General features: G+C 38.6%; 75 protein-coding genes (2 of these 75 cut by a window edge). 39 read left to right on the top strand and 36 right to left on the bottom strand.

Translation table 11 applies throughout. The features are described from left to right. Window positions 1-142, bottom strand: the start of a protein-coding gene (locus Q4597_RS11585) for an FUSC family membrane protein (protein ID WP_303406341.1). 2063 nt of this gene lie to the left of the window's left edge; the window shows 142 of its 2205 coding nt (coding positions 1-142); its start codon is at window positions 140-142; its stop codon lies beyond the left edge, outside the window. A gap of 199 nt (window positions 143-341) precedes the next feature. On the opposite strand from Q4597_RS11585, the gene Q4597_RS11580 reads away from it, so the two are divergent. Both Q4597_RS11580 and Q4597_RS11575 read left to right on the top strand, forming a co-directional pair. After that, a complete protein-coding gene (locus tag Q4597_RS11580) occupies window positions 342-2267 on the top strand; it encodes a DUF294 nucleotidyltransferase-like domain-containing protein (protein WP_303406340.1) in 1926 nt (641 codons plus the stop codon). Continuing rightward, window positions 2267-2923: a PolC-type DNA polymerase III gene (locus tag Q4597_RS11575; RefSeq protein ID WP_303406339.1), complete on the top strand. Its 657-nt coding sequence runs from the start codon at window positions 2267-2269 to the stop codon at window positions 2921-2923. Before Q4597_RS11580 ends, Q4597_RS11575 begins: the two co-directional genes overlap by 1 nt. Window positions 2924-2928: 5 nt before the next feature. Here Q4597_RS11575 and Q4597_RS11570 read toward each other — a convergent pair whose 3' ends face one another. Together Q4597_RS11570 and Q4597_RS11565 are read right to left on the bottom strand one after the other, a co-directional pair. After that, on the bottom strand, window positions 2929-3879 hold the full coding sequence (locus Q4597_RS11570) for a phosphoribosylaminoimidazolesuccinocarboxamide synthase (RefSeq protein WP_303406338.1): 951 nt from the start codon (window positions 3877-3879) through the stop codon (window positions 2929-2931). Between the two features lie 37 nt (window positions 3880-3916). Continuing rightward, window positions 3917-4870, bottom strand: a complete 954-nt coding sequence (locus Q4597_RS11565; protein WP_215440104.1) for a PhoH family protein — start codon at window positions 4868-4870, stop codon at window positions 3917-3919. A 290-nt stretch (window positions 4871-5160) separates the two neighbouring features. On the opposite strand from Q4597_RS11565, the gene Q4597_RS11560 reads away from it, so the two are divergent. From Q4597_RS11560 to dnaN, 4 genes are all read left to right on the top strand, one after another. After that, window positions 5161-5994 (top strand): S-adenosyl-l-methionine hydroxide adenosyltransferase family protein, encoded by an 834-nt coding sequence (locus tag Q4597_RS11560; RefSeq protein ID WP_215440102.1) that lies wholly within the window; start codon window positions 5161-5163, stop codon window positions 5992-5994. Between the two features lie 161 nt (window positions 5995-6155). After that, a complete protein-coding gene (gldF, locus tag Q4597_RS11555; RefSeq protein ID WP_303406337.1) occupies window positions 6156-6887 on the top strand; it encodes a gliding motility-associated ABC transporter permease subunit GldF in 732 nt (243 codons plus the stop codon). Then, window positions 6887-8551 (top strand): gliding motility-associated ABC transporter substrate-binding protein GldG, encoded by a 1665-nt coding sequence (gldG, locus tag Q4597_RS11550; RefSeq protein ID WP_303406336.1) that lies wholly within the window; start codon window positions 6887-6889, stop codon window positions 8549-8551. The genes gldF and gldG overlap by 1 nt, the downstream gene beginning before the upstream one ends. Window positions 8552-8681: 130 nt before the next feature. Further along, window positions 8682-9800: a DNA polymerase III subunit beta gene (dnaN, locus tag Q4597_RS11545; RefSeq protein ID WP_215440097.1), complete on the top strand. Its 1119-nt coding sequence runs from the start codon at window positions 8682-8684 to the stop codon at window positions 9798-9800. Window positions 9801-9872: 72 nt separating this feature from the next. On the opposite strand, the gene Q4597_RS11540 is transcribed toward dnaN, so the two are convergent. Both Q4597_RS11540 and Q4597_RS11535 read right to left on the bottom strand, forming a co-directional pair. Then, the gene (locus Q4597_RS11540; protein WP_215440095.1) at window positions 9873-10238 is read right to left on the bottom strand and encodes a DUF4870 domain-containing protein; all 366 of its coding nucleotides are present in this window, start codon (window positions 10236-10238) and stop codon (window positions 9873-9875) included. Window positions 10239-10372: 134 nt separating this feature from the next. Beyond that, the gene (locus tag Q4597_RS11535) at window positions 10373-10825 is read right to left on the bottom strand and encodes a hypothetical protein (protein WP_303406335.1); all 453 of its coding nucleotides are present in this window, start codon (window positions 10823-10825) and stop codon (window positions 10373-10375) included. 139 nt (window positions 10826-10964) lie between these two features. On the opposite strand from Q4597_RS11535, the gene mnmE reads away from it, so the two are divergent. Further along, complete coding sequence (mnmE, locus tag Q4597_RS11530; RefSeq protein WP_303406334.1) at window positions 10965-12362, top strand: tRNA uridine-5-carboxymethylaminomethyl(34) synthesis GTPase MnmE; 1398 nt, start codon at window positions 10965-10967, stop codon at window positions 12360-12362. Between the two features lie 105 nt (window positions 12363-12467). Here the strand turns inward: mnmE and Q4597_RS11525 are convergent, their stop codons facing one another. The 3 genes from Q4597_RS11525 to Q4597_RS11515 all read right to left on the bottom strand — a co-directional run bounded on the left by Q4597_RS11525 (window position 12468) and on the right by Q4597_RS11515 (window position 18081). Then, window positions 12468-14789: a hypothetical protein gene (locus tag Q4597_RS11525; RefSeq protein ID WP_303406333.1), complete on the bottom strand. Its 2322-nt coding sequence runs from the start codon at window positions 14787-14789 to the stop codon at window positions 12468-12470. Between the two features lie 343 nt (window positions 14790-15132). After that, complete coding sequence (locus tag Q4597_RS11520) at window positions 15133-16659, bottom strand: sulfatase (protein WP_408065836.1); 1527 nt, start codon at window positions 16657-16659, stop codon at window positions 15133-15135. Window positions 16660-16959: 300 nt separating this feature from the next. After that, window positions 16960-18081 carry a BspA family leucine-rich repeat surface protein gene (locus tag Q4597_RS11515; RefSeq protein ID WP_303406332.1) on the bottom strand — a complete coding sequence of 374 codons (1122 nt, stop codon included), beginning with the start codon at window positions 18079-18081 and terminating at the stop codon, window positions 16960-16962. Window positions 18082-18367: 286 nt separating this feature from the next. On the opposite strand from Q4597_RS11515, the gene Q4597_RS11510 reads away from it, so the two are divergent. Next, window positions 18368-20182: a hypothetical protein gene (locus Q4597_RS11510; protein ID WP_303406331.1), complete on the top strand. Its 1815-nt coding sequence runs from the start codon at window positions 18368-18370 to the stop codon at window positions 20180-20182. Between the two features lie 258 nt (window positions 20183-20440). Here the strand turns inward: Q4597_RS11510 and Q4597_RS11505 are convergent, their stop codons facing one another. After that, window positions 20441-20923, bottom strand: coding sequence for a hypothetical protein (locus Q4597_RS11505; protein WP_303406330.1), 483 nt, complete (start codon window positions 20921-20923; stop codon window positions 20441-20443). Between the two features lie 279 nt (window positions 20924-21202). Next, complete coding sequence (locus Q4597_RS11500; protein ID WP_303406329.1) at window positions 21203-21577, bottom strand: hypothetical protein; 375 nt, start codon at window positions 21575-21577, stop codon at window positions 21203-21205. 481 nt (window positions 21578-22058) lie between these two features. On the opposite strand from Q4597_RS11500, the gene Q4597_RS11495 reads away from it, so the two are divergent. The 3 genes from Q4597_RS11495 (at window position 22059) to Q4597_RS11485 (ending at window position 26106) form a co-directional block, all read left to right on the top strand. Further along, on the top strand, window positions 22059-23408 hold the full coding sequence (locus Q4597_RS11495) for a hypothetical protein (RefSeq protein ID WP_303406328.1): 1350 nt from the start codon (window positions 22059-22061) through the stop codon (window positions 23406-23408). A 285-nt stretch (window positions 23409-23693) separates the two neighbouring features. Next, a complete protein-coding gene (locus tag Q4597_RS11490; RefSeq protein WP_303406327.1) occupies window positions 23694-25424 on the top strand; it encodes a M48 family metallopeptidase in 1731 nt (576 codons plus the stop codon). Between the two features lie 13 nt (window positions 25425-25437). Continuing rightward, a complete protein-coding gene (locus Q4597_RS11485) occupies window positions 25438-26106 on the top strand; it encodes an SCO family protein (protein ID WP_303406326.1) in 669 nt (222 codons plus the stop codon). Between the two features lie 35 nt (window positions 26107-26141). Here Q4597_RS11485 and Q4597_RS11480 read toward each other — a convergent pair whose 3' ends face one another. Continuing rightward, the gene (locus tag Q4597_RS11480) at window positions 26142-26897 is read right to left on the bottom strand and encodes a DeoR/GlpR family DNA-binding transcription regulator (protein WP_215440073.1); all 756 of its coding nucleotides are present in this window, start codon (window positions 26895-26897) and stop codon (window positions 26142-26144) included. A 198-nt stretch (window positions 26898-27095) separates the two neighbouring features. Between Q4597_RS11480 and Q4597_RS11475 the strand changes: the two genes are divergently transcribed. The 5 genes from Q4597_RS11475 to Q4597_RS11455 all read left to right on the top strand — a co-directional run bounded on the left by Q4597_RS11475 (window position 27096) and on the right by Q4597_RS11455 (window position 34497). Next, complete coding sequence (locus Q4597_RS11475) at window positions 27096-30185, top strand: SusC/RagA family TonB-linked outer membrane protein (RefSeq protein ID WP_303406325.1); 3090 nt, start codon at window positions 27096-27098, stop codon at window positions 30183-30185. A 10-nt stretch (window positions 30186-30195) separates the two neighbouring features. Next, window positions 30196-31500 (top strand): RagB/SusD family nutrient uptake outer membrane protein, encoded by a 1305-nt coding sequence (locus tag Q4597_RS11470; RefSeq protein ID WP_303406324.1) that lies wholly within the window; start codon window positions 30196-30198, stop codon window positions 31498-31500. 130 nt (window positions 31501-31630) lie between these two features. After that, entirely contained in the window at window positions 31631-33097 is a 1467-nt protein-coding gene (locus Q4597_RS11465) for a sodium:solute symporter (protein WP_303406323.1), read from the top strand. Next, window positions 33090-33923 (top strand): N-acetylmuramic acid 6-phosphate etherase, encoded by an 834-nt coding sequence (murQ, locus tag Q4597_RS11460; RefSeq protein ID WP_303406322.1) that lies wholly within the window; start codon window positions 33090-33092, stop codon window positions 33921-33923. The genes Q4597_RS11465 and murQ overlap by 8 nt, the downstream gene beginning before the upstream one ends. 214 nt (window positions 33924-34137) lie before the next feature. Beyond that, the gene (locus tag Q4597_RS11455) at window positions 34138-34497 is read left to right on the top strand and encodes a hypothetical protein (protein WP_303406321.1); all 360 of its coding nucleotides are present in this window, start codon (window positions 34138-34140) and stop codon (window positions 34495-34497) included. Between the two features lie 2 nt (window positions 34498-34499). Here Q4597_RS11455 and Q4597_RS11450 read toward each other — a convergent pair whose 3' ends face one another. The 11 genes from Q4597_RS11450 to Q4597_RS11400 form a co-directional block, all read right to left on the bottom strand. Further along, on the bottom strand, window positions 34500-35120 hold the full coding sequence (locus Q4597_RS11450; RefSeq protein WP_289062515.1) for a Pycsar system effector family protein: 621 nt from the start codon (window positions 35118-35120) through the stop codon (window positions 34500-34502). 10 nt (window positions 35121-35130) lie between these two features. Next, on the bottom strand, window positions 35131-35784 hold the full coding sequence (locus tag Q4597_RS11445) for an NAD(P)H-hydrate epimerase (RefSeq protein WP_303406320.1): 654 nt from the start codon (window positions 35782-35784) through the stop codon (window positions 35131-35133). 2 nt (window positions 35785-35786) lie between these two features. Next, on the bottom strand, window positions 35787-36521 hold the full coding sequence (locus Q4597_RS11440; protein ID WP_303406319.1) for a hypothetical protein: 735 nt from the start codon (window positions 36519-36521) through the stop codon (window positions 35787-35789). A gap of 149 nt (window positions 36522-36670) precedes the next feature. After that, entirely contained in the window at window positions 36671-38308 is a 1638-nt protein-coding gene (locus Q4597_RS11435) for a sulfatase (protein ID WP_303406318.1), read from the bottom strand. Between the two features lie 16 nt (window positions 38309-38324). Further along, the gene (bglX, locus tag Q4597_RS11430) at window positions 38325-40598 is read right to left on the bottom strand and encodes a beta-glucosidase BglX (protein ID WP_303406317.1); all 2274 of its coding nucleotides are present in this window, start codon (window positions 40596-40598) and stop codon (window positions 38325-38327) included. 113 nt (window positions 40599-40711) lie between these two features. Next, window positions 40712-42106, bottom strand: a complete 1395-nt coding sequence (locus Q4597_RS11425; RefSeq protein WP_303406316.1) for a glucoamylase family protein — start codon at window positions 42104-42106, stop codon at window positions 40712-40714. Next, window positions 42099-43466 (bottom strand): glucoamylase family protein, encoded by a 1368-nt coding sequence (locus Q4597_RS11420; protein WP_303406315.1) that lies wholly within the window; start codon window positions 43464-43466, stop codon window positions 42099-42101. The genes Q4597_RS11425 and Q4597_RS11420 overlap by 8 nt, the downstream gene beginning before the upstream one ends. Window positions 43467-43507: 41 nt before the next feature. After that, window positions 43508-45301: a LamG-like jellyroll fold domain-containing protein gene (locus Q4597_RS11415; RefSeq protein WP_303406314.1), complete on the bottom strand. Its 1794-nt coding sequence runs from the start codon at window positions 45299-45301 to the stop codon at window positions 43508-43510. Window positions 45302-45326: 25 nt separating this feature from the next. Further along, the gene (locus Q4597_RS11410; RefSeq protein WP_303406313.1) at window positions 45327-46865 is read right to left on the bottom strand and encodes a RagB/SusD family nutrient uptake outer membrane protein; all 1539 of its coding nucleotides are present in this window, start codon (window positions 46863-46865) and stop codon (window positions 45327-45329) included. A 10-nt stretch (window positions 46866-46875) separates the two neighbouring features. Next, complete coding sequence (locus Q4597_RS11405) at window positions 46876-49914, bottom strand: TonB-dependent receptor (protein ID WP_303406312.1); 3039 nt, start codon at window positions 49912-49914, stop codon at window positions 46876-46878. A 263-nt stretch (window positions 49915-50177) separates the two neighbouring features. After that, window positions 50178-52934 carry a LuxR C-terminal-related transcriptional regulator gene (locus Q4597_RS11400; protein ID WP_303406311.1) on the bottom strand — a complete coding sequence of 919 codons (2757 nt, stop codon included), beginning with the start codon at window positions 52932-52934 and terminating at the stop codon, window positions 50178-50180. 315 nt (window positions 52935-53249) lie between these two features. Between Q4597_RS11400 and Q4597_RS11395 the strand changes: the two genes are divergently transcribed. The 5 genes from Q4597_RS11395 to Q4597_RS11375 all read left to right on the top strand — a co-directional run bounded on the left by Q4597_RS11395 (window position 53250) and on the right by Q4597_RS11375 (window position 56436). Beyond that, entirely contained in the window at window positions 53250-53723 is a 474-nt protein-coding gene (locus Q4597_RS11395; protein ID WP_303406364.1) for a nucleoside deaminase, read from the top strand. Window positions 53724-53782: 59 nt separating this feature from the next. Then, entirely contained in the window at window positions 53783-54355 is a 573-nt protein-coding gene (locus Q4597_RS11390) for a sugar O-acetyltransferase (protein WP_303406310.1), read from the top strand. 92 nt (window positions 54356-54447) lie between these two features. After that, window positions 54448-55308, top strand: coding sequence for an AraC family transcriptional regulator (locus Q4597_RS11385; RefSeq protein ID WP_215914322.1), 861 nt, complete (start codon window positions 54448-54450; stop codon window positions 55306-55308). Window positions 55309-55396: 88 nt separating this feature from the next. After that, window positions 55397-56047 (top strand): peroxiredoxin-like family protein, encoded by a 651-nt coding sequence (locus Q4597_RS11380; RefSeq protein WP_215914321.1) that lies wholly within the window; start codon window positions 55397-55399, stop codon window positions 56045-56047. 5 nt (window positions 56048-56052) lie between these two features. Next, complete coding sequence (locus Q4597_RS11375) at window positions 56053-56436, top strand: DoxX family protein (protein ID WP_215914320.1); 384 nt, start codon at window positions 56053-56055, stop codon at window positions 56434-56436. Between the two features lie 51 nt (window positions 56437-56487). Here Q4597_RS11375 and Q4597_RS11370 read toward each other — a convergent pair whose 3' ends face one another. Genes Q4597_RS11370 through kduI form a run of 3 tightly spaced genes read right to left on the bottom strand, consistent with a single transcriptional unit; the run spans window position 56488 to window position 59325 of the window. Further along, window positions 56488-57684, bottom strand: a complete 1197-nt coding sequence (locus Q4597_RS11370) for a DUF4861 domain-containing protein (RefSeq protein ID WP_303406309.1) — start codon at window positions 57682-57684, stop codon at window positions 56488-56490. A gap of 4 nt (window positions 57685-57688) precedes the next feature. After that, window positions 57689-58483 carry a gluconate 5-dehydrogenase gene (locus Q4597_RS11365; RefSeq protein WP_303406308.1) on the bottom strand — a complete coding sequence of 265 codons (795 nt, stop codon included), beginning with the start codon at window positions 58481-58483 and terminating at the stop codon, window positions 57689-57691. Between the two features lie 2 nt (window positions 58484-58485). Further along, entirely contained in the window at window positions 58486-59325 is an 840-nt protein-coding gene (gene kduI, locus Q4597_RS11360) for a 5-dehydro-4-deoxy-D-glucuronate isomerase (RefSeq protein WP_303406307.1), read from the bottom strand. Window positions 59326-59543: 218 nt separating this feature from the next. Between kduI and Q4597_RS11355 the strand changes: the two genes are divergently transcribed. The 4 genes from Q4597_RS11355 (at window position 59544) to Q4597_RS11340 (ending at window position 68150) form a co-directional block, all read left to right on the top strand. Then, window positions 59544-63641, top strand: a complete 4098-nt coding sequence (locus Q4597_RS11355; RefSeq protein ID WP_303406306.1) for a hybrid sensor histidine kinase/response regulator transcription factor — start codon at window positions 59544-59546, stop codon at window positions 63639-63641. A gap of 134 nt (window positions 63642-63775) precedes the next feature. Beyond that, window positions 63776-64999 carry a glycoside hydrolase family 88 protein gene (locus tag Q4597_RS11350; RefSeq protein ID WP_303406305.1) on the top strand — a complete coding sequence of 408 codons (1224 nt, stop codon included), beginning with the start codon at window positions 63776-63778 and terminating at the stop codon, window positions 64997-64999. Next, window positions 64989-66575, top strand: coding sequence for a DUF4955 domain-containing protein (locus Q4597_RS11345; RefSeq protein ID WP_303406304.1), 1587 nt, complete (start codon window positions 64989-64991; stop codon window positions 66573-66575). Before Q4597_RS11350 ends, Q4597_RS11345 begins: the two co-directional genes overlap by 11 nt. A gap of 12 nt (window positions 66576-66587) precedes the next feature. Beyond that, the gene (locus tag Q4597_RS11340) at window positions 66588-68150 is read left to right on the top strand and encodes a sulfatase (protein ID WP_303406303.1); all 1563 of its coding nucleotides are present in this window, start codon (window positions 66588-66590) and stop codon (window positions 68148-68150) included. Between the two features lie 96 nt (window positions 68151-68246). Here the strand turns inward: Q4597_RS11340 and Q4597_RS11335 are convergent, their stop codons facing one another. Beyond that, window positions 68247-71201 (bottom strand): DUF5060 domain-containing protein, encoded by a 2955-nt coding sequence (locus Q4597_RS11335; RefSeq protein ID WP_303406302.1) that lies wholly within the window; start codon window positions 71199-71201, stop codon window positions 68247-68249. Between the two features lie 423 nt (window positions 71202-71624). Between Q4597_RS11335 and Q4597_RS11330 the strand changes: the two genes are divergently transcribed. Genes Q4597_RS11330 through Q4597_RS11320 form a run of 3 tightly spaced genes read left to right on the top strand, consistent with a single transcriptional unit; the run spans window position 71625 to window position 74145 of the window. Continuing rightward, complete coding sequence (locus Q4597_RS11330) at window positions 71625-72605, top strand: FAD:protein FMN transferase (RefSeq protein ID WP_303406301.1); 981 nt, start codon at window positions 71625-71627, stop codon at window positions 72603-72605. Further along, complete coding sequence (locus Q4597_RS11325; RefSeq protein ID WP_303406300.1) at window positions 72602-72814, top strand: DUF4266 domain-containing protein; 213 nt, start codon at window positions 72602-72604, stop codon at window positions 72812-72814. The genes Q4597_RS11330 and Q4597_RS11325 overlap by 4 nt, the downstream gene beginning before the upstream one ends. A 26-nt stretch (window positions 72815-72840) precedes the next feature. Then, complete coding sequence (locus Q4597_RS11320) at window positions 72841-74145, top strand: DUF3570 domain-containing protein (RefSeq protein WP_303406299.1); 1305 nt, start codon at window positions 72841-72843, stop codon at window positions 74143-74145. A 24-nt stretch (window positions 74146-74169) separates the two neighbouring features. On the opposite strand, the gene Q4597_RS11315 is transcribed toward Q4597_RS11320, so the two are convergent. From Q4597_RS11315 to Q4597_RS11300, 4 genes are all read right to left on the bottom strand, one after another. Then, the gene (locus tag Q4597_RS11315) at window positions 74170-78048 is read right to left on the bottom strand and encodes a PKD domain-containing protein (protein WP_303406298.1); all 3879 of its coding nucleotides are present in this window, start codon (window positions 78046-78048) and stop codon (window positions 74170-74172) included. A 190-nt stretch (window positions 78049-78238) separates the two neighbouring features. Further along, window positions 78239-78979, bottom strand: a complete 741-nt coding sequence (locus Q4597_RS11310; protein ID WP_303406297.1) for a 4'-phosphopantetheinyl transferase superfamily protein — start codon at window positions 78977-78979, stop codon at window positions 78239-78241. Further along, complete coding sequence (locus tag Q4597_RS11305; protein ID WP_303406296.1) at window positions 78954-82979, bottom strand: amino acid adenylation domain-containing protein; 4026 nt, start codon at window positions 82977-82979, stop codon at window positions 78954-78956. Before Q4597_RS11305 ends, Q4597_RS11310 begins: the two co-directional genes overlap by 26 nt. 20 nt (window positions 82980-82999) lie before the next feature. Continuing rightward, window positions 83000-84259 (bottom strand): HupE/UreJ family protein, encoded by a 1260-nt coding sequence (locus Q4597_RS11300; RefSeq protein WP_303406295.1) that lies wholly within the window; start codon window positions 84257-84259, stop codon window positions 83000-83002. Window positions 84260-84619: 360 nt separating this feature from the next. Between Q4597_RS11300 and Q4597_RS11295 the strand changes: the two genes are divergently transcribed. The 6 genes from Q4597_RS11295 (at window position 84620) to Q4597_RS11270 (ending at window position 94372) form a co-directional block, all read left to right on the top strand. Next, complete coding sequence (locus Q4597_RS11295) at window positions 84620-86203, top strand: amino acid adenylation domain-containing protein (protein ID WP_303406294.1); 1584 nt, start codon at window positions 84620-84622, stop codon at window positions 86201-86203. Continuing rightward, window positions 86200-86454, top strand: a complete 255-nt coding sequence (locus tag Q4597_RS11290) for an acyl carrier protein (protein ID WP_303406293.1) — start codon at window positions 86200-86202, stop codon at window positions 86452-86454. Before Q4597_RS11295 ends, Q4597_RS11290 begins: the two co-directional genes overlap by 4 nt. A gap of 2 nt (window positions 86455-86456) precedes the next feature. Continuing rightward, window positions 86457-90599, top strand: coding sequence for an amino acid adenylation domain-containing protein (locus Q4597_RS11285; protein ID WP_303406292.1), 4143 nt, complete (start codon window positions 86457-86459; stop codon window positions 90597-90599). Between the two features lie 35 nt (window positions 90600-90634). Next, window positions 90635-91117 carry a hypothetical protein gene (locus tag Q4597_RS11280; RefSeq protein WP_215914305.1) on the top strand — a complete coding sequence of 161 codons (483 nt, stop codon included), beginning with the start codon at window positions 90635-90637 and terminating at the stop codon, window positions 91115-91117. 90 nt (window positions 91118-91207) lie between these two features. Beyond that, window positions 91208-93439, top strand: a complete 2232-nt coding sequence (locus Q4597_RS11275; protein ID WP_289039713.1) for a TonB-dependent receptor domain-containing protein — start codon at window positions 91208-91210, stop codon at window positions 93437-93439. Window positions 93440-93631: 192 nt separating this feature from the next. After that, window positions 93632-94372 (top strand): tyrosine-protein phosphatase, encoded by a 741-nt coding sequence (locus Q4597_RS11270; protein WP_303406291.1) that lies wholly within the window; start codon window positions 93632-93634, stop codon window positions 94370-94372. Between the two features lie 86 nt (window positions 94373-94458). Here the strand turns inward: Q4597_RS11270 and Q4597_RS11265 are convergent, their stop codons facing one another. From Q4597_RS11265 to Q4597_RS11240, 6 genes are all read right to left on the bottom strand, one after another. Then, window positions 94459-100578: a malectin domain-containing carbohydrate-binding protein gene (locus Q4597_RS11265; RefSeq protein ID WP_303406290.1), complete on the bottom strand. Its 6120-nt coding sequence runs from the start codon at window positions 100576-100578 to the stop codon at window positions 94459-94461. A gap of 342 nt (window positions 100579-100920) precedes the next feature. Further along, entirely contained in the window at window positions 100921-103305 is a 2385-nt protein-coding gene (locus tag Q4597_RS11260; RefSeq protein WP_303406289.1) for a polysaccharide biosynthesis tyrosine autokinase, read from the bottom strand. A 43-nt stretch (window positions 103306-103348) separates the two neighbouring features. Next, window positions 103349-104152 carry a polysaccharide biosynthesis/export family protein gene (locus Q4597_RS11255; protein ID WP_303406288.1) on the bottom strand — a complete coding sequence of 268 codons (804 nt, stop codon included), beginning with the start codon at window positions 104150-104152 and terminating at the stop codon, window positions 103349-103351. 39 nt (window positions 104153-104191) lie between these two features. Further along, window positions 104192-106123, bottom strand: a complete 1932-nt coding sequence (locus Q4597_RS11250) for a nucleoside-diphosphate sugar epimerase/dehydratase (protein ID WP_303406287.1) — start codon at window positions 106121-106123, stop codon at window positions 104192-104194. Between the two features lie 4 nt (window positions 106124-106127). Then, on the bottom strand, window positions 106128-107213 hold the full coding sequence (locus tag Q4597_RS11245) for a DegT/DnrJ/EryC1/StrS aminotransferase family protein (RefSeq protein WP_303406363.1): 1086 nt from the start codon (window positions 107211-107213) through the stop codon (window positions 106128-106130). 427 nt (window positions 107214-107640) lie between these two features. Next, the gene (locus Q4597_RS11240; protein ID WP_303406286.1) at window positions 107641-108627 is read right to left on the bottom strand and encodes a UDP-glucuronic acid decarboxylase family protein; all 987 of its coding nucleotides are present in this window, start codon (window positions 108625-108627) and stop codon (window positions 107641-107643) included. A 402-nt stretch (window positions 108628-109029) separates the two neighbouring features. Here Q4597_RS11240 and Q4597_RS11235 point away from each other — a divergent pair, with 402 nt between their 5' ends. The 5 genes from Q4597_RS11235 to Q4597_RS11215 all read left to right on the top strand — a co-directional run. Further along, entirely contained in the window at window positions 109030-110427 is a 1398-nt protein-coding gene (locus tag Q4597_RS11235; protein ID WP_215440006.1) for a nucleotide sugar dehydrogenase, read from the top strand. Beyond that, window positions 110424-111440, top strand: a complete 1017-nt coding sequence (locus Q4597_RS11230) for an NAD-dependent epimerase (RefSeq protein WP_303406285.1) — start codon at window positions 110424-110426, stop codon at window positions 111438-111440. The genes Q4597_RS11235 and Q4597_RS11230 overlap by 4 nt, the downstream gene beginning before the upstream one ends. A 263-nt stretch (window positions 111441-111703) precedes the next feature. Then, window positions 111704-112702: an SDR family oxidoreductase gene (locus Q4597_RS11225; RefSeq protein ID WP_303406284.1), complete on the top strand. Its 999-nt coding sequence runs from the start codon at window positions 111704-111706 to the stop codon at window positions 112700-112702. Window positions 112703-112710: 8 nt separating this feature from the next. Then, a complete protein-coding gene (locus Q4597_RS11220) occupies window positions 112711-113991 on the top strand; it encodes a nucleotide sugar dehydrogenase (protein ID WP_303406283.1) in 1281 nt (426 codons plus the stop codon). A 554-nt stretch (window positions 113992-114545) separates the two neighbouring features. After that, window positions 114546-115343 carry the 5' end (the start) of a PKD domain-containing protein gene (locus Q4597_RS11215; RefSeq protein ID WP_303406282.1) on the top strand. The gene runs 2499 nt beyond the window's last position, so the window shows 798 of its 3297 coding nt (coding positions 1-798); it begins with the start codon at window positions 114546-114548; the stop codon falls past the right edge of the window.

Here is a 115343-nt window from a genome sequence, read left to right as displayed (position 1 = left end):
AACAAACGGCAAGACCTATTTCTAGTTGATTAAAGTAAAGTCCCAACAAAATAGGGAAACTAACCGTAACGCCCACCAAGACCGCTTTTGAAAAATCAGTGCTTTTCAAAAACTGAAAAAGCTCCCTTAAACTATTTCCCATGTTTCCATACATTTATCCAAAACCATGCTTTACGGTTCAAAGATAGAAGATAACTTTGGCGTACTTGAATATGCAGGGTAATCTTTATTCAAAGCAACTTCCTTACTACGGATAGAAAGTGTAGAAGGATGCAATTTGTTTGGGCATTTTCCTTTTTTTAATGCAATTCCTGATATAACTTTAACTTTAAATTTGCCGCATGAAGAATACCATTTCCATTAGAGTTGCCGATTTTCTTAAAAACTACCCGCCTTTTAACGAGGTAGCCATTAAGGAACTAGAAAGTCTATCTGAAGAAATAAGTATTGTCTACAAGATAAAGGGTGAAGTAATCTTTGCCATAAACGAAGAGGCCCACCCCTATTTTTATGTAGTTCATAAAGGTGCCGTAGTACTTACCAAAGAACCCAATGATGAAGTTGTAGATTTGTGTGATGAAGGTGATATTTTTGGTTTACGCCCCCTTATTGCCAATGAAAACTACAAAATTGGAGCCAAAGCATATGAAGAGACCATCTTATATGCAATACCTATAGCGGAGTTTAAACCCATCATTAAGGATTACAAGGAAGTAGGTAATTTTTTAATTGAAAGCTTTGCCTCCAATACCCGAAATCCTTATTCAAAAAGTTACAGGGGCAAGCTTTACGAAGGCACTCCCCAAGCCAGTGAAAATGGCGTAGGAGACAAAGAATTGCTTGATTTGCAAGGCGTACCCTATTCAAAAAAACTAATAACCTGTTCAGAGAATACCACCATAAAGACCATAGCGGTTAAAATGACCGAAAAAAAGGTGGGCTCCGTATTAGTAGTAAAGGACAAACTTCCCGTGGGCATCATAACGGACAAGGATTTAAGGAATAAAATCGCCACTGGTCTTTTTCCAATAACTACAAGGGCCAAAAATATCATGAGCTCACCGGTAATTACGTATCCAAAAAAAATGACCGTTACCCAAGCACAGATGGCCATGATGAAAAGTGACATCAGCCATTTATGTCTTACGATGGACGGAACCCCAAATACAGAGGCCGTTGGTATCATTAGTAAACATGATATTATGTTTGAGCTGGGCAACAACCCCGCAGTGCTTTTAAAAGCAATAAAAAGAGCAAACGGATTTAAAAAATTAAAGGCGGTACGCAGAAGAATCATGAATCTACTGCAAGGGTACCTAGATCAAAATATACCCCTCACCTTAACTTCCAAGATTATTTCTGAGTTGAACGATGCCTGCATCAAGCAAATTATAAAAATAGCCTTGGATAAGATGGATGCCCCTCCACCGGTTAAGTTTGCATGGTTGGCCATGGGTAGCCAAGGCCGAAGCGAACAATTGCTACACACCGATCAGGACAACGCCCTGGTCTTTGAAAATGTACCCGAAGACCAACTCACAGAAACAAGAGACTATTTTTTGGCACTGGCAAGAATCGTTACCAAGGGCCTTTTTGATATTGGATACGAATATTGTCCGGCGGAGATGATGGCTTCCAACCCGGAATGGTGCTCAAGCTTGCAGGAATGGAAAGAACGTACACTCCATTGGATTACCAATCCCGGGCCGGACCAAGTACTCTTATCCTCCATATTTTTTGATTACAACCTCTCTTATGGCGATTCTAACTTGGTAAACGAGCTAAGTGCTCACCTTTTTGAAACTACGGAACAATACCCCAATTTCTTTTTGCATTTGGCAAGCGGTGCACTCCAAAGTCCGTCTCCCAGTGGCTTTTTCAGAAGCTTTTTGGTGGAAGAAGATGGTGAATACAAAGATTTTTTTGATTTAAAGCGAAGGGCCTTAATGCCTTTGATTGATGGAGCAAGGGTATTAGTGCTCTCTCACCAAGTAAAGTCCATCAACAATACTGCAGAACGCTTTGAAAAGCTTGCGGAACTGGAACCCAACAACCAAGAACTATTTTTGGCCTGCTCCTACGCTACCAAGGCTCTATTAAAGTTCAGGACAAAACACGGTCTTTTGCATAATGATTCCGGGCGTTTTATTGCTTTGAACAAACTTACGAAGGAAGAAAAAATAAAATTGAAGCGTAGTTTTAAGACCATAAAAGATTTACAGGAACTTCTTAAAATTCGTTTTAAGGTCACAAACCTATTGGGCTAATGGATTTCTTCAAAAAGCGAAAACAGAACTATCCTGACTTTTGGATGGACTATGAGGCCAAGTTTGAAAAGAAAGTGGATTATACCCTGTCCGAAATACGTTTTGTGGTGTTTGACACGGAAACTACCGGCTTTGACTATGATACAGACCGCATTCTATCTATAGGAGCACTATCTTTAAAGAATAATAGTATTGCTGTAAACGATAGTTTTGAAGTGTTTCTTTACCAGCATTTTTACCATGCCAAAAACATAGAGATACACGGAATTTTACAAGAGGAAAGACAAGAGCGTATAACGGAACTGGAAGCCCTGATCCTGTTTTTGGAATATATTGGAAATTCGGTTTTGGTGGCACATCACGCAGGCTTTGACAGAAATATGATCAATCATGCGCTAAATCGTCATGGTATGCCCGATTTGAAAAATAAATTTCTGGATACATCGGTATTGTACAAGCGTACACTAATCAAATCTCCATTGCTTCCCGTTAAGCCACAATACTCTTTAGACGAACTCGCAGAGAAATTCGATATATCAAAAAAAGACCGGCATACCGCTTTAGGCGATGCCTACATTACCGCAATTGCTTTCATTAAAATTGTTCAGAAACTAAAAACCAAGAAGAAATTTTCCGCAAAAAAATTACTCAAATAGTAAATTTACCTCTTTAAGTAATCTAACACATTACCCTCTATACGATTCTGTATATCAGATATATCTGCCTTAACAAATACTTCTCCGGTAATATTCTCGTAAAGTTCTATGTATCGGTCAGAAACAGACTCAATATACGCGTCTGTCATTTCGGGTAAAGACTGCCCTTCTAAACCTTGAAAATTATTCTGAATCAACCACTGACGCACAAATTCTTTGGACAACTGCTTTTGAGGTTCACCCTTTTCCTGCAACTCTTTGTATGTATCCGCATAAAAATAACGCGAGGAATCAGGGGTGTGAATCTCATCTATCAAAACAATTTTACCGTCTTTGGTCTTCCCAAATTCATATTTGGTATCCACAAGAATTAGCCCTCTTTCTGCTGCAATTTGAGTGCCTCTTTCAAAAAGGGCCCGTGTATATTTTTCAAGAACCTCATAGTCCTCTTTGGAGACAATACCTCTTTTAAGAATATCCTCTTTAGAAATATCTTCATCATGATCACCCATTTCGGCTTTGGTGGCCGGCGTAATAATAGGCTCAGGAAATTTATCGTTTTCCTTCATACCTTCCGGCATTTCTACACCACACAACACACGTTTGCCCAATTTGTACTCCCGGGTCGCATGACCGGACTGATATCCCCTTATCACCATTTCCACCTTAAAAGGCTCACAAGCATGCCCTACCGCAACATTTGGGTCCGGAGTTGCCATTAACCAATTAGGAACAATATCCTTGGTAGCATCCATCATTTTAGTAGCAATCTGGTTCAGAATCTGTCCTTTATACGGAATACCCTTGGGCATAACCACATCAAAAGCAGATAAACGGTCTGTAGCTACCATAACCAAAATTCCATTTTCTAACTCATATACTTCACGCACCTTTCCTTTATAAACACTTTTCTGGCCGGGAAATTCAAAATTGGTATCTGTAATGGTACTGCTCATTGGGTATTGGTAATTTTCTGTTGTAAAAATTATTTTATTAATTCTGGTGCTCAATATTCTTGTAGGCGTCAATAACCTTTTTCACAAGTCTATGGCGTATAACATCTTTATCGTCTAGATAAACAATTTCTATACCTTCAGTATTCTTTAAAATCAAAAGGGCTTCTTTTAAACCCGAAATAACCCTTCTTGGCAAATCTATCTGCCCGGGGTCTCCCGTAATCAAAAATTTAGCGTTCTTACCCATTCTGGTAAGGAACATTTTCATTTGGGCGTGGGTAGTGTTCTGAGCCTCATCCAGAATTACAAAAGCATTATCCAGCGTACGTCCGCGCATAAAGGCCAAGGGCGCAATTTGAATGATGTCACTCTCTATTAAATGGGCCAATTTCTCCGATGGAATCATATCTCTTAGTCCATCGTACAATGGCTGCATGTAGGGGTCTAACTTTTCCTTTAAATCCCCTGGCAAAAACCCTAAATTCTCACCAGCTTCTACCGCAGGTCTTGTTAAAATAATACGCTTTACCTGTTTCTCTTTCAGCGCTTTAACAGCAAGAGCAACCCCGGTATAGGTTTTACCCGTACCAGCGGGACCAATAGCAAAGACCATATCATTTTTCTTGGCAGCATCTACCAGTTTACGTTGGTTAACAGTCTGTGGTTTTATCAACCTGCCATTAACACCGTGCACCAAAGTTTCCCCACTATTTTCAGGAGACTCATAGTCCGAAGAGGTATTGCTCGTAAGCACTCTTTCTATGATGTTTTCATCTAGCTTGTTGTACTTTCCAAAATGTACGGTAAGCATATCAAAACGGCGCTCAAATTCCTCTAAGAGTTCTTCATCGCCATAGACTTTGATTTTACTTCCACGCGCCACTATTTTCAACTTTGGAAAATACTTTTTAAGCAGGTCTATATTTTCGTTCTGTTGCCCAAAAAATTCCCTCGGGCTTATCTCGGTAAGTTCTAATATGAGTTCGTTCAAAAAGTAGAGGTGTTAAAATGAAAGCCTGTGAACATAATATTTCGCTTGGCTGTTTTTTTGTTATAATTTTGTTTAACAAACTTAACGAAAATTTCAGTTTGCCTAACTAAAACATATCAACATTACTGTATGATAGCGAACTTAAATAATCTAATTCATTTATTTTCTAACAGCATCCTGCACACCTTTCTTCACAGGTTTAGCGTGGTCATTACGGTTTCACGCCCCATTATCCCATTGCCTCAAGTTATTCCAACTCCTATTTTTCCTGATGTAAATGAAAATAATTTATGAATCCGATTATAACGCTAACCACAGATTTTGGTCTTAAGGACTATTTTGTAGGTACCCTAAAGGGAACCATTTACAAAGAACTTAGCGATGCCCGAATTGTTGATATATCGCACAACATTAGCCCTTTCAACATTCAAGAATGCGCTTATATTTTGGAGAATTCGTACAAACATTTTCCTGAAGGAACCATACATATTGTGGGTGTAGATTCTGAACCCACTCCGGAGAATCAACATATAGCCGTTCTGGTGAACGGACATTATTTCATTAGCGCCAATAACGGGGTCATTGGTTTGATTACAAGCGAAATACAGCCCGAAAAAGTGGTAGAATTAAATATTCCCAACCCCAGCCACGGTTCTTTTCCCGTCTTGGACGTTTTTGTTCAGGTGGCCTGCCATATTGCACGTGGAGGCACATTGGAAGTAGTAGGGAGGCCTTTTGACCAACTGAAAGACCTTCGTGAATTTTCGCCCACGGTTACGGACAATGGCAATAAAATAATAGGTAGTGTCATTTATATTGATGCTTATGGAAACGTGGTGACCAATATTAGCCGAAACTTCTTTGAAGCGTACCGCAAGGGGCGGGATTTTGAAATTACCGCTCGTACTACAAAATTCACCAAACTCCATAACAAGTATAGCGACATTATTAATTTTGACTTGGATAAAAGTCAACGTAAGGGAGCAGGAGACCGTTTGGCCTTATTCAACAGCGCTAACTACATTCAACTGGCTATTTACAAAAGCGATTCCAATACCGTTGGTGGCGCCTCCACCCTCTTAGGCTTGGATTTTAGGGATACCGTCACCATTACTTTTTCATAACAATTGTAAAAAACAAGCCCTGTTGTGGCCAACAATTGCCGTTTAATTTGAAATTGTTTATAAATTTGATGTTATGCTTTTTAACATAAGCTGAAAAACAACCTCAAACTTAACTCTATAGTGTTCTTAAAAAAAGGAGCATTTATAATTTGAAGTCACCTATGCTTGCCATTTTTAAACGCGAAATACAATCGTTCTTTACCTCTCCCATAGGGTATTTGGTCATTGGGCTTTTCCTTACCCTTAACGGATTATTTCTTTGGGTCTTTAAAGGCCCATTTAATATTTTTGATTACGGATTTGCAGATTTAAGCAACTTCTTTCTATTGGCGCCTTGGGTCTTCCTTTTTCTGATTCCGGCCATTACCATGAAGAGTTTTTCAGAGGAGAAAAAACTGGGCACCTTAGAACTGCTTTTTATTAAACCCCTTTCTATCTGGCAGACCGTTTTAGGAAAGTTTTTTGGAACCCTTACTTTAGGGATTATAGCACTTGTGCCCACATTGCTGTATGTGCTCACGATATCCCAACTGGGTACTACCGTAGGAAATCTAGATATGGGGCTGGTGATAGGCTCCTATTTTGGCACGCTGTTTTTAATGAGTTGCTATACTGCTATAGGGCTGTTTACCTCTACGTTGTCCGAAAATCAAATTGTTGCCTTTATCATGGGATTGATACTCTGCTTTCTATTTTATTACGGATTTGAAGGTCTATCAACCATTTTTGGAAGCGGAGATACCTCGGTTTCTATAGCAAGTCTAAGCATGATGCACCATTTTGAAAGTGTAGCAAGAGGAGTTTTGGATACTCGTGACCTAGTCTATTTTATTACGCTAACGCTTTTCTTTCTTTTTCTAACCGTTGTTCAACTTAAAAACACCAATCGGTAATGAAAAAATCCCTTACCCCTATAGCTGTAGCACTTGTTGCATTAGTTGTAATCAATGCCGCTGCCACTTTCTTATATACTCGTTTTGATTTAACCGAAGACAGGAGGTATACACTATCCGAAGAAGCAATTCATACCGTGGAGGCTTTTGAACGCCCGGTGATCATAGATGTACTTTTAGACGGAAACCTCCCCCCTGAATTTGTTAAACTAAAAACGGAGACGCGTCAGTTACTTGAAGAATTTGAGTCCAAAAACAACAACATAAAGTTCAGTTTTGTAAACCCGCTTGAAGACGCCGCACAGATTGATGGCACTATAACCGATTTACAGTCTCTGGGATTGACGCCCGCCCAGATTACAGTAGAAGAAAACGGCAAGACCTCCCAAGAAATAGTTTTCCCTTGGGCCATGGTCAACTACAACAACAAAACGGTAAAAGTTCCATTATTGAAAAACAAACTAGGAGCTACTACGGAAGAACGTGTGAACAATTCTGTACAACATTTGGAATACGCCTTTGCCGATGCTTTTTCCAAAATAAACATTACGGAAAAGAAACAGATTGCCGTGCTAAAAGGAAACGGAGAGCTAGATGACATTTATCTAGCCGATTTCCTAACCTCTATTAAAGATTACTATAACATTGGGGCCATAACGTTAGATTCCGTGGCTACCAACCCTCAAAAAACCCTAGACCAGCTTAAAAGCTACGACCTGGCCCTGATCGCCAAACCAACAGAAGCTTTTACCGATGCCGAAAAATATGTATTGGACCAATATATCGTGAATGGCGGAAAATCCATTTGGCTCATAGACCAAGTGAATATGGAGCTAGATAGTCTTTTCAATGAAAGTGGTTCTGCTATGGCTTTGCCAAGAGATTTAAACCTAAACGACTTTTTCTTTAAATACGGGGTGCGTATCAATCCCAATTTGGTGAACGACATGTATTTTACCCAAATTGTACTTGCCTCCGGAGAAGGAAACTCCTCCGAATACAATCCTGTGCCCTGGTTTTACAATCCTATGGTTTTCTCTAAAAATGACCATCCTATAAATAATAATCTAGAGGCACTACGGTTTCAATTTGCCAATTCTATAGATACGCTGGCCAACAACAATAAAAAGACCGTACTCTTAAGCAGTTCTCCCCTGTCCAAACTAGATGGCGCACCCAAACAAATTAATTTGGATGTAATTAATATGTCACCCAAAAAGGAACTCTATAACAAAGGAAACAACCCTATGGCTGTTCTTATTTCGGGGGAATTCACATCGGCATTTAGCAATAGGGTCAAGCCCTTATCGTTAAACGGCACTTTGGAGAAAGGAAAAGAAAACCAAATGTTGGTAGTATCGGATGGAGATATTATCCGTAATCAAATACGAAATAATAGGCCTTTGGAATTGGGTTATGATAAGTGGACGAACAACTATTATGGTAACAAAGAATTTTTAATAAACGCCCTGAATTACCTTTTAGACGAAAAAGGACTTATAAACATTCGAAATAAAAAAGTTGCCGTACCCTTTTTGGATGCACAAAAGATGACAGACCAAAAAACCAAATGGCAGCTAATAAATATTGGCCTTCCCATAGGGTTGACACTTCTTTTTGGAGCTTTTTTCAACTATTTTAGAAGACGTAAATACGGGGCCTAGATGTTAATAAGTTTGTTTCGCTAAAAAATGCATTTCAAATATCTTTGTTTCATTCAGGTTTTAGAAGACTTGGTTTAAATTCGAGACATTTTAGACACTATATCCCACAAATTGAAATAACGATTCTCCTATGAAATTCATAGTATCCAGTACGTATCTCTTAAAGCAGTTACAAGTTTTAGGTGGTGTTATCAACAATAGCAACACACTACCTATTCTAGACAATTTTTTATTCGACCTAGACAACAACAAATTAACGGTCTCGGCTTCTGACCTTGAAACTACAATGAGCTCCGTACTAGATGTAGATTCGGATAACCAAGGTACCATTGCCGTTCCGGCAAGGCTTTTATTGGAAACCTTAAAGACTTTTCCTGAGCAACCGTTGACCTTTGTTGTAGAAGATAACAACACGGTAGAAATTAGCTCTAACCACGGTAAGTACGCTTTGGCGTATGCAGATGGGGCAGAATTCCCTAAAGCGGTAGAACTGGCCAACCCAAGCTCTACTACGCTACTTGGTGACATTTTAGCTACCGCAATAGACAAAACCATATTTGCGGCCGGTAACGATGATCTTAGGCCCGTAATGAGCGGTGTGTTCTTTCAATTCTCTCCGGAGAATTTAACTTTTGTTGCTACGGATGCGCATAAATTGGTGAAATACCAACGTACGGATGTTACAGCTTCACAAGTTGCCGAATTTATTATGCCTAAAAAACCTTTAACTCTTTTAAAGGGAATTCTAGCAGGCAGTGAATCTGACGTAGTAATCGAGTACAATGACAGTAATGCCAAGTTCAGTTTTGAAAACACAGAGCTTATCTGTCGTTTGATAGATGGAAAATACCCTAACTATGAAGCGGTAATCCCTAAAGAGAACCCTAATGTGCTTTCTATTGCAAGAAATCAATTCTTAAGCTCCGTAAAAAGGGTTGCTATTTTCTCCAATAAAACTACGCACCAGATACGTTTAAAAATTGCCGGTGCTGAACTTAATATTTCTGCGGAAGATATTGATTACAGTAACAAGGCCGAGGAACGCTTGACTTGTTCTTACCAAGGTGATGATATGCAAATTGGTTTTAACTCCCGTTTCTTGACCGAAATGCTGAACAACCTAAACTCGGACGATGTATCATTGGAAATGAGCTTACCGAACAGAGCAGGTATTCTTACTCCTATTGACGGACTTGATGAAGGTGAACACGTAACCATGCTTGTAATGCCGGTTATGCTGAACAGCTAAACGATATGCACCAAAATATAAAAGCCCCAAGAATTTCTTCTTGGGGCTTTTTAATTATATAGGTTTTCACTTCTATGAAATAAACGGAATGGTCATAAATGTATTCGGTTTTTCACCGTTACTGGCTCTTACCGCATTTACTATAGGCATAATAAAAGCTACAATTCCAATAAAAATCAAACTTAAGATACCAAGACCTAAAAGTAATATGGCAGGGATGCTTAAAATGGTAATTAGCAGTACGCTCAATTGAAAATTCACAATAGCTTTACCATGCTCATCCATACCCGTTACGGAATCTTTGGTCGTTAGCCACAGAATTAGCGGCACTACCAATCCGCCAAAACCTGTAATATAGGTTAAGAACTGCGATAAATGTGCAATTACCAATAATTGATTATTCTGTTCAAGTGTTTTTTGTTGATTGATGATTTCCATTTTTTGATTGTTTTAGGGGTTCTATAGATAAGACGAACAAAAACACAAAATGTTACAACTACCCGAACTTGCAAACGAAAAAATCCCGTAAGAGCGGTATCTTACGGGATTTTGAATTACTTTTTTGTATGCAATTAAAGCTTTCGCTCCAACTTGATCAGCTTTTCCCTGCTTTTGTTTATGTTCATTTTTAATTTGCTCAGCTTCTTTTCAATTTTGGCAACATCATTAGGAGAAAGTTTTCCTTTGATTTTGTCCACTTCCATTTTGTCGCTGATCTTAGAAACCTTCTTCTCGTCCTTTTCCAATCCCTTTTTTAAGGAGTTGATTTGGCCGGTCAGTTTTTCGTATTTCTTATTGGCCTTTTCAGATTTCTTTTGCGCTTTTTTTGCTGCTTTTGCTTCTTTTTCAGCAGCTTTTGCCTCTTTTTCGGCCGCTTCTATTTGCTTTCTAATTTCCTTGGCCTCACGTTCCGCTTGCTCAACCTGGGAAATTGAATCCATCTGAACCTCTCCTTCTTCCTGCGCGAATGAAAAAGTTGTAACCCCAAAAAGAATCACCACAAATGTTACTAATCGCATCTTCATAATTATATAATTTAAATAGTTAATGGAGGACGAAGGTACTTATTTTCCGTTATTCAAAAACATTCGGCCCATAAATTTTTGATGTGCCGCAAAGAATTTCCATCTACTTGTTTTTGCCTATTTTTGCAAAAACTTTTTGATGATTCCTAACGATAATATTATAGCATTGGCCACCCCTTCAGGAGCTGGTGCAATTGCGGTAATCCGTATTTCCGGGGCAACCGCAATAGATACGGCCGCTGCTTTTTTTAAATCTGCCTATGGTAAGGATTTAAGAAAAAAGAAAAGCCATACCATTAGTTTAGGACACATAATAGAAGACGATAAAATACTGGATGAAGTTCTGGTTTCCGTCTTTAAAGGCCCTAATTCCTACACAGGGGAAAATGTAGTTGAAATATCCTGCCACGGCTCATCCTATATTCAGCAACAGATTATTCAATTGTTTCTAAGAAATGGTTGTAGGACAGCGGATGCAGGGGAATTTACCCTGAGAGCGTTCCTTAACGGCAAGATGGATTTAAGTCAGGCCGAAGCTGTAGCGGACCTGATTGCCAGTGATAATGCCGCGAGCCACCAAATTGCGATACAACAGATGCGAGGTGGTTTTAGTAACGAAATTAAAAGCCTGCGCGCCGAGCTTTTGAACTTTGCATCGCTTATAGAATTGGAACTGGATTTTTCAGAGGAAGACGTTGAATTTGCGGACCGTACTCAGTTTAACGACCTTCTTGCCCGTATCCAAAAAGTTCTGAAAAACCTGATAGATTCTTTTGCGGTAGGAAACGTGATTAAAAACGGTATTCCCGTTGCTATTGTTGGGGAACCTAATGTTGGAAAATCCACCTTGCTCAATGCTTTTCTTAACGAAGAACGTGCGTTGGTTTCCGACATAGCCGGAACCACCCGTGATACCATTGAAGACGAAATTGCCATTGGTGGAATCGGTTTTCGGTTTATAGATACGGCCGGCATCCGGGAAACCCAAGATGTGGTGGAAGGTATGGGCATTAAACGGACTTTTGAAAAGATTGAACAGGCCCAAGTAATTTTACTTTTGGTAGATGGTTCTAAAATTCTGGCCGATGAGGAAAAACTGAAAAACATCACCATCGACTTTGAAAAAATAAAAAACCAGAATCCGCTAAAACCACTTCTCTTATTGGTCAATAAAGCCGATACGCTTTCCGAGAGCGATAAACAAACAATAGCCCAGCACTTAGATTCCGTTAATTACTTATCCGCCAAAACAGGTGAAGGTGTTGAAGAGCTCAAAAACCGACTGTTGGAATTTGTAAATACCGGAGCGTTGCGCAACAATGAAACCATAGTGACCAACACGCGCCACTATAATTCCTTGCTTAAAGCATTGGAAGAAATTGAAAAAGTACAATTTGGCATGGAGGAAGAACTTTCTAGCGACCTAATGGCCATTGATGTACGTGAGGCTCTTTATCACTTAGGAGAAATCACAGGGCAGGTAACTAATGATGAGCTGTTGGGTAACATTTTTGCTAACTTTTGTATCGGGAAGTAAATTCTAATTTCACCTACCTCTACTCCATCAACTATATTAATTATAATAATGGAGTGTCACTAAAATAAGATTGGCTCGTAATAACCTTAGCACTCGACTCCCGAGCTATAGCTGGACATCTTTTATAGCCCGAACTCGAAATTTCCGATGTGTTCCTGAGCTGTTATAGTGATATGAGGCATTACCATCGCTGAATTTTACAAGACGCGCTTGATGCTTATCAAAAGGCGTAGCGCTCCAATACAACTCAGCTACGAATTTACCCTTGTTGTCTGCACCCTGCCCAATAGTTTTATAAAGGAGACGTAATTCATCTAGCTCGGGTAACCGCCAGCCTTCACCTAATTGTTCGTGAATATTCATGGCATCTTTCCATGCCATTGGACCTTTATCTTCCAAATATGCTATTTTTCCGGTGTTACTGGATGGGTCAATCGCAAAAATTACACCCTCGTTATGCATATCCCCAACGCCTAGTTTTAACGTGCCCCCTGCGCGATTCTCCTTTTTATTTATAGTTCCCGCACCAGCGTCAGAAACTACTTTTACCTCCTTATTTTTAACAAGTGAAGAGGGTTCTTTTGCGGAATCTTCTATTTCTAAGTTAGCAGCTGTGCGATTCTCTTGATTACTTTCAGGAGAGACACTGGCATCAGAAACTTCTTTTACTTCCTCAACTTCCGATAGTGTATAGGATTGTTTTTCAGAACCTCCAACAAACAGGTACGTTAATACTCCAAAAATAACTACAGCAGCAATTAAAAACTCAGAACGGATTTTTCTCTTTTTGTTTGCACCTATGTTCTTTATAATTTTTTGAAAGAATTGATTAATTGCCGCAATACTTTTGATAGCAAAGCCTTTTACCGCAAAGAAATAACTTTTAGTTACGCTCTTTAGGACTGCAAACTTTTTATACAGTTTCTTATCCCATTCCGCCTCTCGTGAGCTTTTTACTATTGCATCCCATTTCTTCTCCCCTACAGCCAACCAAACCTTTAATTTTTCATTGCTCGTTCTCTCTTCTTGAATATTTTGAGGCTCAACCTTCAACTTTTTATTGAAAAAATGAATAGACTTTGCGAAGAGTACAGTAGCTGCATTTTTAAGGGCTACAAACTTTTCATGTAGTTTCTTGTCCCACTCCAACTCTCGCAAGGTTTTAACTATTGTATCCCATTTTTTGTCCTCTACCGCCAACTGGGTTTCGGGCTCTTCATTGAGACGAGTTTCTTCTCTAACTACCTCTACAACTTCAACCTTGTTCTTGCTATCAAACCGGTAATTATATTTTGCCAGATCTGATTTTCTTGTAACAGTTTGGTCTACCAGGACCGTTTCCTCTTGTTTTTTTGGTTGTTGTATCTCTTTTAGAGGCGCTATTACTTCACGCTCCCTTTTCTCTACAACCGCTACTTGAGTTTTTAACTCTTTAGTAACAAACCTTTCCTCTTTAACTACACTTAAGGCCGGTGCCTCTTTTTCATTATTAAAGCGATAGTTATATTTTGCAAGTCCACTTCCTATTAAAACTCTTTTTGGAGCATTTACTGCTTCTTCATGTCTTTTTTTCCGCGCAGCCTCTTTTAGCGCATTTAATACTTGCTCTCGTCTTTTTGCTTCTATTTCTATTCGAGCCTTTTCTAATTCACTTTCCTGAATTTCTTCTTGAACTATTTTTTTGGCCTGAATCTCTTTTTCAATTCTACTCTGGTTTTCCGCTTTCTGCCTTAACCATTTCTCTTTTCTAAGCTGTTCTTTTACTTCAGCTTCCTCATGAAGTCTATTCTCGCTTTCTACTTTTCTTTTAGCTTCAACCTTTTTTGTAAAAGCGCTCTCTCTATTGGCTTTATTGTCATCAACTATTTCCTCACCAAAATCAATTGCCATCTGACCTTCTCCTCCCAAATTAAGTATGCCCTGTTCGTCTGTACTTACAGTAGCAATACTTTTTTTAATGGATGAGCTAAGCAAGCCCATAAGGAAATAGACAACCTGCGTAAAAACCTTATCCGTTGGGTTCCATTCCCCTATTGAAATAGCATCTTTGCGAAAGATCTGTACTTCTCCAAAATTAAAATTGTAATGACTAAAAGTAAATTCGTTCTTCCACGAACAATCATCTAGAAGTATGGGGATTAGTTTAGCCTCACCCTTTTTATATCGGTCTATAATAGTTCTAAATTCATCGTTTTCAACAAATTCAGAATTCATAAACGCATTACTCAAAAGAAGCAGAAATACATCCGTATGGTTCAATCGCTCTACATCTATAGGTTCCCATTGCTGCTTGTCATCAATGGCATCATTACTCCATATAGCGGTGTGGTAGTCTTTTTCTATAGATTGTAAATGGCGTAAAAGATTCTGTAGCTCCCCTTTATCTTGGCCAGTACAAATTGCAAAGATATTTTTTGTCAAATTCATTTTAAAAAGGAGTGATTGTAAGTAAAATCTTTATAATAAATTAAGTTTAAAACTACTTCTAGCTTTAATTTGAGAAATTGCACATTTAGCGGCTAAAATTAGGGATAAATATTGTCTAAACCGTACTATCAATAAATTATTTCGGTTTTGAAAAATTACGTAAAGTATCACATAACCAACCCTTTTCCGGAAATTTTAAAATTATCCAGGGTAATTAAGAGCTAACGCTTGAATTAGAAAATGACAGAAAGTTAAAAAGCTGAACAATCAAATGATTCTTCAGCTTTAAAAGACTTAAGTATGGGGCATTTAAAATATATAACCGCCTACTTGTTAATTCAAACTAGTTCCAATTTTCATTAACCACCTTTTCTATTTCAGGGTATTGAGAATCGTCTTCCTTTACCTCTTTTCTTAAAGTTTTAAGTCGGTCTTTTAAATCAGAAATAATAGAAGCATATTTTTCATCATCATATCTATTATCCATTTCTTCCGGGTCATTTTTAAGATCATAGAATTCCCAGGCTACCGGAGTAACAAAATCGGACATAGATTCAGGGTTATGGGCCCATTCCTGCTTATTTGTATTCCTTTGCATATAATCTCTACCGTAATAAAAGATAAGTTTATAGTCTTTGGTGCGTATTCCAAAGTGTGCAGGATTATTATGCTTATGGGCCATGTGCATCCAATACCTGTAATAGGTGTCTTGCTTCCACCCTTCTGGTTCTTTACCTGTTTCAAGAATAGATTTAAAACTGGACCCTTGCATATAATCAGGAACTTTACCTCCGGCCATTTCAATCATAGTAGGCGCAAAATCGGTATTATTGACCATAGCATCCGTACGAGATCCCGCCTTTATTGTTTTAGGGTAACGAACTAAGAATGGCATACGTTGAGACTCTTCATACATCCACCTCTTATCAATATAATCATGTTCGCCAAGCATAAAACCTTGATCGCCCGTATAAATAATAATGGTGTTATCCATAATTCCTTCTGCCTCTAGGTAATCAAAAATTCGTTTCACATTATCATCCACACCTTTTACGCATCGTAAGTAACGTTTTAAATACTCCTGGTATGCTAATTTCTTATACTCCGGATCAGGAATACTGGGGTCTATCTTCATATGCATTCCCATATTTCTAATTATATTTCTATGTCCTATAGAGGAGCCAATAGTATCTGTAAGGGAATTGTTCTCCCCTCTTGTAGCTATAGATCCGTTATTACCATTATACCACATACTGGATGGTTCCGGAATTTCCACATCTTCCAAATACTCCTCATATCTAGGCGCATATTTAAAAAAATCATGGGGAGCTTTAAAATGATGCATTAAAAAGAATGGCTTGGATTTGTCCCTTTTGTTTTTTAACCATTCCAACGAGATGTCGGTAATAACATCTGATGAATGTCCTTCATAGGTTGTGGCATTCACCTCTCTTACCAAATCCTCTTCAAAACGAATTTCTTTCTTTTCTCCGCCTTCCCTGCTATAAAGTGTTGGGTTATGGTAATCTCCTTGACCCGGTAATACATTATAGTAATCAAAAGCTTCTGGGGCATGTTTTAAATGCCATTTTCCTATCATTGCGGTTTCATAGCCCTGTTTTTTAATCTCTATAGGCAGGTATTGGTTTTCCGGACTTAATTTACCACTTAAGTCCACTACCCCATTTACTTGCCCAAACTGACCCGTAAGAATACTGGCCCTAGACGGGGTACAAATTGAATTGGTACAAAAGGCATTTTCCAACAAAATCCCTTCTTTAGCTAAGCGATCAATTGTTGGCGTTGGATTTAAACGCGCTAGTCTCTTGCCATAGGCCCCAATTGCTTGGGAAGTATGGTCATCGGACATTATGTAAAGTATGTTTGGCCGTTCTACTTTTCCTTTCTTTTTGGTTTGACAATAGGAAAGCGTTACGGTAAAAAACAGGAAATAAATTAGTGGGTTTTTAAATGCTTTGTGTTTCAAGGTTCTCGGTTTTGGTTAAAAATGTAATTTACTAAAAACTACCAAAACTTAAATAAAAAAGTAGCCCTTATACAACAAGAAAAACATCTCTATCTTAGAAAACTAATTCATTCATTTGTACCATAAAAAATGTCCCCACAAAATAACAATGTGGGGACATCTATACCTTATAATTAGTTTGGTTTAACCTCCAAAACAAGTTCCCGCCGTTGGTAGCTGACTCTCTACCAATGAACTACCATACCAAAATGAGTTGCACTCCGTAACATTGTCCGTAGCCCATCCAGATAAGTTTTGACTAAATAATAAAGCGTCTTTAAACATATTCTCCATATTGGTCACTTTACTTACATCCCATTCAGATATATCTTGATTAAAAACATCCGCGACAAAAAACATCCTGTGCATGTCTGTTACATTACTAACGTTCCATTCTCCTATAGGACTGTTAAAAACATCAGCGCCATAGAACATATTCTGCATTAGGGTAACTTTGCCCACATCCCAAGTAGAAATGTTTTGGTCGAATTCTTTCGCATGGAAGAACATATATGTCATACTGGTCACATTACTTACATCCCATGTAGAAATGTCTTGATTAAAATTATTTGCATCGAAGAACATATAACCCATATCCGTAACATGGCTTACATCCCAATCCTTAAGTTCGCTATTAAAATACGTAGCGTTGGCGAACATGGCATACATATCCGTAACTTTGGATAAATCCGGCACATCAGTAGCATTGAATATTAAGTTCTCAGAATTATTGAATGCACGGTTCATACTCTCCCATTTAATTGCCCCCCAATTTTCCACGGTTCGTAATTTTTTGGCGTTCAATTTCCAGTCACTATGCTGATAGATTGCAGGGAAGTCTCCCGTTATTTGTATAGTATATACTCCCGGTATGGCATATTCATGTCGAGCATTCTCACTCAATCCTGTTTCTATTGTTCCATCGCCCCAATTAACCGTATAATTATATGGTGTACTCACGTCTGGATTAGTTCTAATCAAGATATCATCAGTTTCATATGCGGTTTCCCAAGTAGTTATAAAGGCATTTTCATCGTAAGGGTCATCTTGAGGACCTTCTATTATCTCTTCCTCCTCTTCTACAACCTCCTCTTCTTCCTCTGAATTCTCTTCTTCTGTATTTTCTTCATTTGTTGGGTTTTCAGAGATAGTTTCTTCATCTATAACCTGCATGTCTTCAGTAACACTGTCCGAGCTACAAGAAATGGCAAAAATGAGTACGAATAGGCCAAGTATAATTCTTTTAAAAACGTTTAGATGGGACATATTATAATTGAGTTTAAATTATTTCTAAATCGAAAAAACTAAATAACGAGCTCAAAGTTGACCTTATTGTCTACCATACTTATTATTCGTTTTACTACATATGTATGCCATTCATGTTAGGTATGAAATATATAATGCGTCTTATTAAGTTATTTTACATGAAGCAAATCATGTTTTTTAAAGCTGATTAAAATCATGTTTTAAGAGTTACATAAATCCCAATTTTGTTGGCTATTGTCAAAAAGCGAATTTGTTCTACACACTTAAATCACCACAAAAATATTCTATGACATACGCACATTCATTTCACATTCCGGTTATGGGCATTGGCTTTACTATTGATTCTCCATTAAAAGTTTCACAATACGGGATTGACTCGGTCATATCGCTGGTAGATGATATTCTTTTGGAAAAGCTACGGAAAATGTACTCAGGAAAGCATAATCTACCCTACACGGAAATCACGGACAAACAGGAAGATTTTAGGGCAAAACGGATTAGTTCGTATTTAGATATGATTCACGACTTGGCCCAAGAAAAGTTCGAGAACTTTAAAAACTCAACTACCGAAACAGCTGATGGCATCCGGGCGTATTTTAATATGCTACCGGACAGTTCATCTTTTAAAAATGAATTTTTACGGCTTTCTGAACACACTTTTAATTTTTCTGAAATTAAGGAATGGGTAAAACAGCATATGCCCATGGGAAGTATTGATGTGAATATTATGACGAAGGTGGACAAGGACAATTACTTTAAAAAACAGAAGCTCACGTCAGAATTTAACGATGCCCATGCTGCGCTACGCGGATATGCACAGAGCAAACTGAATTCTTCCGTCATCCTTTCCGCAGGTATGAACCCAAGACTGTACAGCTATCTGGAACAATTTGATGATTTTTATCCGGACAGGAACGGTAACATTAAAAAGAAAATTGTTCTTAAAGTAAGTGATTATCGCTCGGCACTGATTCAGGGAAAATTCTTGGCTAAAAAAGGCATATGGGTTTCGGAATACCGTATAGAATCCGGTCTCAATTGCGGGGGACATGCCTTTGCTACGGATGGCTATTTAATGGGGCCTATTCTAAACATGTTTAAGGAAAACAGACAAGAATTAACAAATACGATCTTTGACCTTTTGACTAGCTCACTGCAATTGAAAGGGCGTTCCGTTCCTAACGAACCCCTACCCTTAAAAATTACGGCACAGGGAGGCGTTGGCACAGCAGAGGAACATCAATTTCTGTTGGACGAATACCAAGTGGACTCCGTAGGTTGGGGTTCCGCTTTTCTTTTGGTCCCGGAAGCGACAACAGTAGACCAAGACACTTTAGACCAATTGGCAAAGGCCAAGGAAAAAGACCTGTACTTAAGCAATATTTCGCCATTGGGCATTCCTTTTCACAGTTTAAAAGGAAATACAAAAGATGTTGAAAAAGCGGCACGTATTGCCGATGGAAAACCGGGAAGTCCCTGCACCAAAAAGTTTGTAGCGCTGAACAAGGATTTTAACGAAAAGGGACTTTGCACGGCATCCCGTCAATACCAAAATCACAAACTAAAAGAACTTAAAAGTAAAAACTTATCGCAAGCTGAATACGATTACCATTTTCATAAGATTACAGAGAAATCCTGCACCTGTGTAGGCTTGGGAACATCGGCTCTGCTTGCCTATAATCTGGACACAAAAATTGAAGGCGAGGGTGTTTCCGTTTGTCCAGGGCCCAATATGGCATACTTTTCAAAAGTATCTACGCTAAAAGAAATGATAGATCATATTTATGGCAGGGCAAATGTAATGTCGCACCCCAATCGCCCACATATGTTCATTAAGGAGCTGTATATTTACCTGGAATATTACAAAGAACAGATTTTGGAATATAAAATGATACCTACCACCAAAGGCAAAAAGCAACTGTTGTCCTTTAGCAACAATCTGATGGAAGGCATTACATATTATGAACAGCTGTTTAAAGCTGAAAAAGACCAAACAGCCTCCTATAACAACCGTACACTACAACAATTAAAAGAGTCACGGACTACCCTATTATTATTAACTGAGGAACTTGAGACAACTGAAACGAATGTAACTTTTTAACCCTAATTTTACGGAGATACTTTTACAAAGTTCTATAAGAATCCAAAATAGAGAAGCCTTACCTTGAATGGTAGGGCTTCTCTATTATTCTATATTTTATAATTAAGACAACTCTTAGAAGTTGATGTAAAACTGGTTTGTGGGGAAATAGTTTGATTCGTTTTTATCCTTAATCATAATCCTTATTATTGGCTTTGATATTTGTAACTACATCCTTCAATACATGAGTTTCTTAAAAGGTTACTTTTCTGCTCTCCTTTATTTTTTCAGTCTAAAAATACTGGAAACACTTTTTTGTTCATCCCCATAGAAAGTTACGTCTATGGTAATGTCCCATTCCGTTTCGGATATTTTCTTTCCACTTATAGTTCCCTTTGGCGGAACGTCTTTCTCTCCATTATCCGAAAAATCACAAAAACAACTTTCGGAATACACTGCATTTATATCCTCGAGTTCATCATCTGAAAAACTGAATTCTGTGGTTAATGGGTCAATCTGGAATCGAATATATTCTGAATATTCGTCATCAGCAATATTAACATCATCTGCAGCATTATACTCATATGAAAATACCACATCAGCACCCTCAGTTATGCTGGAGAATTTCATGTAAAATCCTTCACTACTCTCTATATTTAATTGAGCATTCTCTACAAAATTGTAGGCAAATGTTTCGTCCGTTTTTTTTGAACAAGAGATTATGGACATACATAAAACCAATAGTGTAATACTTTTTTTCATCGTAATTAGAAGTTATATTTTTAATTCTTTAAAATGGATGCTTACGTTTCAGTTGAGTATAGTACTAAAACATTATGTTTTCTTTTCTAAAGCTGAATCCATAAATTTTAGTTACTTTATAAAAGTACACGGCCTATTGGGTTTTACTTTAAAGTCATTATTATGTTTGGGTTATAGTACAATTATTAGCCACACTCTATAATCAGAATAAAAAATCTTGTTCACTTACGTTTTTCATCCAATTATAAAATTTTCTCTTCTACAATTACTTGATGGCTATTAGAGCCTTAATCCAGTCCAACTTCCACTATCTTCTTCACTATTATTCATATAAAGTCCAGAAGCAAAATTATCGTAAAAATTTCCACTAAATTCTCCAATTATTTCTGATGTCTGAATAGTTGCATTTAAAACTCCATTTTCAGAAATAGTTCCTATTATTTGGTACGAATTTGAGGATTGAATAGAAGTAAATGTACCAATGACCGTTTTGTTCATATCAATTCGCATTGACCAATTACCATTATCTACATCACTTGCATATTGTCCGCTCCAAACTCCTTCATGCACAAATACTTCTTCATCTTCATCACGCGAACATGAATTTAAAAGACCAAAACACACAAGTAAATACATGAAAAATTTAGCTTTCATAGTGATTTTATATTATTAATATTTTTTTTTCAGCATTTAATTGGTTTAACCATTAACTACTATACATCCCCACTAGTGATTAATTTTTACGGTGTTGATAATAGCATTTTTTACTATTATTTCATTCAGTCTCTGCGTATCGGTTTTTTCATTTTTCCACTTCGTTCAGTCACATTACACCAACATAAACATAAGTACACAAATACACGTAAATCTATTTTACCGGTAATTTACTCAAATCTAAAATACAGTCAATACCCGTAAGAAAAAATTCAAAAAAATATAATGTAATACATCAAACCCCTCCAGTCAGCATCATTCATCTCATCCCTGTTTTTTACTGTATGTAAGCCCTAAGTCAATTCTTTCAATATCTGTTTTAACAATAATTCACCACCTCCCTAATCTGTTAAAAATCAAAACCGTAAGAACCATATACCCAGTTTAACCGTACATTTTTAAACCCCGAAATCTATTTCTTATGAACAAAGTGAAAATGTACCTGTTATTTTTCTGCATTGGTATCAGCGTTATGAGCTGTACTAGTGACAACTTAAATTTAATTCCTAATGACGATTCCGAAGAACAGGAATCCGAAACTCCGCAAGAAGAGAATTCCGATGAGGAAACGACCGAGGAAACTTCTGAAGACGAAACCCAAAATTCGGTTGATGTAGCCACAGAATTGGTGGCCAATGACCTAGAACCACACCCCATGCAAGATGTGGCCAAACCCGGGTATCTTGAAACTATCGTAGACCCTTCTTTTGGAACAGTTATCCGAAGAATTTCCAATGGTGGCGACAGTACCGTTACAAAACCTATGTACAGCACGGTACAAGCTTGGAACGCAGATGAAACCCGAATGATACTGTATGACCAGACCAATGGAGTGCATCAATTACTGGACGGTAAAACCTATGCTTTTATCAGGAATTTGGACGATGTTCGCCCTGACGATATAGAGCAATTATTCTGGGATTTTAATGAAGCCGATATTCTCTATTACTTGGATAAGTCTACAGATGATTTTATTAAATATACCGTCTCTTCCGGTAATAAAGAGGTTTTGGCCAACTTAAAACAACTAACGGGTTGCAATGGAAGTATTAGCATGGGCAACGATGTGCAAATGATGTCTTGGGACTCTGATGTTATTGGCTTTAGATGTGATAACAACAAAACATATTCCTACAAAATATCCACTCAGCAATTGACAACTTTTGACATTGATGACGTTAATTATGCCGCCGTTATGCCTGCCCCAAGTGGTAATTTATTTTACCACAATGTATCATCCTATGATGCCAACGGTAACTTTGTGGCCAGACTCAACAAACAAAAACCGGAACATTCCAGTTTAGGCAAAATGGCCAATGGAACGGACGTAGATTATTCCGTAAGTTTTGGCGAAGGCCCACGTGGCGGATGCCTAGGGAATATCATAGCTTTTGATTTGAATACGGGTGATTGCTTACCGGTAATATCCGAAGATTTGGGATATGACTATCCAAAGAGCGGTACGCATATTTCTGCGGTGGCACATAAAAACCCGGGATGGATAGCGGCCTCTATGATCGGTTTTGAAGAAGACGGACAAAAATTATTGGACCAAGAATTGGTTATCGCAAGGGTTGAACCGGGCAATATAGAGGTATACCGTATTGGGCACCACCGTGCAGATGAAGATGAATTTGATTATTGGGGAGAGCCCCATGCCGTAATTAGCCCTACCGGAACCCGAGTACTTTTTGGGTCCGATTGGAGCGGTAGTGAAGATGGCAAATCCGTAGAATCCTATGTGGTTGAATTACCTTCTTATCAACCCTAAAATCCCCTGTAGCTAATACAGAATAAAATATAAACAACTAAAAATGGGCCCTTACTTAAAGGGTCCGTTTTGGTTTGTGCAAACACCATTTACACAGAATATCCGGTAAACCGAACAGAATACGGTTCCTTTCATACAAAACCACATCGTTATTCTTCATTACTCCCTATTTTAGTTACTGTCACACAGCCATATTGTTTTAGACTACTGTTAAACCAATTGTTAATGGCTTAGCACCTACATCCCCCTTCTTACGATTACAGAAGAACCCACTAAAAGACCGCTATGAAAGCAAAAATTAGTCTACCAATGGTTACCGTATTGTTTTTTTTGACCATCTACTTTATAGATGAAGATGCCAGGTATAATGAAAGAACGGACCGTAATAGAGCGGCTTTAAGTTTTACGACATGTACCCCTGCAAAATTTATGCTGGATGGTGTGGACACCACAAAGCAGATTTCACCATTGTTCAATAACTTGGGGAATCTTCATTTTTCGATATCAACACAAAATAAGCGGGCACAACAGTTCTTTGACCAAGGCATAAAATTGTCTTATGCCTTTAACCATGCTGAAGCCCACCGTTCATTCTTGGAAGCTGCCAGACTGGATTCTAAATCGGCTATGGCTTATTGGGGCCAAGCCTACGCCCTAGGCCCAAATATTAACGACCCCTTACCGGACAAACAACGAAAAAATAAAATTAACGAAGCGCTGGTCATGGCTCATAAGCTGGCACCAACCGCAACCGCAAAAGAACAGGCTTTGATAAAAGCGCTTACCGCCAGATACAGTACGGACCTAGATGCGGACCCAGACCTTCTAGACCTTGCCTATTTTAAAACGATGGAAGAAGTTGTAAAACGGTATCCGAACGACGCCAATATCCTTATCCTATTTGCACAGTCCGCAATGAACACGTCACGATGGAACTATTGGGACAAGAGCGGCAACCCAGGCCCAAATATAGAAGCGGCAAAAGTAGCCTTGGAAAAAGCTATGGAACTTGAGCCTGAAAACCCCGGTGGACACCATTATTACATTCATATGGTAGAGTTACCTCATCCTGATATGGGCGTAAAAAGTGCCGACAAATTGGCTTCCCTTATGCCCGGCGCAGGCCATATTGTGCATATGCCCAGCCATATTTATATTCGGGTAGGAAGATATCTAGATGCCGTAAAAACTAATCAAACCGCTATTGTTGCAGATGAGGATTATATTTCCCAATGCTTTTCGCAGGGGCTTTACCCACTAGCCTATTATCCGCATAACATTCACTTTTTATGGTCGTCCGCAAGTCTTTTAGGTGCTAGCGAAATTGCTGTGGATGCCGCTAAAAAAACAGCTGAAAAGGTTCCTACGGGCGAACTAAAGGAACTACCGTTTCTGCAAGATTTTGCGGCTACGCCCCTATTGGCCTATACCCGATTTGGTAAATGGAACCAAATTTTAACCATCCCGGCCCCTGATCCGGAAATTAAGCACCTTAACCTTATTAGACATTACGCCCGCGGTATCGCTTTTATTAGAAAGGGCAACATTAAAAAGGCCCAAGAAGAATTAGAGAATCTCAAATCCATAAAAAAAGACCCTGAATTGGAAAACCTTGTGGCCACAGCAAATAATGCCTCCATCCATTCGGCCAATATAGCTTATGAAGTGGTATCCGGTGAATTGGAAGCCCTAAAGGGGAATTACGTCCAAGCTATAGCACATTTGGAAAAAGCGGTAATCTTAGAAGATAGACTCACCTATACGGAACCCGCTGCCTGGCATATCCCTACCCGACAAAATTTAGGTGCAGTGTTATTGAAAGCGAAACAATATGAGAAAGCCGAAAAAATATACAAGGCAGATTTAGATATCCTAAGACAGAACGGATGGTCCTTAATGGGGCTCTATCATGCATTACAATTCCAAAACAAATCAGAAGAAGCCAACAGTATTAAAGCTGAATTTGATAAAGCTTGGGAGCATGCCGATATAGAAATTGAAACTTCCGTCTTATAATCCCAAAAATATAATGAACCTACTCAAGAAACTAAAACACCCGCTTTCTACTATTCTGTTTTTTACTGTTTCTACGGGTATATTGTTGTATGTTCTAGTTTCTTTGAATACTAAATTACCGATTTACAATGCAACGGATTTTAATGCGAAATTAGTTGACGTTTCCATGCATGGGAGTTTGGAAAAACACACGATAGCCAATTTTAACTTGGTTAACCAGAACAATGAAAAAATTACCCAGGAGAACTACCACAATAAAATTTATATTGCCGATTTCTTCTTTACTCGTTGTCCAACGATTTGCCCCATTATGGCCAACAATATGAGGAAATTACAGGACGAATTTCTGAACGAAGAAGATATCATGCTCCTTTCCATATCCGTTACGCCTGAGATGGACAGCGTGCCTGTTTTAAAAGAATATAGTAAAAGACACGGAGCCATAGCTGCTAAATGGAATATTACCACAGGAGAAAAAAAACATATTTACAACCTAGCGAGAAAAAATTATTTTGCCGTTGTTGACCAAGGTGATGGCGGTTTTCAAGATTTTATACATACTCCTAATTTTACACTCATCGATAAAAAAAAGAGAATAAGAGGTGTTTACGATGGCACGGACAACAAACAATTGGCTCGCCTCATTGCCGATATTAAGACTTTACAAAATGAGAGTCCGTAGTAGTTTAACTATTTGTAATCCTTAAAACTATAGAATTATATCAACTCCACCCCATTATCACGGTACGTACGCAGCAACTCTGCTTCGGGTTCAAGTTCCGTAACCAAGGCATCTAAAGTGTTGATATCGCATATTTTATAGCGGTTTACCGTATTCAGTTTTTTACTTATGGTTAGGGCCACTAATCTTTTTGAGGCGTTGATCATGGCTTTTTTCATCTGAGCAATTTCCCAATCTGCTTCGGTGATTCCTTTATTGGAGTCAAGGTAGCCCGTACCCAAGAAACAAAGGTCTACGGTAATGTCCGCCAAACTATTAATGGAAAGACCACCGGTTACCAACTGAGACTCTTTTGATAACTTGCCCCCAATTAAATTTACCTCATGGTGATGAGACATATTGTTCAACAGTTCTATCGCCATTGGCAAACTAGGAGTAAAGAACGTAAGATCCATTTTTCGCGGAATAAGTTTGGCCAATTCAAGATTGGTAGAACCCCCGCTTATTAAAATTACATCGCCATCTTTTAGAAGCGATACTCCCTTTTGAGCAATCTTCACTTTACTATCTTGCTCAAATATTTCCCTAGAACGGTCTGTATATATGGTAAAGCCGTTGGATATGGCTCCGCCATGAACTTTCCGGAGTTTACCGGAATCGTCCAATTCCTTTACATCTCTTCTCACGGTATCCATAGATACATTTAAAATTCCCGCAAGATCGGTCAGAAGTACTCGGTTATGCAATTGCACTTCTTCTAGTATCACCTGATGTCTATCGCTTTTTCTCAAATTTCTTTGCTTTAATTCCCACAATAATATCAAATTAAGAATAAAATCACATCAAATGCAACAAAACATTGCAAACAATACTTAAAATTTAAGATTATCGGATAAAACTTCTTTTTTTGCTGTTTTTATGCAATAATTAATTGCAATTATTGAAATATTCTGCTAGGTTTGTTCAAACAACAAGCTAAAGACTCTATTATGAAAAAAACGTATCATGTGCTCTTTGCGCTACTGCTAGCTTTCTTCTCGCTCAGTTCATTTGCGCAATCAACAACAATTTCGGGAACAGTCCTTGCCGAAGATGGCTTTCCGCTTCCCGGTGCCAGCATTCTAGTAAAGGGAACAACCACGGGAAGTTCTTCCGATTTTGACGGAAACTTCAGCCTTCAGGTAACTGATGCCGCCAACCAAGTATTGGCCATTAGCTATATTGGCTACAAAACACAAGAGGTTGTCCTGACAGGCAATGACCAAGTAGTTAACGTAACCCTTACCGAAGACTCCAATGCATTGGACGAGGTTATTCTAGTAGGTTCTTCCATTACCCAATCCAGAAAAAAATTAGGTAATGCCATTACCACGGTAAAGTCTGTTGAGCTGGTAAAAGCGGCACCCGCAAATATTACTTCTTCCTTGCAAGGAAAAGTTCCAGGTGCCCAGATTACACAAAATTCCGGTGATCCTGCCGGAGGGTTTTCCATTCGTTTAAGAGGACCAAGCACCATAAAAGGGTCTTCTGAGCCCCTGTATGTTGTAGATGGGGTTATTACCAGTAACCTTACTACTAATGTTACCAACTTAAATGTTGATAGTGGAGATGCTTCCCCAGGTCAAAATAGAATGGTAGACATTAACCCAAATGATATAGAAAACGTGAATATCTTAAACGGCGCGGCAGCCGCTGCAATTTACGGATCTAGGGCATCTAATGGTGTAGTTGTGATAACCACCAAAAAAGGTGGCGTTTACGAAGATGGACCCGAATTTTCCTTTAAGTCTACTTTTAACGTGAATACGGTACGAAAAAAACTGGACCTGAATCTAAGAGGTGAAGAATTCGAAACCGTACCCAATAGCGCCCTTTCTGGTAGATTATGGCCTATTTTTGGTTTTGACCCCAATGATGGCAATGCTTTAACCACTTACAGGAACTTATCTACAAATAAGTTTGAAACTACTCGTTACGATTATCAAGACGAAATTTTCCAGACCGGATTTGGAAGTGACAACTATTTCTCTGCTAAAGGCGGTAACGAGAAAATGGGATATATGGCCTCTGTGGGGTACCTTAGCAATCAAGGTATAATAAAGAACACTCAATTTGACCGTTTTTCCGCTAGGATAAACTTCAACCATAAAATAGCGGATTGGATTTCGTATGATCTTGGTCTTTATTACGCAAACAGTAAATCTGATGAAAAGCCGGATGGCAATGTATTTTGGAGCCCTATCAACTCCATGAACATTACCAATAACACTTTTGATATTACCCAAAGGGATGCGAATGGCAATCTAATGGCCGTAGAGAACACTCGTGTAAATCCGCTTACCATCATTGAGTCTTTTGATATTACCCAAGAAGTGAACCACTTTATTCCCAACCTACATTTAAAAATCAATCCTATTGAAAACCTTACGATAGACCAGATTATAGGTGTAGATACGTACAACCAAAAAGGGCATATAGACATTCCTATTTATCCGTACGCCAACGTTAACCCTGCTTATTTTGACGATGGTTATTTAGGCGATGCCGAAGCCAAGGTATTTAACTGGAACTACGATATTAACGCTAATTACAATATTGACATTACGGAAAAACTAAACTCCGTTACCACGGCCGGTTACAGCTTCCAATCCAGTGAATTATCTTTTGAAGGTACACAAGGAAGAGGTTTGGATGTAAACAATGAACCTACCATTCCTTTGTACACTCAACCTATTGACACCAATCTTGATATCTACGGATTCTTCCTTCAGGAAACCTTGTCATGGGACAATAAACTATTCTTGACCTTAGCGGGAAGAATAGATGGCGCCACTAACTTTGATGTGGACGAAAGGTCTAATTTTTACCCAAAAATTTCTGGGTCCTATGTATTGTCCAATGAACCCTTTTGGAATACCGACGGTTTTCTTAATTCCGCAAGACTAAGAGCTTCGTACGGTGAGGCCGGTAACTTAACAGCAATTAGCCCTTATGAAAGATTCGGAAGCTATAGCTCCAATGATTTCTTGGGGTCCTCTACCCTGCAACAAAACAACAGATTGGGCAACGAAGGTTTAAAACCAGAGCGCACCAAGGAGTTTGAAATAGGTACGGACCTAAGTTTTTTCAACAATAGAGCCTCTTTATTGTTCACTTACTACCGTCAGAATATAGAAGACTTAATCGTTGGCCGGGTATTGGCCCCTTCAGTAGGCGGTTCTTCAAGAACAGAGAATGTTGGAACCATGCGTAACAACGGTATTGAGTTCTACGCACGGGTTACCCCGGTAAAAACAGATGACCTTACATGGGACCTAAATTTCAATTTCAGTAGTAACAAAAACAAGGTTTTACAGACTATTGGTGGCGATATTACCATTGCCAGTGTAACCGGTGCTCCCCCTGTTGTAAAAGAAGGCGAAGCTTTAGGTGTTTTCTACGGCACCTATTATGCCAAAGATGACGACGGACAATTGTTATTGACCGGTGCCTCTACAGATGGAAGCCCTGAAGGTGTTCCACAACCGGAAAGAGGTGATCTAGCCACGGGAACACCCATGCGTGATGCCAATGGCCAACCTACGGGAGATGTACTAAGAAAGGTTATTGGAGACCCTAACCCAGACTATATTCTTGGTGTTGGTACGGACCTGGCTTACAAAAACTTCTCTTTTAGTATGCTTTGGGAAGCCGTACAAGGTTTTGATGTATTTGATGCCGATAAAAGAACAAGACAAGGTGTTGGTTTGGGACGTTTGGCGGAACAGGAACTTAGTGGCGAGTTGCCAAGAGGTTACATTGCCGGTGTATACCCTATTGAAGAATTTAGAATGGAAGACGGTTCTTTTGTAAAACTCCGCGAAGTTTCCTTAGGTTACGAATTTCCTGAACTTTTCAATTCAACACTAGAGAACGTAAAGCTCTCTTTGATCGGGCGTAACTTGGTATCTTTTGACAATTTCTTCAGTTATGATCCTGAGACCAATGCTGGTGGTCAATCTAACTTACTGCGTTCTGTAAACTTCGGTAATGTTCCTATTCCCATGACCATCTCATTATCCCTAAGTGCTAACTTCTAAAAAAACTGATATGAAAAATATACTAAACCTTATGGCTATCGCCTTGATGATTGTTGTATCATCTTGTGATACCGAATATTTAGACCCCAACTCCACGCTTGAACCGGATGTAGTAAACAACGTGGATAATTTGGTAAAGTTGATAAACGGAATTCAACAAAGATGGAGTACGGATCGTGCGGGCATTATTTACAATTACACCCATATTTCAGGTCTTAATACAGATGAGTTAAGACTCTTGAACCCCGGAAACCTTGGTGAAAACGAAATTTTGCTTGGTAGTGATGACGTAAACGGAGGAAACGAGGTTTTAATCAACATGTGGACGAATGCAATGTTAACCCGAAAAGAGGCGACTACAGTGATAGATGCTGCCGATGATGTTAGTGAGAGTGCCTCTGCTTCGGGTTCTTTAAAGGCTTACGGGCTTTTCTATAGAGCTATGGCCCATGGAACCCTAATCCAATTTTTTGAAAGCATTCCCCTAGAAGTTATAGAGAACGCCCCTTTTGAAGACCGCACTACGGTTCTACAAAGTGCCATTGCAGATTTAAACGAGGCAAAAGGCTATATAGATGCTGGATTAGATGCTACTGTAACTTCGGATGTATTTAGTTCTGTAGACCTTAAAAATTCAGTAAACGCTATGCTGGCAAGGTTTAACCTAATGGCGGGTAATTATGACGCCGCAATAACAGCGGCCAATGCGGTAGACCTATCGGTTAAATCTACTTGGGTATACGATGCTTCCATTCCCAATCCGTTGGCATTCTGGTTCGGGTCACAAAACGTTACACAAGCCAAGGACCTAACATTTGGATTACCATCGGAACTTTTACCGGATGAAAATGATGCGCGTATTCCTTTCTACATCACTGCAGAGGATTTAGAAGCCGAAACCCCAAATTACCAAGTTGTTGGTTTCTGGAGTGATAACCTTGATGAAATACCTGTGTATTTACCAGGTGAAATTCTATTGATCAAAGCAGAAGCCTATGCTCGGAACAATGAACTTGCCAATGCGGTAACCGAATTAAACGCAGTTCTGACCAAAACAGAAACAACGGATATTTATGGTCTAGGTGCGAACCTTCCTGCATACGCGGGGCCTGTTGCTCAAGATGACATTTTAGATGAAATCTACAAAAACAGAAGGGTGGAACTTTACCTGACAGGTTTATCTCTTGAAGACAACAGAAGATTCCAAAGACCTGGCCCAGCTGACGCCAATGCAGAAAGAAACCGTAATTATTATCCTTACCCTAATGCAGAAAGGGACAATAATACAAACACTCCTGCCAACCCAGCACTATAAACCATCAACAGCTTCTTAAATAACTGGGGCAGCGTAAAATACTGCCCCATTTTTTTAAGCTTTTAAAACCCAAACTAACACAGAAGTAACCGCTACGCTTCTACTTCCTTAATCCTAAAGTCCACACTTTTTGAGCCCAACGCTAATCCTAATAATTATTGCCATTTACTTCTATGCATTAATGGCTATATCTTATTTCACTTCAAAGAACGCAAGTGATGAGACTTATTTTACCGGTGATAGGAAATCGCCTTGGTATTTGGTAGCATTTGGTATGGTAGGTGCCGGACTATCTGGGGTCACGTTTGTTTCCCTACCCGGAATGGTGGGCAACAACAACTTTCACTTTTACCAATTTATACTGGGTAATGTAGTAGGTTATCTCTTTATTACTTTTGTATTGACCCCGCTCTACTACCGTCTAAAACTTGTTTCCATTTACTCATACCTTAAAGACAGGTTTGGAAAAAAAACTTACAAAACTGGATCCCTATTTTTTCTAGTATCCCAATCTTTTGGTGCCGCCCTACGATTATTACTTGCAGCCAAGATTCTTCAATTTGCCGTTTTTGACCATTTTGGAATTCCGTTCTTTTTAACGGTTATCCTCATACTAGTATTAGTATGGCTCTACACAAATAAATCCGGGATAAAGACCATTGTATGGACGGACACCATGCAAACCGTTTTTCTAATTCTTGGTGCTGTAATCACCATTTACACCATAACTACTTCTCTAAACCTTAGTATACCTGAAGCTATTGGAAATGTTAGCAACCACCGTTATTTCAGAATTTTTGAATGGGACGCTAGCTCTGGAAACAACTTTTACAAACAATTTATAGCCGGTATTTTGGTGGCCATTGCTATGATTGGTCTAGACCAAAATATGATGCAAAAGACCTTAACGTGCAAGAACGTTTGGGACGCTCAAAAAAACACGCTTACCTACAGTCTAATTTTAGCCATAACCCAATTTCTGTTTATGGGGTTGGGCATCTTAATGTACATCTATGCACAAGATGCGGGCGTAATCCTAGAAATGGGAGATAATGGACAACTAATTGATACGGATACCCTCTTCCCTAATTTAGCCTTGAATCATCTAGGGATTCTAGCAGGCATCTTTTTTATATTGGGTATTATAGCCGCCTCTTTTTCTAGTGTAGACTCTGCCTTAACAGCACTTACTACCTCTTTTACTTACGATTTCCTTGATATAGAACATAAATCTAGCGCTGCAAAAAAGCAACTAAAAAACTTGGTGTTAATCGGTTTTTCATGTGTCATTTTTGTTATAATCATGGTATTTGCAAGTAGTGAAGGGGATGTAATTTCTCTAATTTTTAAAGTTGCAGGCTATACGTACGGACCACTTTTAGGCCTGTACCTGTTTGGCATGTTCTCGAAAATTTCAGTAAAGGATAAATGGGTGCCCGTAGTTTGCATTTTTGCCCCTATTGCAACCTACTTTTTGGGAGTCTATTTTAAAACTGAATTTCAATTTGATTTTGGATTTATAAACATAGCTGTAAACGCCGCTATAACTATTGTAGGACTACTATTAATTCACAAAAACATAAAAGAAAATGAGTAAACCCATAACTGAACAACCCTCAAAATATGACAATCTTGAAAAGATGGAGGTTTTGGAGCTGCTCAGTGCTATAAATGCTGAAGACAAAACCGTTCCCTTGGCTATTGAAAAGGCTCTTCCGCAAATTCGAGATTTTGTGACCGTCGTGGTTGAAAAAATGAAACTTGGGGGAAGGCTTTTTTATATTGGCGCCGGAACAAGCGGAAGATTGGGTGTATTGGATGCTTCCGAGTGCCCTCCTACTTTTGGAGTATCGGACAACCATATTATCGGTCTTATTGCAGGAGGCGACGTAGCCCTAAGAAAGGCCGTAGAAAATGCCGAGGACAACACCCAACAAGCTTGGAAAGACCTTGAAGGTTTTCATTTAACGAATAACGATGTTCTTCTAGGTATAGCTGCATCCGGCTCTACCCCCTATGTAATTGGGGGTATAAAAGATGCCAAGGAAAACGGAGTACTAACAGGTGGTATTTCTTGTAATGAAAATTCATCATTGTCCCATGAAGCGGATTTCCCCATTGAATTAATCGTAGGTCCCGAGTTCGTAACGGGCAGCACACGAATGAAAGCCGGTACAGCCCAGAAATTAGTATTAAATATGATTTCTACCTCGGTAATGATTCAGTTGGGAAAAATCAAGGGAAACAAAATGGTAGACATGCAACTCTCCAATAAAAAGCTGGTTGAGCGCGGTACGAAAATGATTGTGGAGGAACTTAATATTGATACCGATTTAGCCCGACTATTATTAAAAAAACATAAAAGCGTTAGAAAAATAATTGACCTGTATAAAGACCGTCTAAATACAAATAGTTTGGACTAAAGCCTTTTTGCCCCAAAAGTAGTTTAGTTGTTAAGCGGAAATGCCAGATGCCTCGATTGGTATTTTCAACTACGTAGACTGGCCGGTAAACATTTGTTTATCGGCCTTTCTTTTATTCAATCATAAAGAATTTCTTTTCTGCGAACACTATATACCATCTCTAAAAACCCATCAACCAAATTTTCAATAGTTTTGCGCTCCAAAGAAAATGATTATGACGGTTCAGGACCTTGTTGGGGAGTACAGCATTATGGGTAGCAACCAAGATGAAGAATCTAATGGCTACAAAGGAAAACTGGTTTTATCCTTGGATGAGAACTCAAGAATAATTGCACATTGGACCATTGGAACTGACCAACACCAATCCGGTACGGGATTTTTTAAGAACAATATTCTAGTTATCAACTTTAGATATTCCGGCGAAGACCAAAGTATTTATAAAGGTGTTGCCGTATACCAATGTATCAGTAAAGATATTTTAGATGGGTTTTGGTCAGAAAAACATGGAAATCCTCTTTATTTAGGAGAAGAGCGTTGTTTTAGAATTAAAACAAACAATGCACCGTTAAATTAAGATTACATAGAGAACATAATATGACAAGCTATAAATCCTACCACCGCCAAAATAATTCCAACTAAAAAAACGTGAAAAGAAGTTCTTAATAATTTAAACTTTCTATCTATTGTTTTTCCCAAATGGTAAGTATCCTTTGCAATGGTTTTATACAGCTCATCGCCTTTATACATTAAACTGGTAAGTTCTTCTGTATATTCCTCTTCATTCATGGTATTAAAATTACCATAGAATAATAAATTATTGGTGCTTTTACTACCGTGCGTAAGCTCTGGTCTTGTAGCAAAAACAGCATAGCCAATAGAAAGTAAATTAGTTCCCAACATTATCGTTGCCGGAAAAATTAAATGAGGGTCCTTATCTAATTGACTAAGTACGGTACCAATAACTATAGATAAAATAAGGGCGTTAATAGATATAAGTATGTTGGACTTTCTATCAATCATCGTATTTAATGTATACTGATTTTTAGACACCAAACGAAACAAGGTTTCCGCACCTCGCTCTGAACGAGGTTCTATCTTTGAAAGTTTCTTCTTTAACTCTTTCAGCTTCTCTTTATCAATACCCAACTCTTTTCTTAATTGTTTATCAATTTCTTTGGCTTCCTGTTTGTCGTTCATCTTACAAGGGTTATAAAGCTATAAGTTGATTTTCCATAAAGTTGGGCATTTTTATATTAAAATGCTCATAAACCAATTTTGGAATTCCCAAATCGGCCATATACACCTCTACATCGCTTGCCAATTTTTCCAATATAGTTTTTGGAGCCGCCAAGGTCATTACTTGATTTGCTTTAAACCCAACTAACTTTCCATCTTTAGAAATACCAATAGGAATATCCAATGATATTCTAAAGGCCGGTGATGTGTTGGCCAATTCAATGCTTTTTGCAAATGCATCTGATAGCGGTAGTCTCTGAGAGAACCCTAGATAGGCATCTACCCAAATATCCGTAGTTTCGGGAATACCTTCTTTAGCCCCAAATAACAACGCTCTTTCTAATTGTGCTTTCGGCAAATCTTTGGTAATAGGAACAACCAAATCTAAATTCACATTAAATCCCCAAGCAGAAAGTCTACGGGCAGCTACTAGTCCGCCGCCGCCGTTATTTCCATTACCGATGCCAATTGTGATGACAGAGGTTTTAGTTGCCTTTTTGGCAATTAATCTTGCTAATTGAAGCCCTGCGTTTTCCATCATCAATTCAATGGACAGATTATATTTTTCCACCGCCCAATAATCCATCTCTTTAAAGGCTTCTAAGGAAAGACTGGTTACCTGCATATTTATTTTTTGTACGAATTAATAGCTTCCTTGAAAAACTCTACCGCTTGTTCTTCGTTAATTTTTGTGGCTGGCAGAACGGCTCCTTTAAAACTATCATTTTTCCATTCTCCCCGAGAAAGTGAATTAAATTTAGTTGTATCTAAAGCCCCATGACCTTTATACCCGCTGATATAAAAATAATGCTCTTTGACCATATCGTCTGGAATAGCTAAACCAAAACCTACAGAAATATCTGAATTTAGACTGGCATAAGCCCCAGTATCAAAATGATGCGGCCATATACGAACATCGGATTCCAAACCCGTTTCTTGAAGTGTGTTTATCAAGCCCAACTGTGCTATTGTCCTCAAGACTCCTAGTTTTATTAAAGATATGGCGTTCAACGTATAAGTAAAAGTATCATCTACTGAATACGGTAAATCATAATGGAAATCATAAATGTACTTTTTACCCAAAAAAGTATCCGCAGTGTGAGTTAACCACTCCAATACTTGCCTGTGCGTTTTCCCTTCCAACGAAAAAGAAACATCCTCATCCGGAGAAATCCACTCTAATGAAAAGTTATTATAACTTAAAGCGAGGATATCTCCTTTTGGTGATAATGGGTGGGTTTCCAATTGTTGCTTTGCAATGGACCAACCTAGATTGGTATGACTATCATCGGCTTTCTTTTCTACAAAACTAATTCCCGCTGCTGCCAAGTATTGGGCCGCTAAATGCATCGTTTTTATCATTTGGTCTATTTATTTAAATTTTTGGTTGGCTCAAGCTTTTACGGTAACATGGGATAGGTTTAAATATTGGTCGCAGTAGTTGGGCTTTACTTTCAACCTACCAAAGGAACCTTTTGTACATAAGGCTTTAACTTAATAAGGAAAACATATTACTTCTTAACCCCCCGTAATCTTTTAAACTGTTTATAGGCTTTGTCTACTGCTGTCTTTGGCGCTCTGTCAAATTCCTTATCCGTTATTTTATAAACCTCTTGTATACTATCTAGCTTATAGTGCATTTGTTCTATAACAGAAGAATATGTACGGTCATCAATGAGATTGGTCAACTCCCTAGGGTCTTTGTATAAATCATAGAATTCCCAGCTATCTATATCATCGTAAAAATGGATGAGCTTATACCGTTTAGTTCTAACTCCATAATGCTTTTTGACCATGTGAAAAGCCGGGTAATCATAATAATGATAGTAGAGCACATCCCGAAATTCATCAGAATTCATACTCCCATCCAACAAACCTTTGAACGATTGTCCTTGCATGGCATCACTTTGGTTTTTCACTTCGGCAAAGTCTAGGAACGTTTGTGCAAAATCCAAGTTCTGTACCATAGCATCTATTTTGGTCTTTGGGGGAATCGTTCCTGGCAACTGCATCAACAAGGGTGTGCCAAATGAGGTTTCGTACATAAATCGTTTATCGAACCACCCGTTCTCTCCCAAATAGAATCCTTGATCGGAAGTGTAGACCACCAACGTATTTTTATCTAGTCCGCTTTCTTCCAAGTAATCTAAAATTTCCCCAACGCCTTCGTCTACCGCGGCTATAGTAGCCATGTAATCACGTAAGTAGCGTTGGCCTTTCCATTCGGCAAGGGCCTTTCCTTTTAAGTTTGCCTTATGAAATGTATTGTTTTTAGGTAAATAGGCTTTATCCCAAGTTATCCGTTGTTGGGTTGACATTCGCTCAAAATCCGTAGTCCATGGGTTGTGTGCCAATTTAGTGCTGCCGTACCCTTGGGTCATTTTTAAATCATGCCCTTCGTACATGTCTTCATAAATGGTCTGCAATTGCGCTTCCGCTGCGCTTTGCTTTTCAAAGGATGGAAAATAAGTGTCGGGAAGAGGAAACTGCACGGAGTCATATTTATTCATGTGACGTAAGGCGGGCATCCAATTACGGTGAGGGGCCTTATGATGTACCATCATAAAAAAGGGAAGACTGTCTTTTCTTTCATTTTTCAACCAGCTTAAAGCATCATTGGTAATAATATCCGTGGCATAGCCTTCTATACCGGTGGTGTCTCCATTTTCAACAAAATCAGGATTATAGTAATTGCCCTGATCAACAAGTATCTTGGAATAATCGAAACCTTGGGGTGCACCGTCCAAATGCCATTTTCCTATTAATGCCGTCTGATAACCTTCTCGCTTAAGTATTTTGGGCAAAGTAGTTTGGTTACCGTCAAAACGGTCTCCGTTCTGTCTAAAACCATTTATATGACTGTGTTTGCCCGTAAGAATGACCGCCCTACTTGGCCCACAAATGGAATTCGTTACATAGCTATGTGTAAAAAGCGCACCATTCCTCGCTAATCGGTCTATATTGGGTGTGGGAGCCAATTGTCCAATAGGATGACCATAGGCACTTATGGCCTGAATAGCATGATCATCGGCCATGATAAATAGGATGTTTGTCTTTTTAGCCTTCTCTTCCACCTGTGGAGAGCTTTCTTTACAACCCATAAGAATAAAAGCGAAAAGTACTCCCGGAAAACATAATCGTAAAAGCATAAAAACAGAATTGAGACTATTTTAATGTGAAAGAGGTTTTTAAATCTGCGGTAGCATCAGTTCCTACAAAAACTTGGAACTCCCCTGGCTCGGCAACAAATTCCAAGGCAGCGTTATAAAACTTCAGGTCTTCGGGTTGTAGGATCAGTTTAACCGTTTTTGTTTCACCCTTCATTAAGAATATTTTCTTGAACCCTTTTAATTCGCGCATGGGCGGGGTTACCGAGCGTACTACATTCCGAAGATATAATTGCACCACTTCTTCCCCATCAAATTTACCTGTATTGCTTACCTCTACCGAAACCGAAATAGACATGTCCTGTCCAATTTCATCTTTATTCAACTGAATATTTGAATAGCTGAAATCGGTATAACTCAGACCATGACCAAAAGGTAAGAGCGGCGTATTTTCCACATCCAGATAATTGGATTTAAATTTCTGAAAGTTATCTCCCTCTATGGGTCTGCCCGTGTTTTTCATACTGTGATATACTGGAATTTGCCCAACATTCCTGGGCCAAGTTGCCGTTAGTTTTCCTGATGGATTATAATCCCCAAAAACTACATCGGCTATAGCATTACCCGCTTCTATACCTGGGTGCCATACTTGAAGTATACTTGCAGGAAGCTCCATTTCATCGGCAATGGTCAAGGGTCTTCCGCTCATAAGGACAATTACCAGAGGCTTTCCAGTCTTTGCCAATTCCCTTAAAAGTCGCTTTTGGCTTTTGGGAAGTGAAATATCCGTTCTACTGGCCGCCTCTCCACTAAACTCACTGGCTTCCCCTACCACGGCTACAATGACATCGGCATCTTTGGCTAAATCTAACGCCTCCTTTAAAAGGGTCTCCGAAGAGCGCTCGTCTATTTCTACCCGTGTTCCAAAAACATTGGCCCGTTGGGCCAAATCGGGATTATCCGTAATATTGGCGCCTTTGGCATAGCTTATTTTGGCTTTGGGGGCCACATTCTTTAACCCTTCTAAAACGGGAACGGATAACTGTGGGTCTCCCGTTGGAGCCCAAGTGCCCAGCATATTGTTCTTGTTATTCGCCAAAGGTCCTATCAACGCTATTTGGGCATTCTTCTGTAACGGAAGTATTTTGCCCTGCTTCTTTAATAGTACAAAAGAGCGCTTTGCAGCCTCACGGGCCAGATTTCTGTTCTCGTCCGTAAGAATATCTTTTGCCGGTCTACTCTCATCGGAATAGCGGTAAGGGTCATCAAAAAGACCCAATTTGTATTTGGCGGTCAATATCCTACGACATGCCTCGGTTATTGCGGACTCGGTAACCTTACCCTCATCTACTGATTTTTTCAAAGTGGTAAGAAATCCTTCCCCAACCATATCCATATCAAGCCCTGCGTTTAAAGCTAAAGCAGATACCGCTTGTAAATCTCCCAATCCGTGAGCGGTCATTTCATTTACCGAGGTGTAATCCGAAACCACAAAACCTTTAAAGCCCCATTGTTCGCGCAATAAATCGGTAATTAACCATTTATTGCCCGAAGCCGGAACACCATCAATATCATTAAACGAAGTCATGGCACTACCCACTCCGGCATCTACGGCCGCTTTGTACACGGGCAGATATTGGTTGTACATTTTCAACTTACCCATATCTACCGTATTGTAATCGCGCCCGCCTTCTGCGGCACCATACAGGGCCAAGTGTTTTACCGTGGCCATCATTGTATTTGGCGCTGACAAATCAGCTCCTTGATACCCTTTTATCATCGCTTTGGCAATGGCACTCCCCAAATACGGGTCTTCACCCGCCCCTTCGGCAATGCGTCCCCAACGAGGGTCTCTGGCAATATCTACCATAGGAGAGAAATTCCAGTTGATTCCATCTGCCGTGGCCTCCTTAGCTGCAGTTTCGGCCATTTTTTGAATAAGTTCCAAATCCCAACTAGCTGCTGTTCCCAATGGAATGGGAAAGGTGGTCTTATACCCATGTATGATGTCCGAGCCAATAAGCAAGGGAATCTTTAACCGTGAATTTTCAATGGCTATTTTTTGTGCTTGTCTGACTTTCTCTGGACCGGAAACCCCAAATAGACCTCCTACTTGGCCTGCCTTGATTTTTGCCTCTACATTTTCGCTCACCACAGAACCTGTAGCAATACCACCTCCCGGAGTCAGTAGATTAAGCTGACCAATTTTTTCTTCCAATGTCATTTTGGATAGAAGCTGCTCTACCGCTTCTATCTTTTCTTGAGAACGCGTGAAAGTCGTAAAGCCAACTACAAGTGTCAAAAAACAGATTATCTTCTTTATATCCTTCATTTTCTGTTATTTATATTTTTTATATCGAATTAAATTTTGGCAAAATCATCCCTTTGGCAAATCAGTTTACACCGATTCCCCACATGGTATTCGTTAATTCTTAAAGTGAATTCCTAATAGGTAAAACCTAAATTATTGAGTCCGCGCTGCACATCTTCGTTTTGCATAAAGAGTTGCCATAACAATCCCGACCTATAGTTCTCAATCATTACTAAAATGGGACCTTGGTCAATGGCCAAATACGCGTCGGCTACCCAAAAATCATTTTGCGGACTAAAAGCATCATAAAAACCGGCAGGCCCTAAAAGCTGGTCTTTTTTGCTATAAAAATACCGTAGTGCCTTCATGGATTCCTCTGGTGTGTATGGCATAGAGCTTAAAGCCGCCGTAGGCGAAACTATTCCCGTATCATTGGACGGACTATGGGCATTATAGCCCAAACTTCCATCCGAATTCCTACTGTAACTGGCGGTAAGCCCCCAACAATCTTCGCCATAATCTTTATAACCTTTAGGGTTATCCACGCAGTAGGCGTAATTGATTTTTGCATGGTTAACCGTAGCATCACCATAATTCACAAAGGCATCGGCCAAGTTACTTGGGTCTAGCCCAATATAGGAGTAGTGTGCCCAGAACAATGGCCCGCCTTTTTGGGAACTACCTGCATGGTTAACAATAAGCGGAATTTCATAAGCCGAAGCGCCATTGGCTATAGCACCAATGGACGCCCAACCATTTTCATATGTATCTTTGGTGATAGAAAAATCAGGGGAAGCCGCTGCCATGACATAGGTTATCAATACTTCATTATATCCCTTTAATTCTAAATTGATGTCAAAACCAAAATCAGGACTCCAATGCCAATACAACGTATTTTTATTTTGCGTGAACCAGTCCCATTCAACATCTTTCCAAAGTGCATCTGCTTTTTCGGCCACTGCCTTTTCTTTGGAACTACCCTCCTTTAAGTATTCTTTTACGCAGATAAGCCCCTGCGCCAAAAAAGAAGTTTCAACCAAATCGGCCCCATTATCCTTTTCACTAAAGGGAAGCGTTTTCCCGTTACGCCCATCTAACCAATGGGGCCATGCGCCATGAAACCTGTCGGCATTTTCCAAAAAAGAAATAATCTTAGACAGTCTTTCAACACCTTCGCTACGGGACACGAAACCTCTTTCCATAGCGACCAAAATCCCCATAAGTCCAAAACCGGTGCCTCCAACGGTTACTGTATTGACGTCATTAGATGGTTCTTGGGGATGATACCTTTCACGCGCAGCACCAGATTCCGTTTGGGCAAAATCCCAGAAATATTTAAAAGTTTCTTTTTGGGTCAAGTCGAGAAGCTCCTCATCCGTCAGCTTCACTTCTTCCTCCCCTACTTCCTGTTCGTCCTCAACAGGTGTTTCCGGAAGTTCAGAAATGCCGATTGCACCACCACCTCCATCATCCGAAGCACATGAAACGAATAGTAACGACACCAAAATTGAAACGAACAATTTACTCATTTGGAATATTTTCCGAACTAAAACCTAATTTTTTCAATCCGCTTTGAACATCAATATTCTTCATAAAAAGCTTCCAAAAAAGTCCGCTTCTGTAGTTTTCTATCATTACTGGAATAGGTCCTTGGTCTATAGCCAAATATCTTGGCACATACCATTTATCCTCTAAACTAAAGGCATCATAAGGACCGTATTTACCAATCAGGGAGTCTTGTTCCGTATACATATATCTCAAGAAGTTCTGACTCTGTTCCGGTGTGTAAGGCATTGAAGAAAGGGCAGCTGTTGGAGAAATAACACCCAAATCCTTATCAGGTCTGTGGCCTGCATAGCCTTTCATGGAATAACTTGAGGTCAATCCCCAAAGGTTCTTTCCGTATCCTTTATAATCATGTGGATTTTCAACCGCATGACGATACTGAATTAATGCATGGTTTTCGTTTAGTTTCCAATAATCCGCATATTGATCCGTTAATCCCTTTGGGTTCAAACCTAAATAGGAATAGTGTGCCCAAAACATGGGACCTACTGGAGACCTATCATGCTCATAATGATTAAGCACAGTACGAAGGCCGTAAAAAGTTGTGTCATTTTTAATTCCTCCACTTTTTGCCCAACCTTGCTCATATACTTCTTTATTAATAGCATGTGTAGGTGAAGAAGCCGCCAAGATATACATGACCAGAGCTTCATTATATCCGCCCACGGGAAAGTTCATCTCCCATTTGTATTCTGGAGACCAATGCCAATAAAGTACATTTTCTCCTTTGGTATACCAGTCCCATTCTACTTCTTCCCAAAGTTTTTGAATTCTGGCCGCCAATTCTTTTTCGCGGGCATTGCCTTCTTCAAAGTATTCCTTAACGGTTAATAAACCTTGAACCAGAAAAGCGGTTTCCACCAAGTCGCCACCATTATCCATTTTACTGAACGGTGTCATCTTACCATCGGGCATAAGCCAGTGAGGCCAAGCCCCATGGAACCGGTCTGCTTTTTCAAGGAAACCAATACTTTTTTCATATCGCTCCAGAGCCTCTTCACGCGTAATAAAACCACGCTCCACACCTACCAAAATGGCCATTAAACCAAAACCTGAACCTCCGGTAGTAATTATATCCTTATCATGCGCGGGATATACATTATCAAGGTGAATACGTTCTCTGGCTAAACCAGATTTAGGTTCCGCTCCTTCCCAAAAGTAATTGAACGTTTGTTTCTGAACGGAATCCAATAATTGGTCATCCGTTAGTTCTTGTTCAACCTTAGATTCGGTTTTGCTGTTTTTATTATCCGTTTTAGAAGGGTTGCCACCACAACCCACCAAAAGCGTGCCTGTTACCAAGGCAATTGTAACTAATTTCATATATTTTTATAAAGTGATTATTGAACTTCTGCTGGGTTTCTTTACATTCCCGAGTTCATAATTTCCTGTATTTCTTCTTTTGTAAGGGCCTTGTCAAATAAACGGAGCTCATCAATCAGGCTTTCGTCTGCCAAGTGGCCCCATTCCGTAAATCTTGGTGCACCAGAACCTATGGATAGCAAATCACATCCGGACCAATCTATTCCACCACTTATCACGTTTTCCGAAACTATTTCACCATTAATGTATAGAACCGCATTTGAACCTGAAATGGAAAATGCCAAGTGTACCCAATCTGCAGATGTGGGATCTATAGCAGCTAAATCGCCTCCATCTAACCAAGTATCAGCTTCGCCGTTGCCAACATTCAATTTAAACACCTGCCTTGTAGCATCACCTTCTCTAAAGAAACGGAAACCACTGGTCCTTAAATTTTGCACCTCTGGATAACCTTCCTTTTCCGTGTCTTCTGGAGCCATTACCAAAATACCTCCTCTACCCGGCTCGGCATTTACTTTATACCAAAGTGAGGCACTAAATTCATCTGAAGTAAGACCATTGGAGGGAACTGTAATATATGAATCCGCTGCTCCAGCGTAAGCACCTTCACCAGCTGCACTTTCTTCGGAAATAGAGGGTGTTCCAACCACATCGGCCTCTATATCCGTAAACAGATTTGTATATGAACCTTCAAAAGGCATATAGAACATCTCTCCTGGAAAATTAGGCGGATAATTAGACACCACAATACCCGAGTCATCTTGAATAATCTGTTTTACTTCATCTTGGGTAATAGCACGATCAAATATGCGCAACTCATCCATTAGACTTAAATCCGACTTATGATTCCAACCTGAGAAGTTAGGCTCTCCGGACATTATGGAAAGTATATTTACATCCGTCCAATCAATACCCGTTAAAGGTCCTTGAGAAACAATTTGTCCGTCTATATAAACTACCGCTTCCGAACCCGAAATGGTAAAGGCAAGGTTCACCCATTCTTCTGACGCTGGATCTACTTCTGCAGCTTCTCCACCATCAAACCAAGAGTTTCCATCTCCCAAACCAACATTTAACTTATAGCGTTGTTTGCCATTGGCATTTTCCCTAAAAAAGCGAAAACCACTGGTCAACACATTTCCTCTACCATCATTTAAAGGTGGACTCATAGCCAAAATACCTGCACGGTCCGGAACCGCATTTAATTTTACCCAGAAAATAGCACTCAATTCCGTATTCTTAAATCGTTCTGGATCTAGGGTCAAATAGGCCCCTTCGGCTCCTGCATAAGCGCCATCTCCCGCTAGACTCTCTTCGCTAATGGAGGGCGAACCTATTTGTTGTGCCTCTTCAAAACTTAACAGGTCTACATATCCACCTTCAAAAGGCATATATAGAATTTCACCGGGGTATTTTCTAATGTAGGCCGGTTCCTTAGTGAAGTTAACTACCTCACTAGTGGACTTACCATCCAAATCTTTGGCAATAACCGTAAGCTGATGCGTTCCATCTTCAAGTTGGTCGTACACTAAATCATTTACGATCAACTTACGGTAGTCTTTAAAACTATTGTAATTGCCTATTCTATTACCGTCAAGCAGTACTTCTACCGACCCCAACTCAATATCATCTTGAGCCTGAAATTTTACCGTAATCGTGGCCAGTTCCTCGTTTACTTTTACCGCAAGACCTTCTGCGGGCGAAGTAATGGTTATGACCGGAGCAGAAGCGTCTGCACCCGGATCAACCTCGGTTAACGCGTCTATACCTTGATCACAGCTATAAAAAAGTGCAGTGAGCATCAAACACGATAGTATATATTTTACATTTTTCATCTTTCTGTTTTGTTAGTTGATTAGATTAATTGTCCAATACAGGAAACTGGTCTACCTGTGGCTGCGGGTAAGGAAGAAAAGTTTTCTCCTCTGTAAACGTGCGGCCATCGTACGTAAGCTCATCATACCTTTTCAGGCGAATCATATCATAGTAGCGCTTGCCCCATTCCATAGCCAACTCGGCAAACTTCTCATCAACAACTTGATCCAAGGTAACACCGGACAAAGCGGGCAATCCGGCTCTATCCCGAACCAAGTTTACCGCTTGATCAGCAGACATAACAGAACCTGTGGCCCCATGTGTAAGTGCTTCGGCATACATCAATAAGATTTCGGCATAACGGATGACGTTGTTATTCTTGTTACTTCCATAATCGGTTCGTCCTTCAATCAATTGATTAGAAGGCAGGTAGTGCTTTCCACTTGAAAAATAACCTCGGGCAAAATCATTTATAACATCACCGTCTCTAGTAACTTTGTTCATAAAGGCGGGCAAATCAGCATACGCCGGGTCAGTCTGTAGTTCGGCTATACCTCGTTCCGTAAAAAGTACACTCGTTTCCAAACGTACGGTTTCACCACGGTCTAACATGAACTTGATAAATTTAAAGCTAGGCTCAAAGAATCCCCACCCGCTGTTGGAACCTTCTACTGCCGGAGTCCAATTTTGTGGACCATAGGGAGCGTATAAATGTGCAAAACGGTCGCCCTCGCCTTGATTAAAGTCCGAGTACTGTAAATCAAGAATGCTCTCGTCACTCAATTTTCCAGGCGCTTTAAAAAGTTCATAAAAATCCGGATAAAGGCTGAATTTTCCCGATGCTATAATCTGCCCGGCAGCATCTGCAACAACCTGATAATTCTCTAATTCTTGATTGGCCAAAGCTTTAATAGCCAAAGCTGTATACTTGGTAACACCGCCTTTAAGATCAGTTCTTTCATTGGGCCGCATATCCGGTAAAACCGGAATAGCCAAATCCATCTGATCAGAAACGTGTTGCATAACTTCTGCCTTGGTAGGTAAAGTCTCTACTTCTAAAAGTAGCTCCGTATCCGAAGATTCAGGAATAAATATTTCTCCATATACCTGTGAAATCTGAAATAACATCATTCCGCGTAATACCTGAATTTCTGCTACATACTGGTTGCCCAATGCAATTTCAGCATCTGTTCCAAATTCTTGGTATCTGGCAATCTGCTCCATAGCGGTATGTGCCGAAATAACATCTGCATAAATGTTTTCCCAAAGCGAGTTTACCATCCAATGGTCCTTGCTGTAATTAAACTTGTCCATTTCCGTAAACTCGGGCTGATCGCCAAGACCACCGGAATTAACATCGTCTCCACGTACGGAAATAATCAGGGGTTGTTCCCATCCCCTGGAATAATAGGCCTCATATGCCCCAACGGTAGACAACAGCATCCCCGATGCATCCGTAAAGTCCGTTCCTCCAGCAAAATTATTGTTCAGTTCAGGTTCGTCCAATTTATCTGTACATCCCCAAACGGCCAGAACCAAAAGCAACACTAGGGAAGGTTTTGAGATTTTTTGTAATAGTTTCATAGTGCTATTTTTATATTTTAATATTTACTCCTACCGTATAGATAGCAGGTATTGGGTATGTATCATTATCTACGCCATTAGGCACTTCCGGGTTAAACCCGTTGTAGTTGAATACCGACAAAGGTTTCTCTGCCGTTACGTAAATACGAGTTCGTGGCAGTCCTTTTATAGCCCCATCCTTATTAATGGTATAGCCTAAAGTGATGTTCTGAATTCTAAAGAAGTCGCCATTTTCGATAAAGAAATCACTTAACTGTTGATTCCAACCTTTTCTAATACCTGCGGAAGAAGGATAACTATTGGAAGTACCCTCACCATGCCATCTGTTCAAGGCAAAATCACGGTCCCAGTTGGTATCATTTGTAAAAATGACCTCGCCCCGCTTACGGTTTAGAATTTTGTTTCCACCTTGACCTAATGCCGCAGCAGAGAAATCCCAGCCTTTATAGTTAAAACCCACATTAAAACCATAGGAATAGGTTGGCAAATAGTTGCCCAACATAACGCGGTCATCTGCAGTAATACCCTCTACCCCATCTTGATCTTTAAATTTCAAATCTCCGGGTACAATGGTCCTACCATTGGCAATTTCTACCTGAGCAGCAGGATTTGCAGCTATTTCTGCATCATTCTGATATACACCATCAACCTCAAGACCAAAGAAAGAAAAGACAGGGTCTCCCACTCGGGTACGTTGTCTGAACTCTGCAGAACCGGTATCAATATTCAATTGACGGTCCGTATCCAGCACTTCATTTTTTAAGGAGGAAAAATTGGCCCCAATAGAGTAACTGAAATCATCCGAAACTTGATCGTTCCAGTTTAAGGCTACCTCAAGACCTTGGTTTCTTATTTTACCCACATTCTGCCGGGTTGCATCAGGAATCAAAGGCACTTCAATAGGAATTACGGCATCCTTGGTATCCCTTACATAATAGTCCGCTTCCAGCGAAAGCCTATTATTTAGAGAACGCGCAGATATACCCACATTCGTTTCTTCCGTAACTTCCCATTTAAGAGCCGTAAAATTACTTGTAGTATTTACCCCGTTCACCATAGTATCACCAAAGGCCGTAGTTACTACCGTAGAAGTAATAGCACCCTCACTACCAGGTACTTTATCATTACCTAGCTTACCCCAGCTACCACGGAATTTAAGAAAATCGAAAACGCCATTGTTTTGCATGAAGTCCTCTTCGGACAACACCCATCCTGCACCAATAGTTGGAAAATACCCCCATTTTTCTTGGTACTTGTTGGTGCCATCTGCACGGTAGGTACCGTACAACAGGTATCTGTTATCATAGTTATAGGAAACTCTACCAAAGAACGATAGACCATACTCACGGCGGCCGTCATCCTTAACATCATCTTGTACTATTGTCTGTGCTTGATCTAAATAATAAGCCTCTTCTCCTGACAGTGGAAAGTTTAACCCTTTAGCCTCCAAGCGCTCAAAAGATTCATCCCTGAAGGAAGAACCTCCCAGAACGGTTAGATTGTGTTTGCCAAAAGATTCGTTATAGGTTAAGGTGTTGTCCCAAATTTGATTTGAATACGTATCGTTACGCTTTAAAAGCTCTGCATTTTCCCGTTGAAAACCGTTTCCTATAAAGTAAGGCAAACGCACCTCTCTACGCTCAATGGTTTCAAAATTATGATTGTACGCTGTCTTAAAAGTCAATTTTTCAGGAATGATATGTACCTGGGCATAAAAATTGGCCAGCACATTTCTGATTTTAGACCGTAGTTCGCTATTATCCATGGTCGGGAACGGATTCTGTCCGCCACGATATCCCAAATCCTGTGCATTTGCATAATTCGTAGGGAATACATTTTCGTTACCCGCCAGATTTTCATCATATACCGGAAGAATAGGAACCGCGTAATACGCCAATCGGAAAGCAGAGTTTTCCGCATCGTAACGGGTTGCGTTACTTATCACCATATTTCCTCCAACGGTCAAATTATCGTTTACCTTAAAATCTATCTTACTTCTAAGATTAAAGCGCTCATACTCATTCTTCATTTTAAGGATACCCTGTTGCCCAAAATAGTTGGCCCCAATGGCATAGGTAGCATTATCACTACCGCCGGTAACTCCCAAACTATGGTTTTGAATCAGGGCCGGTCTCAAAATTTCGTCGTACCAATCTGTATTTACATTGGGTACATTTGGGTTGATTCTGCTACGGCCGTAGCGTTGCATAGCATTATCTATAAATTGAATGTCAGGTGCAGAACCGGATTCTTGTGCTAAGGTTACGAATTGCTCGGAGTTGGCCAGTTTCAAAACGTTCTGTGCCACTTGAAACCCAGAATACCCATCATAAGTAATCTCGGCCTTCTTATTGTATGCTCCAGATTTGGTTTCTATAAGCACTACCCCGTTAGCTGCGCGTACACCGTAAATAGCAGCGGCCGATGCATCTTTTAATACCGAAATAGAAGTAATATCCGATGTATTTAAAAAGTCGATATCATCAAAGAACATTCCGTCTACCACATAAAGTGGACCAGAAGCACCTGTATCGTACGAACCGATACCACGCACACGAATTGTTGGACCTTGACCGGGGCTTCCGTTGCTCACCACTTGTAGACCGGCAACTTTACCTTGTAAGGCCTGCATAGGTGAACCCGTTGGTGTAGCGGCCAGCTCCTCTGCCTTAATTGTGGTAATGGCAGACGTAAGGTCTTTTGACTTCATTTCGCCATACCCTACAACCACTACCTCATCTAAAGCTTGAGCATCTTCCGATAAGGTAACATTAATACTTGCTTGCCCGTTCACGGCAATTTCTTGAGATGTAAAACCGATATAGCTTACCACTAATGTTGCATCTTCTTCTACACCGTTGAGCGTGTAGTTTCCATCAAAATCGGTTTGGGTTCCTGTTGTGGTACCTTTTAAAACGATACTTGCTCCCGGCAGGGGTTCTCCATTGGCATCGCTTATTATACCCGTAACAGTAATTTGATCTTGGGCAAACAATACCAGTTGAAAGAGAAAGAAGCATATCGATAAAATAATGTTTCTTATTTTCATAATTGTACAAAAGTTGAGTTATAAATTTATCAATCTGTTAAATTCAGGCACAAGTTATCAAAAGGACCTCCTCACCTATTTGAGAAAGGGTACATAAAAAGTACATCAGTCCTATTTCTGGGGGTAAACCCCATAATACACGCCATTTGCAGTAGTCCGAATGTTAAGCGAACATTAAACTTTAACATAGTGATGTAGTGTTGATGTAGTGGTATAATCTAATGAAAATTAGATATGTAAGAATTGTATGGTTATAACACCACCTATTTGAACTTGATCAGAAAATTGGATAGGTTTTGTGAGCTATCTATCCCCAATTTCTTTCGTAGCCTGTACCTATGTATTTCTACGCCCCGTATAGAAATAGCCATGAGAGGTGCTATTTCCTTACTGGATAAATTCATTTTTAGATAGGCGCAAAGTTTAAGGTCTTTAGGAGTTAGTTTTGGGAACTGCTGTAATAAATTATCAAAGAAGTCATCGTGAAGTTCCTTGAAATTGACTTCAAAATTCTTCCAATCTTCATTCTCGTTAATAGACCCATCCAGTTTTTTGGTAAGTGAACGGTAACGTTGTTTGTTTGGGAAAGCATCCTTGTTCAAGACCATTAAATCCTTTAACTCTAGAATAAGCTCGTTCTTTTTGGCTACGCTCATTGTGGTTCGGGCCAATTCCGTTTGTTTATGTTTTATTTCTTTCTCCAGTTTTTCTTTCTCCAATTGTGCCAGACGTTCTTCCTGCTCCCGCTGCAGTTGAATTTTTAAAATCTTATGTTTTCTTTTTAATTTTTGTCTGTTGTACCATCGCACGCCCAAAACAATCAAAATTAAAATCAATGCATACCCTATCATACTTAATCTAGAGAGGTACCAAGGAGGTGCTATGGTAAAGGAAATAGTTCTAGGACTGCTCATTCTGTTATCCATAGTAACGGAGTGCACCTTCAACTTATAATCACCATGAGGCAAGTTTTGAAATTCCACTGTACCTTCTGTACGGTATTCCTTCTGCTCCAAAGGGCCATTTAGTTCATAATAGTATCTGGGCTGCACCATACTAGGTACAGCTAACTGAAGTTTTATAGTATGCGCATTGGTATAGGGTACCTTAAAAACCGAATCTTTAACCGCATACCTCACCTGATCATCCTTAAAATAAGTAAGCTCAGGTATGGGAATAGCAGTGGTATTTAACTGCCGTTGCAATTGGGCAATGTTGATTTTTGCAAAACCATCGCTCAAAGTTAACAGATAGATAGAGTCATTACGTTTTACCCCTCGCTCCATATCGGGCATTAAGCGTTGGTTCAATTGGGTTTCACTAATGGCTATGGTGTTATTCCGTAAATCGGTATACAGAAGTTCCTTGGTATCAGCATCCTTTAGAAACCAAAAGTGCTCGCCATCTGAGTAAATAAGCGATTTGTTGGTAAAAGGTTCAAACTCATCTAGAGTCGCTATTTTCCCAACTAGCGGGTCGTATTTAAACCAATTGCCTTCACTTTGTATTACAATTTGGTTTTTAATACGATACAACCTTACGTTGTAAATATTGGGTAATACAGTGGTGTCAAAAGCTATTTTCTCCTCAACCTGGGTTAAATCTCCATTCAGTTTAAAACGAAAGAGACCCTTATAATGGTGAGCGGCCCAAATGGTATGATTGTCTTCAAAACACAATTGTTTTACCGGAAAATCTATTCCTGTAACCGTACTCACGTTCCAGCCATTACCAGAATCCTTTATATACTTGGTTACCCCAGTATATGTACCTTGCAAAAAAACATTGTTCTTTTCTGGAACCTTTACAAATTGATAACCCCCGGCACGATCGGATATTTTGGTAAGTTTCTCTCCCTCTACTTTATAAGTTCCCGTATTATGGCCGGCCAAAATATCATTGGCAATTATTTCCAGGTCCCAAACATGGCCTTGTGAACCTTCAAAAAATTGAAGTTCATTATCCTTAAAATAGTAAATACCCGTATTGCTACCCAAATACATAGCGTTATCCTGTATTGCAACATCATGAGTTGTACCCAGGGCTCCTGTATGATCCGTATAAAATGTTATAGCCGAGTTAACTTGAATGCGGTCCATACCACTCTCCAGACCTACCCAAAATTGATTGTTAAATTTAGCTAGGGATAAAACCGTATTATTTTGAAGTCCTGTTTTTCTATTCAAATTACGATAGGACCTTGAAGCGGAATCAAAAAGATAAATTCCGTTTTTAATGGTTCCAAAAGCAATTTCACCCGTCTCCAAAGCAATCAGCTTGTTGAGCTGATATTTCTTTAAAAGGCTGTTCATATCTTTATCCAACGATACAAACTGCCCGTTTTTGTATATTAAGGCACCGTTTAATTGTGTGCCAATGAGTAATCCACCTTTAAAAGGCGTCATATCCGTTACCGTTTGGTCTTTAAGTACGTCATCATTTCCTATGGGTTCCAACTTTTCTCCATTCAAAACATACAGTCCCATGTTTTTGGCCGCTACGTAAACCTTGCCATCATAAACGGCCAGCCCCGTAATCACAAAATCAGGATCTACTACCGTAATTCGCCCCTCTTCATACTTGTAAAGAGCCGAAAACGACCGAAAGTAAACAACCTCATCAACAGGTAGAATCTGCCAAAATTCTTCACTTGTAAACGTATGGCCCTTAATTAAATGGGTAAGCGAGGTATAATCAAGCTCTCCCGTTGTGGTAGTTTGCCAATACCCGAATTCCTCATAGGAGCCTGTGTAAACCCTATCTTTTACTGCAGCTACCGATCGTACAATTGTAGCATTGGGTAACTTGTTCAAAATCCACTCCTCACCATTAAAAGAAAGCAGCCCCTTGTCATTGGCTGAAAAAACATGACCTTTTTCATCTACGGTCAACCCCCAATTTTGGGCTCCCGCATTGTATTCAAAAACTTTATAATTATAAATGGGCGGCAATAAGGTTTGAGTGCTTGAGACCCATGGTAATAGAAATAACAAAAAGCATATATAGTATCCGTTTCTCATCTACATTAATTTCTTTTCATGTTAACAGAAGTAGCGCTAGTATATTCGCACTATAAAAGCAAAGATAAACAGTTTAAAGAAGCTTATAAGTACGGGCAAAATAATCAGTGCCTCTCTTTAGTGGGAATTGTTCAACAACACACAATACAGATGAAGGAAGGAAAACGCCCTGAAAACGGGTAGAATTATGTAATTTTGCCCATTGTACTTTGAAGATATAAGCTGTTTATTGAGAAAATACAGGGTATTTCACACTTTATACACTCCGTTGTATCTGGAGCTGTATCACAAACACCTATTTAATTTATGAATATGATGAAAGAACATATAGTTTTTATGCGCAGGGCTATTGAAATGGCGTCCAAAGGAATGAACTCAAATGCTGGTGGCCCATTTGGCGCGGTAGTGGTAAAAGATGGTGAAATCATTGCCGAAGGCCACAATAAAGTAACCTCTACGAACGACCCTACCGCGCATGCAGAAATGGTAGTCATTAGGGAAGCATGTAGTAAATTGAATAGTTTTCAACTAACGGATTGTGTAATTTACACCTCTTGTGAGCCCTGCCCTATGTGTTTTGGTGCTATTTACTGGGCAAGACCTAAAGCGGTATACTACGGCTGTGATAAGGCCGATGCCAAAGCAATAGATTTTGATGACCAATTTATCTATGACGAACTAGATAAAGAAATGGGAGATAGACAAATCTATTTTAAGCAAATGCTACAAGATGATGCCGTTCAAGTTTTTAATAACTGGGCAGAAAAACACGATAAAACTAAGTACTAGTGTTGCCACCTAAAATTTATATTCTATTTAAAGAAGCTTTCCACTGAATCTAGACGACTATGACCGAAAAAGAAAAGATGATCAATGGCGAAGTTTATGATTCCCGTGACGCGGAACTTCTTAAAATGTATCATAGGGCCCGTAAGTTATTACAAGCCTATAACACTTTGGACTCAGAACTGTTAGAAGAGAGGGAGCGACTTTTAAACGAGTTGCTTGCTAAAAAAGCTGCTGGCGTATGGATAGAGGCTCCCTTTTTCTGTGACTACGGAAGTAATATTTCTATAGGCCAAAACACTTTTGTCAATACCAATTGCATGTTTATTGACAACAATACAATTTCTATTGGCGAAAACGGGTTAATTGCACCTTTTGTACAAATCTACACCGCTACTCACCCCATTAAAGCCGCAGACCGGGTTATTGAAGAGGCACAGAGGTTCCGTTATTTAACTCACGCCAAACCCGTTGTAATTGGTGATAATGTATGGATTGGGGGCAATTCTATTATTTTTCCCGGGGTAACTATTGGTAACAACGTAACCATAGGTGCCGGAAGTGTTGTAACCAAAGACATCCCTAATGATGTGCTAGCTTATGGCAACCCGTGCAAAGTAATTAAAGCCCTTTAACCAAAAGTATTTCTTTATCATTCTTTATAGCTGACCATTAGAAAGGTTTTGGTCTATTCTACGACCCATCTGTAAATCTATACGATTTAGTTATGCCACAGGAAATAGAGAATATAGTTTTCTCAAGATTTGTAAATCAACCCGTTCCTTTTGAGCTGATTTCACTACAAGAACTCTATGATAGATGTGGGCGAAGTTCGTATGACCTTTCCGTTCCGCATAGAATAGAGTTTCATTGTTTAATTGTAATAACAGCAGGGACAAGCACGCACAAAGCAGATTTTAAAGAAGAGCTATTATTTCCCGGTATTATTCTTCCTATTACAAAAGGACAAGTACATTCTTTCAATAAAGACCTCACCGTAGAAGGCTATGTTGTTTCTTTTGATGAGACATTTATAATGCATAACATGAGTGAGAAAAACCTATTTCACTTCTTGCACGTTTACCATTCACCATGCGTACATATTGGCCAAGAAAATTTGAGTATCATTCAGCCTTATATAGAAATTCTATCCACAGAACTTAACAGTGAAAAATTAAACTTAAAATCCGAGTTTTTACAATCGGCATTTATGCTTCTTCTGCTTCAAATTAAACGTTTATCTATCTACAAACACAAGACTTTTGAGAGTCAAAAATTTAAGGATTTCATCAAATTCAAACAGCATATCTGTACGCATTATAAAGAAAACCATAATGCTAAAGAGTATGCGCATATGATGCAAGTAAGCTATAAGTACTTAAATGATATTTGTAAAGAAATAACAGGAAACACTGCAAAAGTCTTTATAAACAATTGGCTACTTCTAGAAATAAAACGAACTATTTCCGAAAACAAATACTCTTCTCAGGAAATTGCCTATAGGCTAGGCTTTAAAGAACACTCCAATTTTATTAGGTTCTTTAAAAAGCATACTGGCACTACTCCAAGTAAATTTAAAATTACTTAAAGGGTTAGATATTGACTATTATTAAAAAAGGAAAGATAACTCAAAACAAAAGGTGTCCGTCTAATTTTGTCCTTATAAAACTAGTTAAATGACACTTTTAGAACAGACGGAAAAGGTACGCCAAAATGTAATGAACAGGATGCCACAGCCTATTATTGAAAACTTTAAAAACGATATTCAACAACTTCGCGAAAACAAGCTAAGAGAAAAAGCCCTACAGATAGGAGACCATATACCAAATGCCCTTCTCACCGATATTACAGGTAACGATTTTCAGCTAGCAAGTCTTCTTTCTACAGATTATTTGATACTTAATTTTTATAGAGGGGGATGGTGCCCTTATTGTAATATGGAACTTAGGGAGTATGAACGGTTAAAAACCGAATTTCAAAGTTACGGGGCGAACATTTTGGCCATTAGTGCAGAGGTTCCGCAATTAGCGGCACAGACCCACGCGAAAAATGAAATCACTTTTCCGCTTGCTACGGATAAGAATGCTGTATTCATGAAAGAAGTAGGCATCGTATTTTCCATAAGTGAAAAAGCTCAAAAAGACTTCGTTGGTTTTGGCATGGACTTTAAAAATATACATGGAAATGAAAACTTTGAACTTCCTGTACCGGCCATTTATGTAATTGATAAAAATTTAAAAATAGCTTTTGTACACATTGAAGAAGATTATATGACCCGTTTAGAACCCACAGAACTATTGAAGAAACTTAAAAACAACGAAATTTAATTCAAATGAAAAAAGACAAAACCATTTACTGGGTATCAACAATCTTACTATGCCTTTTATTTATAATGGGAGCTATGATGTATCTATTCAATTATCCAAGGGCTGAGAGTTTCTTTATTAGCTTAGGGTTTCCCACATGGATAATCTATCCATTAGCGGCCCTAAAAATAATTGCTCCTATTGTTATTCTTGTGCGAAAATCCCTTTTCTTAAAAGAGCTTGCCTATGCAGGTTTTATTTTTGACGCATTATTGGCTCTAGTTGCACATCTAATGGTACGTGATGGCGAATATATGTTCGCCATTCTAGCGCTAATTTTTACCGTTGTATCCTGGGTTTACGATAGAAAAGTATTTGGCAGGTTAAAACAACAATTTACTGTCCACTAAATAACTCACCCCCAATATTGTTTACTCTAATTGGAAAAAGGCAATACCTTTCTATTTTAAATACCTTATCTGTAGTGGAGATTGAAGCTTCTTTGAAAATTCTTCCAAATAACTTTCCCATTCCTTAGCATTTGAAAATTGTCCGCTCTCTTTCCAAGCAAACCCGGCATAGTATTTCGCAGTACCGTCTTTTACCTTTAGTTGGGCATACACGTTATTTTCATCTGGCTTCCCATTTTGATATTCTTCAACTGCTATTAAGTCTTTTGAATTACTAATAATAGCCGTACCCAATTCTGATTTTCCGTGTGGCTGCCAGTAGCTTACAACACCTTTGGACTGGTTTATAGTGGTCTTACCATCATTTTCGTGCATTGTCAAACCTGCAGAAACCTTGTCCGTTCCTTCAATTTTAATGATAAATTGAGAGAGGTTAGAACCATAATCCAATGATATATGCTTTTCTTCCGTAACAATGTCTTCCCCAGCATTCCAATCCCCATATTTTAAAACAAAGCTTGTTCTAATAGGCCCGGTAGTTACTCTTTCATAACTGACAAAGTTCTTTGAAACATGGTACGTACTATCTTTTTTAATCGCAATACCGCCCACGCCCCTACTCACTCCAACATGAAAATTATCCAAACCTTCACCTGTATCTTTATGATAAGTTCCATCGGTTTCCAGTTCTTTTTTATACCACTTGTTGATAATTGGGTAATCTACCTTTTTTAACCAGGCGTCTATTCCGCTAGACAGAGTTCCTCCGGGAACACCGTCTTCTTTTAATTTCTGGGCCGTTGGGCCATAGGTTCTAAAAGCTACACGATTGTTTTCCCAAGCATAATCATCTGTACGCTCGGGAACAAACCGTGAGTAACAAGCGGGTTCATTCGCTTCTTCCACAACCTCTGTAGACGGAATAATCTCAAAAGTCTTTACCTCATTGGGTTGCATAGTAGGTTGAAACAAAAGCTGGTCAAAACGCCCATCTCCGTCATTGTCTACAGCTTGCGAAGTTATTTTCGCTTTTGTGGACGAATCAATAAGTTCATACGATTTTGCCGATGCCAAAATTCCTTGTTTAAAAGGAACGGCATGTAAATCTATTTCCACCGTTTCAAACGAACGAGATTCATTTAACGGATTCTCTATCTCAACTTGATAGATTTCTTGGGCGGCGTCCGCGCAACCTAAATGTACTAATGCTCCATAAACCCCAATGGCAACTAATACCTTTCTTTTCATAAGCTTATTTTTCGTTGGATGGTTTTCCTATAGTGGCCAAAATTCCTCCATCAACATATAGCACATGTCCGTTTACAAAATTACTTGCCTCTGAGCTTAAGAAGATGGCCGCTCCTTGAAGCTCATTGGGATCTCCCCATTTGGCCGCTGGGGTTCTATTGATAATAAATTCATTGAACGGATGCCCGTCAACCCGAATAGGTTCTGTCTGTGACGTCGCAAAATACCCCGGTCCAATTCCATTTACCTGAATATTATGTTTGGCCCACTCCGTAGCCATATTCTGGGTAAGCATTTTTAAACCTCCTTTGGCAGCTGCATAAGCCCCTACGGTATTTCTTCCCAGTTCGCTCATCATGGAACAGATATTAATAATCTTGCCCTCTTTACGTGCAATCATACTTTTGACTACATGTTTTGATACAATAAACGGACTCACCAGATCAACATCTATCACCTGTTTAAAATCCGACACTTCCATATCTTCAAGAGGGGTTCTTTTAATAATACCCGCGTTGTTCACAAGAATATCAATCTCACCTACTTCTTTTTGTATTTTTTGAATCGCTTCTATTACAGCCTGCTCATTAGTTACATCAAATTTATAGCCGTGGGCGGTAATACCTTCTTTTTTATATATTTTAAGCGCCTCATCTATCTTTTCTTGTGACGAGTTTCCATTTACGATCAACGTGGCACCGGCATTCCCTAAACCTTTGGCCATAGCCATTCCCAATCCGTGTGTACTACCCGTTACTAGGGCTACTTTTCCTTTTAAATCAAATAACGAAATACTCATATCTATCTTAATTCTGTAATTTTTGCTACATCCATATCATTATAATCAAGGTTCTCACCTGCCATACCCCAAATAAAAGTATAGTTAGAAGTTCCCGAGCCACAGTGAATTGACCATGGTGGAGAGATTACCGCTTGGTGGTTCTGCATCCAAATATGACGGGTTTCTTGAGGTTGTCCCATAAAATGGCACACGGATTGATTTTCAGGCACATCTGTATATAAATAAACTTCCATACGACGGTCATGAACATGAGCAGGCATAGTATTCCAAACACTTCCTGTTTTTAATTCAGTCATTCCCATTTGAAGCTGACACGTAGTAACGATACCTCCAATAATCATTTGATTCACGGTCCTATGATTGGCCGTTTCCAAACTACCCAACTCTAATTTATTAGCCTCTGCCCTACTAACTTTTTTGGTAGGATACGAAGCGTGTGCCGGAGCAGAATTAAAATAGAACAGAGCAGGCTCATTTGCATTGTTGCTCTTAAAAATAACTTCCTTTGCACCTGACCCAATATATAATGCGTCTTTATGCTCAATTTTATAAGAGGTTCCATCTACTTCTATGGATCCGGAAGCTCCTACATTAATTATCCCTATTTCTCTTCGCTCTAAAAAAAAACTGGACTTCAAAGGGTCTATCGCTTCAAGATGCAATGAGGTTTCTGGAACTGCCCCACCGGTAATATATCTGTCGTAATGGGAGTAGGTCATGTTCACTTTTCCCTGTTCCAGTAGATTTTCAATCAAGAACTCATCTCTTAATTGGGTAGTATCATACCCTTTTACAGCTTCTGGACTTGAAGCATATCGTGTTTCGTAATTCAATTTCATGTTTAAAAACAGTTTCGGTTATGTTTCGTTTCAATTTTATTTTCAGCAGGATAAAAGTACTTGTTAACGATGCAACCGTACGGGGCAAATAATCCAAAATAAGGGGGGCAATCGTTCAATATTCCGTATTCAGGGGGTTAAGCGGTACGCACATTAATTATAGCTTAGAGAATTCACCAAAGAATCACTAACTTTTACCTTTTATAACACCTTATATAATGAAGTTTAAATTTGTTCTTTTTGTTCTCTTTTGCTTTCTCGTGCAATTGCAAGCACAAACAACCTACAAGGTCAAAGAAGAACTTAATTTTAAGAATTACACTACGGAAGAAGGTCTTTCACAACGTTCTGTAGTTGCCATTGCCCAGGACCAGCAAGGTTATTTATGGTTTGGCACACGTTATGGCCTGAATAGATTTGATGGTCATGAGTTCAAAAATTACTACTACGATGCCACCAACGAAAACAGCCTGAGCAATAGCTGGATCAAAGTATTGTACAAAGATGGGGACGGTACGTTATGGGTAGGCACTAAAAACGGACTGAACACCTACAACCCAAAGACCGACAGCTTTGACCGGGTGCAAATTCCCAACAAAGAAAACAAACCATTTAAAGGAGAAATATTTGATATTATTTCTGATGGAAATAAAGGGGTATGGGTAGCTTCTGATAATGGTTTAACACAAATGCATACAGGTTTAGAGGCCAACAGTTTCAATACGTCACATGCGCCGGAAGCCTTAAATTCAAACAGGGTGCTAGCGCTTTTGAGAGATGAGAATAATGTCTTATGGGTAGCTACCTCAAAGTCAATCCTACTATATGACCTAGAAAATAACCAAATCCAAACCTATAGCTATCCCGAAGGTCAATATCCTGAAACCACAAAGAACTATCACACCGTACTCTTTAAAGATAGCTCTGGAACCGTTTGGTTAGGATATAATGGTGGACTTGCGCGTCTTAATAAAGATAGCCTAGAGTTTATAGATTTAAAAAGCGATAATAATACAAAACGAATTACAAGCCCCGTCCGTACTATTTTTGAGGACGATAAAAAAAACCTCTGGGTAGGCTCATACAATGGTTTATACATTTATAACAGTAAAAACAACGAAATAACCCATTATGAAAACAATCCTGAAAACCCTAAAAGCGTAAGCCAAAACTCCATTTATAAAATAACCAAAGACTCCAGGGGAGACATCTGGATCGGGACATGGGCCGGTGGGGTTAACTATTTAAACCGGAAATCCAATGTTTTCAAGAATTACCAAATAGGGCCTAATGGGTTAAATTACCCAGTGGTGAGTTCTATTGTAGAGACCAAAGTTGGAAATCTTTGGATTGGAACTGAAGGTGGTGGACTCAATTATTTTGACCGATCTACCAACAGATTTACATACTATGTTCACAACAACGCCAACAAAAATTCTATCTCCAGTAACAACATAAAAGGCATTGCTAAGGGTCAAGATAATAATCTATGGGTTGGCACACATGACAAAGGACTATCTTTTGCCTCGTTTCAGAATAAAAACTTAGCATTTGAAAATTGGGAGGACAAAGTACATACGTTTTCTAATTTCTCCAATAATAGGACTACCTGCCTCCTTAAGGATAATACCAATAATTTATGGGTAGGAACGGACAACCGTGGACTCAATTATTATGACACCAAGACTGGTAAAAGCTATAGAATTGGAGACCCGGACGGCATTTTAGGCAACTTCATCACAGTAATAGCCCAAAGCAAACAAGAGAAAGTGCTTCTAGTGGGTGGCGAAAAAGGACTTGGTTCCATTGCTATAGATACCAAAGAAATAACCCCTATTCAATTTAAAGAAGACACCAAAACACCTTATAACATTAGAAAGGTTATTAGTGTTTACCATCAGTCCGAACATCAGTATTGGATAGGTACCGAAGGCGACGGGCTCTATTCGTTCAACTCGGATTCTAAACAATCCGTTAGGTACGGAATCAACAATGGGCTGCCAGATGAAGTCGTATACGGCATTTTACCTGATGACCAAGGCCATATATGGTTGAGTACCAACAAAGGTCTTAGCAGATTGAACGTTTCCACCAATGAAATAAAAAATTACTCACAATCGGACGGGTTGGTAAACAACGAGTTTAATTACGGTGCGTATCTAAAGACCAAAAAAGGGGAATTGGTTTTTGGCGGAATTAATGGCTTTACGGTATTTGACCCTAGAAAAATAGAACAGGACTCCTTTATTCCCCCCGTGCTCATTGAAAATTTGAGAATAGCCAACACCTCCGAAAATAAAGTTGGCCACAATTCTTCAAAGTTTAAACTGGCCTATAATGAAAACGATATTAGTATTGATTATATAGCATTGGATTATTCCAGGCCTAGGAACAACCAATATGCCTATATGTTAGAGGGGTTTGACTCTAAATGGAATTTAATTGGCAATCAAACCAAAGCTACATACACCAATCTTGACCCCGGCAATTATACTTTTCTTGTAAAAGCCAGTAATAGTGATGGCGTTTGGAACGGTAAAATAACCTCTTTGGACATTCACATAAGTCCACCTTTCTGGCTTACTTGGTGGGCATACTTAATTTATGCCATTCTATTTGTGAGTACTTTTTTATTGATTAGGAGGTATACGCTTATCCGTATTAAGGAACGTCATGATCTGAGAAAGGAACGTCAAGAAAAAACGCAGATTCAGGAACTGAACCAATTAAAACTACAACTTTTCACCAATATTTCCCATGATTTTAGAACACCACTTACCCTAATTACGGCCCCATTACAACGGCTTATTGATGAGAAGAAAGGTGATGCTCAAATGCAACGCCAATTAACGGGTATGCAGCGTAATGCACGTATTTTGCTGCAACTTATAAATCAGTTGTTGGATTTTAGAAAGGCCGAAAACGGGAAATTAAAATTAGCCTTTTCCAAAAACGATGTTATCCCATTTATTGAAGAAACCAAGGCTTCTTTTAACGACTTGGCTAGGGACAAGGCCATACAATTTGAGCTTAATGTTCCAGAGCCTCCCTTAGAAGTTTGGTTTGACCGAATTGAGATGAAAAAAGTGGTCTTGAACATTTTAAGTAATGCGTTCAAATTCACCCCTCCTAATGGTAAAATAAGTATAGATATTTCCTCAGAGGCCAATGAAATTAACATTAAGATCAAAGATACCGGAAGAGGTATCCATGAAAAGGATATTGAATTTGTGTTTGACCGATATTATCAACTGGGCCAGAAAAATGATTTACGTTCTGGAACAGGTGTGGGTCTTGCCTTGGCAAAGGATATTGTAGAACTCCATAACGGACAGATACAGGTAGAAAGTGAGTTGGGCAAAGGTTCCTGCTTCACTATTTGTCTACCATTGGGAAAAGAACATATAAACCCTGAGCTCCTAAGTTATGATGAATACAACAATGAAACCGATTTACTGGATTATTACGACCCCTCCATCCTCAAATCTACTTGGGTAAAAGACGAAATTGACAATGAGACCGACAGTAAACGTGACGATAATAAACAAACCATATTGATTGTTGAAGATAATATAGAGGTGAGGGCTTTTGTAAAAGGTATATTCAATAAAGAGTTTAATATACTTGAGGCAAATAATGGATTTTCAGGAATTAATCTAGCAAAGAATAAATCCATAGATTTAATTATTAGCGATGTAATGATGCCTGAAATGGGAGGTATTGAAATGTGCGAAACCTTAAAATCCGATGTGCTTACCAGTCACATACCGGTTATCCTTCTTACAGCAAGAACCTCTTCCAAAATTCAAAAAATAGGTTTTGAAACAGGTGCCGATGCCTACGTGACCAAACCTTTTGAAGCGGATTTATTGAAGTTACAAGTACAGAACCTTTTAGCCACACGTCAAAAACTGGTAAAAAAGTTTAGGACAGACTTAGTGTTAGAACCCAGCGAACTAGAATTGGTTTCTACGGACGAAGTATTCCTTAAAAATGCAATGGATATTGTAGAGAAGAACATAGCAAGTGCCGAACTTAACGCAAGCTTCCTAAGTGAAAACATTAATATGAGTCAATCTGTACTGTATAGGAAATTGAAAGCGCTAACAGGCAATACCATTTCAGAATTCATTAGGGGCGTTCGCTTAAAAAGGGCCGGGCAACTTCTACTGGAAACCGAATTGAATATTAACGATGTAGCTTATGAGGTAGGTTTTAATGATATTAAGTATTTCAGATCATGCTTTAAAAAAGCCTATGGCAAGACACCATCCGCTTTTAAAAAACAGGCCAATTTGGAAGTCAAGAATATTTAAAGAACGTAAAAACCCCTATTATTAACCCATTCCTACCCCTACCAAAAACATTATCAACAGTAGTTTAGCCTTGGGAAACAGGCTTTCAGAAGCACTATAGAAAGTGCACCAAAGAAAACCGATAACAATAACAGATGAATATAAGAAACCACCTTTCTATCATTGTCATGATTGTTCTTTTGAATAGTTGTGCCACCAAAACCAACACGGCCACCAATGTTGATGCCTCAAACAGCAATATTATTAATGTTGATCAAGTCTTGGACAAGGCCGAAAAACAACTAGCCCTACAATCCACCATTGCAGAGAAAGAGAATAAAATACCTAGAACTGTAAACGAAGACGGAAAAATGCATTGGGCACATCAAAATTTTGATTGGACGGAAGGTTTTTTTCCCGGCAGTCAGTGGTTCCTTTATAAGGCAACCAATGACAATGTTTGGAAAGCAAGAGCTGAAAAGTCCCAAGCTTTGTTTGAAGAACACAAATACAAAACCACCAATCACGACTTGGGTTTTGTGTTTAACACCTCTTACGGTAATGGTTATGCACTAACGAATAACGAAGCCTTTAAAAACGTAATGATTGAAGCCGCCAAGTCGCTTTCTACCAGATTCAATCCTAATGTAGGCTGTATTAAGAGTTGGGATGTTGACTGCGGATGGCAGGCGGAAAGAGGTTGGAAATTCCCGGTAATCATTGATAACATGATGAACCTTGAACTTCTTTTTAAAGTTTCAGAATATACGGGAGACCACAAATACAAAGAGATTGCCATTACCCATGCCAACACTACTTTGGAAAATCATTTTAGGGCAGATAACAGTTCATACCATGTAATTGATTATGACCCAGAAACTGGGGCCGTACGTTCCAAGCATACCGCTCAAGGCGCCGCCCATGAAAGTGCTTGGGCCAGAGGACAAGCTTGGGGCCTTTATGGTTACACCCTTTGTTACCGCTACACGAAAGACCCGGCTTATTTAGATAAGGCCAAGAAAATAGCTCATTATATTATCAATCAAAAAAATCAGAAGAACGGTATTCCCTATTGGGATTATAATGCTGAAAATATTCCTAACGAGCCTTACGATGTGTCCGCAGCATGTGTCACTGCTTCGGCCTTACTGGAGTTGAACACCTATACCAACGATGCTTACAAAGCTGATGCAGAGCGCATTTTAACATCATTGGCAACCGATGAGTTTACCGCCAAATTAGGCACCAATAATAATTTTATTCTCAAACATAGCGTAGGTAGCATTCCGCACAACAATGAAATTGATGTACCGCTCAATTATGCCGATTACTATTACTTGGAAGCATTACTTAGATATAAAGAACAATATGAAGAATAGAGGCAGTTTCTCCATAGCCATGTTTCTCCTTTTTACCTGCACCCTGGCAACAAAATGTGTAGCTCAAGAAAGTAATGTGTGGGAAAATTATAAAAATGCTGTCCACAACAACACCGAACCTATACTGCCCAACTTTTCATATGCCGGCTACAGGTTTAGTGAAGCAGGGATTCCGGAAGCTGCCCATAAAGTTTTTAATGTTCAGGATTTTGGAGCACGTTCAAACGATGGCATATCCGATAAAAAAGCGATTATAAAAGCCATTGAAGCCGCTGAAACAAACGGTAGCGGAATTGTCTATTTTCCTGCTGGAAAGTACCTTATCAACACAAAGGACGATGACCTGAATACCATTAAAATAACATCGTCTAACATTGTTTTAAGAGGCCCGAAAAACCCCTCTGAAAAAGCGATTTTATTTTTTGAACGAGATATGCCCCCTACAGTACCTGAACACTTATGGACGTCTCCTTACGCCATTCAAACCAAGACTGCCAAGGAAAGTACGTTCATCACAGATATTACGGGTGCCGCCAGAAGAGAAACCCATACCATACAGGTTTCGGATGCTTCTAAAATTAAAAAAGGCGATTGGGTCATTGTTCAAGTAAAAGATAACGACCCAAAATTTGTAGAACAGGACATCTACCCCCTACCCTTAAACCCTAAATGGACCTCGATTATAGAAGACGGTGTACAAGTTAATGAAAGACACAAAGTAGCGTCCGTATCGGGGAACAAAATAACTTTTGTAGCCCCCATTCATTATAATATTTCTGAACAGCAGGATTGGAAACTATATACTTTCCCGCATTTATCAGAAGTAGGTTTTGAGAATTTGACCTTTGAAGGGAATTGGAAAAAAGATTTCGTACACCACCGCTCCGCACAGGATGACGGAGGATGGAGCATTTTAAACCTAACCGGATTAGCTGATTCTTGGGTCAAAAACTGCACATTCACCAATGTTAACAGAGCCATTTACTTTTCACATTGTGCGGCTACAACAGCTCTAAATCTTGTGATAGATGGAAAAATTGGACACAGTGCCGTCAGTGTAGGCGGAGGTTCTACGGGTGTACTTCTCGCCTATATTAATGACAAGGCCGGTATGCAACATGCATCTGGTGTGGGTGGCGGAAGCACTACCGGTACAGTGGTCTGGCGTTCAAAACATCCTGCCCACAGCAGTTTTGAATCGCATGCCTCACAGCCAAGGTCTACACTTATTGATAATATTGAAGGTGGATTTTTTAGCGGAAGGGCCGGTGGAGCGGTTAAAAACCTTCCCAACCATGGCAGGTATCTTGTTCTATGGAATTATAATGAAACTGATGAGGCCGAAACCAATTTTCCTTTCGTTGCCAAACATATGGAATATTGGCGGGTTGTACCCCCAATAGTTATTGGGTTTCATGGTGCTGGTACCACTTTTAAACCAGATGAAGTGCAATTGGTAGAAAGCTTAAACACTCCCGTTCAACCAGAATCATTATTTGAAGCTCAGTTAGAATTAAGATTGGGCAAATTACCCAAGTGGATACAAGACCTAAAAAACGGTCTACCCAAGGAATAAAGAATACCCTTCATGAAACAAATATTGCTATTAGCCCTTGTCTTATTGACATTAGGGTGTAAAGAAGAAAAAAAGCCCGAGGTTGTTTTAGCGGAAGCTAAAGCCCCAAATGTTCTAATTATTTATCCAGACCAACTAAGACGTTACAGCGCAGGGTTCTGGTCCAAAGAAAAATATAGAGCTCATGTCATAGGGAAGCCTGATCCCGTGGTTACTCCCCATATTGATAAATTGGCCGAAAACGGCGTGGTTTTTACGCAAGCGGTCAGCAACTTTCCGCTATGTAGCCCCGCACGAGGCATGATTTTATCAGGGAGGTATCCAGAACAAAACGGAATTTGGAACAACTGTAGAAAGGATCGCGACGAAAGTTTACGTGATGACATTGAAACAATAACCGACCTGTTCTATGACGCTGGTTATAATACTTCCTATTTCGGCAAATGTCATTGGCTGAAAAACGAACCCTTATTTGACGAAAAAGGGACATACGTAGGTTCTACCGAAGAACCTGGCGGAAACTACATCAATCGCTATGACACCTATGTTCCCCCAGGAAAATCCAGACATAGCATAGAGTATTTTTATCAATCCATAAGAGATACACACTATGACCCATTGGTCTATAGCAATGACCCAAACACCATTAATGGCAAAAAGGATGGTGAATTACACGAACCCAAAATCTTCACTCCAAAAAATGAAGCTGAAAAAATCAAAAACTATCTTTTGAACAAAGGCAATATACGTGATTCCAATAAACCCTTCTTTTTAATGTGGTCACTTAATCCGCCCCATAATCCTTGGAACGATGAAAATACGGATATGAAAACCCTTGCCAAGTACTACAATAAAGAAAAGTACCCAGAAGACAGCCAATTGGCCGTACGTGATAATGCCGATTTAAAAGTGGCCAACTACGTACGCCACTATTTTGCCAACCTCACCAGTGTAGACAACTATATTGGGCAGGTTTTAGAGACTTTAAAAGAAGTGGAAGAACTAGACAACACTATTATACTTTTTAGTTCTGATCATGGTGAAATGCTTGGCAGCCATGGCAAAGAAGGCAAAAATGTATTTGAAACCGAGTCATTGGCAGTTCCCTTTATCGTGCATTGGCCAAAGGGCTTACAAGGCGGCACAATAAACGATGCCCTCTTTGGCGGACCTGATGTATTACCAACCGTAATGGGCTTGGCAGGGTTGGATAAAAACATACCTGAAGCTATTGAAGGGATTGATTTTTCTCCTCTTTTAACCAATTCCAACAAAAAAACGGTTCAAAAACCTGAAGGAATCTTACTCATGCTCGCCAATTCACGAGGCATACTCACCAATAGATATACGCTTTGTGTGGACCAGAAAAAGCACGGAGACGATAACGCCAAAGGTTTACAGGAAGTTTATATGTACGACAATCAAGAAGACCCGTACCAACTAAAAAAACTTAGCATAGACGAACAACCCGAAGTGGCCGCAAACCTTTTAAGTATCCTAGGTAAAGAGCTTAAAAGAACCAATGACCCATGGTACCAACAAAAAAAGTTCAAAGATGTTATCCGGTACGAATAATACCGGGACATCTTTGAACCCTTGTTCACCTAACAATTAAGAAAGCGGATACTTGTCATTTAGACGGGAGCCGCTTTTCCACTAATGGTAAAACGACTACTTTGCTCTTCTAACCAAAATAGTCCAATCCTGTTGTTTTTTATCTGGCGATTTTCCTAAATCCACAACAGCACCACCAGACACTTTCTTGACCTTTGACTTTCTAAGGTCTCCCCCTTTTTTCGGATTGAACCATAATACTTCAAATTCACCGGAAGCATTGGACAAATCTAACTGGGCAGTTGGTTCTGAATTAAGATAAACCACATAGACTTCGTTTTCCTTTGCCAAACAGTAGACTGTATTTTCATTCTCCGTATTACCAACAAGGTCGTTTCTGTTTTCTGTTTCCCAAAACGGAACATTATTCTTTTTGAAGAAATCCATGGCGTGTACCGCTTGGTCCCAGAACAAGTCCCTAGAGCGGTAATCTTCACAAGTAAGGTCTGAATGTGGGTGTGCATATCCAAAATACCATTCATTACCCCATCCACCGGCCATGAACGTACCCCACAAGGCATTTCTACGGGCATTGTCATGATCAGGATTTTCAGCATCCGTAATTAACGAATGTTGTGCGTCACCGGGTTCATCAACCGCTACGGCCCATTGAAAACCGGCTTCCTTGGATGCATTTAACCAACGTAACACTTGCCCGTGCACACGGCTAAAATCTACTTTATTCGTTTGCACTGATGGTCCTGTAAGTCCGCTTTCAGGGCCTAATAAATCATCAAACTCAATTCCATTATGGATTACCAAATGATGGTGGTACGGGTCGTTCTTTTTAAAGTAAGCGGCCATAGCTAGACGTTGCTCTTCTTCTTGCGGAGGTGTTGTTGGGTTAGTTACCCACTCGCCATTCTCTTCACAAAGATTCCAGTTTAAAGCCAGATGATGTCCAAAACGGGCCATCAATTCTCGATAATACAATTTGGTGTTGGCTCCAACCCCACCATTATCCAAAAGTCCTTGGTTCTCTACTTCAAACATTTTAAAGTGAAGAAAAAGCCCCAACTTTTGGGCATGTTCAAAAATAATCTCCCATTGGTCCATTTTGGACACATCAATTCTATCATAGGTATCATAATCTATATAAGGGAATACATTCTGATCATCTCCGGCAATGTTGTTAGTCAAGAATGAGACCGAGTTCAACCCTTTTGAAGCCAAATAGTTTAAAGCGCCAATGATAGCTTTACCCTTTCCGTTTTTCCAAGTTGGGTCATTCTGCTTATAATCCTGTAAATGAGCTGACCAAGTTTTAACCATATTATCCTTATGGCCATCGTCCTTAAAGGTACCATCAAGGTCTACATAGGAAAGAAAATTTTCGGGCGCATCAGGACCTTGCTTTAGAAAATACTCACCTGTTTCAGCAAATTTTAAATAACGCTCCCCTACATATTGTAATCTTCCCTTAGCCCTAAAATCGTTTCCTTCTTTATCTGTTTTTTCAATAGTAAAGGCTCCACTGGCACCGTCCATATAGGAACCACTGAGTCCCGTAGTAGGTTTTGTACTCACCGCCGAATAGTTTCCTTTTCTAAAATCAACCTTGTACGTCCACTCACCTGTTTCGTCAGGAGCAAAATGAACACGCCACTTATTTCCTTCTTCCGAAGAAGATTGCCCCGCATAACCATCAGCAGCAAAATAACCAGGTATCACATAGGATTTACCACTTTTCGCGTGAGTAAAAGTTACATTAAAGCGATAGTTCATAAATGGGTTGTAATCTGCTTTTTCTGAGGTTTTTGGGCCATCAAAAGTCATGGTAACTTTATGCCATTTTTTAAGCTCACCCGAAATTTTCAAATTGGCCTCCTCAGCCATTTTTTGTTGCATTTCCTCTAGCAGTTTCTTACCGGTTCCCGCTTCAACAACCACCAATCCAATCCATCGTGCTCGACTAAATTCCTTACCGTCCCTACTCTTTGGAACTGCCTTTATCCCTATTTCATCTTTACCCTTTAGCTTAATATTATTGTAGACTTTAACATACTCCAAGCCTTCTTCAAACATATTACTGCTTAACGGAGTTCTGAAATCCTGAAAGCTTTCTTCATTTTTCCGTAAAGTGTACACAGACCGTCCATCATTTTCGCCTACCGTAAACAATACCACATCATATGTGCCGTCACCTCCATCAAAGGGAAGAAAAGCCTCCGCTTCCTCATATTTTTCCGGATTGATGGCCAACCATTTTCTATCGTTATAAAATGAATTTTTAGTGCTTTTAAACCCCTGTGCCGGATATATTCTGGCGCTTGGCCTTACTTCCTTTGCCATAGCTAATAAATCATCAGAAGCAACCTCGTTAGTTTTTTCAGGATGAAAGCTACTATCCTTGGACAATATAAATTGGTCCATTTCAAAACCATCTTCCCTCATACTAAACTGAATATCATGCTCACCGGCCTTCTCAATGTCCAAATATATCAACCCTGGCACACCGCAGTGCACTTCTAGGGTTCTTTGGCTACTGCCCCATGTCCAAGCATCTTTACCTTCGCACCATTGCATACGCTGGCCCGACTCTGGCCATGTGCCATTTACCCCCACATGAATCCCATTATCTTCAGAACCGGTGCTATAGGCCCTTGCCCATACATAATATCTGCCAGGCGTAGAAAAGTTGACTTTATAATGCAAAATGGCCATCTTACCGGGCTCGTTGGAGAAATTTTCTCCTACTATAAGCTTTTCATCATGATTGGTACGCGTATCTGGGAATATTTCTACATATCGCTCTCCACTCGCGTCTTTATAATGCAACTTGTCCTCAGTACTTTTTAATGTTGATTTAAAGTTGGAATCTATTACATACCACTTACGGATATCCGTATTTGTTTGTTTATAAAAATCCTCCGCTTCCACAACTGCTTTTCCGCCAGTCTCGTTAAACACCTTGTTTTCCTGTGACTTAGCTTGAAAAAATCCAAATGTGGTCAAGGATAGTGCGACTAAGAAGTGTTTCTTTAAACTAGACTTCCTTTCTTTTTGTTTCATTGATGTTCTGTTTTCTATTTGTTGGAATTACTACTAAAATGTCTTCAGCAAATTTTCGTTCTTTTTAAGTATTGCTATCTTAGCATTAACCTCATCAAAGATACAGGCGTAACAAGCTAACAATACATTACTAATGCGATAAACAATTTGCACAAATTTTGCGCAAAACTTATGTAATTTTGTTTTTACACTATCTAATTTGCTAAAACCATACAATTATACTGAATAATTAGATGATATTTCATTTTTAATATGTGCAAAATTGCGCAAAAAATTTTTATTCTTTAAATGAGTGTAACAGTTATCGTCATGCATTTTTCAAAAAAGATTCTTTTACGGACCACAACCAAGACCTAATAGATTCTATCTTATCTTTGCTATAGACGCAGTGTTTCGTTTCATATTTTAATTAAATTATAGGACTTGAGAAATTCCCTATTCGTACTATTCTTTTTGTTTTCACTTTCCATAATTGCACAGGGTACTTTTACCAGAACACTAAAGTTAATGGGGAGCAGGTTTGATATTACTGTAGTTGCCAAAGACTCAACCGAAGCAAATAAAAATATAGATTTGGCCGAGGCCGAAATTTCCAGAATTGAAGACTTGATATCTTCATGGAATCCCCATTCACAAACCTCTGAAATCAATAAAAATGCCGGAAAAAGTCCTGTAAAAGTTTCTACGGAACTCTACGACCTCATTGAACGGGCAATAGGCCTTTCCACACTTACCGATGGTGCTTTTGACATTAGTTATGCTTCTATGGATAAAATTTGGGTGTTTGACGGCAGCATGACCCAAATACCAGACACCACAGCCATTCAATCATCAGTAGCAAAAGTAGGCTTCCATAATATAGTTTTAAACCCTGAAAATAGTACCATTTTCCTAAAAGAAGAAGGTATGAAAATAGGTTTTGGAGCAATTGGCAAAGGCTATGCCGCAGACAAAGCAAAGGCTCTATTGATTGAAACCGGGGTTGCTGCCGGAATAATCAATGCTTCGGGAGACATGAATACATGGGGGAAACAACCCAATGGCGAACCTTGGAAAGTTGCCATCACCAACCCAATGGACAAAAATAAGGTGTTTGCTTTACTACCCATTACACAAGGAGCGGTGGTTACTTCTGGTGATTATGAAAAATTCGTAAACTTAAACAGCAAGCGATACTCCCATATCATTGACCCAAGAACAGGATTTCCGTCAACAGGAATTATTAGCGTTACCGTTTTTGCGCCAAAAGCGGAATTGGCTGATGCTTTGGCCACTTCGGTTTTTGTAATGGGCAAAGAAGTAGGTTTGAACAGAATCAATCAAATGCCCCAAATAGAATGTATTATAATTGACGATCAAGGAAATATATCTACATCCGAGCATATTGAAATAGAGAAATTATGATGAAACGATTTTTAATAGGAATAGGGGTTGCCGCCACAATGCACAGCTGCATTGTAGTGAAAGAATACGAAAAAGTAAATCTCAGCGACCCGGATATGACCCTAAGCGACAAAAAATGTGACCGAAACGTTACCATAGCCCACTCCTATAGAGAAGCTGCTGTAGGAGCTAACGGAGGTAAAACAGGAGGTGGCTGCGGCTGCAATTAAGTTACAAGGTGATGCACAAACGAATTATGACTTCAATAAAAAACATAGCTTTTATCTTCTTGACAGTAGGACTTCAGTTTGCTTGGTCACAGGAGAAAAACCAAGAATATAAAAAACGGGTTCTTGAAACCACCGAAGTAGATTTTTTGACCAGCTATTATTCCCAAGATGGTGATAATGCAGCCGTAACCGGTGGAAAAGGCACAGAAGAACTAACGGATGCAACCGGAACAATTATTGTTTCCATTCCGTTAAACGACGATGAGGTACTCACCATAGATGCTGGGGTTTCAGCCTATACCTCTGCCTCATCCAGTAATGTTGACCCGTTTGACAAAAGAAGCGATGCCGACCCATTTGTTGCCAGTTCAGGAGCTTCGCAATCCGATACTTGGGTAAATCTAACAGGTAGCTACAGCCACAGTTCTGACGACAGAAACGATGTTTGGTCCGCGAAATTTTCCGTTTCATCAGAGTATGACTACTTTTCTTTCGGTTTTGGCGGGAGCTACGCCAAACTCTTCAATGAAAAAAACACGGAAGCCAGTATAAACGCCAATGTGTATTTGGATAAATGGACCACCATATATCCTTTTGAACTTAGACCTTTTGGCAATGATGGTGTTGGGTTTTTTAGACCCGATGAAATTACCGGAAACAGTAATTACACACCCAATTTTACCGAACTTGATAAAACCAACCGCAACTCCTATTCGTTAGGGCTTGGCCTTTCCCAAATACTACACAAAAATGTACAGGGGTTGATTTCATTTGATATTATCAACCAACAGGGGCTTCTTTCAACTCCTTTCCAACGCGTGTACTTTTCGGATGTACCGGACTCATTTATAGAAAATTTTCAATTGGCGGATGATATTGAACGTTTACCCGATGGCAGGCTAAAACTGGCTCTAGGCGGACGTTTAAACTGGTACCTCAACGAAATTCTAACACTTAGAACGTATTATCGCTATTATTTTGATGATTGGGGTGTCCACTCACATACGGCAAGTATAGAAGCCGCTGTTAAATTGAACGATAAGTTTACACTTTACCCTTCTTACCGATTTTACAATCAATCTGCCGCGGATTATTTTGCACCTTACGAAGGACACCTTTCCAATGAAGAGTTCTACACCTCAGACTATGACCTATCCGAATACACCGCCAACCAATACGGTCTGGGAGTTTCCTATACCGATATTTTTACCAAAATGCATATCTCAAAATTTGGACTTAAGAGTATTGACCTGAAGTTTTATCAGTACGACAGAGACACCACATTTAGCTCTTCCATCATTACCGCAGGAGTAAAATTCGTTAGGGATTAAATTGAACCCACCACTTATTTTCAACTAGTTTGCTATAAGCATTTTATGGATTGTTGACTTTCCATCAACATTTAAAACCTGAATAATGTACACCTCAGGTTTTAAAACACTTACGTCCATTTTATAAAGTTTAGGTTCAACCTGTATTGCATTAGCCTTTTCCATCTTAACTAATGTTCCATCCATGGTATAAATAGCAATATATTCCGCTTCTTTTTGCTCTTTTTGAAGCGAAATATGAACTTCCGTATGTGCCGGATTGGGATATAAACTTGCTGCACTTTCACCCTGCTCTATCAACAAATCCGAACCAATTCCCGAATCCGTAATATTCCTAGACAACACATCAGCTTCTTTTTGTACGGTCGAATTTTTACTGCTCAGCGAACATGTAAAATCACTCTCCCCAAAACCGGTTGGGAGTTGCCCATTTTTAGTAACATATATTTTATCAAGCTTAGCACCTTGTTCCCTATGGGCAAAATCTATGGTGTTATTTCCCTCGTTCAAATTAAAAGTAACAAACACTGTCCTACGCTCCTTATCGTGCAATTGCCTCCAATTAAAACCATTGCCCCCTAAAATATAATTCCACTTTAACCAAGGCCCGTTATTTGCCCGTACCCAAAAACTATCCGTATCACCTGTTGGAGTATCTACTAGAGCATACAGGCGATACGTTCCTTCTTCAACAGAAAAGTCAAAACGTATCCTTGAACCGCCACCGGAAGGCGCACTATTAAAGTAATTGCCAGACGGCGCTTCTAAATACGTACCACCTGAAACAGAACTATCTGTTCTAAACAACCAATCAGCACCAACATCTGCACACTCCGCCTCTAGCCAAATATGGTCATCCAGACCAACCGCTTCCGGACTAACGACCACTGTCACCTCATCCGAATCTACTTGACTTTCATCGTCGGTTACCGTTAACCGAAAAACATAAGAACCTTCAATAAGATTACTCGCATTAAGTTCCGAAGTCGCAGCTGAAGACAAGGTAGCTGTACTTGGACCAGTAACCTGCACCCATTGAAATGAAACCGCACCACCATCAGGATCGCTACCAGAACCATCTAAAACCACTTCATCTACAGGCAAAACTATATTTTGGTCTTGGCCTGCATTCGCAATAGGTTCTAGTGAAGGTTGCCCGCTTTCCCCGACAATCTCTATGGCATTTATAATCGGATGCCTAGAGCCTCCATCAGAAACCAAGGCTGAAAAATCAATATTAAGCACACCATCCGTAACGGAAACCGAGTGCGTTCTTACCAATAACGCATCTGCTCCAGCCAATGCAAAAAAATCTAAATTATCCTCTACCAATTCATTCTCCAACTGTACATCAAAAACGCGACTGCCTATTCCTCCGGAACCTCCTCCCGTTGCACCAAACCATAGTTCGGCAAAATATAATCTTACCGAATACGCCCCGTTGAGCAACGGAATATCATAACCCATAACCTGAGATCGGCTAAACCTAAAACTCCGGTACGGCTCAGGCAAACCTGTTTGTGGCCTGTTAAGAGTTGAGCCAGTGTCAAAATGCTGGTCGGCAGCAAAGTCGATTCCGTTATAAACTGTAGACGAACCGCCTGCATTAATAAATAATGAAAAAGCCCCAGTAGTAGGTTCTGGCAGCACTTTCAGTTTAACCTCATCAAAATCCGATTCGCCCTCATCATCCGTAACTTGCAATCTAAAGACATAATCACCCTCAACCAGGTTACTAACCGTTAGGTTTTTAGTATTTGCTCCAGACAACTGTACCCCACCAGGACCACTTTGTTTATGCCATTGAAAGGACACCGTTCCCCCGTCCGGGTCATTTCCCGAACCGTTAAAAGTATAGGTTGATGTATCTTCCAAACTCACCGTTTTATCGTTACCCGCATTTACTTCTGGCGGAAAAGAAGGTTGCTCTCCATCGCCTACAATTTCAATAGCATTAATTATAGGATGCCTAGACCCTCCATCGGAAGCCAAAGCGGAAAAATCAATGTTAAGAAGACCATCTTGTACTGTTACGTTAAAACTCTTTGTTAACAGGGTCTCCGCACCTACTTCGGCAAAAACATCAAGGTTATCAAGAACTCTACTATTCTCAATAGCCACATCAAAAACCCTACTACCAATACCACCTGACCCGCCTCCGGTGGCACCGAACCAGACTTCGGCAAAATGTAGTTTTACCGTATAATCCCCATTTGCCAATGGAATATTGTAACTCATTTGCTGCGTACGGCTAAAACGTATGCTACTATAGGGTTGAGACAACCCTGTTTGATGCCTGTTCAAAGTACTTCCGGTATCAAAATACTGATCTGCAACAAACTCTTCCCCATTCTGCACAACTCTTGGCCCACCGGCATTTATAAGCAATTTAGAACTGCCAGCAATGGGTTCTGGAAGGACTTTTACCAAGACTTCGTCCGTATCACTCTCATTTTCATTATCCGTAACCGTAAACTGAAAAATATAATCCCCTTCAATTAGACCGGAAACCGTTAGATTCTTAGATGTATTGTTAGCCAGAGTCGCCGTGTTAGGTCCGCTTTTCTGCGCCCATTTATACGCTAGCGTTCCCCCATCCGGGTCACTGCCACTACCGTTTAACGTTATAGTAGCTGTAGGCAAAACAAGGGTTTGGTCTTCTTCTGCATCCGAAATCGGACTACTATTTGTTATAGTGGACTTGTTTTCGAAAATTCGGGGAACAATATGGTCCCAACCAATGGAAACCACATCTAAATCGCCATCATTATCAATATCTACCACCTGAGCTCCATCATGGTGGTCAAAACCTGTTCCGCCAGCATCTATGGTATGCCTTATCCAATCACCGGAATCACATAAATCATTCTCAAAAACAAGCAATCTATTATCTCCTTTCCATTCGCCCACCACAATATCCGGGTCGCCATCGGAATCAATATCCGTGGCATAAAGGCTAAGGCTAGAACTAATATCTGTGGCCAACACATGTTTTATCCATGTGGAACTTGGGTTGGAAGGCGCTTCAAACCACGCAAATTCTTTGCGATCCGAGGCACTAGTACCAATTCCTAATTGCCCAACCACAGCGTCCAAATCACCATCCCCATCAAAATCGGCCAATTGTGACCTATCTGAAGTGGTACGATAACCAATACCAGTAGATATGGTAGTCCAATTGCCATTACCGTCGTTTCTCAGCCAATTATCGGATTGAAATAAATCCAAATCCCCATCACCATCCAAATCGGCACTTTGCAAATCCTCCCCTAAGGAATCATCGCTTATATCCGTCAAGCTCCATGTACCGTTTTTGGGATCGGCCGGCACCGTTAACATTTGAACCGTAGACCCAGAAGATTCAGCACCGTTCCAATTAATCGCAATCTGAAAAGGCCCGCCAGGCTCGAATACACCTGATGTAATACCTTGTATTTTTTTCTCCCAATACGTTGTTCTACCCGAAGGAATATTGGTGTGGATCGTAAAGTTTCCAGCGCCATCATTCTCCGCCCAAGCCATATCCGCACCTCTGTACCCACCTTGAGTACCCAATAAATCCTGATCTCCATCACCATCAAAATCATGAACAAAAGCAACATTCTTAAACGGATTCCCTATAGTTTTTTGCTCCCAATTTCCAGAAGCACTCCCAGGGTTTTTATACCACCAACCTCCAGCAACAATATCTTTTAGCCCATCTCCATCCAAATCTTCTTTGGGTAGAATATAAACGGCACGGTAGGGCAATTCTGAGCTTTGTAGTTCATGTGTTTGCCAGTCATTGGGGAAAGGGGTGGAGCTGCACGGATTTAAGGACTGGCCGTAGGCCATTCCCGTAATCAACATATTCAAAGAAAGCACCCAAAAATAAACCGATAGAAATGTATTTTCTATTTTCATAATCTCTAGTTCTAGAAAAAAGGTTGGTTAAACGTTTCCGTTAAATTATGGCATTACAGCGACCCGTAATTCCGTAATCCTCAATAAAAATAGGTTTAAAAAATAGACAAGCAATAGATGCAACCACTTAATCGACTAGTTGCTATATTAAAAGACAAACAACTACAGGACAATTACTTAAAAATTAATCCTAAAAAGAATCATTAAAATCCTTCAGACCAAAACAAGAAACTTTCTGTACCGATACCGGTACACATAAGGCCACACAATACCCTATTAAATTATTGAACGAAAACAGCTTCCAAGTATTCTTTTCTTTAGAATCCCATTGAGTTCTTAAAAGTTCCGGGGCCTTATCAGCGATAGAAACCGAAAAGGAGGTTAAATCAAAAGAGAGTCCAACTGCCTTAGCCTTAATAAAGGCTTCTTTTCGCGTCCAACAATTAAAGAAAACCTGAGCTCTTTTCTCTTCGGGAAATGCCAACAAAGACGAAATTTCATCCGAAGAAAAGAAACCTTCCGCTATTTTAGCTACCTCAAAATCATTTTTTATTCGCTCCACATCTACCCCTACTTCTCCTGTATTTGTAAAAGCTATTACAATACTATCCCCTGAATGGGAAATGTTAAAGCGCAAGGGTGTGGAATGGGTATAATATGGCTTTCCAAATTCGTTATAACTAAAATTTATTTGAGCCGAATTAATTTGTAAATATCCTCCGGACAAGACACGAAGGAGGCCTCTGGCCAGGACATATACTTTTCTATCCTTTTCAAACTTAAACCTATTTCTTCGCTCCAATTCATCCTGAGAGAGCAACTCTAAATAGTCAAGCTCTTGAAAATCACTTGTCTTAAAAGACCATACGTGTGCTTCGTTTTCAGATAACTCCATAGGGTTCCATTCAGCCTGTTTTTCTGCTAGTCTCAAAATTTTTCATACACGCATCTATACTGGCCGCCGTTTTCTCGGCAGTTAAAGCATCTTCAAAGAGTTTGTCATGATGACCTTCCACGGAAACAACAATGACTTGTTTATTCGTCATCTTTTCCCATGAAGCCACTACTTTTTCATTGAAATTCACCTCTTTTTTATCAGTTAGTAATACGTGTATATTATTATCTACGGGCTTCCAGTTGTACTGTCTATATAATTTAATATGATTATCATGTAACGTACGGACAAGCCTTTGACTACCACTGCTCATGAAAGACTTGTACTTTTCCTTGAGCGGCAGCATCAACTTTGACCTAACAAAACTACGAACTGCTTTTACCGGGTCCGACTTTAGCCTTTTTAAAAATGCCGTTGCCCTAACATTGGTCTGCGACGGAGCAAACAGACTAAGGTAGTCCGCCATAGTATCTGCTATGATAAGATTGACCGAATCATTCATTTCATTCAACAATCTTGTAACCTCCATACCAATGGCCGTATTGAAACAATACGCTATAAAGTGATATGGCCCTTGGGGCTGTACTTTTTTAATTTCCTTTATGAAGTCCATCGCCATCTGATGGACGCTTCTATGCAGTACAAGTTTATCTTCATGACCCGATGCCTGCAGTGCATAAACCGGACGGTCTTGATGTAAATGGTTTGCAAACTGATTGTAATAAAAGAAATGGGTGCCACCGGAGTGCAAGCAAAATAAGCCAGGTTTTGTTCCTCCGGAACGAATGGCCACTAAATGCTTAAATTCTGAGGTATCAAAAGCTTCTGCCCGCTTTTGTTTTTCAGTTTCTATATGTCTAGTAAGCTCTGCAATAGTCTGATACTGGAACAATTGATTGGGAGACACCTCTATTTTTTCCGCTTTCGCTTTTGAAATAACCTGTATGCTCAATATAGAATCTCCCCCTATATCAAAAAAGTTCTCATGTAAACCAATTGAAGGGAGATGCAAGACTTCTTTCCAAATAGCGGCCATTTTTGTTTCAAGCTCCGTTGACGGAAGTTCCATTTCTACAACAGCACCGCGCACTACGGAAGGTTTCATACGAGACAGACTTACCTTATCCACCTTGCCATTAGGCAAAAGTGGAAACTCCCCCACTTCTATTATCCTAGATGGTACCATATATTCGGGCAACTTCTCTTTTAAAAACAGTTTAAGTGCCCTTTCCTCAACTGTACTGCTAACCGTAATATAGGCTACCAAACGTTTGTTGTCCTCTACCATGGCCACTGTAGCAGTCACCTTATCGTATTCGGATATGGTTTTCTCCACCTCATCCAGCTCAATTCTAAAACCACGTACTTTAACTTGATGGTCTGCCCTTCCTAAAAATTCAATAGTTCCGTTATTTCGGTACCTGCCTAAATCACCCGTTCTGTAAATTGTAGCAGAGCCTACTCCCAACGGATTCTTTACAAACACCTTTTCAGTAAGGTCTACTCTATTAAGATACCCATTAGACACTCCTGGGCCTCCTATATAGATTTCCCCAACTGCACCGTAAGGAACCATACGCTTAGCTTCGTTTAGAAGATACACCTCTGCATTAGCAACCGGCCTACCAATGGGCACATCGTCTAAGCTATTACTCTTTTCTACCTTGTGCGCAAGACACCAAACTGTAGCTTCCGTAGGCCCATATTCATTGTACAAATGTACCGAGGGCAGGTTTATATAATGGATTTCACACAAAGAACGCGTGCAGGCCTCACCCGCGACAATAACGGTATCCAGACTTTTTAGTTTTGTAGTACTTACATGCTCCAATAAAACTTTATACAAAGAAGGAAGCATAAGGGTATGGCTAACCTTGTGTTTCTCTATCAACCCCACTATTTTAGTAAGGTCTTGTTCTATTCTATTTTCTGTTAGGATAAGATTGCCTCCTGTGCATAGTGTCCAAAAAATTCCAGCTTTGGAACTATCAAACGAAATGGAGGACATTAACAAAAAAGCACTCGGATTTTTAGGGTAAAAATCCAATCTCCCTGCTGTTGAATTGATAATGTTCTTATGGGTTATGGGTACACCTTTAGGTTTTCCTGTACTTCCTGAAGTATAAATAACATAGGCTAAATCGTCTTCTTTTACCTCGGGCAGAACAATATCTTTCTCCACATCAAAATCAACAGTATCAACTAAAATAGTATTCTTATTAGTGCCATCAAAAACTTTGGTGAGACTACTATGTGTCACAACAATATTGCAATTGGCATCTTCCAAAATAAAGCTTAACCTTTCCATGGGATAATTGGGGTCCATAGGCAGATAGGCACACCCAGCTTTAAGAATAGCCAATAAAGAAACTATCATTTCAACTGACCTATCCATACAAAGCATTACTATCTCGTTTCGCTTCTTTGTTTTTTGGAGTATGGCTTCAGCAATTATTCCTGACCGCCTATCCAATTCTCCATAAGACAAGAACACATTGTTAAATGTCAACGCATTACGATTCGGAATCTGATGTGATACATCAGATATAATATTGTGAATTCCAGGATAAGTTTTGAAATGATTTCTGCCTTCTACAACTTGGGGGAACAATACTTTTTTCTCCTCTATGGTCATCATTGGAAGTTGACCAATAGATTCATTAGGGTTTGTAATTACCCCATTCAATAACATTTTATAATGCGATAAAAAACGAGAAATAGTAGTAGATTCAAATAAGTCCGTATCATATTCAAAAGCCAAAGAAAGAGTTCCTTTTGACTCAGAGATAGACAGCGTTAAATCAAATTTAGAAACCTCGGTATCAAATTCAGTTTCATCTACTAAATGTAAATCAGTCCCAAAAGAAGGTGTGGCCGTAGCTGAATGGTATAAGAACATTACTTGAAAAAAGGGACTTACCGCTAAAGACCGTTCAACCTTCAATTCTTTTACCAATACATCAAAGGGTATCTCTTTGTTGGAAAAAGCTGAGAGCGTATTGGATTTTACAATTTCCATTAGGTTTAAAAAGCTACTGGAATCCTCTACCCTACTTCTCAAAACCACTGTATTGATAAAAAACCCAAGTACTTTCTCCAAAGACTTGGAACTCCTATTAGCAATGGGGGTTCCTACTAAAATATCCGACTGTCCTGAGTACTTATACAAAAGAATGTAATACACGGTAAGCAGGAAAACAAAGGGTGTTGTGCCAAGTTGTTTTGATGTATTCAATATGTCCGAAGACAACTCTTTGTCTAGTGACAAGGCTTGTTGCTTCCCCTTAAAAGATGGTCTCGCCGGTCTCGTACGGTCTGTTTGCAGATTTAAAATAGGTAAATCTCCCGATAATGATTTTCTCCAATACTCCAATTGTTTTTCATCAATTGGTGTGTTTCGTTCCCAATATGCATAATCACAATATTGAAGAGTTTCATGTGGAATATCCAACGATTGTCCGGATAATAGTTTCAGGTACGTGTCTGCTAATTGTTGTTTTAAAACATCTATAGACCATTCATCTATTACAATGTGATGCATGGTAAAAAACAGAAGCGTTTTATTTACAGAAAGCTTAATTAAGGATACCCTTACCAGACTTGGAACGGACAAATCAAACACCTGTGATGACTGTTGCCGCATGACCGCCTCAGTTTCTTTTCCTGCTTCATGTTTCGTTAAATGACTAAAATCATATTCCTTAATTTCAGGAACATTATTATGTGTTTTAACTATAGGACTACCGCTAACAGTTGGATAATATGACCTTAAAACCTCATTAGCTAAAAATATATGCTCAAGGCTATCTTTTAAACATTCAACTTTTAAATCTCCTTGAAAAGTAAGTGCCTCTGAATAATTATAAAAAGGGTTGTCCTTATACAACTCTTGAAGAAACCATATACGTTGTTGCCCTGAAGACAATGGTGCCGAGCTTGTATCGGGAGCCTTTGGAATGGTTGTTAAAGCAACCTCCTTCTCTTCACGATTTTTCCATCGGCTTAATAACGAATTATTTTTATCACTTTTTTCCAAATGCTAAGTTTTGGGTGTTATTACTTCAAACCAAAAAAATGCGCAACAGGATATAGTATGTTTTTATTGATGAAACTACCCAGACGTAAATCAATGTCAAAAGCACGTTCTGTTAACCAATAAGCGGATATAACAATTAAAACAATGGAAATCCAAAGTAGGAGTCTTGTATAAAATTTATTGTTTCTAATAAGATAAAGAATTGGAAAAATCAGTGCAATAATAGCAATTTGACCTAACTCCACCCCTATATTGAATCCAACCAGAGACAATGAAAGGTATTCGCCTTTAAAACCTAAATCTCCCAATACACTGGCAAAACCAAACCCATGAAAGAGACCAAAAACAAAAGCAATAACCCAGTCTTCTCCTTTAAATATAGGCCTGATATTGTGATAAGCTGCAAGGCCAACGGAAAAAGCTATTATTGATTCCACCACGCGAGAAGGCAATGTTATAATTTCTAAAGATGCAAGACTTAAGGTAATTGTATGGGCAATAGTAAAAAAAGTAACGATTTTAAGGATATACATAAAAGCAGGTCTAAAACTCTTAACCGGCTCCCAGCCCCAAAAACCTGACTTAGTAGTATTAATAGCTTCGCCTGTGACTCCCTCTTTTTTGCGTCTTCTTACCACAGATGGCAGAATTAGAGCTACTAAAAATAGGATATGATCCATTCCGATCCAAATGTGCCACACACCTTGTTGCACCATGGCCAGAAAACCCTTCCACAGAGAAGTTTCTTTGATAGAAAACGTTCCATTACGTTCCCCTTCGGATAAATATAGAGCAACAATATGCTCATTATTAATGAGACCCGCCTTCCAATTATACTCCATTGCCACAAGACACATATGTGATGGGTCTTCATCAAAAAAAGCGTTGTAATCCAACGTTAAGCTATCAGGTAAATTTTCTGAATTTTCAAGTCGGAAATGAAAATTGATAAAGTCTCCATAAGACAGATTTAGTTTTGTAATCTCCCCCGTAAAGACAATTGTATAGTCTGCCAGTTCAGATGAGAATTTAGCATTTTCGAATAAATAAGCCTGAATTCTTTCTTGGAATGGCCTTACCTGTTCTATACTTGGGTGCAACCCTAAATTCAGCCCAAAAACACTATTAAGTTCTTGAGCATTTACTTCAAAACGACCTTCTATTCCAGTCTTCTCATAAATCCGAAGATATATTAAACTTTGTTTTGGTTGGTGGCCAAACGTTACTATTGGCAACAGTAGAAATAGGCCAAAGATTAATGGCAGTAATAGTTTTTTCATAGCGTTCTCAAGATAGAAAATTATTTTTTAGTCTGGTAGTTATTGGTATTTTCAAAAAATAACTATTGGATATGGTCTATTATTTATATGGACAAAATGATTTTCTTATGGTTCAAATAGGATTAATTTAAATTCACCGTAATATTAATTTATCAATAAAACACCCTTCAATATCAATTTAATTTATAAAATATTAGGTAAAATTCAGTATTTTTCGATGATTGACCTATAAATCAGTTATTGAATTACTTTTAAATTTGATAAGCTCCAAATCATAAATTAACTTAGCCAAGCTATGAATCAGAAGATTTCAATACTGTTTGAAGTCCTCATGGTTTGTGTTATGATATCAACTAGACCGTGAATTTGGAATCAACTTACACCTTACCACAATTGTTGGGCAGTGTAGCAATTGCATCACCCCAAAGTGAAGCATTTCGCTATTTGGAGGAAACTATGTCTTATGGAGACCTTCACAAAAAAACCGATCAGCTAGCCTCATACCTTATCTCATTAGGTATTAAGAAAGGTGACCGTATCGGTATTTATATGAACAGATGTTTGGAAACCTGTATTGCAGTATACGGAATCTTAAAAGCCGGAGCTGTCTATGTTCCCTTAGACCCTTTTACCCCAATTAACCGGACACTTGCAATTATAAACGATTGTGGAATTACGTGTCTGGTAACCACTCCTACAAAAAGAAGAAAGATAGACAACTTGCTGAACGAGCAGAGTCCAATAAAAACAATTATTGGAGATACCCTTAAAAACACAACGCAATCCATTTCATGGGATGAGATTTTCTCGGTTTCAACTGATGGTTTCATTGCACCCAATATTTTGGAGCAAGATTTAGCATTTATCCTTTATACGTCTGGTTCCACAGGAGTTCCAAAAGGTATTATGCATACGCATTACAGTGCCTTGAGCTTGGCCAAAATTGCTGCTAAAACTTACGGCTTTAACTCTGATGATGTTTTTGGGAATCCCGCTCCGCTTCATTTTGACCCTTCTACTTTTGGCTATTTTGTAGCCCCATTAGTCGGGGCCACTACGGTTATTGTTCCAGATGCCCATTTAAAAATGCCAGCAAGCCTAAGTGCACTTATAGCAAATGAAAAAATTACAGTCTGGTATAGCGTTCCCCTTATGTTAATCCAGCTTTTAAATAGTGGTACATTGAGTAAAAACGACTTCAGTTCTCTACGATGGGTGCTTTTTGCCGGTGAGGTTTTTATCACTAAACACCTTAGAGCACTCATGAACGAATGGCCACATGCCGAGTTCAGTAATCTATACGGTCCGGCAGAACTTATTCTTTGTACCTATTACCATCTACCGGAGCCTCCTAAAACAGATGACCCTATTCCTATTGGTAATGTTTGGGGCAACACCGAGTTTAAAGTACTTGATAAAAACAATAATGATGTAAGCTCTAATGAACCTGGTGAGTTAGCAGTACGCTCAGCAACTATGATGCAAGGGTATTGGAACAACAAATCGCTAACGGAACGTTCCTTTCATAAAGTAACCATAGCGGAAGGATACGACCATATCTATTATAAGACCGGTGATTTGGTTAAACTTAACCCAAAAGGAGAATTATTGTTTTTAGGCAGAAATGACCGGCAAATAAAACTTAGAGGCTATCGCGTTGAGTTGGACGAAATAGAACTAACCTTATTAAAATATAAAGATGTTGAAGAAGTAGCGGTTCTGGTGTTAGGAAAAGAAGAGGAAGTACAAGAACTGGCCGCGGTAATAAAACCTTCTAAAGATTCCTGCATAAACCTTACCTATCTCATGGAGTTCTGTAAAATAGAACTTCCCTCCTATGCTGTTCCAAAAACCATAGAATTTATGAATGATTTTCCAAGAACCAGTTCCGGAAAAATAAGCCGAAAAGAAATAGGTAAATTATTGGAAGAAAACCAAATATGAAAGACAAAATAGTATCGTACATCAAAAATAAATTAGCCTCAGAACCTATTGAAGAAATAGAGGTTGATGAAGACCTTTTGGGGTCTGGACTTGTTGACTCTATTGGAATGGTACAGTTGATTCTTTTTATTGAAACCGAAGCAGCTATAAAGGTACTACCAGAGGAGATGACCATTGAGAATTTCATGACCATAAACCACATGCTAAGATTTATAGACAGCAAACAAGAAACCGACACGAAGCAGATTTAATTATGAAGAGTAATCAAAAAGATACGTTCCTACCTCTTACAAAATGTCAGTCTGCACTTTGGGCCGGTCAGCGAATAAATCCAAATGTTCCGCTTCACAACGTGGTATACACCTTTGAAATAGAAGGAGAAATAGAACATACTCTATTCGAAAAGGCATTTCAAAAACTTATCAATGCGACAGATATACTTCGGATGGTCTTTTCCGAAGAACAAGGAAATCCAATACAGACCATTCTTAATGAAATAGATTTTTCATTGGAACTTGTAGACTTTACCAGTAACAATGACAATATTGCTGTTGATGAATGGCTCTACCAACGTACATTGCAGCGCATGGATATTTCAAAAAGGGTATTTCATACTGCTCTATTGAGAACCGGCCCGAACAACTACATTTGGTTTTTAAAGCTTCACCATTTGGTGACTGATGCCGTATCCAATTCCATTCTTTATAATCGGATGAATTCCTTTTACCAAAACGAATTGGAAAAGGTAACCGCCCCATTACAAGATTTTCCATCGTTTTCAGATTATATAAAATATGAAAACGACCAGATTACAACCAAATCAGGTGCTGATAGCCAAAACTATTGGATAGATAAAACGAAAGATACATTAGAGCTACCTCAATTTTACGGAGAAAAACTTAAAAAAAGTACCGAAGCCAGGCGCACCTATGTTCACCTTGGAGCCGAACGTTCTCAGAAGTTACGGGATTTAGCAAAACAACCGGAGTTTAAAGGATGGACGGAAGATCTCACGCTCTTTAACATATTCCTCACGCTAAATTTCAGCTATATTCACCGGGTAAGCGGACAACATAAACTAGCAATTGGTGCGCCAGCAAATAATCGTCCTACCCGAGATTTTCAGAAAACTGCAGGGCTTTTTATTGAAGTTCTCCCCCTAGTGATTGAAATTGAGGAAGACGATACGTTCATCAGTATTTTTAACCGAGTTAAAGTTGAAACAAATGCATATTTACGAAATGTAAGCCCAGGCTGTGCAACACCTAGCACCAATGCTAGTTTCAATGCCATTTTAAATTACATACACGCAGATTTTCCTGATTTTAACGGCTTTCCTACAAAAACCGAATGGCTGCATTCCGACCATATGGACAGCAATCATGCGCTCCGCACCCACGTCTATGACATGAACAAAAGCGGTACGTTCAAAATAGCTTTTGATACAAATTGCCACACTTTTTCAAAAGCTACCGCAGAAGAAATGCCAAATCACTTTCTAAACATCCTAGACGGTTTTTTAGAAGATTTTGAACAATCCATATTTAAACCCGCACTACTACCTATTGAACCTTTAGAATCTAATAGTGAAGATATATCATCTACACAATTTCAGTCCATTTTAAGTAGCTTTCAACATAATCAGGAACAACATCCAAATTCCGTTTCGCTACAAGCGGGGAATGAAATTCTCACCTATAGCTCATTAAACAAAAAGGCCAATCAACTAGCACATTATTTAAAAAATAAAGGTGTTGATAAGCAAAGTAGAGTGGCCCTTCATTTTTATCGCAGTCCAGACTACATAATCAGCATACTAGCCGTTCTAAAAACAGGTGCAGCATTCATTCCAGTCTCATCGGACCAACCAGCGGAACGAATTAAATACATTATTTCAAATTCTCAGACCGATCTTTTACTAAGTCAAAGTGAACTCATTTCAAAAATAGAAGTGCCGGATATTGGCATTCTAGATATCCAAAAAGAACGTTCAATTATTAAAGAACAACCGGTTACCGATATTGAAATACAAAACGAACCCACAAGTTTAGCGTATATACTCTACACATCTGGGAGCACAGGCAAACCCAAGGGCGTCTTAATTTCAAACGGGGCGTTGTCTAATTATATTTTCTGGGCAAAGGAAGCTTATAACGTTAATCAAAAATCAGTTTTTCCGCTTTTTACGTCCATAGGTTTTGACCTGACCATCACCTCTACCCTTTTACCTTTAGTAAGTGGTGGTAGAATCAATATCTATAAAGAACCCACTACCGGGCCGGACGTAAGTCTGTTGAAAGTTATAGAGGATAATCTGGTAAATTGTATTAAGCTCACCCCTTCCCATCTATCTCTTTTAAAAGACAAGAAACTAGAAACCTCCTATATACACACCATGATTGTTGGTGGTGAGGAATTAAAATCGAGCTTAGCAAAAACAGTACAGGCAGCATTTCCTTCGGAATTAAAAATATATAACGAATATGGTCCTACGGAAGCCACTGTGGGCTGTATTGTCTCAAGATACGACCAAGATAAACACACAGCGAGTTCCGTGCCAATAGGTCTTCCTATTTCAAACATGAACGCCTATATTTTGGATACCTATAAAAATCAGGTCCCCAATGGTGTCATTGGTGAGCTCTATTTAAGTGGTGCTGGGTTATCTGACGGATATGTCAATATCCCTAGCATGACGGCAGAAAAGTTTGAGGAAAACCCTTTTTCACCTGAAACTAAAATGTACAAAACTGGAGATTTGGGCAGAGTGAATAAAAATGGGGAGTTTGAATATATTGGTCGCCTAGATGAGCAAGTAAAACTTAGAGGATACCGTATAGAACTTGCGGATATAGAAAGTAATCTCCTTAAGGTTCCTGAAATAACCAATTGTGCAGTAGTATTAGTTGAGAACAAAGAAACTACCCCTAAAGAAGAGGTAGTAAACTGTACAACATGCGGATTACCTTCTAACTACCCAAACGCAGATTTTAATGAGGATGGGGTTTGTCATTTATGTACTGCGTTCGAAACCTATAAAGACAAAACCGAACGCTATTTTAAAAATGATGAACAGTTGGTTTCGCTCTTAACATCAAAAAGAGGTCAAAATCACAGTTATGATTGCATTTCACTTTTAAGTGGTGGAAAAGACAGTACCTATGTTCTTGCACGCTTGGTAAATATGGGGCTCAATGTTTTAGCCTTCACAATGGATAATGGCTACATTTCCGAACAGGCAAAAGCAAATGTTGACCGTATTGTAAAAAAGCTGGGCGTAGACCACATCTATGGACGAACACCTCATATGAACGAAATATTTGTAGATAGTCTTAATCAACACCACAACGTTTGTAATGGGTGCTTTAAGACCATTTATACCCTGAGCACCAAAATAGCACTTGAGAAACAAATTCCATTTATAGTTACCGGTTTAAGTCGTGGTCAGTTTTTTGAAACCCGACTTACCGAAGAACTTTTTTGGGATGAGGAATTGGACACATCAAAAATTGACGACACCATTTTAGAAGCAAGAAAACTATATCACCAAGAATCAGATGCCGTAAAACGACTTTTAGATGTATCCATTTTTGAAGACGAAAGTGTTTTTGAAAAAGTAGAATTTGTAGATTTTTATAGGTTTAGTGATGTCAGTTTAGAAGAAATGCTGGTTTATCTAAAAGAGAAAGCAGGCTGGATAAGACCTACGGATACCGGCAGATCTACGAACTGCCTTATTAACCAAGTTGGCATTTATGTCCATAAAAAGGATTTAGGGTATAGCAATTACTCTTTTCCATATAGTTGGGATGTACGATTAGGCCATAAGACTAGAAACGAAAGCCTTGAAGAAATAAACGAGGTAATTGATGAGAAGGAGGTTTTGCGAATCATGCACGAAATTGGGTATACCCCTTCACATCCAGACTGGGAAAACAACTCTAAGTTGGTTGCTTATTACACAGGTAAAAAAGACTTGTCCATTAAAAAATTACAAAATTTATTGGCCCAACAACTTCCTTCGTATATGCTTCCTTCTGTGTATAAACACTTGGAGGAAATGCCATTGACCTCCAACGGGAAAGTTGATAAGAAAAGTTTAAAAAACCTATCGGCGGTACAGCTGGCTATGGACACATCATATACAGCACCAAGAAATGAAATAGAAGAACTACTAGAGAATATTTGGGCCGAAGTCTTGAAATTGAACAAAGTTGGCGTACATGATAACTTTATTTCTTTAGGAGGTCATTCACTAGCAGCAATACGTGTCACTGCCCGGATTAACGAGGAAATTGAATATAATTTTCCTTTAAATAAAATATTTGAGATGCCTACAATTGCAGAATATGCAACCTATATAGAAGAAACCTTAACATCTCTTCTAGAAAAATAAAACCTTTAGTACCCTGTTTCCGTAAGTAAAACTGAATGCAGAGCAAAAAAGAAAATTTTAGCCGTTCAACAAAGCCAACGCTTATAAAATATGTAGCGTTGATAATCGCTTTGTGCTATATTTTAAATCCATTGCATCAAAAAATAAGCACTGTTTTTCACGAAGTTTCTCACATTTTGGAAATGCCTGATTCGGTAATTGGCCATGACTCCTCCATTCATGAAAATAATACCCACTATACTCATCATCATACGGATATTGATAGGCATGAGCATAATTTTATTAATATAATTGACGCCATTTTTGATGCTTCCGGCACCAATGAATCAACAGAAGACTCGCTATTAGCAGATTTTAAGTTTGATAAGCATATTACTACAGCTTATCCGGTGTTTCATCATATTCCGGCAATGAAATCTTTAGCGAATTTTAAAACCATAGAAAGTAACCTAAAACTAGGTTATTTTACCGTTTTAAAAGAACCTCCACAACCAACCAACTTCCCCATTTCCGGTTAAGGTTTACTCCTACATTTTATTTTTTTATTCAGCATCAAGTTATGTCTATGGATACGCTTGTATGTTCACTATATTTCAATCTTGTTTATTATGAAAAAACATATTACTCTTATAGTACTATTAGCTTTTGGTCTTGTGGTCCAGGCCCATGACCTTAGTGGTACGGTAACGAACGAAAAACAAATTGCCCTAGAAGGTGTTGGCGTTTATAACAAAACTACCGGTGGGTATACATATACCAATGTTTCCGGATATTTTGAACTAGATGACATATCCGTTGGAGATGTTATTTATTTCTATAGTTTAGGCTATAAAAATCATCAACTTACTATTACGGAATCGCTTTTAGACAGCAACACAAACATCACCCTAATAGAATCTGCCGTTTCTTTGGAGCAAGTGGTACTGGTTTCAAAAGTAAACGCCCTTAGCAACTTTGTAAATGTTGATGTTAAAGCAAACCCTGTTAAATCTTCGCAGGAAATTCTGCGAAAAGTACCGGGATTAATCATTGGCCAACATGCCGGAGGTGGAAAAGCCGAGCAAATTTTCTTAAGAGGATTTGATATTGACCACGGAACGGATTTAGCCATTAATGTAGACGGTCTACCTGTAAACATGGTATCTCATGCTCATGGGCAAGGGTATTCGGATATGCACTTTATAATCCCCGAAACTATTGATAATATTGACTTTGGAAAAGGTCCTTATTATGCTAACAAAGGAAACTTTAATACCGCAGGGTACATCGACTTAAAAACGAAACGCAAACTAGAAAACAACTTGATTTCGGCAGAAATTGGTCAATTCAACACCTTGCGTACCGTAGGTATGTTCAAAGTGGCCGAAAGTGATTTTAGCAATGCTTATTTAGCTTCTGAGTTGGTTTTAACCGATGGCCCGTTTGATTCTTCTCAAAACTTCAATCGTCTTAATATTATGGGGCGATATACTTTTAACAATCGTAAAGACCAAGATTTGAGCATTACACTTTCTCATTTTCAAAGCAAATGGGATGCTTCCGGTCAGGTTCCGCAAAGAGCCGTAGATGCAGGTTTAATAGGTAGATTTGGAGCAATTGATGATACTGAGGGAGGAAACACAAGCCGCAGCAATATTCTCCTTAACCATACCAAACAACTAGATGAACATTCTAGGGTAAAGTCTAAGGCTTATTTGACAAAGTATGATTTTGAGCTCTTTTCCAACTTTACGTTCTTCTTGGAAGATCCAGTAAACGGAGACCAAATAAGACAATTTGAAGACCGGACCATAATTGGTGCCGAAACAAGTTATGAGCATTCCGTTCATGTTGGAGACCATGATTCTCAATTAAAATATGAATCAGGAATAGGTTTTAGGTATGACGATGTTAACGATGTTCAACTATCCCGAACAAAAAACCGTCAAACCCTATTGGAGCGTTTGGCTTATGGAGATGTTGACGAGTTAAATGCCTATGGTTTTTTTGATGTAACCTATAAAAAAAATAAATGGACTTTGAACACTGGTCTCCGGTTAGACTATTTTAAGTTTGATTATGTAAATAACCTTACCGAAACCTATGATAGCAAAAGCGAGAACAAGCTTTTTCTAGGTCCAAAATTTAATGTTATTTATGCTCCAACTTCCAATTTGCAGCTTTTTGCTAAATCGGGTATCGGATACCATTCAAATGATACAAGAGTGGTAACCGCAAACAATGGCAAGGAAATTCTTCCCTTGGCCTATGGAGCGGATTTAGGAGCAATTTACAAACCAGTAGACCGATTGGTTATTAATGCCGCTTTGTGGACATTGTTTTTAGAACAAGAGTTTGTCTATGTTGGTGATGCCGGTATAGTAGAACCAAGTGGAAAAACAAAGAGGCTCGGTGTTGATTTTGGTTTACGCTACCAAATTACCGATTGGCTTTATGCTAATGGAGACGTAAATTACACTTACGCCAGAAGTTCAGAAGATCCAGATGGGCAAGACCTTATTCCCCTTGCGCCAGATTTGACTTCCACAGCCGGGTTGTCATTTATTGATATTAAGAATTTCTCAGGTGGAATAAACTATAAATATGTAAAAGATAGACCGGCAAACGAGGATAATTCAATTGTAGCAGAAGGTTATTTTGTAACCGACTTAAATTTAAATTATTCCATAAAGAACTGGACACTGGGCGTTATTGTAGAAAACCTTTTTGACACCGAATGGAACGAAACCCAATTCGCAACGGAAAGCAGACTGTTTAACGAAACCGCTCCTGTTGAAGAAATACATTTTACACCAGGTATACCTTTCTATTTAAGAGGAAAGGTATCAGTTAATTTCTAATAGGATTTAGATTTTACTAAAGCGGAGATATGTCCAATTGGATATATCTCCGCTTTGTTATTTGACCATACTGTAAAGATGTTAAGAATTATTCTGATTATGGTGGTTCTAACTTATCTTTGCACTATACAAAACATCATAAATATCGGCATTGTCCGTTATAACTCATACATAATAACGAAACCACTATACATGTTTCAATTTTTCAATAAGAAAAAATATTTAGTCGACTACCTAGATGGTTTTATTGACATTCATAATCACCTATTGCCAGGTATAGATGATGGAGCAAAAACAGTGGATGATTCCATTGCTCTTATAAAAGCTTTGGCTGAATTGGGTATCACTCATTTTGTTGCCACTCCCCATATTATGTCCAACTATTACCCTAATACAAAAGAAACCATAAATGCATCTCTAACCGAGTTAAAAAACGCATTGCTACAAAATGATTTAAAGGAAATATCCATAGAAGCATCTGCGGAGCACATGATTGATGACAATTTTGAAAACCTGCTGGAAAATGATGGTGTTATGCCAATGAAGAAAAGTTATTTATTGGTAGAAATGTCCTATTTACAGCCCCCTATTAACTTTGACGAAGCTATTGTAAAAACTGCTTCGAAGCGTTTTTTCCCAATCTTGGCACACCCAGAAAGATATGGCTTTTTACATCATAGAAAGAAAAGGTACCAAGAATATAAAGACAATGGTATTCTCTTTCAAATGAACCTATTATCACTTAGTGAATATTACGGTAAAGAAGTGCCCAAAATGGCATTAGAGCTTCTAGATAACGGCTTAATAGATTTTGTAGCTTCGGATATTCATAACATGAATCAGCTTAATGCACTAAAGAAAATAACCCTTTCTAAAAAAATGGTAGATCAGGTTCTACCTTTAATTAATAACTCTATACAGAACTTCTACTAAAAAAATTTAGTAATTTTCACATACGAAAATAGCATAAAAAATGCCGCTGAATTAGCGGCATTTTTTTATATCCAGTTATCAATTTCTTAATTCTGTACCAGTATTTTCATGGTTACTGGTTTTCCTTTATTATTGGCTATACTCAAGAAGTAGATACCGTCTCGTAAAAGATAAACAGGGATTTGATATGTATCAGCCCCAACCATAACTACTTCATCCGCATTGATTCCACTAATTAATCTACCTTGCTGGTCAAGCAAATTAATGCCCAACATCATGAAGTCCTCCGGTTGATTTAAAATTCTAACATTGGCTACGCCTTCTTTAATAGGATTCTTTTCTAAAATATAACCCATTTTATCTCCTTCCAAAGTTTCGGAAACCGTTATAACCACTGTATCCGAATGTGTTTCTCCACCGGCATTGGTAACTGTAAGGACTACCTCGTAGACTCCATTTTCTAGGAACGTACTTGCACTATCTGCTTCCTCTGATGTATTCCCATTATTGAAGTCCCAAAAATAATCTTCAATATTACCAATTGAATTACTACCCGTAAAAGTTACCTGTAAAGGGGCTTTACCCTCCTTTGGTGCAGCTTCGGCAACCGCCAAGAGACCATTTTCAGGAACTACGGTAACCTTTACTTCGTCTGTAACCGTTTGACTCTCATCATCTGTTACCGTCAATTTAAAGATATAGACACCTTCAACCATACTACTAACTGATAGTTCAGCCGTATTATCGCCATTTAATGTAGCCGTGTTGGGCCCGCTTTCTTGTGTCCACGCGAAAGTAACAGTCCCTCCATCAGGGTCTGAACCTGATCCTGAGATTACCGTACTATTATCAGGTAAGGTCAACATTTGGTCCTCACCAGCATCTGCTGTAGGAGCTCCTTCAACAACCGGTTCTATTATTTCAATACCCGATATTTTAGGAAATTCCGTAACAGGACTTAAGGTAATTGTTAGGCTTCCATCCGTTACATTTATTCCGTTAAATGTTTCAACTATAGCAGTGGCAGCCCCTCCTGCTTCTACAAAAATATCATAGTTTTCAATTTGCTCTTGACCTTCTACATCAATATTGAATACCCTAGAACCAGCGCCACCTGCAGAACCATCACCGGGTACACCATAATAAATCTCTGCAAAATGCAGATTAACACTATGCTCTCCATTAGCTACAGGTATATCATAAATTAGACTACCTGTGGTACGGTATCTTTCAGTTTGATAGAGAACATCGTTCTCTGTATTGGCTATAGCAATTGCGTTCGCAAGAGTCTCGCCTCCATTACTATGCTGATCAGACGCCCAACTTGTTCCATTGAAATTATAGTTAGGCCCGCCACTATTAATACGAGTTACCATAGATGTACTTGATTTTGTCACTGATACATCATCAAACCCTACATCCCCTTCTTCATCGGTAACGGTCAAACGAAATACGTAAAGACCATCTTGAAGATTACTAACTGATAACTCTGTTGTAGCGTCTCCACTTAATGTTGCAATACTAGGTCCGCTTTGCTGTGACCATTGATATGAAACGATTAAACCGCCATCAGGATTATTTCCAGAACCAACTAACGTAACACTGGTTGTTGATATAATTTTATCGGACCCCGCATTTGCAATTGGTCTGTTATCTTGTAAAAGTGGAGTAGTATTTTCGTATATCCTTAATACTTTATCATTTAACCATCCATTGGAAACAACATCTAAATCTCCATCAGCATCAATATCTACGACTCTGGCACCATCATGATGTTCATAACCTAAAGCACCATCATCCAAAATAATTTTATTGAATTCTCCCGAACCACAAAGATCATTTTCGAATGCTATCAGGCGTTTGTCACCCCTCCACTCTCCAACAACAATATCTTTGTCTCCGTCGAAATCTATATCTACAGCAAATACACTTAAACTTCCGTTAACATCATCATCAAGAGTTCTTTTTACCCATAATTGAGTTGGATCAGAAGGAGCTTCAAACCAAGCAAATTCAGTCTTAGGACCCGTACCATTACCAATATTCCCAATACTTAGCTGTCCCACTACAGCATCTAAATCACCATCTCTGTCAAAATCTGCTAATTGAGCACGATCAGCAGTAGTTGGATATAAATCAAAAACACCTGTGTCAAATTTTTCAAAATTTAAATTTCCATTGTTACGCAACCAGTTTACACCTTGAAAAAGGTCCAAATCACCATCACGATCAATATCTGCGGCTTGAATATCTTCCCCTGATGAGTCAAAACTAATATTATCTAAACTCCACATTTCTGTAGTAATATTATTAGACGGGGTTAACATTTGCATAGGAGAACCAGTATCTTCAGCCCCGTTCCAGTTAATAGCCATTCTATACGTGTTGGTATTATCAAAAACACCACCCGCTAGACCTGCCAAAAAAGGTTCTACATAATCCGTATCTCCTTCCGGAATATTTTCAAAGACCGTAAAATTACCATTACCATCATTCTGGGCCCACACCAATTGAGCTCCGGTATACTCGCCCGTAGTACCCAACAAGTCCATATCTCCATCATCATCAAAATCATACACATGAGCGACGTTTTTGAATGTGCTGCCTATAGTATTCTTTTCCCAATTACCAGAAGCTGAACCTGGGTTTTTATACCACCATCCGCCAGTAACAATATCTTTAAGTCCATCTCCATCTAAATCGTCATCTGCAAAGGTATAGACCACTGTATAAGGATTTGGGTCAAATTCATGCACAACCCACGATTCAGGAAACGGAGTTTCGTTACAAGTTATCAAACCTGTTACATTTACCACTACTTCATCATAAATTCCAGTACCCGTATGGTCCGCATTAAATAATTCTATTCTAATAGTATGTTCTCCATCAGCTAAATCATTAAATGGGATAGGATCGTACCCATAGTATTTATCTATTAAGTCACTATCTACGTAATAATGAATATGAGTATCATCTTCATTAATAACCCAATTGTCTACTCTAAAAGCAACTTCGAAAGGTTTGTTAACATCCCAACCGTTTGAAGGTGAAGTAATGGTTATATTAGCGTTTGTTGGAGTACCTCCTTCAAAAGTGTCTTTTGATAAAATTTCTATCCCATTCACTTTAGGACTTTGTACCACACCATTAAAGAATATACTCGCAAAGCCATCGGTAACCGTAACATTGTCAAATTCCTTTACCAAAGCTGTTGCTGGGTCTGTTTCGGAAAGTATGTCAAAGTTAGATAAAACCTCATTACCTTCAATTACTACATTAAAGACACGAGCACCAGCACCCTTATCAAGTTGATTTTCATCCACACCGAAGAATATTTCAGCAAAATGAAGTCTTATGTCATATTCCCCAGCAAGAGCTACCGGAATTTGATATTCAAAAGAGCCCTTATTATTGGTGTAACGTTCGGTTTGATACAATTCATCATCATCCGTTCCTGCAACGTCCACAGCTTTACCGTATTCACTCCCTGAGTTAAAATATTCATCTTCTTTGAAAATTTCTCCTCCAGGCCCGGTAATTTGATTTCCACCTGTATTGATTCTAATTTCCTCGAAAACAAAGAATGAAAAACTCTCCGCTACCATAGGAATACCGCTAATGTTCTCTACATTGGAAATACTAAGGTTATAATCGACATCCGCACTTAAAAGAGACGTATTTAGAAATACAGTGTGCCCGTCCGGTTGAAGCTCTGCACTTTGCACAGATACACCATTGGTAATTGAATAATTTGACACATTCTCTGCAGTACCCTCATCCACGTATTCGGAAAACCTAACCTCCAAAACGTTGTTTCCATCAGGTTGCACACCATGAACTTCAGGAGGTGTGTTATCTTCTGAAACTCCATTGCCTAGAAATTCAACATAATTTAATCTTAAGATATCCTGTGATGAACTAGCATTCTTAAATACAAAAAACAAATCATGTTTTCCTGTTGGTACACTATTTATTGGAGTTTGCATATGTAACCAATTATCGTTCCCTCCGGTTGAAGGTATAGTTGTGGTTGTTACCAAGGTACCTGTAGGGCTGTCCAATCTAAGTTCAATAGTACTACCTGAATTATCTGACGCCACCAAGTACTTGACGGCATTCATATTCATCAAATTACGTCCTTCAAAAGATATATATGAATTGTTATCTACCTGTATAGCATCCTTAGCTCCTTCCAATTCATACGTATTCGATACAATCGTGACGCCACTTTGATTGTCAAAATATTCAGCTTCCCGCCTCTTTGGATGTACTCGTATTTGCCCTCTAGATATAAGTCCATCACTATCCGTATAATTGGCATTTAGAACGTAAAAAATATCCATACCACCATCTATTTGGTGGTCTCCATCATCTAAATTAAGAGTTGATGTGCATGGATCTACACTTCCAACATCGTGAAAATGGTTTTCATGTCCGAGAGATGGCACCACATTAATATCCTCACAGGGAATAACACCGTCTTCCGCATCATTAGCAACCAGATTGAAATCTACATCATCGTTCCAATTAAAAAAGCCACCATCTACAGGCGAATTAAAACTAAATTCAGTAGGTGTATTACCAGCATAAATTTTTATTGTTTTAGCACCAATAGCCCCTTCAGGGTCCGTAACTTTAAGTTGTGCTGTATAAGTGCCTTTCGTAGTGTATGGGTGTGAAATATTTGGCGTAGTATAATCGACCGTACCGTCTATATCTATATCCCAAGCATAACTTAAAGGAGAATCCCCGTTAGGATCAGTAGTCTGATCTCCAGTAAAATTAACAGTTAACGGTAAAGGTCCAAAAGTCACATCGGCCGACATAACTACAGAGGGAGGAGAGTTTGTGGTAATACCTGTATAATTAACTTGAATAAGTCTGCCGATACCTTCTGGAATATCCTGAGGGCAACAACCTTCCCCATAAGCCAATATGTACATTTTACCATCTGGGCCTAATTCCATATCAATATAGCCATCTTTACTGTTTCCCGACCCTGGAAAAACATCGTCATCTAGCATTTCTTCAGAAATAATGGAACCATCTGCAGCCATTTCTACTGCCCAAATGCGACTCGTATTAAAATCAAAGTAAAAGAATAAACCATCAAATTCAGCGGGAAGACGTTGTTGATCTAATAATTCATTATCATAATTATATCTAAATCCCGCTAAATAACATTTATGGAATTTTTCAATCCATGCCTCTTGAGCTGGAGGCAGAACCGTCGCTCCAGTATTCCATTTTGAAATATTTTCTGGAGCGGCTGGATCATTATAATATGTTGGATTTGCATACGAAATTTGGTAAGAGTCATTATCTGCACCGGAAAAATAAGGCCAACCATAGTTACCCGCTTGTTTGGTCAAATTAATTTCATCTAAACCCTCTGGACCTAATTCGCTTGCAACATTTCCGTCTGGACCAACCTCTCCCCAAAATAACCAATCACTATGCTCTTTATCCACAAAAATCCGATAAGGGTTTCTAGCTCCCATTACATAAATTTCTGGTTTTGTATTTGGAGTTCCAGCGGCAAATAGATTTCCACTTGGTATTGTGTAAGTTGTGCCTGGACCAGGTTTAATCCTTAAAATTTTCCCTCTTAAATCATTTGTATTAGATGAGGCCTTCTCTGCACTAAAGTCAGAATCATCTTCATCCAATGGCGAATAAAGTTTACTACCATAAGTAGTGTTATCACCTGTGGCTATATATAGGTTCCCTTGAGAATCAAAATCCATATCTCCTCCAGAATGCCATAATGCAGACCTCGAGGTATTCCACTGAATAATAACTTCCTCTGAGCTGAAGTCTACCATATCTTCAACAACACTAAACCTAGAAACTCTATAGCCAACAAAATCTATTGGTGCATAATGAAGATAAATTTTATTGTTATTTTCAAAATCCGGGTCAATCGCTACACCCACTAAACCATCTTCATGCTCATGATAAACTGGCAAAATACCTGCTGAAACTGTAAATTGCTCGTCAGGTTTATAAATTAAGATTTCACCAAAACGATCTAGAATAAATATCCTGCCATCAGGTGCAAATTTAAAGTTAGTTGCATTCGATAGCCCAGTTACAATATCAACTTTGGCAAATTCATCGGTTAATTGTGCATTAACACTAGAAAGACCCGCTAAATATATAGAGAGACATGTGAAAACTAGTTTTAAAAAGTACTTTTTTTTCATGCTAATTAAGTGTTTGGTATCAAAATCTAGCGTGTTAACACACGGCTGACAAATATAATGTAATAACACTTTGGGACTGAAATACCCTACTGCTTTTCGTTAAAAGAGGATTGATACTCGGCAAATAACCGATCGACTTGAAACTCTACAACCCATAAGGCATTTGTGAACAACCTAATTTTTGACTCATTAATAAGTAGAACTAGATTAGATAAATTTACAGGGGGAAGATTTACTTGTATTGAACTTCTTAAATTCTAAATTTGGCTTATAACAACAACTCATAATAGTTAAAAAAATACCCCAAATATAAGTTCGGGGTATTTTTTTTCGTGAAATTATTTAAAACTTCCACCATTTTTTTTGAGTTTTTCCATAGCCATAGCCATATTTTCCGCCATAACCTAGATTAGAGGAATCTACATCATTAACAATAAATGACAACCCTTTAATTTTTCCTTCTTCTTGAAGTTTGATTGGGTAATCCACGGCGTTTGTCTCTGTTACTCCTGCTCTAGTTACATAAAGAAGTAAATCCGCATATTCACTAATTAAAAGTGTATCCGTAACCACCATTAAAGGTGCTGTATCTACAATTACGTAATCATAAGTTTCAGAAACTTGGGCAAACAATTCCTTTATTCTATCGCTCATTAAAAGCTCAGCAGGGTTAGGAGGTATTCTACCAGAGTAAATCACATCTATAGTATTTCTATGAACCAGCATAGGATTTACTATGTCCCTAATCCCAATAGTGTTGTCATACAGAAATTCAGTAAGCCCGGCATCTTTATTTCTACTAGGTTTTTGCATATTATCAGCATTACCGCCTGAGAAAAAAGTATACAACTTTGGATTCCTAATATCCGCACCTATTAAAAGTACTTTTTTATTAGTGCTTGCAAGTATCATAGACAGGTTAGTGGAAAGAAACGTTTTACCCTCACCTGGGACACTAGATGTAACGAAAACAATATTACTTTTTCCTGATTTTTTCTGTTTTGATTTTATTAAATAATCTAGATTCGTACGAATAATTCGAAGAGACTCCGCAAGAACTGACCTATCTTCTTTTACTACAAGCTTTTCATCTTTCTTGGTCAATCTAGGGAGTTCACCCAAAATTGGTGTATTTTTCACCACTTTTTCTAGCGAATGCATGTTATGAACCTTATTATCCAAAAGATCTTTTGCATAAATAACGCTAAAGGGAACTAACAAACCTAAAATGAACGAGGCTAGATATATAATTGACTTTTTAGGCGATACAGGCAACTTACTAATACTATAAGCTTGATCTACAATTTTAGATTTAGGAGAGCTTGAAGCTGCAGAAATTTGCGCTTCTTCCCTCTTCTGCAAAAGATAAAGATATAGAGATTCTGTAGTCTGTTGCTGTCTTGTAATATCTCTTAAAGCTCTTTCATTTGCGGGCGAAGAGTAAATCTTAGAATTAAATCGTGCCTGTTGTCCGCTTAAAGAATTTACCGTAAGACCAAGGTTATTTACGGTACTACTCAAACTAGATTGCATACTTCTCTTCAAGCCAGCAATCTGTTGATCCAAATTAACAATTACTGGGTTCTTCTCGTTTGAACTTTTAAGAAGACGTTTACGTTCCAGAACCAGCTGGTTATATCGATCCGTAGTACTTGCTATTGTTGGGTCAGAAAGTCCAATATTCGTTGGTAAAACTTCGTAACTACCTTGTTGCTGAACCAATTCTTGCATTGACGCAGCCATATTAAGCTGATTTCGTGCATTTGCCAATTCTTGTTGGTTAGCAACACCCACATTTAAGTTAACATTTGCTTCGGCTGCAATATCCGTAACACCCTTTTCAGTTTTAAAATCTTGTGCCGACTGATCTACACTTGCCAAATCAGAAGAAATATTAGCGATTCGTTCGTCAATAAAATTAGAGGTGCGATCAGCAATAATTTGCTTGTCCTGAATAGCATTTTCATTATATATCCTAACTAAAGCATCAAGAATATTTGCCGCCTTTTCCCTTATTGGATCTTCTAAAGTGATATTAACAATATTGGAAAGCTCTCCCGGGTTGCTTACAACAATCCTTGTACGGTAACCTTGAGCTACATCTTCTATTGGTTTAACCGAAATTCTGAGCTTCTTGTCTTTGTAACTCTCGAAAGCACCAACATTTGGTGTAATAACAATATCTCCTATAGGTGTAGAGATGTTTTTACCAAAGGCATAAATTTTTACGGGTTTGTCTTCTTCTTCAGTATAACCAAAAGTCGTAGAAGACGAAATTGTGATAAAAAAATCTAAATTTGCCCGATTTAATATGGAATCTGCAGCAATGAAATTCAAATTAACAGGTGGGTTCTTATACAACTCTGTTTCCTTAATATTTCCCTGAACCAAAATTTGAGTGTTTAAGTTTAACTCTTTAACCACTCTAATAAAATTGGACCGAGAACTTATGAGTTGTAGCTCATCCTCCACTTTGTTCTTTCCTCCTCCTAACAAATTCAAATCTTGAAAAACATCTAGTTCAGAACCTGATGTTTTATCTTCCAATATCTGAATCTGCGTTTGGACAGCAAATTTGGGTGTAGCATATCTAATATAAAGAAAGGCAATAATTAAAGCGACCACCACCGATAATATAAACCATTTTATATGTATTGTATAAGTAGCGAGTATTTCCTTTAAATCAAACGTGTTGTTTGACATTGAATTTTGATTATTCAAGCTCATTTTGTTTTTTTAATGTCATATACCGATGTGCTACCGCATAACTTTAATTTGTTCTTGTAATTAAGAGTACTGTTGAAGTAATCAATAGTGACGCTATTGAAACCGCAATAGACATTCTGCTATCGAGAGTTGAAGATTTTATTGCAGAATTATTAGGCTCAACATAAACCACATCATTCTGAGTTAAATAATATACAGGAGAGCTTAGTGCTTCTTTTTTAGTCAAGTCTATTCTTGTATAAACTTTGGTTCCATCAAAGTCTCTAATGACCATAACATTTTCACGTCGACCTTTAATAGTCATATCATTGGCCAAGCCTAAGGCTTCAAGGATAGTAATACGCTCGCCATCTACAGGGTACGTCCCCGGTCTATTAACTTCTCCTAAAACAGAAACACTGAAATTCCGTAGCCTTATATTTATTATAGGGTCCTTTAAATAATCTGAAAGTCTGTCCCTTAGCAGAACCCTAACTTCTTCACCTGAAAGACCTGCAATTTTCACTTTACCTATCACTGGAAAATCAATTTCCCCATCCTTATCGATTAAGTAATCAACCTGTTCCGGTCGAATACCACCTTCAGATCCACCTCGAAAAAGATTAAACGGAGCACTAGCCTCGCTATCTAGAGTAGACACATAAATACTTACTAAATCATCAACTTTAAATTTTGGAGTAAAACTGTTTTTATCAACCAAGGTTTCAAAATCACCTGTGTTTTGAAAATACACAACTTCTTTTCTTGAAGCGCAAGAAGACAATAAGATTGCCGAAACAGCCAAAAGCGGCGCAACAGTTTTAAAAAATCGAAAAATATCAAGTGAAAGCATTTTTTTAATGGACATAGTGTTCAAGTTTTGGTGCAATGATAGTAAATAAAAAAATTATAGAACTTTTTTAAGAGGATGATTCTTAGTTGTCGTTTTGTCTTTTTTATCCAAAACACATAATTCAGAGTTATTAGATATAAATTCTGGAACTATCTCTTTCATTAAACTAACCGTGCTCTCATTGAAGAACATATTGGACACACAAAGTTCATCAATTTTAGACCTTACCAATATATAGTCAAGTTCTCTAGTTTTACCGATCATAATCTTTTTATGATATGTAGGCAAGGTGTTTTCTCCATTTGCCAACAACTCTTCATATAATTTTTCGCCTGGACGCAAACCGGTTATCTTAATGTCTATATCTTCTGGATACCTAAGCCCGGAAAGTTTTATCATATTTTTGGCCAAGTCAAATATTTTTACGGATTCACCCATGTCAAAAATAAATATCTCTCCTCCATCTCCCATAGCTCCAGCTTCCAAGACCAATTGAGAAGCTTCTGGAATAGTCATAAAAAAACGAGTCACATTCTCATGGGTAACTGTTAACGGACCCCCCTTTTCAATTTGTTTTTTGAATAGAGGAATTACTGAACCATTAGACCCTAGCACATTACCAAACCGCGTTGTTATAAATTTCGTTTTTCCTTTTTGCTGCATACAACTAATATACATTTCCGCAATTCGCTTTGTAGCACCCATTACATTTGTAGGGTTAACAGCCTTATCAGTAGAAATGAAAATAAATTTATCTACGTTATGACTAATAGATAAATCGGCAACAACTTTAGTACCCGCTACATTAATTTTAATAGCTTCATAAGCATTGTATTCCATTAAAGGCACGTGCTTATAAGCTGCAGCGTGAAACACAATATTAGGCTTGTATTCTTGAAAAAGATTATTTAATCTATTTTTATCGCGAACATCTCCAACAATAGGCATAAAATTATGAAAGCCATTTTGTTTCAATTCCTGCTGCAAGTCGTATAACGCAGATTCTGATTGATCTATCACGATGAGCGACTTATAATTATATGTACAAACTTGACGTACAATTTCACTACCAATAGACCCTGCACCTCCTGTAACTAATACCACTTTATTCCTAACCTCTTCGGAGATTTTTGAATTTCTAATGTTAATTGGAGCTCTATCCAAAAGATCTTCAATCTGAATCTGTTTAATTTGAGAAACTTTCAACTCACCATTGATCCACTGTTCTACAGGAGGGACAATTTTCACCTGAACAGGAAAATCAACCAAACCTTCAACTAACACCTTAAGGTCTTTAGGATCAATATTCTGAATAGAAAAAATAACCTCGGAGATACTATTTTTCAATATAAAGTCCTTGTTCAAAACATCTTTATGGAAAACTTTTACTCCGTTTATCTGTTTCCCAACCTTTTTCTCATCTTCATCTATATAACCAACAACCCTAACCCTACTTTTCGTATGGTTAACGAGAGCACTTTGAGTTAGTATCCCTGACTCCCCTGCTCCGAATATCAGAACATTCTTATTGACCTTAAAATCACGGGCCATAAAAGTACTGTACAAAGACTTAAAGACATATCGGGAAGCAGTTAACGCAACAAAACTCAGTAAACTATGAATGATTATAATTCCTAATGGTACCGTGAAGTTTTCAAAAACCCCTAATTCTCGATTAAAAAGAACCATTGAAATTAACAAAATACTAGACAGACAAATAGCATTGAATATATTGTAAACATCCCTAACACCCGTATGCCTAACTACCCCTTTATAAGATCCTGTAAAAATAAAAGACGCTAAAGCTATCAATGAAATGATCGGCAATTGAACAAAAAGCTTATCAATATCAAAGTCCAAAGTAAGGTTAAAACGTATAATATAGGATAAGACGAAAGAAATAGCTATCATTACTACATCAATAGCTAAAACCAGCCACTTAGAAGCGTACTTGTGAGCGTTATTTACTAAATATTCTTTTATCATCAGATTAAATTTTGGTTAGAATCAACTCTACCACTCTTTCAAGATCACTTTGCGAAAGATTAGAGCCACTAGGCAAACATAGTCCTCGATTAAAAAAATCTTCGGATGTACCATCAGAATAATGAGGGAACTCAGTGAAAACCGGTTGCAGATGCATAGGTTTCCATAAGGGTCTTGATTCAACATTGTCTTCCAAAAGAGCTAGACGGATTTTTTCTCTTATAACAAAAGAAGGTGTTAGTATGCAGCTCAACCATCTATTGCTATAATAACCACTTGGTTCTTCTAAAAATTCAATTTCAGGAAGATGTGCTAAATGTTTTTTAAAAAATTCGAAATTAGATCTTCTCTGGTCAACACGATTTTGAAGTACCTCCATTTGACCACGACCAATTCCTGCTAAGATATTACTCATCCGGTAATTATACCCTACGGATGAATGTTGGTAATGAGGAGCATCATCCCTTGCTTGGGTAGCCAGAAACACAGCTTTTTTCTTTATTGCTTCCTCTTTAGCAATCAAAGCCCCACCTCCAGAAGTGGTTATAATTTTGTTTCCGTTAAAAGACAAAATCCCTATTGATCCGAAAGTACCGCATTTTTGATTATTAACGCTGCTACCAAGAGCTTCAGCACTATCTTCAACAACCGGTATACCGTACTTTTTTGAAATTTCGGCTATGGCCGTAACATTGTATGGCATACCGTATAAATGAACAGCTACTATTGCCTTAGGTTTTTTACCCTTTTCAATCCTATCCTGGATGGCATTCTCAAGTAACTTTGGAGAAATATTCCATGTATCTCTTTCACTATCCACAAAAATTGGTGTAGCACCCAGATACATAATCGGATTGGCAGAAGCTGAAAAAGTGAAACTTTGACAAATAACTTCATCACCTCTAGTAACACCTAACAATTCTAAAGCCAAATGGATAGCAGCAGTACCCGAACTTAGCGCGGCAACATGAACGTTACCCCCAACAAACTCGTTTATAGATTGTTCAAAATTATCTACATTAGGTCCCAATGGAGCCACCCAATTGGTGTCAAAGGCCTCTTGAACAAATTTTTGTTCGCCCCCGCCCATATGTGGAGAAGACAGCCAAATCTTATCTTTAATAATAGTTTTCAATTAAAATTGGTTTTAGTTCTTTTAATTTGGGGTTGCCTTAATTTATTTATAATCATCGGCCAAACATATAAATATAATCTAAAAATTACTAAAAAGTTCTTTTTGATTACGGAATACAAAACTAACCTCTAATTACTGAACTCCTTACTAATTTTGTTGTAAGCCTAAAAAATTCGGTTAATAACACTTGTATGACTTACTATCTCTAATTAAGCTTGAGCTGTCATACCTACGTTAGAAAGTTGAAAATAGATTTCCCAATCTACTTGCAACTATTTACACAAATACATGCATATCCCTATTAACACTAACAATTATTGTATTAAAAAAATAAAGGAGCAAATCCGTTTTTCGACTGCTCCTTTGTTTTTTTCGTTCAAAATTAAATCCTGTTGTAATCCTTAAAGTCTTTGTGATCTTTTTTGTACAATTCCTCTTCCGGCAGAGATTTAAAGTATTCATATGTCTTCTTCATCCCTTCGGACCTGGAAACCTTAGGTTCCCAGCCCAAAATTTCTTTTGCCTTTGAAATATCCGGCTGTCGCTGCATAGGATCATCTTGTGGCAAGGGCTTATATATTACTTTTTGATCTGTTCCTGTTAATTTAACAATTTCCTCAGCAAAATCCCTTATCGTAATCTCATGCGGATTACCTATGTTCACAGGTAAAGCGTAATCACTAAGTAAGAGTCGGTATATACCCTCAACTTCATCATCAACATAACAAAACGAACGCGTTTGGCTTCCATCGCCAAAAACAGTTAAATCTTCACCTCTCAGTGCCTGACCTATAAAAGCGGGAATAACTCTTCCGTCATTTAATCGCATTCTAGGACCGTAGGTGTTAAAAATTCGTACAATTCGTGTTTCCAAACCATGAAATCGGTTATAAGCCATTGTAATTGATTCCATAAATCGTTTTGCTTCATCGTACACCCCTCTTGGACCTATAGTATTTACATTACCATAATATTCTTCGGTCTGCGGGTGAACAAGAGGATCCCCATATATCTCTGAAGTAGATGCAATAAGGATTCTAGCATTTTTAACTTTTGCCAAACCTAAAAGATTATGAGTACCCAATGCCCCTACCTTTAAGGTCTGTATTGGGATTTTTAAATAATCAATTGGGCTAGCGGGAGAGGCAAAATGTAAAATATAGTCTAGTTTACCAGGAACACTTACAAATTTTGTAACATCATGATGGTAGAATTCAAAGTTCTCCAACTTAAACAAATGTTCTATGTTACGTAAATCACCTGTAATAAGATTATCCATGGCAATGACATAATAACCTTCTTTAATAAAACGGTCACACAAATGGGACCCTAAGAAACCTGCCGCCCCGGTAATCAGTATTTTCTTCATTTTGTATTTTTATTTTTCTGATCAACTAGCCAAAAGAACTTACACGCATTAAGCTCCAAATAGTTTGTCAAAATTTAATATCATAATCACCACGAATATAAATACAATGTGCAAAACAGAAGGTTATTTTTCTTTAAAAAACTATAAACTTCAATTATCTAAGTTAAAATGCATATAGTCCTATCCAACATCTTGTTCGTATATAATTTCGGACAATGCTTAGCAAACATAATTTACAATCCATATAAAAGAATAATAATGGGAGGTTTTAATATGTAAGATATTGTCAAATCGGAATGTATTTCAACACATAATCTTGAAATAAATCTTTTTAAGCGAAAAAATGTAAGGAAGTTTTGAGTTATTTAGTAATCTTTGCAACCTAATAAAATGAACCCAGTCATGAAAAAAGTAAATAAAATATGCTGCATTGGTGCAGGATATGTAGGTGGACCAACAATGTCCGTTATTGCTAGTCAGTGCCCTGAGATTACCGTAACCGTTGTAGACATCAACCAATCTCGCATTGACCAATGGAATGATTCAGACCTAGACAATTTACCCGTTTACGAACCTGGCCTAAAGGAAATAGTTGCCAAAACGAGAGGAAAAAACCTTTTCTTTTCTACCGAAGTGGACAAAGCTATTGATGAAGCCGAAATCATATTTATATCCGTAAATACCCCTACAAAGACTTACGGAAAAGGAAAAGGACAAGCGGCAGATTTAAAATTTGTAGAGCTTTGCGCACGTAATATTGCCAAAGTAGCTAAGAGTGACAAGATAGTTGTAGAAAAATCTACCTTACCGGTTAGAACAGCGAGTGCTATTAAAAGCATCCTTGAAAATACCGGAAACGGTGTTAAATTTGAAATACTTTCCAATCCTGAATTTTTAGCAGAAGGAACAGCCGTTGAAGATTTGCTAAAAGCAGACCGCGTACTTATCGGTGGTGACGAAACACCTTCAGGTCAAGAAGCCAAGGACACGTTAAGTTCAATTTATGCACACTGGCTTCCAAAAGAACGAATACTGCAAACCAATGTCTGGTCTTCTGAGCTGTCCAAGTTGGTTGCCAATGCATTTTTAGCCCAGAGAGTTTCTTCCATTAATGCTATTTCGGCCCTGTGCGAACGAACGGATGCAAATGTTGCGGAAGTTTCAAGGGCAATAGGTACCGACAGTAGAATTGGACCAAAATTCCTAAACGCTTCCGTAGGTTTTGGCGGATCTTGTTTTCAAAAGGACATCTTAAACCTTGTCTATATCTCAAGAAGTTTTGGTCTGACTGAAGTTGCGGATTATTGGGAACAGGTAATTATCATGAACGATTACCAAAAGAGACGTTTTGCGGAAAACATTATATCTACCCTTTATAATACTGTTTCAGGCAAGAAAATTGTGTTTTTTGGATGGGCCTTTAAAAAAGACACGAACGATACTCGAGAATCTGCAGCCATTAATATTGCCGATGCCTTATTAGAGGAAAAAGCAGAAATCGTAGTTTATGACCCAAAGGTATCTGCAGAGCGAATCTATGCTGACCTAGATTATTTGGATACCCGTTCTCCAGAAGAAAACAGAAAGCTTTTAACTGTTGTTTCCAATCCTATGGACGCCGTTCAAGATGCCCATGCCATTGCTATTTTAACCGAATGGGACGAATTTAAAAATTATGACTGGGATACCATTTTTGAAAAAATGTTGAAACCGGCATTTGTCTTTGATGGTCGCCGCTTGCTTTCAAAAGAAGATATGGAAGCCAAAGGCTTTCAGTATTATAAAATAGGACAATCATGAAAATTCTTGTCACCGGTGCGGCCGGTTTTATAGGATATCACCTTTGCGAAAAACTCCTTGAACAAGAATATGAAGTTATAGGTCTAGACAACATCAACGATTATTATGATGTAAACCTGAAATATAACCGATTAAAACAACTGGGCATTGCAAAAAAAGATGCGCAAGTTTTTCTCAAAAAATGTTCTGGTTCTACACATGGCAATAAATTTTCTTTTGTTCGAATGAACTTAGAAGATAGAGAAGCTTTACCTCACCTCTTTAATGATGAGAAAATTGACAGAGTGTGTAATTTAGCCGCTCAGGCCGGTGTACGCTATAGTATTGAGAACCCTGAAACCTATATAGATAGCAATATTGTTGGTTACTTAAACCTATTGGAATGCTGCAGACATAATAAAGTTGAGCATTTAGTATACGCTAGCAGCTCCAGCGTCTATGGTTTGAACGAAAAAATACCATTTTCCACATCCGATAGTGTAGACCACCCCATTAGCTTGTACGCTGCAAGTAAAAAGAGTAATGAATTAATGGCCCATACCTATAGTCACCTGTTTGATTTTGCGACAACAGGTTTACGATTTTTTACGGTCTATGGCCCTTGGGGAAGACCGGATATGGCCTTGTTTTTGTTTACTGATGCTATAGCTAACGGAAAACCCATTAAAGTTTTTAACCATGGAAAAATGGAAAGAGACTTTACCTACGTGGATGACATTGTAGAAGGAGTTGTTCGGATTTTGACAAAATCTACCAAAAATAGAGAGTTGTACAAAATTTACAACATTGGGAACAACAATGCTGTTAAACTCACCAGTTTCATAGATGCTATTGAGAACAGTATGGGACAAAAAGCCGAAAAAGAGCTGATGCCCATGCAACCCGGGGATGTAGAACGTACTTGGGCGGATGTTGATGATCTGATTAGAGATTACGAATATCAACCCAATACCTCGGTTACAGATGGTGTTCAAAGATTTGTGGAGTGGTACAAGGATTACTACAAAGAATAATTTTATTTTGAATTAAATTTTAAAAAGAGGTCTGATCTATTGGCCTCTTTTTTATTTTTCTTCTCCTGTTTATAACTATATATTTATTCAAAGATAACTTTTGATTGAGTAAAACAGCATAGATATCTCTTTGGATTAATTTAGAGACATTTAGTAAACTTTTACTAGTTACAAAGCTATTTTTTCACATCTTTGCAGCCACTTTTTTAAAGCTAACTTAAAATACGGGCTACTAAAAAATGTAATTATTTAACATTGAATTTATGTCTCTCGAAAAATTAAATTTTTCATCTAAGTACACGATTTTGGTGACGGGTGGTGCCGGATTTATTGGTTCAAATCTATGTGAAGCCCTATTATTAAACGGTAATAAAGTTGTTTGTCTTGATAATTTCTTAACAGGAAAACGAGAAAACATTGAACCTTTTCTTAGTAATGAGAATTTTACTTTAATTGAAGGAGATATTCGTGAGTTAAATACTTGTGAGAGTGCCTGTAAGGACACTGATTATGTGCTGCACCAAGCCGCACTAGGATCCGTTCCGCGCTCCATAAACGACCCAATTACAAGTAATGAGGTTAATGTTTCTGGATTTTTGAATATGTTGGTTGCAGCTCGCAAAGCAAAAGTTAAGCGTTTTGTTTATGCTGCTAGCTCCTCAACTTATGGCGATTCAAAGTCAATGCCCAAAGTAGAAGATGTTATTGGCAAACCTCTATCCCCATATGCCATTACAAAATATGTAAACGAGCTTTATGCCGACGTGTTTTCAAAAACTTATGGAATTGAGACAATAGGGCTTAGGTATTTTAATGTTTTCGGAAGAAGACAAGACCCAAATGGCGCATACGCTGCGGTAATTCCTAAATTTACTATGCAACTGATGAATCATGAGTCGCCAGTAATTAATGGAGATGGAAGCTTCTCAAGAGACTTTACGTATATTGACAATGTAGTAGAGATGAATATCAGAGCACTTTTAGTTGATGACAAAAAAGCACTTAATACCGTTTATAATACAGCCTGTGGCGAACGAACGGATTTAAAAGAATTGGTTGAATTATTAAAACAATACTTAAGTAAGTACGACTCTAAAATTGGAAATATTAAAGTAACCTATGGTCCTGAGAGGCAAGGAGATGTACCCCATTCTTTAGCCTCCATTGACAAAGCCGGGAAATACTTGGAGTATGACCCCATTTACGACATCAAGTCGGGCCTAAAATCAGCAATGGAGTGGTATTGGAAAAATTTAAAATAAGTAAAAGTATGAATACATCAAAGATTGCGATTATAGGTCTAGGCTACGTAGGTCTACCATTAGCACGTTTGTTTGCTACCAAATACCCAGTAATCGGTTTTGATATAAACAAAAAAAGGATTGAAGAACTACAATCTGGAAAAGATAACACCCTAGAAGTAAGTGATGAGGATTTAAAAGCTGTTTTACAAAAATCCGCTAATTTTGATAAAGGTCTATATTGTACATCCAATCTAGAGGATATTGCAGATTGTACTCATTATGTCGTAACAGTACCAACTCCAGTTGACAGTACGAATAGACCAATCTTAACCCCTCTTTACAAATCAAGTGAAACAGTTGGTCAAGTTTTGAAAAAGGGTGATTTGGTTATTTACGAATCTACGGTCTACCCTGGGGTAACCGAAGATGAATGTGTACCTGTCTTAGAACGAGTAAGTGGATTAAAATTCAATAAAGACTTTTTTGTTGGGTACTCTCCTGAACGAATCAATCCTGGAGATAAAGAACATACTGTAGAAAAAATTCTAAAGGTAACTTCTGGCTCTACACCTACTATTGGAAAGAAAGTAGATGAACTATATGCCTCTGTAATTACAGCAGGAACACATTTAGCCCCCACTATAAAAGTTGCAGAAGCGGCAAAGGTCATAGAAAACTCACAACGCGATATAAATATTGCCTTTGTTAACGAATTGGCCAAAATTTTCAATCTAATGGAGATTGATACAACGGCGGTTTTAGAAGCCGCTGGAACCAAATGGAACTTCCTTCCATTTAAACCAGGCTTAGTTGGTGGACATTGTATTGGGGTAGACCCTTACTATTTGGCTCAAAAGGCACAAGAGTACGGTTACCATCCAGAGATAATTTTGGCCGGGCGCCGTATGAATGATGGCATGGGAAAATATGTTGCTTCAGAGGTCATAAAGTTAATGGTTCAAAGAGATATCAAAATTAAAGGAGCGAATATTCTTGTTCTAGGCATAACTTTTAAGGAAAACTGCCCAGACGTTAGAAACACCAAAGCGGTTGATGTTATAAATAACTTAAAAAGTTATGGAACAAACTTAACTATATTTGATCCATGGGCTTCTAAAGAAGAAGTCAAAAAAGAGTTTAATCTTGACATGGTATCAACCCTACCCAAAGAAAAGTATGATGTCGTTGTTTTAACCGTAGCCCACAAAGAATTTCTTGAATTTAACCTTAAGAACTCTTTAAACCCCAATGGTATTATCTATGATGTCAAAAGTATACTTAAAGATAATGTAGACGGCAGACTCTAATAAATTTTACACTAATTAAAAAAGGCCAGCACGCGGTGTTGGCTTTTTTTAATTCTATCCTTACTTATTACAAATAAACCCAATACAGACTTAGTTAAGAAGGGACATGCAAACATCCATGTTCACAAAATTTTCAGCTCTTCTCCACTCCTTCAATCGATTATTCTGTAGCTTATCACTTATCTATTCCAGATTACAGCGAAAATACATTGACAAATACTGCAATAAAAAACAGGCTTTATCAACCCAAGATTTAACCATATTGCGCATTTCATCGATTTTATTCTTAATAAAATGTTAAAAAACATACATGACAACGTCTACCACATAGTGCATTACCGTACTGTATCATGTATTCGACAAACGGTACATTTTAACATATTTTAGCGCTCTTTATCGATTTTTATATATTTTTTATCGATAAAAGCAGTTTTTAAGATTTTGTTTCTATTTTTGGCCGCTTGCATTTTGTCGACTAATTTGGTTTTTTACCGATAGAAAACAATTTGACAACCGTAATTTTTTTGACGAAAATTTAACTTTTTAGCCCACTTATGAAATTTTACCCCACCGCTCCTAGCAAATCTTTTATTGGATTCGTATGCATTTTTTTACTCATAATTATATCGTGTAGCAAAGACAGTGAATTACTAAAAGATGCTGTTTTAGCCGACCCATCAACCGAAATTAAAGAAGACACTAAAGAAACTTCCGAAGAAATTACGGAAGAGGAATTAGTTCCAGAAGAAGCGGTTCTTCCTGAAGAGGAAGAAATTGTAGAGGAAAAAGTTTATGAGACTAGAACAACTGTGTTTACTCCTATTCATGATGCACATTTACAAAGTGGTAAAGGATATAATCAAGATTTAATTCGTCTTGATGAAGGGCATAGAGAAAGTTATTTGATGTTTGACATTAGCCCTATTGACTCTATTGGCGGAATCTTAGAAGAGGCTCACCTAGAGTTCACTATAAGTACAGATGATGGACATGGAACTATCTCTGTATTAAAAGGGGATTCAACCGACTGGTCTGAACATGATATATCAGAAATAACCGCACCTAAATCAGACACTATATTAGGATCAACAACAGATGATTATCATGTGAATCAAACACAGGAGATTATTTTAGATCAAGAAAAATTAAATCCAGAAGTTCTTACGTTAGTACTTAAACACGAAGATGGAAATGATTTGGCTTTTGCGTCAAAAGAACATAGTTCAAAGAATGGCCCAAAACTGGTCATTACCTATAGCGCTCCCCAAGATTCCGAAGGTATAGTCTCTGCTGACCAAAATCCAACTACAGAAGCACCATCGGCTCCATCTATAGATGACGAAGATTCTCCA

The organism is Zobellia sp. 1_MG-2023 (assembly GCF_030549125.1).
Taxonomy (GTDB): Bacteria; Bacteroidota; Bacteroidia; order Flavobacteriales; family Flavobacteriaceae; genus Zobellia; species Zobellia russellii.
This window is presented reverse-complemented; position numbering and strand designations above follow the sequence as displayed.

Coding starts and splice junctions, on each gene's coding strand:
- gldG (WP_303406336.1), top strand. CDS start 6,887: ATGAAAAAATCCCTTACCCCTATAGCTGTAGCACTTGTTGCATTAGTT.
- Q4597_RS11475 (WP_303406325.1), top strand. CDS start 27,096: ATGAAAAAAACGTATCATGTGCTCTTTGCGCTACTGCTAGCTTTCTTC.
- Q4597_RS11540 (WP_215440095.1), bottom strand. CDS start 10,238: ATGGAAATCATCAATCAACAAAAAACACTTGAACAGAATAATCAATTA.
- Q4597_RS11455 (WP_303406321.1), top strand. CDS start 34,138: ATGACGGTTCAGGACCTTGTTGGGGAGTACAGCATTATGGGTAGCAAC.
- Q4597_RS11515 (WP_303406332.1), bottom strand. CDS start 18,081: ATGTCCCATCTAAACGTTTTTAAAAGAATTATACTTGGCCTATTCGTA.
- Q4597_RS11485 (WP_303406326.1), top strand. CDS start 25,438: ATGAACCTACTCAAGAAACTAAAACACCCGCTTTCTACTATTCTGTTT.
- Q4597_RS11505 (WP_303406330.1), bottom strand. CDS start 20,923: ATGAAAAAAAGTATTACACTATTGGTTTTATGTATGTCCATAATCTCT.
- Q4597_RS11250 (WP_303406287.1), bottom strand. CDS start 106,123: ATGATAAAAGAATATTTAGTAAATAACGCTCACAAGTACGCTTCTAAG.
- mnmE (WP_303406334.1), top strand. CDS start 10,965: ATGATTCCTAACGATAATATTATAGCATTGGCCACCCCTTCAGGAGCT.
- Q4597_RS11265 (WP_303406290.1), bottom strand. CDS start 100,578: ATGAAAAAAAAGTACTTTTTAAAACTAGTTTTCACATGTCTCTCTATA.
- Q4597_RS11270 (WP_303406291.1), top strand. CDS start 93,632: ATGTTTCAATTTTTCAATAAGAAAAAATATTTAGTCGACTACCTAGAT.
- Q4597_RS11560 (WP_215440102.1), top strand. CDS start 5,161: ATGAATCCGATTATAACGCTAACCACAGATTTTGGTCTTAAGGACTAT.
- Q4597_RS11275 (WP_289039713.1), top strand. CDS start 91,208: ATGAAAAAACATATTACTCTTATAGTACTATTAGCTTTTGGTCTTGTG.
- Q4597_RS11375 (WP_215914320.1), top strand. CDS start 56,053: ATGAAAAAAGACAAAACCATTTACTGGGTATCAACAATCTTACTATGC.
- Q4597_RS11355 (WP_303406306.1), top strand. CDS start 59,544: ATGAAGTTTAAATTTGTTCTTTTTGTTCTCTTTTGCTTTCTCGTGCAA.
- Q4597_RS11260 (WP_303406289.1), bottom strand. CDS start 103,305: ATGAGCTTGAATAATCAAAATTCAATGTCAAACAACACGTTTGATTTA.
- Q4597_RS11420 (WP_303406315.1), bottom strand. CDS start 43,466: ATGAAATTAGTTACAATTGCCTTGGTAACAGGCACGCTTTTGGTGGGT.
- Q4597_RS11340 (WP_303406303.1), top strand. CDS start 66,588: ATGAAACAAATATTGCTATTAGCCCTTGTCTTATTGACATTAGGGTGT.
- Q4597_RS11280 (WP_215914305.1), top strand. CDS start 90,635: ATGCAGAGCAAAAAAGAAAATTTTAGCCGTTCAACAAAGCCAACGCTT.
- Q4597_RS11380 (WP_215914321.1), top strand. CDS start 55,397: ATGACACTTTTAGAACAGACGGAAAAGGTACGCCAAAATGTAATGAAC.
- Q4597_RS11470 (WP_303406324.1), top strand. CDS start 30,196: ATGAAAAATATACTAAACCTTATGGCTATCGCCTTGATGATTGTTGTA.
- Q4597_RS11535 (WP_303406335.1), bottom strand. CDS start 10,825: ATGAAGATGCGATTAGTAACATTTGTGGTGATTCTTTTTGGGGTTACA.
- Q4597_RS11390 (WP_303406310.1), top strand. CDS start 53,783: ATGACCGAAAAAGAAAAGATGATCAATGGCGAAGTTTATGATTCCCGT.
- murQ (WP_303406322.1), top strand. CDS start 33,090: ATGAGTAAACCCATAACTGAACAACCCTCAAAATATGACAATCTTGAA.
- Q4597_RS11520 (WP_408065836.1), bottom strand. CDS start 16,659: ATGTCCGATGACCATACTTCCCAAGCAATTGGGGCCTATGGCAAGAGA.
- Q4597_RS11245 (WP_303406363.1), bottom strand. CDS start 107,213: ATGGGCGGGGGCGAACAAAAATTTGTTCAAGAGGCCTTTGACACCAAT.
- Q4597_RS11510 (WP_303406331.1), top strand. CDS start 18,368: ATGACATACGCACATTCATTTCACATTCCGGTTATGGGCATTGGCTTT.
- Q4597_RS11490 (WP_303406327.1), top strand. CDS start 23,694: ATGAAAGCAAAAATTAGTCTACCAATGGTTACCGTATTGTTTTTTTTG.
- Q4597_RS11285 (WP_303406292.1), top strand. CDS start 86,457: ATGAAGAGTAATCAAAAAGATACGTTCCTACCTCTTACAAAATGTCAG.
- Q4597_RS11300 (WP_303406295.1), bottom strand. CDS start 84,259: ATGAAAAAACTATTACTGCCATTAATCTTTGGCCTATTTCTACTGTTG.
- bglX (WP_303406317.1), bottom strand. CDS start 40,598: ATGAAGGATATAAAGAAGATAATCTGTTTTTTGACACTTGTAGTTGGC.
- Q4597_RS11395 (WP_303406364.1), top strand. CDS start 53,250: ATGAAAGAACATATAGTTTTTATGCGCAGGGCTATTGAAATGGCGTCC.
- Q4597_RS11290 (WP_303406293.1), top strand. CDS start 86,200: ATGAAAGACAAAATAGTATCGTACATCAAAAATAAATTAGCCTCAGAA.
- Q4597_RS11445 (WP_303406320.1), bottom strand. CDS start 35,784: ATGCAGGTAACCAGTCTTTCCTTAGAAGCCTTTAAAGAGATGGATTAT.
- Q4597_RS11235 (WP_215440006.1), top strand. CDS start 109,030: ATGAAAAAAGTAAATAAAATATGCTGCATTGGTGCAGGATATGTAGGT.
- Q4597_RS11325 (WP_303406300.1), top strand. CDS start 72,602: ATGATGAAACGATTTTTAATAGGAATAGGGGTTGCCGCCACAATGCAC.
- Q4597_RS11240 (WP_303406286.1), bottom strand. CDS start 108,627: ATGAAGAAAATACTGATTACCGGGGCGGCAGGTTTCTTAGGGTCCCAT.
- Q4597_RS11335 (WP_303406302.1), bottom strand. CDS start 71,201: ATGAAACAAAAAGAAAGGAAGTCTAGTTTAAAGAAACACTTCTTAGTC.
- Q4597_RS11435 (WP_303406318.1), bottom strand. CDS start 38,308: ATGCTTTTACGATTATGTTTTCCGGGAGTACTTTTCGCTTTTATTCTT.
- Q4597_RS11230 (WP_303406285.1), top strand. CDS start 110,424: ATGAAAATTCTTGTCACCGGTGCGGCCGGTTTTATAGGATATCACCTT.
- Q4597_RS11440 (WP_303406319.1), bottom strand. CDS start 36,521: ATGATAAAAACGATGCATTTAGCGGCCCAATACTTGGCAGCAGCGGGA.
- Q4597_RS11410 (WP_303406313.1), bottom strand. CDS start 46,865: ATGAAACTATTACAAAAAATCTCAAAACCTTCCCTAGTGTTGCTTTTG.
- Q4597_RS11425 (WP_303406316.1), bottom strand. CDS start 42,106: ATGAGTAAATTGTTCGTTTCAATTTTGGTGTCGTTACTATTCGTTTCA.
- Q4597_RS11580 (WP_303406340.1), top strand. CDS start 342: ATGAAGAATACCATTTCCATTAGAGTTGCCGATTTTCTTAAAAACTAC.
- Q4597_RS11315 (WP_303406298.1), bottom strand. CDS start 78,048: ATGAAAATAGAAAATACATTTCTATCGGTTTATTTTTGGGTGCTTTCT.
- Q4597_RS11370 (WP_303406309.1), bottom strand. CDS start 57,684: ATGAAAAGAAAGGTATTAGTTGCCATTGGGGTTTATGGAGCATTAGTA.
- Q4597_RS11350 (WP_303406305.1), top strand. CDS start 63,776: ATGAATATAAGAAACCACCTTTCTATCATTGTCATGATTGTTCTTTTG.
- gldF (WP_303406337.1), top strand. CDS start 6,156: ATGCTTGCCATTTTTAAACGCGAAATACAATCGTTCTTTACCTCTCCC.
- Q4597_RS11415 (WP_303406314.1), bottom strand. CDS start 45,301: ATGAAAAATGTAAAATATATACTATCGTGTTTGATGCTCACTGCACTT.
- Q4597_RS11570 (WP_303406338.1), bottom strand. CDS start 3,879: ATGAGCAGTACCATTACAGATACCAATTTTGAATTTCCCGGCCAGAAA.
- kduI (WP_303406307.1), bottom strand. CDS start 59,325: ATGAAATTGAATTACGAAACACGATATGCTTCAAGTCCAGAAGCTGTA.
- Q4597_RS11220 (WP_303406283.1), top strand. CDS start 112,711: ATGAATACATCAAAGATTGCGATTATAGGTCTAGGCTACGTAGGTCTA.
- dnaN (WP_215440097.1), top strand. CDS start 8,682: ATGAAATTCATAGTATCCAGTACGTATCTCTTAAAGCAGTTACAAGTT.
- Q4597_RS11320 (WP_303406299.1), top strand. CDS start 72,841: ATGACTTCAATAAAAAACATAGCTTTTATCTTCTTGACAGTAGGACTT.
- Q4597_RS11500 (WP_303406329.1), bottom strand. CDS start 21,577: ATGAAAGCTAAATTTTTCATGTATTTACTTGTGTGTTTTGGTCTTTTA.
- Q4597_RS11495 (WP_303406328.1), top strand. CDS start 22,059: ATGAACAAAGTGAAAATGTACCTGTTATTTTTCTGCATTGGTATCAGC.
- Q4597_RS11365 (WP_303406308.1), bottom strand. CDS start 58,483: ATGAGTATTTCGTTATTTGATTTAAAAGGAAAAGTAGCCCTAGTAACG.
- Q4597_RS11405 (WP_303406312.1), bottom strand. CDS start 49,914: ATGAAAATAAGAAACATTATTTTATCGATATGCTTCTTTCTCTTTCAA.
- Q4597_RS11225 (WP_303406284.1), top strand. CDS start 111,704: ATGTCTCTCGAAAAATTAAATTTTTCATCTAAGTACACGATTTTGGTG.
- Q4597_RS11385 (WP_215914322.1), top strand. CDS start 54,448: ATGCCACAGGAAATAGAGAATATAGTTTTCTCAAGATTTGTAAATCAA.
- Q4597_RS11525 (WP_303406333.1), bottom strand. CDS start 14,789: ATGAATTTGACAAAAAATATCTTTGCAATTTGTACTGGCCAAGATAAA.
- Q4597_RS11255 (WP_303406288.1), bottom strand. CDS start 104,152: ATGTCCATTAAAAAAATGCTTTCACTTGATATTTTTCGATTTTTTAAA.
- Q4597_RS11400 (WP_303406311.1), bottom strand. CDS start 52,934: ATGAGAAACGGATACTATATATGCTTTTTGTTATTTCTATTACCATGG.
- Q4597_RS11345 (WP_303406304.1), top strand. CDS start 64,989: ATGAAGAATAGAGGCAGTTTCTCCATAGCCATGTTTCTCCTTTTTACC.
- Q4597_RS11450 (WP_289062515.1), bottom strand. CDS start 35,120: ATGAACGACAAACAGGAAGCCAAAGAAATTGATAAACAATTAAGAAAA.
- Q4597_RS11575 (WP_303406339.1), top strand. CDS start 2,267: ATGGATTTCTTCAAAAAGCGAAAACAGAACTATCCTGACTTTTGGATG.